Genomic DNA, 112281 nt, shown 5'->3' on the forward strand with positions numbered 1-112281 from the left:
AGTGGGCCTGGGCGTCCGGTGTGGCCTGCGGCCAAGCGGTCTAGGTCTTCTGCTCGGGCAAGACTCCTCATGCTATCAATGGTTTAGGCCGGCCTATACTGGGGGTATCGCTCGCCACCGGAGGGAAGGTCGTCATGAGCAAACCGCTGCATCGCAAGCGTCTGAATCGCGTGGTCGGGCGTCAGGGGCTGGTCCTGCTGGCCCAGGCCCGGTCGGCCTGGCCGCGCATCGAGGACCCCGAGGACAGCGAGGGGCTGCACGACTTTCGGGTGGCGCTGCGCCGCCTGCGTTCCTGGCTCAAGGCCTACCGCGGCTATCCGGGCGTGGCGATTCCCAAGACGCAGCGGCGTCGTCTGCGCGACCTGGCCCGGGCCACCAATGAGGCCCGCGACGGCGAGGTGATGCTGGCCTGGCTAGAGGCCGAGCGGCCGTCGCTGGGCAACGCCGAGCGCGGCGCCGTCGATTGGTGGAGCGAGCGGCTGAGGGCCCGGGTCGAGGCCGATTATGCCGAGGCCCGCTGCGTGCTGGAGGCGGGGTTTCCGGGGCTCGATCGCGAGCTCGGCGAGACCCTGGCGGCACTGGCGAAGAAGGGCGGTGGGCCCCGCTTCGGCGAGGCGACGGCCCGTGAGCTGGCCGCCCTGCGCGAGACCCTGACCGCGGAGATCGCCGCCATCGACTCCCCGGAGTCGCAGGAGGCGCTGCATCGTCCGCGCATCACCGGCAAGCGCATCCGCTACCTGCTGAAGCCCTGGAAGGGGGAGGCGCCGATCTTCGATGAGGCGGAGAAGGCCATGAAGGCGTTCCAGGATGCCTTCGGCGTGCTGCACGACGACCTGGTGCGGGAACCGGCCCTGACGGCGGCGGCCGCCGCCCATGCCGAGGAGGAGGCGCGGGAGAAGCTGGTGCTGGCGGCCGAGGGCGAGGAGGCTCGGGCCGCGGCGCCGCGTCATCTGCGCGGCTTCATGGGGCTGGCGAGGGCCCATCGCGAACGTCGCCTGGCCCACTACGACCGCGTCCTGGAGGTGGCGCGCTCGGCCGGGCCGGGCGACCAGGGAGGGCCGCTGACGCTGGCAGACTGGCTGGAAGCGGCCCTCGCCGCCATGCGCGTCGACTGAGCGCGCAGAACGGGGGCGGCGCCTCAGCGCAGGCGCTGCTCGATCTCCCGCCACAGGGCGGTGTAGGCCTTGGCCGCGGCGGTGCGCGGGGCGTAGTCGCGCACCGGGGCACGCTCCAGGCCCATGCGTTCCACCGCACTGGCCGAGGGAATATCGATCGACAGCCGCAGCGGCCAGCGTTCATGGAAGCCGTCCATGACCTGGCGGTGCAGGGTGCGTCGGCGATCGGTGAGGGTGATGAAGGGCCACACCGTGCAAGCGATGTCGTGGTCGTCGAGGAAGTCCTGAAGCTGGTCCAGGGTACGCAGCGACAATACCGTCGGCACCACGGGCACGAGCAGGGCGTCGACGCTGGAGAAGATGTTCTCCGAGAGATGCGAGAGGCTGGGCGGGCAATCGAGGATCACCAGGTCGTAGTCGTCGCGCACCGGCTTGAGAATCCGACGCAGGTGGCTGCCGTCACGCTTGGCGAGCAGGGCATCCATCTCGCGTGACGCCAGCGCCGCCGGCAGCAGGTCGAGCCCCTCGATCTGGGTGGCGCGAATGGCCTTGTCGAAGGATGCCTTGCCCTTGACCAGCTTGTCCACGCCGCCGCGAACCTTCGGTTTGACGCGCAGATAGAAGCTGGTGGCCGCCTGGGGGTCAAGATCCCAGAGCAGTACGCGATATCCCGCTCGAGCCGCTTCCGCGGCCAGGTTGACGGCGGAGGCCGTCTTGCCGACGCCGCCCTTGATGCTATAGAGCGCCAGCATGCGCATGGGGTCCATGTCCTGTCGTCGTTCCGTCACGTTGTCGAAACAAAATCATAACAGGCCTGCCATGTCAGTGTGTTACGGCAGGATGATAATCACGTCGAGGTGGCATCAGGGCAGTGGCAGGAAGCGCTGCAGCCGCTTCAGCCGCCGTGCGGTGACCGCGACGAACAGCGAGCGCCTGGCCAGTCGCTTGGCCGCCGCGGGATGACGCAGCGACCAAAAGAGCAGCAGGGCGCCGCCACCCACGGCGGGCAGCCGGTAGCGCTGAAGGGATTGCCAGCCGGCCTCGAGCGGGCGGGCGGCCTGGTGCCAGTGCTCGGACTCGACCAGCAGGTCGAGGCGCTGCTGTTCGATGGCGGCCTCCAGGGCTGCCTTGCGGGCTCGACGCTCGGCGTTGGTCATCGATCAGCGCTCCTCGCTCCGGGTCTCCATCAGCTCGCGGTCCATCGCCAGATGCTTGAGAGTGTCGACCAGCAGGGTGCGGCGCCGAGCCAGATGCATCACCCAGCCCGCCAGCCCCAGGCCGCCGATCAGCAGCACCGCGGCGCAGCCGCCGATGGCGGCCAGCCGGTAACTGTCCCAGAAGGCGACGATGATCAGGGTGGTGAGCGCGCCGAGCCCCAGCAGCAGCAGCAGCAAGCTGATGCCGGCCAGCAGCAGCAGGGTGACGAGTCGTGCGCGCTCTTCCTCGAGCTCCAGCACGGCGAGACGCAGACGCGTCTCGCCGGTGGCGACCAGGCTGCCCAGCAGCCGCTTGCCGGCGCCGAACAGTCGCTGAGCCGGTCCCTGGCCCTCCGACATCAGCGCCGCCCGATCAGCATGCCGACGACCACGCCGACGGCGGCGCCGATGCCGATGCTGGTCCAGGGGTTGTCGCGGACGTAGCGGTCGCAGGCGTCGGCCTGCTGGGTAACGGCCTCGCGGGTGTCGCGGTAGGCGCGCTCGCCGCGGGCCTCGAGCCGGGCGCGGGTCTCGCTGAGGCGCTTCTCGGCCCGCTCGCGCAGCTCCTTGATGTTGTGGCGGGAATCGTCGGCCGTGGCGTTGACCAGCTCCTCGACGGTCTGCGAGAGATGCTGCAGGTCTTCCTTGAGCTGTTCGGTGGTCTCACGGGTATGGGACGTATGGTCGCTCATCGGGTCTTCCTCTGACGGTGCGTGACAGGCCCAGCATAGCAGCCGTTGTCGGGGGTGCGTAATGACCGGGCACAGGTCAGCGCGAGAAGGTGCCGGTGGAAAACAGCGGGTTGAGGCTGAAGCCGAGACTCACGCGCTGCGTGCTGCGATCGTAGTCGATCAGGCTCTCGCCGTAGCCCTGGTAGAACTGGACATGGCCCCGGATCTTGCCGAACAGCGGCCAGGAGTAGTCGAGCTGGGCACCCATGTGGCCCTGGTCGGGATTGCCTCGCCACAGCAGGCTGGCCTCGTGGTCGTCGAACAGACGGCGCGCCACGGTGACATCGGCGTAGCCCAGGTAATCCTCGATGTCGGGATTGTCGTCCTCGCCCTCGGTCTCGGGCAGGCGCCAGTAGGGCGACAGCGAGACGGCCCAGTCGTCGTTGATGAAGGTGCTGGTCAGGATCAGCCGGTTCCAGCTGCGCGATAGGCTGCCGGAGCGGCCGTTGGACTGGTGGTTGAGCGAGACCCGGTTGTTGATGTTGGTCCAGCCGAGCAGCGACCAGTCGTTCTCGAAGTCGGCGAAGACTTCCGGCTCGTAGTTGGTCTCGCGGAACGGCGATGAGGCGTCGGCGTTGTAGGCCTGCCACCAGCTGCGCTGGGTATAGCCGAAGTAGAGGTCGGCGCGGTCGAACAGCACGTCGTCGGCGATCTTGAACTTGGCGCTGAACTGGAACTTCACCTCGAGCCGGTCGGGATCGGCTTCGCGGTCGATCTCGTTGAAGCTTTCCCGGTTGGGCGAGGTGGTGTAACTCAGCGGCAGCAGGTAGTTGCGATGGTGCGCGGTGATGGAGAAGGGGTTGTCGGACGATTCCTCCTCCAGCAGTCGCCGCTCGGCCACCGAGGCGCCGATCGGTGCCTCGGTCGGCGGTGTGGTGTCGGCGGTTTCGGCACTGGCCGCCGGAGCCGTCTGCGGCGGCTCTTCCGCCGGCCGGGCCAGGCGGGTGCGCAGTTCGCCGATCTCGGCCTGCAGCGACTGGATGCGATCGCGGATCGCCTGGCGCTCGGCGTCGCTCGGCGCGGCGTTCGTCTGGGCCTGTCCCTGGCCGGCCAGGCCGGCGCCGAGGGCGGCCGCGAGCAGCGTGGCGATGGAGCGTGAAGCCATGGGGAGTGACTACCCTGTCTAGGAGGAATCGTCGTTCTATCATGCCCGTCCGGGGAGTCAACGGCCAGGGTCGCCGCTGGTGTCGTTGCCATGTCGCCCCGGGACGCCGACAATCCGCTGCCAAGCCCATGGTATCGCCTTGTCGAGGTGCTCGTGATCGCTTTATCGCGCTGTCGGCGGCCCGTCCGCTTTCACATTCTTTGCTGCCTGCTCGTGCTCATCGCGCTGCTGGTGCCGGTGCCGCTTGCCGCCCAGACCGACGCGCTGCCCGAGCGTTCCACGCTCGAGGAGCGCCTCGCCTCGCTGCGGCCCGAGGAGGGGGCGACCGTGGATGCGGCCACCCAGGAAGGCATCGACGCGCTGGAGGCGACGATCGAGGCCCTGTCGAGCCTCGATGACGTCGAAGGTCGGCTGTCCGAGCTGGAGGCTCGAGCCGAGCGTGCCCCGCAGTCCCTCGACGAGACGCGTCAGGCGCTGTCCGAGGCTCAGGATCGGCCGCGCCAGGCGCCTGATCGCGAAGCGCTGGAAAAGCTGGAGCTCGAGGCCCTCACCGAGCGGCTGGACACGGTGACCGATGAGCTGGAGGCGGCCCAGGATCGTCTCGCCGAGGTCGAGACCCGGCTGCTGGGCACCCAGACCCTTCCCGAGCGCGCCCAGCAGTCCATCGTCGAGGCCTCTGCGGCGATGGAGGAACACCGGCGTGCCCTCGAAGCTCTGGACGCCCAGGGCGTGGCGTCGGAGGCGCCCCGGCGCCTGAAGCATCGCGTCGAACGCACCCTGGCCGAGCGGCGCCTGGCCCTGCACCGGCGCGAGCTGGCCACCAACTCGCGTTTCCGCGAGCTGGCCCAGCTGCAGCGCGACCTGTACCGGCTCAGGGTCGAGCGGCTCGAGACCCGGGTGCGGGCCTTGCAGGCGGCGCTGGAGGCCCGGCGTCGAGAGCAGTCGGAGCAGGCCGTCGCCGAGGCGGTGGGCGACGAGCCGGAGAACGTGGTCAGTCATCCGCAGATCCTCGAAGCGCGCCAGGCCAATCGCGACCTGAGCCTCGAGCTGCTGCGCGCCACCAGTCGCGCCAACGAACTGGGGCGACAGAGCCAGGAAGCGCGTCGCCAGCTCGAGCGGGTGCGCCAGCTGCAGCGGGGGCTCTCCCAGCATATCGAGGCGATCCGCGGCAGCCCATTGCTGTCGCGCATTCTGCGCGAGCAGCGTCGGGCGCTGCCCAGCGTCGAGTCCACCGGCGGCCTGAAGGAGGAAATCGCCGACCTGCGCCTCCAGCAGTTCGAGCTCGATCGTCAGCGCGAGCGCCTGCAGAATGCCGAGCTGCAGGCCAGGCAGCGTCTCGACGAGGCCGACGCCGATGCCCCCGAGGCCGTGGAAGAGGCGCTGGCCCAGCTGCTGCGCGCCCGCCGGGATCTGCTCTCGCGCCTCGAACCCACCTACGGCGAGCTGTTGACCGCCGCCATCGAGCTGCGACTCAACCAGCAGCAGCTGCTCGAAACCAGCCGTGACCTGCGTACCACCATCGACGAGCAGCTGTTCTGGATCGCCAATGCCCGTCCCATGGACCTGAGCTGGCTGAGCCGGCTGCCGAGTCATCTGCGCGCCGAGTGGGGCGAGGGCGAGTGGCGCCGTGCGCTGCCGATCCACTGGCGCTGGCCGGATCCGGCGGCGTTTCTGGCCTCGCCGCTGCTGCTGCTGGCCGGCGTGCTGCTGGGACTGCGCCGGCCGCTGTCGCGTCGCCTCGCTCGCCTGCACGACGAGATCGGTCATCTGCGCCAGGACAGCCAGGGGCATACGCCGCTGGCGGTGGGCGTTGAGGCCCTGCTGGCGCTGCCCGGGCCGCTGTGCCTGTTGGCGGTGTCGCTGGGAATGACGCTGGGCGGCGCCGGACTGGCGGTGAATATCGGCTGGGCGCTGCTGTATCTGGCCCTGGCCTGGGCGGGAATCGCCTGGATGCGACGGCTGCTGGTGCCCGAGGGCGTGGCGACGCGCCATTTCCACTGGCCGGCCGGCTACGTGTCGCAGCTGCGCCTTTGGCTGTGGTGGCTGGGTCTGGCGCTGGTGCCGGTGCTGTTCGTGGGCACCCAGGCCCGTGACGTCGATATCGACCTGACCCAGCGCCCCCTGGCGATATTGTTGCTGCTGGCGGGGTTGGTGGGCATGAGCGTGGCGCTGGCCAGGCTGATCCTGGCCCATACGCCGTTCTTCGGCGTCAAGCTGTTCCGCCTGTTGCTGGGCCTGGCCATGGCGCTGGTGCCCCTGGTGCTGGGCGGGCTGGTGATGCTGGGCTATGCCTATGCGGCGCTCAGCCTGGTGGGGCGTTTCGTGATCACCATTTACCTGCTGGGCGCCTGGATCCTGGTGGAGGCGACGGTGGTGCGCGGGTTGGCCGTGGCGGCGCGGCGCCTGGCCTACCGCCGCGCGCTGGCGCGTCGGCGGGCGATGATGGCCCAGGAGGGTGGCAACGGCGAGCACGGCCAGGAGGTGGTCGAGGAGCCGCCGCTGGACATGCAGCAGGTCAACCAGCAGTCGCTGCGCCTGTCCAAGCTGATCCTGATGCTGGGCTTCGTGGTGGTCTTCTACCTGGTCTGGGCCGACCTGTTGACAGTGTTCGGCTACCTCGAGCAGGTGATGATCCTCGGCGGCGACGGCCAGCAGGGCAGCGAGCTGGTGGGCACGTCGATCTCGGTGGCCGACCTGTGTGTCGCGCTGCTGGTGGTGGCGCTGACGCTGATCATGGCGCGTAACCTGCCGGGGCTGCTGGAGGTGATGGTGCTGTCTCGCCTCGAGCTCAAGCAGGGTAGTGCCTACGCGATCAGCTCGCTGCTGTCCTACGTGATCGTCGGCACCGGGGTGGTCTGGGCGCTGGGCTCCCTCGGGGTGTCATGGAGCAAGCTGCAGTGGCTGGTGGCGGCGCTGGGCGTGGGGCTCGGCTTCGGGCTGCAGGAGATCTTCGCCAACTTCATCTCGGGGCTGATCATCCTGTTCGAGCGCCCGGTGCGCATCGGCGACACCATCACGCTCGGCAACCTCACCGGCACGGTCAACCGCATCCGCATCCGCGCCACCACGGTGACCGACTTCGATCGCAAGGAAATCATCATTCCCAACAAGACGTTCGTCACCGACCAGCTGATCAACTGGTCGCTGTCGGACAACATCACCCGGGTGATCCTGACCTACGGCGTGGCTTACGGCTCGGATCATCGTCTGGTGCAGCGGCTGCTGACCCAGGCCGCCGACGAGAACGCCCGGGTGCTGGCCGACCCCGAGCCCCAGGTCCTGTTCATGCGCTACGGCGAAAGCAGCCTGGAGTTCGAGCTGCGCATCTTCGTCAACAGCCTGGGCGACCGGCTACTGGCCACCGATGAGCTCAACGGCCGGGTCGGCGAGCTGTTCGCCGAGCACGGCCTGGAGATCGCCTTCAATCAGATGGACGTGTGGCTGCGTGACGACAGGGGCCGCGAGGCGCGAATGCCGAGCCGCGGCTCGGGCGAGGCGCCCGCCAATCCGCCGCCCGGGGCGGGCGGCGATCCCGGCGAGTTGGATGCGGGCGATGGCGGGGGAGGGGGCGGCGACGCCGGGCGCTAAGGCGTTTCCTGGCGGCGGGCGTAGAGCAGGAACTCCCTGTTCCCGTCGCCGCCGCGGATTGGGCTCTCCTGCCAGTGCGCGATGGCGAAGCCGGCGTCGGCGCAGGCCTCGCGGATGCGCGCTTCCACCTCGGCGTAGCGCGCGGGGTCGGTGACCAGCCCGCGGGCGTTAACGCCCTCGGGGCCGACCTCGAACTGCGGCTTGACCAGCGACACCAGCTCGCCGCCGACGGGCAGCAGGGCGCCGAGCTCCGGCAGGATCAGCGTCTGCGAGATGAAGGACACATCCATCACCGCCACCTCGGCGGGATACTCGGCCAGCGCCGCGGTCAGGCGCGGGTCGTCTCGCATGGCGCGGGCATTGAGCCCCTCCAGGCAGGTCAGGCGCGGCTCGTTGCGCAGCTCGGCCGCGAGCTGGTCGTGGCCGACCTCGACGCCGATCACATGCGCCGCGCCGTGGCGCAGCGCGCAGTCGCTGAAGCCGCCGGTGGACTGGCCGACGTCGAGCACCGTGCGGCCCTCGAGCGGCAGTGCCAGCGCCTCCAGCAGCGCCTCCAGCTTGAGCCCGGCCCGGGACACGTAGCGCTCCTCCGGATCCTCCTCGACGTGCAACTCGGCGGTGTCCGGCAGCTTCTCGCCGGGCTTGGTCAGCACCCGGCCGCCGTCCTTGAGGCTCACTCGGCCGTGGCGGATCAGGCGCTGGGCGCGGGTGCGCGAGCGCGCCAGTCCCTGGAGGAGCAGCAGCTGGTCGAGGCGTGGCATGGGCGGTCCTGGCAGTCGTGGAGCGGAAAACGGGGCCGCATTATGCCATAGCGGGCGGCCCGGTCAGCCGCCCGGTTCGGCCTGCAGCCCGCCCGGTGGCAGGCGGTCGGCGCCCCAGCTGCGCTGCAGATAGCCGATTACCCGATCCAGCTCGGCCTGGTCGATGCGCGCCGGTTCGCCGCGCTCCAGCGGGTCGTGGTGGAAGATGTAGAGTCGCGAGGCGAACTGCTCGAAGGGCAGCGAGGCCTCGCCGAAGCGCTCGCCGTGGCCAGCGGTGCTGACCTGCACGCCGTCGCCCCAGTCCTGGCCGCTGTCGTTGTTGGGGTTGTAGAAGAACACGCGCATCTCGCCGCCGGGGTCGACGCCGACCCGCAGCAGGGTGATGGCGTGCCAGCCGATGAAGCGGGCGGCGCTGTCGGTGACCGCGATGCCGGCCGGTTGGGGATGAATGAGCGGCTGGTTGCCGTTGTAGTGCGGGTGGTAGCTGGCGTAGAAGTGGCGCAGGAAACCGTCGAGGTCGATCAGCTGACCGCTGGCGACGTCGACGTTGATGCGGAAGCCGCGCCCCGACCACCAGCCGTGGAACTCCGGGTTGACCCAGCGGTGCGGGTCGCCCTCGCGGCCGATGCAGCGCCGTCCCATCTCGGCGTAGATGCGGTCCAGATGCGGCACCACGATCAGCGATACCGGGTCCAGGTCCATGGGCAGTTCGGTGGCCACGCCGCCGACGCTTGCCATCGACGAGATCGGGTGGCCCTCGAAGTGCATGATGATCTCGTCGTCGCGGGCCGCCCAGGCCACCATCTGCAGCAGATAGTCCGGGTCGTTGTAGGCCCACATCGACAGCGCTCGGGCCGACTGGCAGGTGGGATTGTTGCCCTGGCCGACGCCCAGCGGCAGGCCGAGCATGCACAGCACGCCTTCCAGCAGCCGCGCCCGGGGCGAGACCGCCTCGCCGAATGCCAGGTTGAGCCGCGCCGTCGACCAGTCCGACAGCGTGAGCCCCAGCTGACGCCATATGGCCGGTGCCACCGGCGGCTGATACAGGATGCCGCGCTCGAGCATCAGCGCCAGGCCGTAGACCGCCTGGGCGGTATCGGGGTGGAGCCCGCCGCGGATCAGCGCATGCACCAGCTCGCGATAGCACAGCAGGCAGTCGCGGCCGGTGGAGGAGAGCCCCAGCGCCTCGCCGATCAGGGTATCGCCGTTGTCCAGCAGGTGGCGCAGCAGCACCGGGTGATAGGGCGACACCAGGCCGGTGTCGTGCATCGATCTGGCGAAGCCGGTGGCCTCGGCCTGCAGCGCGCTGGCGTCCATGCTGGCCAGGCGCTGGCGATAGACCTCGAGGCCCGGGTCCTCGCGGCAGGCGTGGGACGGGCCGAACAGCGCGCTGACCAGGCGGTCGGCGCCCTGGCCGCTGGTGCCCAGGTCGATGGCCGGGTCGGCCTGGCAGATGGCGATCTGGGTGATCATCTGCTTGACCGGCCCGACCTGGATCGGGCGCTGCTGGAGGATGCGCCAGATCTCGCCAATCAGCCGGTCGATGATGTGCTCGTAGCCGATGCGCTGGGCCAGATGGGCGAACAGGCGCCGCGGCAGCTCGGCCAGGCGCCCCTGGGTCTCTCGCTCGGCTTCGCTGGGGGCGCCGAACAGCAGCCACAGGTTCAGGGCGATCACCTGGGTCAGGTAGTGGTGGGCCTGCTCCGCTGAGAGCATGGCATGGCGGACGTCGCCCTTGGCCACCGCCAGCAGGCGCAGTTCGCTGAGTGCCTCGATCGTCACCACGTTGGGATCGGCGCTCTTCAGCGCCTGGGTGGTCAGCGAGGGCACCAGGAACTGGGGCGTGGCCCAGTCCGAGCCCTCGAAGACGCCCGCGGCCTCGAGGGCCGCGGTGCGGGGTTCGATCGCCGCGGCGCCGCCTTCCTGCAGCAGCACGCGGCGGGCGGTGTCGAGCACCCGCGGTAGCTTGCCCGGCTTGGCGAAGTCTCGGGCCTCGTTCAGCAGGGCCGTGGCTTCGTCCAGTCGAGCCAGCAGGCCCGTGAGCTTGTCGTCGCCGGTTGGCGTGGATGGACTGGTCACACCGACTCCTCGTCGTCCATGGGTAACGCCTCCATGACGCGCCTGTCAGACATAGAAATCAAGTTCTTCCATGTGCTTGAGCAGGTCGCGCATGCGGTGAGGCTCGTCGCCCTTGAAGTAGATCAGCCCCCAGTGGGTGCCGAAAGCGGTGCGCTTGGTGACGGTTTCCTGCAGCGGGGGCGTCAGCTCGTGGGATTCGAAGTAGGGATCGTCCTCGACCTCCTCGGGAATCTCCAGGCGGCTGACCACACGCAGTCGCGGATAGACCCCGAAGCAGCCCGCGTAGCCGTCGGCATCGACGACTTCCCTGGGGAAGAAGTCGGCGACCTCCTCGGCGGTGGACTTGGGATCGAACACCAGCATGCTGGCCTGGTAGGCGTTGAAGCCGTAGACCCGTTCGAGCAGCTCGAAGACCTTGAACCCCGGCGGCCGATAGGCGACCTCGCCGAAGTACATCTCGCCGTCGCTGGTGACGAAGTACTCCGGGTGGATCAGGCCGAAGGAGATGTCGAAGGCCTTGATCAGCTTCTCGATCTGGGCGGTGATCTGCGGGCGATAGCGCTCGAGCTCCGGCGAGGCGGGCACGAACACCGAATAGCCCAGGGTCACGTACTCGGAGATGTTCAGGAAGGCGATCTTGCCGTCGTGGATCCAGGCCTCAACGGCGAACTCCCAGCCATCCAGGTGCGACTCCATCAGCACCGGGAATTCCTCCTCGGGGATGGTATCGACCTCGTCCGGCGTGCGGATCACTCGGTGACCCAGGCAGCCGGCCTTGTCGAAGGCCTTGAGGTGGATGGGGTCGTTGGGGTCGCCATCCAGCTTGAGCAGGGTCTGGTTGACGCGCTTGAGGAAGCGGATCACGTCATCCTTGTCGTGGGCTTCCTCGAAGATACCCACGCGGATGCCGCCGAGCTGAGCGCGGCGCTTCATCAACGCCTTGTCGCGCAAGAGCAGCGACTGGCCGTAGAGCCGCGGGCTGTCGAGCAGCACCGAGTTGATGGCGCCGGCCCATTCCACGGTTTCCTCGAACAGCGGGATGGCGACATCGACGCCCATCTCCTTGAGCGTCTCGGCGATCTCCAGCGAGCGGTCGTTCAGGCGCTCGAAGTTCCAGGAAAGATAGGGGATGTCGTGCTTCTGGCAGTATTCCTCGGCCCAGTCCGGGGCCACCACCACGTAGCGGCGGTCGAAATTGGCGGCGGCCTCGATGGCATTCAGGCTCCAGCCGAGTAGTGCGATATGGCCCTTGTCCGGGTTCTTGTTCATGGACGCCTCCGTCGGCGGTTCACGATGAAGCCTCCCGCCGTGCGGCGAGAGACGAGTCACCCCTCACCATAGCCCCTTGTGGCGGATCAGAAAGTGAGACGCTTCCACGCACCGGTATCCGGATCGCAATCGCTCCTTGCTGCGCCGGCGGTCGCTTGGTATAGTGCGCGGCGTTCGGCAAGTGACTGATCCCGCTCAGAGAACTGCCTGACCCAAATGGCACGTCAAGTGCCCGCTGTGGTGGCCCCTTAGGTCCTCCCGCAACGCTAAGTCGCAAACCCCGCCAGGCCCGGAAGGGAGCAACGGTAGTGATGGACGCGTGTGCCGGGATGTGGCTTTCGGGGCCGCCTCCATTTGTGCCCTCCTGTTTCTATCTTCTTTATTCGATCACCTCGTTTCATGCCCATCGTGGGGCGTGCCCGTGCTTGCGCGTCCAGGCTTGCAGCGGCTATCGGCGCGCGTCATAGTCGTGGCCCGGGCGAGGCCGGCGTTGGCCGCCGCCCCGTGCAATTCCCGTCAGGAGGTGCCGATGAACGCGCAACGGATCCTTTCCCAGCTGATGCGCCAGGCCGGCGATGGCCGCCGCGGTGGCCTGGATGTCCAGGGGCTGCTCGGCGGGCTGACCTCCGGCGCCGGCGGCAAGGCCGGCGGGCAGGGTGGCGGCCGCCTTGGCAGCGCCCTTGGCGGCGGCGCCCTGGGGGTGCTGCTGGGCTCCAAGCGCGGCCGCAAGCTGGGCGGAAAGGCGCTCAAGTACGGCGCTATCGCCGGCGTCGGCGCGCTGGCCTGGAGGGCCTGGCAGAATGCCCGGGCGTCGTCCGGCGGCGAGGCCCACGAGGGCACGCCGCTGGACGATCTCCAGGGCGAGCCACTCGAGCGTCGCAGCCTGGTGCTGCTGCAGGCGATGATCATGGCCGCCCGAGCCGATGGCCACGTCGACGAGCGCGAGCGCGCGTTGCTCACCGAGCAGATCGATGCCATCGGCGCCGACGACGAGCTGCACGCCTGGGTGGAGCGTCAGCTGTCGGCGCCGCTGGATGCGCTGGCCCTGGCTCGCCAGGCCGACTCGTCCCAGGCGGCGCGGGAGATCTACCTGGCCAGCGTGGCGGTGATCGACGATGACAATCCTATGGAGCGTGCCTGGCTCGACCAGCTTGCCTCGGGCCTCTCGCTGGACGAGGACATGAAGCGCTCGCTCGAGCGCGAGGCCCTGGCCGCCGGAGAGGGGTCTGATCACGAGGAGCAATGGTGAAATGTTGACCTTCCACAGCGATGACACCGGCCTGCGCCGCGCCCGTACCGAGCTCGATGGTGGCGAGCTGGTGACGCCCTACGAGTGCCCCGAGCGTGTCGAGCTGGTACTGAGGCGCGTGCGCGAGGTGGGGCTCGGCGAGGTGCGCGCCCCCGAGGCGTTTGGCTTCGAGCCGGTGCTGGCGGTGCACGACCGCGGCTACGTCGACTTCCTTGCCAGCTGCTGGGACGACTGGCGCGCCGCTGGCCATGGCGGCGAGGCCATCCCCAGCATCTGGCCGACCCGGACCATGCGTGACGACATCATTCCCGAGCATGTCGAGGGCCGTCTCGGTCACTACGCGCTGGCCGCCGAGACCTCGATCTGCGAGGGCACCTTCGACGCCGCCATGGCCAGCAAGGACATCGCGCTGTCGGCCGTCTCCCACACCCTGGCCACCGGCGAGCCCGCCTTCGGGCTGTGCCGGCCGCCGGGTCATCATGCCGCCAGCGACCAGTTCGGCGGCTACTGCTTCTTCAACAACGCCGCCATCGCCGCCCAGCATGCGCTGGACAGCGGCAGAGGGCGCGTGGCGGTGCTGGACGTCGATTTCCACCACGGCAACGGCACCCAGCAGATCTTCTACGAGCGCGACGACGTGCTGTTCGCCTCGCTGCACGGCGACCCGCGCACCTGCTTCCCCTACTTCCTGGGCCACGCCGACGAGACCGGCCGCGGGCGAGGGGAGGGTTTCAACCACAACTATCCGATGGCACCGGGAACGGGCTTCGATGTCTGGTCCCGAGCGCTTGACGACGCCCTGACGCGCATTCGCGAGGCCGGCTGCGAGCTGCTGGTGGTCTCGCTGGGCGTCGACGCCTTCGAACACGATCCCATCAGCGCCTTCAAGCTGACCAGCAACGACTTCACCGAGCTCGGCCGGCGACTGGCCGGCGCGGGGCTGCCCACGACCTTCCTGCTCGAGGGCGGTTACGCGGTCGAGGAGATCGGCATCAACGCCGTGAACGTGCTGACCGGCTTCGAGGCCGCCCGTTAATTCGCCCATCACAAGGAACGATCCATGGCACGCATCTACGACGACAATTCCCGCTCGATCGGCAACACCCCGCTGGTCCGGCTCAACCGGGTCAGCGAAGGGGCCACGATCTGGGCCAAGATTGAGGGCCGCAACCCGGCCTACTCGGTGAAGTGCCGCATCGGCGCGGCGATGATCTGGGACGCCGAGGAGCGCGGCGTGCTCAAGCCCGGGATGAGCATCGTCGAGCCCACCAGCGGCAACACCGGCATCGCCCTGGCCTTCGTCGCCGCGGCCCGCGGCTATCCGCTGGTGCTGACCATGCCGGCCTCCATGAGCCTCGAGCGGCGCAAGGTGCTCAAGGCGCTGGGCGCCGAACTGGTGCTGACCGAGCCCGCCAAGGGCATGGCCGGCGCCATCGCCAAGGCCAAGGAGCTGGCCGAGGCCGAGCCGGAGACCTACTTCCTGCCGCAGCAGTTCGAGAACCCGGCCAACCCGCGCATCCACGAGACCACCACCGGCCCCGAGATCTGGCACGACACCGACGGCCAGGTCGATGTCTTCGTCGCCGGCGTGGGCACCGGCGGCACCCTCACCGGCGTCTCGCGCTACATCAAGCAGACCCAGGGCAAGGCCATCACCAGCGTGGCGGTGGAGCCGGTCGACTCACCGGTGATCGCCCAGACCCGGGACGGCCAGGCACCGACGCCGGCGCCGCACAAGATCCAGGGCATCGGTGCCGGCTTCGTGCCCGCCAACCTCGATCTGTCGCTGGTCGACCGCATCGAGGCCGTGGGCAACGACGAGGCCATGGAGATGGCACACCGGCTGATGCAGGAAGAAGGCATCCTGTGCGGTATCTCCTGCGGCGCCGCCGTGGCCGCCGCGGTGCGCCTCGGGCGTGATCCGGCCTTCGCCGGCAAGAACATCGTCGTGATCCTGCCGGACAGCGCCGAGCGCTATCTCTCCTCGCCGCTGTTCGCCGGCCGCTTCGGCGAGCAGGAAACCGAGCAGTAAGCCGCATCCCCCGTGCCAGCCCCGGCGGCCGCCGGGGCATCGCCGCCGCCTATCCCCTGGGCGGCGGCAGGCTCGGCACCAGGTCCACCACCCCGAACGTCTCCATCCCGATCCATGCCAGGAAGCCGGCGTAAAGGGCCAGCAGGGCCACGCATTCGGGGTTCGTCAACACCATGCCGGTACGCATCATCAGGAACAGCGCCACCGTGGCGGCGGTGAGCACCGCCATCATCGGCGCGGCGACGGAGAAGTTGATCATGGCGGTGCCGGCGATCAGCACGCCGGCCGGGATGCACACCAGCAGGTCGAAGGTGTTGCTGCCCAGCACGTTGGCGATGCTGGTGACGCCGCGGCCCTGACGGGCGGCGCGGATCGAGACGAAGGCATCGGGAATCGAGGTGCCGGCGGCGACCACGGTGATGCCCCACAGGAAGCTCGGGGTGTCGAAGATCTCGCCGAACGCGATCGCCGCCCGGACCAGACCCTCCACGCCGATCACGATCACCGCCAGCGACAGCGCCAGGCGGGCCCATTCGCGTCCCGGGCGCACGTCGCCGGCGTCGACCTCGCTCTCGTGGTCGAGGGTGTCCTGGTACTGCACGAACAGGTAGAGCCCGTAGAGCGCCACCGGCATCAGCGCCAGGCCACGGGTCAGCTCGCCGCGGATGGCGCCGCCCGTCGCCTCGGCGGGGTGATAGATGGCGGCGAAGGCGAAGGTCAGGGTCAGCACCGCCACCGCGATCATGTAGAACTGGGCTTCCTTGTAGACCAGGTCGCGGTTGGCGGTCAGCGGTTGGCGACTGGCCAGGCCGGAGACGGCGGGAATCACCAGGATGTTGAACAGCGCCGAACCGACGATCGCCGCCACGCCGAGCTCGAACTCGCCATGCACCAGGGTGGAGATCACCGTGGTGGAGAGCTCCGGGAAGCTCGAGCCCACGGCCACCACGATGGCGCCCTGGACGATGTCTGGCAGCCGGTAGTGGGCCGCGAGCCGCTCGCTGCTGGTTTCCAGCAGCCCGCTGCCGCGCCAGACGATGGCGGTGGCCGCCACGGCCACGAGGCTCCAGAGCAGGATGGCAGGCATCGGGGCGTCCTTTCCTTGAATGACGGGTTTCCAGCCTAACAGCCTGCTGCCGTCGGTAGCATATTGGCGACCGCTGATATTGATGTCGCCATCGCCGACCGGCAGGATAGCGCCTTTCCGACATGGAGGGGCGCATGCAACGTCTTGTCTTGGCAGGTTTTCTTACACTGGCTCTGGCCGGTTTCCCGGGGCTGGCCGGCGCCGCGGTGATCGGCAGCTGGAACCTCGAACATCTGGGCTGGAACAACGACAAACGGCTCGATCTGGTGGCCCGGGTGGCCGGACGCTTCGACCTGCTGGCGGTGCAGGAACTGATGAACGACGAGGCGCTGGCGGCGCTGGAGCAAGAGCTCGAGGCCGTGTCCGGCGAGGCATGGTCGTCGATGGCCAGCCACGCCGTGGGGCGCAGCCGCTACCAGGAGCACTACGGCTTCCTGTGGCGCGAGTCGCGCATCGCCTCGCTCGGTGGCGGGGCGGTGTATATCGATCGCGGCGACGTCTTCGCCCGCGAACCTTTCTCGGCGCGCTTCCGTGATCGTGAGAACGACGACGCCTTCGTCGCCGCCACGGTGCACGTGGTTTACGGCGACGGTCTCGCCGACCGTCGGCCCGAGGTCGAGGCCCTGGCCGACTACTGGCAATGGCTCGACGAGGCCTATCCCGACACCCCGCGAATGCTGATGGGCGACTTCAACATGGCGCCAGACGATCCCGCCTGGGCACCGCTGAGGGCGCTCGGCGTGGTGCCGGCGCTGAACGGTCAGGCCACCACGCTCGGCACCACGCCGGGCCGCTACGCCAGTCCCTACGACAACATCTGGTATCGGCCGGACCGCCTGAGCCCGCAGGCACTTGGCATGCTGCGCTATCCGGCGCTGACCGGCCTCGATCATGTTGCGGCCCGCGAGCACGTCTCCGACCACGCGCCGGTCTATCTGGCGCTGCATCAGGGCGAACTGCGTGCTCTGCCGCCCGGCGCCGGTGAGGTGGCCGGTGCCGGCGGCGCCTCCCATGCCCGTGCGGCCGGCTGCATCGATCTCAATGCCAGCTCCGTGGCCATGCTCGAGCGCCTGCCGCACATCGGCCCGGCCCGCGCCGAGTCCATCGTGGACGGCCGACCCTGGGCGGGCAGCGGTGAGCTCTCACGTATCGACGGCATCGCCGTCGGGCGTCTCGCCGACATCCGCGACAGCGGCCGGCTGTGCAGCGGCTGACCCGCTCCGGTCCACGCTTTGCGCCCGGGCCGCCACCCGGTAGAATGTGGACCATCTCTTCAAGCCCGTCGGTCGGCGATTCGCGCACCGGCGGGGCTTTCGTGTTCGGCTGCCAGCCAGCCCAGCCGCAAGGATTTCGAGCTGCATGAGCTATCAGGTTCTGGCCCGCAAGTGGCGGCCGCGTACCTTCCATGAACTGGTCGGCCAGGAGCATGTCCAGCGCGCGCTGGTCAACGCCCTGGACCAGGGCCGGCTGCACCACGCCTACCTGTTCACCGGTACCCGCGGGGTCGGCAAGACCACGCTGGCGCGCATCCTCGCCAAGTGCCTGAACTGCACCGCGGGCGGGCAGGGCGACGAGGGCGTGACCTCCACGCCCTGCGGCCAGTGCCCCAGCTGCGAGGCCATCGACGACGGGCGCTTCGTCGACCTGATCGAGGTCGACGCCGCCTCGCGTACCAAGGTCGAAGACACCCGCGAGCTGCTCGACAACGTGCAGTACGCGCCGACCCAGGGCCGCTACAAGGTGTACCTCATCGACGAGGTGCACATGCTCTCCACCAGCAGCTTCAACGCGCTGCTCAAGACCCTGGAAGAGCCGCCGCCCCACGTGAAGTTCCTGCTGGCCACCACCGACCCGCAGAAGCTGCCGCCCACGGTGCTGTCGCGCTGCCTGCAGTTCACCCTCAAGCACATGCCGCCGGAGCGCATCGTCGGCCACCTCTCCAAGGTGCTCGAAGCCGAATCGGTCTCCTTCGAGGAGAGCGCGCTGTGGCTGCTCGGCAAGGCGGCCGAGGGTTCCATGCGCGACGCCATGAGCCTGACCGACCAGGCGATCGCCTTCGGCCAGGGCGAGGTGCGCCACGCCGACGTGGCGGCGATGCTCGGCACCCTCGACCATCGCCACGTGCTGGCGCTGCTCGAGGCCATGGCCGAGGTCGACGCCGCGAGGGTGCTGGCCGAGGTCGCCGCCCTGGCCGAGCAGGGCCCGGACTTCGCCGGCGTGCTCGACGACGTCACCGGGGTGCTGCACCGCCTGGCCGTGGCGCAGATGGTGCCCGACGCCCTGGACAACGGCCACGGCGACCGCGAGACGCTGCTGGCGCTGGCCGCGCGTTTCACCGCCGAGGACATCCAGCTCTACTACCAGATCGGCATCCAGGGTCGCGGCGACATGGCCCACGCGCCGGACCTGCGCACCGCCCTGGAGATGACCCTGCTGCGCATGCTGGCCTTCCGCCCCCAGGGTGTGCCGAAGCCGGCCCAGACGCCGCTGCCCATGCGCGGCGATGGTGGCGCTCCTGCGGCCGGAGGCGGCACCGGGCCGGCGGGTGGCAGCGATCAAGCCGCCAGTGCCGCGCCAGCGCAGAGTTTGGCGCCTGGCGCCGCTGCGCCGCAGCCGGCGGCCGAATCCGCCCCGGCCCCCGAGCCGATGCCTGAACCGGCTCCGGCGCCAGCACCGGTCGAGTCCGCCGCCGTCCCGCCGCCGGCTCCTGAGGCCGCGCCGGAAACCGCGCCGTCCGAGCTCGCGGCAGCCGAATCGGCCCCCGAGCCGCCGCCCTGGATCCAGGACGTGCCTGTCCAGGACGCGCCTGTTCAGGAAGCGTCCGCTCAGGCGGCACCCGCGCCTGAACCCGCAGCGCCTCAGCCACAAGTGCCCGCGCCGCAGCCTGAGCCCGCGCCGGTCGCGGCGGCTCCCGAGCCCGAGGCTCAGGCCGTGCCGGCCGAGGCACCGGCCGCCCCCTCGGCTGCCGACGCCGCTCCGGGCGAGCTGAGCCATGCCGACTGGCTGGAGCGCTTCGACGCGCTGGGCCTGTCCGGCCTGACGCGCAACCTGGCGGCCCATTGCGTGGTCGAAGCCGACGACGGCGACGCCCTGACGCTGCGGCTGGATCCGTCCCAGGCGGCGATGAAGGCCGACGTCCACGTCGAGCGCATTCGCGAGGCGCTGGCCGGGGCCGGTTTCACGCGGCGCCTGACGATCGCCGACGGGCCGCTGCCCGAGGGCGTCGAGACGCCGCGCCAGCGCGCCGACCGCCTGGCCGCCGAGCGCCACGCCGAGGCGGTGGCCGCGCTGCAGGCCGACCCCCAGGTACAGAAGCTTCAGCAGGCCTTCGGGGCCCGGCTGATCGAGACCACGGTGAAGCCCGTCGAGGCGGCGCGTCACTGAACGGACGCCAACGCCACGCGTCGGAAGGGGTAACACCGACCGTACACGACACCGGCTGCCCGGGTGGCCGGACAGAACATCCAATCGAGAGGACGTCACCATGATGAAAGGTGGAATGGGCAACCTGATGAAGCAGGCTCAGGAAATGCAGGAGAAGATGCAGAAGGCCCAGGAAGAGGTCGCCAAGGCCGAGGTTCACGGCGAGGCCGGTGCCGGCATGATCAAGATCACCATGAACGGCCGCCACGACGTGCTCAAGGTCGACATCGACCCGAGCGTCATGGAAGAGGACAAGGAGCTGCTCGAGGACCTGCTGGCCGCCGCCGTGAATGACGCCGTGCGCAAGGTCGAGGCCAACTCCAAGGAGATGATGGAAGACGCCACCTCCGGCCTGAACCTGCCGCCGGGCTTCAAGATGCCGTTCTGAAGCCTCTGCCGGAACGCAACGACGAGAGATGAGCGCCCGCGTGGCGCTCGTCTCGTCCCATGACGAGACCTGAGCCCTGAACGACTCATGAGCTTTTCTCCCCTGGTCGAACGGCTGATGGAGGCCTTCCGGGTGCTCCCCGGCGTCGGCCCCAAGACCGCCCAGCGCATGGCCATGCATCTGCTCGAGCGCGACCGCGACGGCGGCCGGCGGCTGGTCGAGTCGCTCGGCACGGCCCTCGAGGCGGTCGGCTACTGCCGGCGCTGTCGCACCCTCACCGAGGAGGAACTGTGCGGCATCTGTGCCAGTCCGCGCCGCGACGACGGCGTGCTGTGCGTGGTCGAATCCCCGGCCGACCAGCTGGCCATCGAGGAGGCCGGCGGCTATCAGGGCCGCTACTTCGTGCTGCACGGTCACCTGTCGCCGCTGGACGGCGTCGGGCCCGAAGACATCGGCCTCGACCGGCTGGAGGCGCGGGTCGCCGAGGCCGGCGTCGAGGAGGTGATCCTGGCCACCAATCCCACGGTGGAAGGGGAGGCCACGGCCCACTACATCGCCTCCCAGCTCGCGCCGCTGGGGCTCAAGCTCTCGCGCCTGGCCTATGGCGTGCCCATGGGCGGCGAGCTCGAATACGTCGACGGCGGTACCCTGAGCCGGGCCTTCAACGGCCGGCTGCCTTTCCAGGGCGAATGATCGCCGTTCCATCCCTGCCATGCCGGATGACCGCATGTCCCTGACACCCGAGATCCGCTGGATCGACACTCCCGAGGCGCTGGACGCCGCCTGCGCCGAGGTGGCCGAGGCCGACGTCCTGGCCCTGGATACCGAATTCTTCCGCGAGCGCACCTTCCACCCGGTGCCGGCGCTGATCCAGTTCTGTGCCGGCGGGCCGGCCTACCTGGTCGACCCCCAGGAGGTCGCCTGCACCGAGCGCTTTCGCCGCCTGCTCGCCGAGGGGCCGCTGAAGCTGCTGCACGCCTCCAGCGAGGACCTGGAAGTCTTCGCCCACTGGGCCGGCGTGCCCATCGCGCCGCTGGTGGACACCCAGATCGCCCAGGCGCTGCTCGGCGAAGTGACCTCCATGGGCTACCAGAAGCTGGTCGAGTACTGGGTGGGCGAGACCCTGCCCAAGGACGAGACCCGCTCGAACTGGCTCGAGCGCCCGCTCTCCGAGGCCCAGAAGACCTACGCGGCGCTGGACGTGGTCTATTTGCTGGACGTCTGGGAGCACCAGCGCGAGTCCCTGGAGCGCCACGGCCGCCTGGCGTGGCTCGAGGAAGACTGTGCCGCCCTGACCGACCAGGCCTCGCGCAGCGACGAGGCCGACGGCCAGTGGTACTTGCGCCAGCGCAACCTGTGGCGGCTGGGCCCGCGCCAGATCGAGGCCTATCGCCTGATGACCACCTGGCGCGAGGGCGAGGTGCGTCGCCGCGACCTGCCGCGCAGCTGGCTGGTCAGCGACAAGCTGCTGTTCGCCATCGCCGAGCGGCTGCCCGAGAATCGCTACGAACTGGCCGCGGTGGAGGGCATCAAGCCGCCGCTGGTCAAGCGCGAGGGCGACGTCCTGCTGGCGCTGGTCAAGGAAGCGCGCTTCCTCGACGAGGCGGAGCTGCCGTCGGTGCCGCTGTCGCCCTTGTCGCCGGCCTTCAAGCGCTGCCTGAAGGCGATGAAAAAGGTGGTGAACCTCGAGGCCGAGTCCCTGGGCCTGGCTCCCGAGATGCTGATGCGTCGCCGCGACCTGGAGGCCCTGGCCAGCGCCCGGCTGCGTGGCCGCCCGCTGCCGCTGCCCGCTGGCTGGCGCGGCGAGCGTCTCGCCGCTTCCCTGGAACGTGCCCTGAGTGAGGTCCCCGCATGACCACCATGAACGGCAAGCTGCTGTGCGAGGTCTTCAAGAGCCCGCGCAAGGACGAGATGTACCTGTACGTGGACAAGCGCCGCGGCCTCGAGGACGTGCCCGAGGCGCTGCTCGAGCGCTTCGGCACGCCGGTCTCGGCGCTGACGCTGATCCTCACGCCCGAGAAGCCGCTGGCCCGCACCCGCGGCGCCGAGGTCATGGCCGCCATCGAGGAGAAGGGGTTCTACCTGCAGATGCCGCCGGCCAAGGAGGACTATCTGCTGGATCTTTATCGCACGCCTACCGAGGCCCGCTACTAGTCTGGCGAATCCGGGGCCGCGCGAAGGCCGCCTTCGCACATGGGGTCAGACCCTTCAGCAGACTTAGGAGCAAGCTCCTAAGTCTGCTGAAGGGTCTGACCCCGGGCATGATCCCTGAAGGGTCTGACCCCGGGCATGATCCGGCCTCGCGCAGGAGAGAACATGAGAGAGAAATTCTGGGAGCGCTTCCCGCTGGAAGAGCTGACCGATGAGGAGTGGGAGGCGCTGTGCGACGGCTGTGGCCAGTGCTGCCTGCTCAAGTTCCAGGACGACGAGGGCGACCTGGCGGTGCTCAACGTGGCCTGCGAGCTGCTCGACATCGAGGGCTGCCGCTGCAGCGACTACGCCAATCGCTTCGAGAAGGTGCCGGACTGCCAGCAGCTTACCGTCGAGCGCATCGAGGAGTTCCGCTGGCTGCCCAAGTCCTGCGCCTACCGGCGCCTGGCCGAGGGCCGCAAGCTCGCCGGCTGGCATCCGCTGATCTCGGGCGATCCCGAGCGGGTGCACCGCAAGGGCATCAGCGTGCGCAGCTTCGCGGTGTCCCAGTCCGAGGTGCCCGAGGAGGAGTTGGAGGACCATATCATCGCGATCCTGCCGATCGACGGTTAGGTCTCCCGACGAGGGGCATGACGAAACGAGGCGGCCAGGTGGCCGCCTCTTGCGTTTCTGCACCGCTCAAGCCTCCCGTGTCTCCAGCCCCAGCGCCCACAGGATGAAGGCATCCTGGCGGGCGTTGTCGTGCCAGCCCTTGAAGCGCCCCGAGGCGCCGCCGTGGCCGGCCTCCAGGTCGGTGCGCAGCAGCGTGGGATGGTCGCGTCCGTCCACGCCGTGTCCCACGGCCAGCTCGCTCAGGCGGGCGTAGAGCTTGGCCGGCTCCCAGTAGGGCACCCGGGTATCGTGCCAGCTGCCCTGCAGGAACACTGGTGGCCAGGGCCGCTCGGGCAGGTTGTCCAGCGGCGAGTAGTCGCGGATGCGGCGGTGGGCGGCCGGCTCGCGCGGATCGCCCCATTCGCTGTACTCGGCGGTGGTCAACGGCAGGTCGGGGTTCTCCATGGTGCGCAGCACGTCGACGAAGGGCACGTCGAGCACCGCGGCGCAAAAGCGCTCCGGCGACAGGTTGAGGCTGGCGCCGACCAGCAGCCCGCCGGCGCTGGCGCCGTAGGCGACGATGCGCTCGCCGTCGCTGACGCCCTGTTCGACCAGGGCGTCGCGGGCGGCCAGGAAGTCGTGGAAGCTGTTGGCCTTGTGCTCGAGCTTGCCGCTCAGGTACCAGGGTTCGCCGCGGTCGCCACCGCCGCGCACGTGGGCCACGGCGAAGGCCGCGCCGCGGGCCAGCAGCTCCAGGCGGGCCACCGAGAACCAGGGATCGAGCGTTTCGCCGTAGGCGCCGTAGCCGTAGAGCAGGGTGGGCAGCGGGTGACCGGCCAGATCGGCGCGCATCACCACCGAGACCGGGACGTGCTCGCCGTCGTGGGAAGTCGCCCACAGCCGCTCGCAGGTCAGCTGGTCGGGGCGCAGGTCGCCGTGCACCGGCTGCTGCTTGAGGCGGCGGCGCTCGCCGCTGTCCAGGTCGAGCTCGGTCCAGGTCACCGGCAGGGTGAAGGATTCCTCGCGCAGCCGCAGGCGGCGCTCGTCGAAGTGCGGAGCGTCGGCGAGCCCCAGGCTGCAGGGCGTTTCGGGCAGCGGCAGGTACTCGTCGCGCCGGAGGGCGTGGTCGGCGTCGAGCTCGATCACCCGCAGGCAGACCTGGGCCTGCTGATGGTCGCGCTCGCTGGCCACCAGCCCCCAGCTGAAGGCGTCGATGCCCTCGAGCGTGGTGTCCTGGCGGTGCTCGATCAGGCGCTCGGGCTCGCCCTGAGGGGCGGCCTCGTCGACCCGGTCGAGGCAGAAGTGCGGGGCCTCGCGGTTGTGCAGCACGTAGAAGTGCCCGGGACGGTGATCCACGCCGTATTCCACGCCGCGCTCGCGGGGGCGGAACAGCGTCGGCGCCGTGGCCGGGGCGTCCGCCGGAACCAGGTGGATCTCGCTGGTGTCCTTGGAGGCGGACTCCAGCATCAGCCACTCCCGCGAGCGGGTCTTGCCGAGCCCCAGCCAGAACTCCGGGTCGTCCTCGCGCAGCATCAGCGCCGGCTCGCCGGCGCTCGGCGTGGCACCGAGGGTCAGCGGCAGCCGCCAGATGCTCTCGGGGCGCTGGGTGGCGTCATAGCGCGTGAACAGCAGGGTGGCGCCGTCCTCGGCCCAGCACAGCTCGGGGCCGATCTCCTCGAGCAGCGCCAGCGGCTCGCCGTCCGGCAGGCGCTTGAGCCACAGGGTGAAGATTTCGTCGCCCTGGGTGTCTTCGCTCCAGGCCATCCAGCGCTCGTCCGGCGACAGCGACATGTCGCCGACCTCGAAGAAGGCGTGGTCGGCGGCGCGGCGCTGCAGGTCGAAGAACGGCTCGCGGCGCTCGGGCTCGCCGTTGGGATGGCGCCACCAGACCGGATGGTCGGCGTCCACCGCGGTCTCGCTCCACACCGTGAAGTGGTCGAGCGCCGTGGGCAGGCCGTGAACGGCCAGCTCGCGGCGGGCCAGATGGCCGTGGTAGAGGCGCTCGGTGAGGTCGTCCAGGGGCGCGAGCCAGGCCCGGGAGTGGGCGTTGGCGGCCTCGAGGAAGGCCGTCACCTGCGGGTCGTCGCGCTGTTCCAGCCAGTGCCAGTCGGGGTCGTCGGCGCGCCGGAACGCGGCGGTCGGGTGGGGGGCGTCGGTCATGTTCGTCGGGCCGGGGTCACGTGGCGGCTGTGCTTTCATGGTGCGGGATGTACCATACTCGGAGTGAATTCAACGGGGTGCGTCTTTCGACGCCGCAATGACGAGGTACCGATGCTACTTTCGGATTCGATGTCCCTACTATGGCTGACCTATGCCGTGCTGTCTCTGGTGGTGCTCGGCACCGGCTACCTGGGATTGGCCTTCCTGCCGCGCCTGCCGCGGCTGGTGATCACCTGGACCGTGGCCGGCATCATGTGGGTGCCGGCGAGTTTCCAGCTGCCGCTGACCACCGGGGAGGGGGTCTACCAGGGTTTCGCGCCCGCGGTGGTGGTGGCCGGGCTGGCGTTCCTCTCCCACGATGGCGGCGCCATGCTGCCGGCGCTGATGCTGGTGGCCGTGGCGGCCGGCCTGGGCGCGCTGGTGGGCCTGCTGCTGTGGCGGCGCGGACGCCGCGCGGCCGCTCGCCAGGCACCGGAGCAGGAGAGCGAAGACAAGGGCCGCCAGGACGGCGGTGAGGCGCGACGCGAGCCGGTGATCGGCTAAGGACGTTCGATGCAGAGGGGAAATCCCGGCGGCCGAGGCGCGCTGCGACTGTTGTGGTTGATAGCGCTGTGCCTGCTCGGGCTCGGCGCGAGCTCGTCTCACGCTCAGACTCAGACCGAGCCTCGGGCCGTGCAGGAGCATGACGACGTGCGTGCGGTGGTCGACGTGTCGGGCAGCATGAAGAACCACGACCCGGATCGCCTGGCCGAGAGCGCCATGGGGCTGCTGGTCTCGCTGCTGCCGGAGGGTGCCAGCGCCGGTGTCTGGACCTTCGGCGAGCGGGTCGGCAATCCGCTGCCGCTGGGGCGGGTCGGGGACGACTGGCGCGAACGTGCGCTGTCGCTGCCGCCGTCGCCGCGCGATCAGCAGTACACCGATATCGAGGCCGCGCTGCGTGAGGCGGCGAACGGCGAGGCCAGCGGTGGTCTGCACCTGATCCTGATGACCGACGGCGTCATCGATCTGCCGCCGGGCAGCGGCGACAAGCCGGCCATCGATCGTGCCTCGCGTCGGCGCATCGTCGAGGAGCTGGCCCCCGAGCTGGCGGCGCAGGGGGTGACGGTGCATGCCATCGCCTTTTCCGACGAGGCCGACCTGGCGCTGGTCGAGCGTCTGGCCCAGCGCACCGGCGGGCTGGCCTCACGAGTCGCTTCACCGGAAGGGCTGATGGGCGCCTTCCTCGATATCTTCGAGCGCATCTTCCCCGCCGACCGCCTGCCGCTGGACGACGACGGCGGCTTCGTGGTCGACGAGGGCGTGGATCGGCTCTCGGCGCTGATCTTCCACGATCCCGAGGCCGAGCCGCTGACGCTGATCGCACCCGACGGCACCCGCTATCGCGCCGATTCGGCTCCGGAGGGAGCGAACTGGCAGGTCGAGCCGCGCTTCGACCTGATCCGCATGCCCGAGCCCGAGGCGGGGCAATGGCGCCTCGAGGGACCGGTGGACGACGGCAGCCGCATCAGTATCAGCGGCCCCTGGCGGCTGCGCACCGCGACGCTGCCGGCGACCCTCTATCGCGGTTTCCCGGTGCCGGTGGAGGCCTGGCTGGAGGCGGAGCGCGAGGCGCTGCCCCTGCCGGGCAACCTGACGCTGGAAGTGTCGCTGGCGTCGCCGGACGGCGAGGCGCAGTCCTCGGTGACCCTGGCCGCCGACGACCAGGGCCGCTTCCGAGGCGAACTGCCGGCGCCGGCGCTGACCGGCAACGCCCAGCTGCTGGTGCGCGCCGTCGGCGACGGCTTCACCCGCCAGCGCCGCCAGGCGGTCAACGTGCTGCCGTCCATCGGCGTGGCTCACGACCCGGCCGAGGGCCGCGTGGTGCTGGCCGCCGAGCATCCGCGCCTGAACCGCGACAACACCGAGATCCGCGGCGAGCTGGCCGGCGCGGCGCTCGAGGCCGAGCCGGTCGGCGAGACGCGCTGGACGATGGCGCTGCCCGAGCTGGACCCGGACCTCCGCCAGCCGCTGACCCTGACCGCCCGCGTCACCCTGGACGGCGAGACCCGCGAGCTGAACCTGCCGCGTCTGATGCTCAACCCCGACGCGCGGGTCGGCATCGCCGGGGCCGACGCCGGCCCGACGCTGGCCGCCGAGCGCTTCGGCGATGCCGACGAGGCGGCCACCCCCAAGGCCGAGCCGAGCCTCGCCGACCGCTTCGTCGAGGGCGTCAACGACCTGCCGGCCACGCTGCGAATGGCCTGGCAGGAGGGCTGGCCGGGGCTGGTCGAGCGCGTCCGTGGCTGGTCACAGGGGCCGACGTTCTGGATTCTGCTGGTGCTGGCCATCGGCCTGGTGCTGCTGCGCCTGCTGTGGCGCCATACCAGCCGTTCCGCTTCCTCCCGCGAGCGCAGGGACCCGCATGTGTGAATTGCTGGGCATGAGCGCCAACGTGCCGACCGACATCTGCTTCAGCTTCACCGGCTTCCTGACCCGCGGCGGCGGCACCGGGCCGCACCGTGACGGCTGGGGCATCGCCTTCTACGAGGCCGGCGGCTATCGCGACTTCCGCGACCCGCACCCCTCGGTGCATTCGCCCATCGCGCGGCTGATCTGCGACTATCCGATCAAGTCGCATATCGTGATCAGCCACATTCGCCAGGCCAACGTCGGCCAGGTGCGTCTGGCCAACACCCATCCCTTCACCCGGGAGATGTGGGGCCAGCCCTGGTGCTATGCGCACAACGGCCAGCTCGCCGGCTGGGAGGATCTGGCGCTGTCGTTCTACCGGCCGGTGGGCGGCACCGACAGCGAGCACGCCTTCTGCTGGCTGATGGGCGAGCTGCGCCGGGTCTTTCCCGAGCCGCCGGACGACCGTCGCGCGCTGTGGGCGCACCTGCACGGGCTGTGCGAGCGTCTGCGCGGGCTCGGGGTGTTCAACCTGCTGCTGGCCGACGGCGAGTACCTCTACACCTACTGCACCACCAAGCTGGCGCATATCACCCGCCGGGCGCCGTTCGGACAGGCGAGCCTCTCGGACGCCGAGATGGCGGTGAACTTCGCCGAGCACACCACGCCCGACGACGTGGTGTCGGTGATCGCCACCGAGCCGCTCACCGACAACGAGGAATGGGTGCGCATGGTGCCCGGCGAGCTGCTGGTCTGGCGGGACGGCGAGATCCAGGGGCGCTTCACCGCCGAGGAGTGAACGAAAGTTTCAAACGTAAGTTTTAATCGTGTATTCCCAGATGAGGCGTGACTGGGATAGGGTGGAGGGATAGCCGCAACACCATGACAATGCAGCAATAACAACAAGGCGCGATCCCCGCAGGGTCGACCACAGCCTGGAGAATGCCATGAGCGAGCACGCCACGCCTGCCGTCCTGCGCGGCCCCGATCTCGAGGGGCGCGACGACTATGCCTCGGTGATGGAGGTCTTCCACGCCGCCATCGAGCGCTTCGCCGACAAGCCCGCCTTCACCTGCATGGGGCGGACCCTGGATTACCGTGAACTCGATCGCCTGTCCGCCGACTTCGCCGCCTGGCTGCAGCACGAGGCCGGTCTCGTGCCAGGGGATCGCATCGCCATTCAGCTGCCCAACCTGCTGCAGTTCCCGGTGGCGGTGTTCGGTGCCCTGCGTGCCGGATTGGTGGTGGTCAACACCAATCCGCTCTATACCGAGCGGGAGATGGCCCATCAGTTCAAGGATTCGGGCGCTCGGGCCATCGTCATCCTGGCCAACATGGCGGCCAAGCTGGAGAACGTCCTCGACCAGACCCGGATCGAGCGGGTGGTGGTCACCGAGATCGCCGACCTGCACCCCTTCCCCAAGCGGCCGCTGATCAACGCCGCGGTGAAGTATCTCAAGAAGATGGTGCCGGCCTATCGACTGCCTGGGGCGACGCGCCTTCGCGATGCGCTCGCGCGCGGCGCGCGCCTCGAGCATCGCGAGGTCGGTCGCGACCGCGACGACATGGCGGCTCTGCAGTATACCGGCGGCACCACCGGCCGGGCCAAGGGCACGATGCTGACCCACGGCAACCTGGTGGCCAACATGCTCCAGGCGCGCCAGGCGATCGGCCCGGGCCTCGCCGAGGGCGCCGAGACCATCGTCGCGCCGCTGCCGGTCTATCACATCTACACCTTCACGGTGAACTGCCTGTTCATGATGGAGACCGGCAACCACTCGGTGCTGATCCCCAACCCCCGCGACCTGGAGGGTTTCGTCAAGACGTTGAGGTCGGTTCGCTTCACCGGCTTCGTGGGGCTCAACACCCTGTTCAATGCCCTGTGCCAGCGCGAGGACTTTCGACGCCTCGACTTCTCCGCCCTGCATCTGACCATCTCCGGCGGCATGGCGCTGACCAGCGCCGTGGCCCAGCGCTGGGAGGAGGTGACCGGCTGCCCCGTCGCCGAGGGCTACGGCCTCACCGAGACCTCGCCGATCGTCAGCTTCAATCCCATCGACGACATCCGACTCGGCACCATCGGCAAGCCGATGGGCGACACCGAGGTCAAGGTCGTCGACCTGGATGGCAACGATCTGCCCTTGGGCGAGACCGGGGAACTGTGCGTCAGGGGGCCCCAGGTGATGAAGGGCTACTGGAACCGCGAGGAGGATACCGCCGCCTCTCTCGATGCCGAGGGCTGGTTCCGCACCGGCGACGTGGCGGTCTTCGACGAGGACGGCTACATCCGCATCGTCGATCGCAAGAAGGACATGATCCTGGTCTCCGGCTTCAACGTGTACCCCAACGAGATCGAGGACGTGGTGGCGAGCCATCCCGGGGTGGTGGAGTCGGCCGCCGTGGGCGTGCCCGACGAGGAGAGCGGCGAGGCCATCAAGCTGTTCGTGGTGGCCAGTGACCCCGACCTGGATGCCGAGACCCTGCGCGCCTGGTGCAAGAAGGAGCTGACCGGGTACAAGGTGCCGCGCCACGTGGAGTTCCGCGACGAGCTGCCCAAGACGAATGTGGGGAAAGTGTTGCGCCGTCAGCTTCGCGACGAGGCGCAAGGTGAAGCGAAGGAAGAGGGCGAGGCGTCCTAGGGCAGCTCGGCTGCCCAAGACGCGATCATGTTCAGCAAAGTCCTGCGCCGACAGCTTCGCGACGAGGCGCAAGGTGAAGCGAAGGAAGAGGGCGAGGCGTCCTAGGGCAGCACGGCTGCCCAAGACGCGATCATGTTCAGCAAAGTCCTGCGCCGACAGCTTCGCGACGAGGCACAAGGTGAAGCGAAGGAAGCGGGCGAGGCCTCCTGAGCCAGGGGCGCATGGAGGGTCGATTAGCCCCCGACTGGTTCGCGACGTTACAATGGCAGGCTCGTATCGCCCGACCGATGCGAGCCGTTCTGTCGTCCCGCCCGTTCGATCACCGGAGCCTTCGAGTCCATCGTGAGTACCCTGACCCCAGCCCCCGACGCGCCCGAATCCGATGTTGCCGCCCTGGAGGCCCTGAGGGGCGAACTCGACGGCGTGCAGCTGCGCGATGCGCCCCGCCTGGGCAAGCGCCTCGCCGGCCTGACTCGGCGCTGCCGGCAGGGCAAGCCGGTGGACCGCGGGCTCGCCGAGCTGCGCCGCGAGATCGAGCGCTCCCGCGCCCGGGTCGAGGCCCGTGCCTCGCGGCCGGTGACGCTGTCCTATCCCGAGGAGTTGCCGGTCGCCGAGCGCCGCGAGGACATCCTCGAGGCGCTGCGCGACCATCAGGTGGTGGTGGTGGCCGGCGAGACGGGCTCCGGCAAGACCACCCAGCTGCCCAAGCTGTGCCTGGAGCTCGGGCTCGGCCGGCGCGGGCTGATCGGCCACACCCAGCCGCGCCGGCTGGCGGCCCGCTCGGTGGCCACGCGCCTGGCCGAGGAGATGGAGGTGCCGCTGGGCGAGCAGGTCGGCTACCAGGTGCGCTTCACCGATCACACCGACGACGCCACCCAGGTCAAGCTGATGACCGACGGCATCCTGCTGGCCGAGACCCGGCACGATCCCGACCTGACGCGCTACGAAGCGATCATCATCGACGAGGCCCACGAACGCAGCCTCAACATCGACTTCCTGCTCGGCTATCTCAAGCGCCTGCTCGACCGTCGCTCGGACCTCAAGGTGATCATCACCTCGGCGACCATCGACGTGCAGCGCTTCGCCGAGCACTTCGCCCAGGCGGGCGAGGACGGCACCCGGCGTCCGGCGCCGGTGGTCGAGGTCTCCGGTCGCACCTATCCGGTGGAAGTGCGCTACCGGCCGCTGACCCGCGAGGCCGAGGACGAGGAGGACCGCACCCTGCAGGAGGGCATCCTGCACGCGGTGGAGGAGATCCAGGCCGCCGAGCGCGAGAAGGGCTGGCTGCACGGCCCCCGCGACATCCTGGTGTTCCTGCCCGGTGAGCGCGAGATCCGCGAGGCCGCCGATACCCTGCGCCGCGCCGAGCTGCGCGACACCGAGATCCTGCCACTCTACGCCCGGCTCTCCAACGCCGAGCAGAACCGCGTCTTCGCCCCGCACCGCGGGCGGCGTATCGTGCTCTCGACCAACGTCGCCGAAACCTCGCTCACCGTGCCGGGCATCCGCTACGTGATCGACCCGGGCCTGGTGCGCATCAGCCGCTACAGCTACCGGGCCAAGATCCAGCGCCTGCCGGTGGAGGCGGTCAGCCAGGCCAGCGCCGACCAGCGCAAGGGCCGCTGCGGCCGCGTGGCCGAGGGCCTGTGCATTCGCCTCTACGACGAGGAGGACTACCTCGGCCGCCCCGAATTCACCGATCCCGAGATCCGGCGCACCAACCTGGCCTCGGTGATCCTGTCGATGCTGTCGCTCAAGCTCGGCAGCATCGAGGCCTTTCCCTTCGTCGATCCGCCCGATTCGCGCTTCGTCACCGACGGCTTCCGGCTCCTGTTCGAGCTCGGCGCGGTGGACGAGGGCCAGCGCATCACGCCGCTCGGGCGCAAGCTCGCTCGGCTGCCCATCGACCCGCGCCTGGCCCGCATGCTGCTGGCCGGCGCCGATCAGGGCGGCCTGCGCGAGGTGCTGGTGGTGGTCTCGGCGCTGGCCATCCAGGACCCGCGGGACCGCCCGGCCGAGAAGCGCCAGGCCGCCGACCAGGCTCACCGCCGCTGGCAGGACCCGGACTCCGACTTCGTCGGCCTAGTGAACCTGTGGCACGGCTTCGAGGCCGCCCGCGAGGAGCTCTCCGGCAACCGCCTGCGTCGCTGGTGCAAGGACAACTACCTCAACTACCTGCGGCTGCGCGAGTGGCACGATACCTTCCGCCAGCTGCGCCAGCTGCTGCGCGACATGGACATCGACGTGCCGGCGCCGGCCCCGCTGCCGGCCGAGGACGACGACGGCGAGGCGGCGAAGAAGGCCCGCCGCGAGAGCGCCGTGCGGCTGCACAAGGCGCTGCTGCCGGGGCTGCTGTCGCACCTCGGCCAGCTGCTGGAGAACCGCGAGTACCAGGGCGCGCGCAACCGTAAATTCATGATTCACCCCGGCTCGGGGCTGGCCAAGAAGACGCCCAAGTGGGTGATGGCCTTCGAGCTGGTCGAGACCTCGAAGCTGTTCGCCCGTACCGTGGCCAGGATCGATCCGGCCTGGATCGAGCCGCTGGCCGGCCACCTGCTCAAGCGCAGCTACAGCGAGCCGCACTGGGAGATGAAGCGCGCCCAGGTGGTGGCCTTCGAGCAGGTCACGCTGTTTGGCCTGGCGATCGTCAGCCGCCGCCGGGTGCACTACGGCCCGATCGCGCCGGCGGAGTCCCGCGAGCTGTTCATCCGCCGCGCGCTGGTGGAGGGCGAGTTCAAGACCCGCGGCGAGTTTTTCGCCCACAATCGCGCGCTGGTCGAGGAGGTCGAGGATCTCGAGGATCGCGCCCGCAAGCGCGACATCCTGGTCGACGAGGAGGCGCTGTTCGACTTCTACGACGCGCGCATCCCCGAGGACATCGTCAACGGCAAGGGCTTCGAGGCCTGGCGCAAGCAGGCCGAGCGCGACGACCCGAACGTGCTCAAGTTCGACCGCGCCGCGCTGCTGGCCCGGGAGGCCGAGGAGGTCACCCAGGCCGACTACCCGGACGAGCTGGCGCTGAACGGCGTGCGCTATCCGCTGAGCTACCATTTCGCCCCCGGCGCCGCCGATGATGGCGTGACCCTGACGGTGCCGGCGGCGATGCTGCCGCAGCTGCCGGAGGCGCGCCTGGAGTGGCTGGTGCCGGGCCTTTTGCGCGAGAAGTGCATCGCGCTGCTCAAGTCGCTGCCCAAGGCGATCCGCCGCCAGGTGGTGCCGATTCCCGACTGGGTCGATGCCGCCCTGCAGGCCATGACGCCGGACGACGTGCCCCTCACCGAGGCGCTGGGTGAGTTCCTGCGGGTCAAGACCGGCGTGCGGCTCACGCCCGACGACTGGCGGGTCGACCAGCTCGAGCCGCATCTGATCATGAACCTGCGGGTGGTCGACCACGAGGGGCGTGAGCTCGGCCAGGGGCGCGACATCCGCGCCCTTGAGCAGCGCTTCGAGGCCGCCGCCGGGGAGGGCGCCCGGGCACTGGCCAGCGAAGCCAGCGAGGCGGACGCCCTGGAGACGCTGCCCGAGGCGCCGCTGCCGGAGTCCCGGGTCACCACCCAGGCCGGCATCCGCGTCGAGGCCTATCCGGCGGTGGTGCCGGAGGACGACAGTCTGCGGGTCGAGCTGTTCGACCACCCCGACAAGGCCCGCGAGGCCCATCGCCGCGGCGTGGTGCGCGCTGCCATGGCGCGGCTACCCGACCAGGTGCGTGCCATCGAGCGCCTGCCCGGCCTGCAGCCCTGTGCGCTGCTGTTCGCCAAGGTGGGCAGCAAGCGCCAGCTGGCCGAGGACCTGGTCAGCGCGGTCTTCCAGCAGGTGGTGGCGGTCGATCCGCTGCCGCGCTCCCGCGACGAGCTGGAGGCGCGCCTGGCCGAGACCCGCGACGCCCTGGTGCCCCGTGCCGAGGAACGGCTCGGCATCCTCAAGCAGGCGCTGGAGGGCCATCTGGCGGTAACCAAGGCGTTGAAGGGCAACCTGAACCTTTCGCTGGCGCTGGTATACAGTGACCTCAAGGCCCAGATGCAGCGCCTGGTGCATCCGGGCTTCGTCACCGAGGCCGGCGACTGGCTGGCGGAATATCCGCGCTACATGGAGGCCGCTCAGATCCGTCTGGAGAAGGCGCCCCGAGAGCGCATGCGCGACCAGATGCACATGCAGGCGGTGCAGGACTTCGAGGCGCGGCTGGCGGCGCGGCGCGAGAGCGAGCGTCGCGGCGGGATCGAGGACCCGGCGCTGGTCGAGTTCGGCTGGTGGATCGAGGAGCTGCGCGTGTCGCTGTTCGCCCAGCAGCTGGGTACGGCGCTGCCGGTCTCGGAGAAGCGCCTCGAGAAGCGCTGGAAGGAGCTGACCGGACGTGCCTGAACGGGCCGTCCGGGCTGGAGTGTTGCGTCGCCGCGGGCTACAGTGCCGGCAGCGTCGCGGCCACGCGATACCGATCGACAATGGACACCAGAATGACGCGTAGGGAGACCGTTCGAGCCATGATTCCGACCTTCCCGAGCCGTCGGGCCGGCCAAGGCCTGGCGGCGCTGTGCGCCCTGTCGCTGCTGACGGGCTGCGCGACCACCTCGGGCGTCGACGATGCCCATCCGGACGACCCCTGGGAGGGCTTCAACCGGGGGGTGTTCGCCTTCAACGAGACGCTCGATCGTTACGCCCTCAAGCCGGTGGCCCAGGGCTACCGCTTCGTGACGCCGGACCCGGTGCAGACCGGCGTCGGCAACTTCTTCTCGAACCTCGGGGAGATCGGCAACACGGTCAACAGCCTGCTGCAGGCCAAGCCGGCCAACGCCGGCATCTCCACCGGTCGCTTCCTGGTCAACTCCACGGTGGGCGTGCTCGGCTTCTTCGACGTGGCCTCCCGCATGGACCTGGTCGGACGCGAGGAAGACTTCGGCCAGACCCTGGCGGTGTGGGGCGTGGGCGAAGGGCCCTACCTGGTGCTGCCGCTGCTGGGGCCGAGCACGGTGCGTGACACCGCGGGGCTGCCGGTGGACATGTACACCGACCCGGTTACCTATGTCGAAGAGGACAAGGTGCGCTACGGGCTGCGGGGCCTGGACGTGATCGATACCCGGGCGGGGCTGCTCGACCAGGAAGAGCTGATTCGCGGCGATCGCTACAGCTTCATCCGCGACAGCTGGCTGCAGCGTCGGCGCTTCGAGGTCAACGACGGCGAGATGGGGGAGGACCCCTTCGCCAGCGACGACTTCGATTTCGACGATGCCGACTTCGATGATGCCTTCGCCGAGTGAGGCCACAGGATGCCTGACGCCAATGAGCTGGTCTGCCTGATCGATGCCCCCGGAGCCGAGCGTGATGCCCTGGCCGAGGTCATCGCCAAGGAGGGGCTGGCGGTCATCGCCGTGGAATGCCTGGAGCAGCTGCCGGACGAGACGGTGCTGGCGGTGGCGCATGCCCGGGCGGTGCCCAGCGAGGCCTGGCAGGCGCTGGCCGAGCGTCTGCCGACGCTGGTGGTCAGCGATGACCGCCAGGACAGCGATCTGATTCATGCCGTGGATGCGGGGCTGGTCGACTACGTGATCGAACCGCGCCGCCACGGCCACCTGCTGCGTCGCATGATCCGTCGGGTCATCGATCTCCACCGCCTGGCCCGGGAGCGCGAGCACGACCGTGAGCGGCTGTCCGAGCTCAACGAGCGCCTGGAGACCCACCTGGCGATGCTGCGCCTCGACCAGCAGGCCGGTGGCCAGATCCAGCGCAAGCTGCTGCCGCCGCGCCCGCAGAGCATCGGCGGGGTCCGCTGCGACTACTGGCTGGTGCCGTCGCTCTACCTGTCGGGCGACTTCCTCGACTTCCAGCGCTTCGACGATCGCTACACCCTGTTCTACTTCGCCGATGTCTCGGGGCACGGCGCCTCGTCGGCCTTCGTCACGGTGCTGCTCAAGTCGCTGTCGCACCGCTGGCAGCAGGAGTGGGACGGCCGGCACCCCGAGGAGCTGGCGCCACGCTGGCTGGCGGGGCTGAACCGCGAGCTGCTCGATACCGGCATCGGCAAGCACGCGACCCTGTTCGTCGGCGTCATTGACCGGGAGCGGGGCTATCTTCACTATTCGCTCGGCGCGCAGCTGCCGATGCCGATGCTGATGGCCGAGGGCCGGGCGCACTATCTGGAAGGCGAGGGCATGCCCGTCGGGCTGTTCCCCGACGTCGAGTATCCTCGGCTGGGTTGCGCGCTGCCGGCGGACTTCCGGCTCTGGCTATGTTCCGACGGCATCCTGGAATGCCTGCCCGGGGAGACCCTGGAGGCGCGACTGGAGGTGCTGAGGGCACGGGCCGAAGGCAGCGAGACGATCCTGGACCTTCGTCGGGGGCTTGCCCTGGGCGACGACATCGCCGAGGCTGACGGTGAAGACGATGCCTCCGGCCGGGACGAGCTTCCCGACGACCTGACGATCATGATGTTGAGCGGATTTGGCAATGATGATGCATGAAGGCCGCCTCAAGGCGGCGTTCGACTCCGGCGTGTTCGTGCTCAAGCTGTGCGGTGACGTCCGCCTGACGCTCTGCGCCACGCTCGACACCCAGGCGCAGCAGCTGGCCGAGACGCCGGGGCTGGAGGCGGTGATGGTGGACCTGCGTGAGGCCACCAACGTCGACTCCACGGCCCTGGGGTTCCTGGCCAAGGTGGCCATGGCGCTGCAGGGGCGCCTGAAGCAGCCGCCGACCATCGTCGTCGACAACCCGGACGTGCGGCGCATGCTCGACGTCATGGGATTCGCTCACTACTTCACCCTGGTGGAGTCGCCGATCACCGAGCCCCATGAGCTGCGCGACCTGCCCGAGGTGCCGGCCGACGAGGAGGGCATGCGTCAGCGCATCCTCGAGGCGCATCGTATCCTGATGCACATGAACGAGCACAACCGCGAGCAGTTCCAGCCGCTGGTGGAGATGCTCGAGGATCACAAGGACGAGACGCCGGGCGCCTGAGCCAAGCGGGCATGGTATGGGGCCAGAAACGCCGCGCCTGGCCGGAATGAAGGAAGGCCGGAATGAAGAAGGGGGAGGCGCCGAACGACGCCTCCCCCTTCGCGTTGCGAGGGCTGCCGGCACGACGCCGGCCGGCGATCAGCCCTGGCGCAGCTCGCCCAGCAGCGTCTCCAGCTTGCGCTGGTCGGCCATGAACTTGCGGATGCCCTCGGCCAGCTTCTCGGTGGCCATGGCGTCCTCGTTCAGTGCCCAGCGGAAGTCGGCCTCGTTCTGGGGCTCCGGGGTGCGGGTCTCGGCGTCCAGCGGGGTGAGGCAGCGCGTCAGCGTGCCCTGGCTCTGTTCCAGCTCTTCGAGCAGGGCCGGCGAGATGGTCAGGCGGTCGCAGCCGGCCAGCGCGGTGATCTCGCCGCTGTTGCGGAAGCTGGCGCCCATCACGATGGTCTCGTAGCCGTGGCCCTTGAAGTGTTCGTAGATGCGCTTGACCGACTGCACGCCCGGGTCGCGGTCGCCGCTGAAGTCGGCGTCCGGCTGCTGGGTCTTGTGCCAGTCGAGGATGCGGCCGACGAAAGGGGAGATCAGGGTCACGCCGGCATCGGCACAGGCGCGGGCCTGGTCGAAGTTGAACATCAGCGTCAGGTTGGTGTGGATGCCTTCTCGCTCCAGTATCTGGGCGGCATTGATGCCCTCCCAGGTGGCGGCGAGCTTGATCAGGATCCGCGACGGGTCGACACCGTGACGCTGGTAACGGTCGATCAGCGAGCGGGCCCGGTCCAGCGAGGCCTGGGTGTCGAAGGAGAGTCGCGCGCTGACTTCGGTGGACACGTAGCCGGGCACCAGGGCGCTGATCTCGCTGCCGATGTCGACTGCCACGGCGTCGAGGGCATCGTCGATATCGGTGGCCTGGCGGGCGATCTCGGCCAACCGGGCGCGGCGGCCCTCCTGCTGGGCGGCCTGAAGGATCAGTGAGGGGTTGGTGGTCGCATCGGTGGGCTGGAAGCGGCGGATCGCCTCGATGTCGCCGGTGTCGGCGACCACCGTGGTCATGCCTTTGAGTTGCGTCAGCAGGTCGTCTGCCATGGGTCCTGAGTCCTCCGTGTGTCGAACCTTCACTCTAACAAGCGCGGGAAAGGGAAAACAGGCGCGTCCAGCATCGGCCAGTGAGGTGCGTTATCATTAGCGTCCTTTTGGCATGCTTCTAGGAGGTCGCTTGACCCTCAGCGCTCGACGTGTGGCCCTGCTGGTGGCCACCAATACCGCCCTGGCGCCCTTCGCCATCGACGCCTATCTGCCGGCGATGCCGGCACTGGCCGAGGCAGTGGGGGCGAGCGTCCATCACACCGAACTGTCGATCAGCCTGTTCCTGTTCGGCTTTGCCTTCGGCCAGCTGTTCGGCGGGCCGCTGTCCGATCGCCTGGGGCGCCGCCCGGTGCTGCTGGTCGGCCTGGTGATCTTCCTGCTGGCCAGCCTGATGATCATGCGGGTCGAGAGCCTCGGCGAGCTGCTGACCTGGCGCTTCGTCCAGGCCCTGGGCGGCGGCGCCTGCGTGGTCAATTCCGCGGCCATCGTGCGCGACTGCTTCAGCGGGCGCGAGGCGGCCAAGGTGATGTCGACCATGGCCATGATCCTGATGCTGGCGCCGCTGGTGGCGCCGGCGGTGGGCAGTGGCCTGTTCTACCTGGCCGACTGGTGGCTGATCTTCGCCTTCCTGGCGGCCTATGCCGCCTTTCTGCTGTGGCTGATGGGCACCCGGCTGCCGGAGACCCGGCCGGTCGATGCGCCGATCGCCTCGGCCGGTCAGGTGCTGCGCAACTACGGGAGCGTGCTGCGCCACCGTGAGGCCATGGGCTACGTGCTGTCGGTGGCCTCGACCTTCTCGGGCATGTTCGCCTTCATCACCGCCTCGCCGTTCCTCTACATGACTCACTATGGGGTCTCGCCGGCGATCTATCCGGTGGTGTTCGGCGCCAACGTGGTGGTCATGGCCTTTTCCAACCGCATCAACATCCGCCTGCTGCGTCATCGCACGCCCCAGCAGAACATGCGCCTGGGGCTCGGCGTACAGTTGTGCGTGGCGCTGTCCCTGGTGATGCTGGTGGCCACCGGGCTGGATTCGCTGGCCACGGTGGTGCCGCTGATCATGCTGTTCATGGGCATGGTCGGGCTGATCACGCCCAATGCCATGGCCTCGATGCTCGAGCACTTCAGTCATATGAGCGCTACCGCCACGGCGCTGCTGGGCTGCATCCAGTTCACCTGCGGCGCCCTGGCCGGGGTGGTGGTCAGTGCCTTCGAGGTCGACAGCGCCTGGCCCATGGTGCTGACCATGCTCACGGTGTCGCTGATCGGCAACCTGGCCCTGCGCGCGCTGGCCGGTCGCGCCGCCCTCCACTGAGTCCCGTTCCTGCCCGCTCCGACGACCGGCCCCGCCTGCGGGGCCGGTGTCACCCTCCGCCGATGCCGATGTCGGCATCCGAGCTCGCTTGTCATGAAGCTGTCATTTTCGTGGGGCATCTTGTGTGTCGCGAAAGGATGATCACTTCCCCGAACAGGAGCTCTCTCCATGAACCGCATCCTCAAGACCACCGCCATCGCTGCCGCCGTCATGGGCGTCGTCGGTGTCGCCCAGGCCCGCGATCAGGTGCGCATCGTTGGTTCCAGCACCGTCTACCCGTTCGCCAGCTACGTGGCCGAGGAGTTCGGTGCCACCACCGACTACCCGACGCCGGTCATCGAGTCCACTGGTTCCGGCGGCGGTCTGCGCCTGTTCTGTAACGGTGTCGGCGAAGGCACCCCGGACATCACCAACGCCTCGCGTCGCATGAAGCCCTCCGAGTTCGAGCGCTGCGCCGAGAACGGTGTGACCGACATCACCGAGGCCTTCGTCGGCTATGACGGCATCGCCTTCGCCCAGTCCGCTCAGAACGACGAGATGAACGTCAGCCGCGAACAGCTGTTCCTGGCCCTGGCCGCTCAGGTGCCGGTCGATGGCGAGCTGGTCGACAATCCCTACACCCAGTGGAGCGACATCGACGCCTCGCTGCCGGAGCGCGACATCGCCGTCTACGGTCCGCCCACCACTTCCGGTACCCGCGATGCCTTCGAGGAGCTGGTGATGGAAGCCGTCTCCGAGGAGATGGAGGCCTACGGCGGTGAGGGTTACACCGACATCCGCGCCGACGGCGCCTACATCGATGCCGGCGAGAACGACAACCTGATCGTCCAGCGCCTGACCGAGAACACCGCCGCCTTCGGCATCTTCGGCTACTCCTTCCTCGAGGAAAACGCCGACAGCGTGATGGGCTCCCACATCGACGGCGTGGCGCCGACCCCGGACGCCATCGGCAGCGGCGAGTACCCGGTGTCCCGCTCGCTGTTCTTCTACGTGAAGAACCAGCACGCCGACGAGGTCCCGGCCATGAACGAGTACGCCAACATGTTCATGAGCGAGCAGATGATCGGTGATCTGGGCTATCTCAAGGGCATCGGCCTGATCCCGGCGCCGGAAGACATGCGCGCCGAGGCTCGCAGCGCCGTCGAGAACCATGAGGCGCTCGAGCTGGCCGACCTCAAGTAAGAGGCCGGATCTCAGCCCTGTACCGGCCGGCAGCCAGGGGCTGCCGGCCGGCGCACGTTCCGACGGGTCGCCGGCCTTGCCGGCTCCGCGGATCCATTCCGCCGAGAGACAACTATGCAGACCAATCAAATCCTCGCTCTGTTCTGCGGCACCCTGCTGGTGCTGGGTCTGATAGCCTTCTTCCTGGGACGAGCCAAGGCCGCCAGGGTGCGCGCCGCCGGCACGTCCATGCATGCCCAGCCCGACCAGTACGCCTGGTTCAGCGTGCTGTCCACCGCCGGCCCGGCCATCGCCGTGGGCGTGGTGGGAGCCTTCGCCATGCTGCTGCTGGGCGCCGAGATTCCCACGCTCTACCTGCTGGCTGCCAGCCTGGTCGTCGGCTGTGCCGGTCTGGCCATGGGCATCGCCATGGTGCGTCCGGACTTTCACGCGCGTAAGGCCATCGAGAGCGTCATCCGCTTCTTCCTGGCCGGCGCCGCCTTGATCTCGATCTTCACCACCTTCGGGATCCTGATTTCCATCGTGGGAGAGGCCATCCGCTTCTTCCAGATGCAGAGTTTCTGGGACTTCATCACCGGTACTACCTGGAACCCGGGTGCGAGCTTCCTCGAGGCCGCCGGCCGCGCCGAAGAGGGAGCCAGCGCCGCCCAGTTCGGTTCCATCCCGCTGTTTGCCGGCACCTTCATGATCACCGCCATCGCCATGCTGGTGGCGATCCCGGTGGGCCTGCTGTCGGCGATCTACATGGCCGAGTTCGCTCCCCAGCGCGTGCGTACCCTGGCCAAGCCGGTGCTCGAGGTCCTGGCCGGCATCCCCACCGTGGTCTACGGCTTCTTCGCCGCCATCACCGTGGCGCCGCTCATCGTCAGCGTGGCCGGCTTCTTCGGTATCGATGCCTCCTTCAACAACGCCCTGGCGCCCGGGGTGGTGATGGGCATCATGATCATCCCCTTCATCTCCTCGCTGTCCGACGACGTCATCAACTCGGTGCCGGACAGCATGCGCCAGGGCTCGCTGGCGCTGGGCATGACCAAGGGCGAGACCATTCGCGACGTGGTGGTGCCGGCGGCACTGCCGGGCATCATTTCCGCCTCGCTGCTGGCGGTATCCCGGGCGCTGGGCGAGACCATGATCGTGGTCATGGCCGCCGGCATGCGTCCCAACCTCACGGCCAATCCGTTCGAGGACATGACCACGGTGACGGTCCGCATCGTCGCCGCCCTGACCGGTGACCAGGAGTTCGCCAGCGCCGAGACGCTGTCGGCCTTCGCCCTGGGCCTGGTGCTGTTCGTGGTGACCCTGTCGCTGAATCTGGTCTCGGTGATCATGATTCGCCGGTTCCGCGAGAAGTACCGGATCAACAACCTCTAACGCCTTGGAGCCTATCCGATGAGCCAATCCTTCGACGAGATCAGCGCCCAGCTCCGGCGTCGTCACCGCAAGTCCGCGCGCCTGAAGTGGATCTCCATGGGTGCCCTGGGCCTGGCCGGGCTGTTCCTGGTGCTGTTCTTCACCGACATGATGATCAAGGGGCTGCCGGCCTTTCAGCAGGCGCAGGTCCAGGTCGAGGTCGACTACAGCGAGCGGGCCTCCCAGCTGCCGCTGGCCGCCGTCCAGGAGGATGTGCGCCCGCTGGTCAGCCGCGGTTACCTGCGTCTGATCCCCGGTCGCATGGACGACAATCCCGAGCTGCTCGGCACCACCCGCATGGAGTGGGTGCTGGCCGACGGCCAGGTGGACCAGTACCTCAAGGGCCATCACAGCCGGCTGAGCGCCAGCGAGCAGGAGGTGGTGGACCGGCTGCAGGCCGAGGGGCGTGCCGAGCTGCGCTTCAACACCACTTTCTTCTCCAACGGTGACTCCAAGATGCCGGAGCTTGCCGGCATCGCCTCGGCCGCCATGGGCACGGTGCTGACCCTGCTGGTGACGCTGGCGGTGTCCTTCCCGATCGGCGTGATGACCGCGGTGTATCTCGAGGAGTTCGCCCCGGACAACCGCGTCACCCAGCTGATCGAGATCAACATCAACAACCTGGCGGCGATCCCCTCGATCCTGTTCGGTCTGCTGGGTCTGGCGATCTTCATCAACTTCTTCGGCGTGCCGCGGTCCTCGCCGGTGGTCGGTGGCCTGACGCTGGCGCTGATGACCCTGCCGGTGATCATCATCGCCACCCGCACCGCGCTGCGCAGCGTGCCGGATTCCATCCGCCACGCCGCCTTCGGGGTGGGCTGCTCGCGCTGGCAGGTGGTACGCGACCACGTGCTGCCGCTGGCCCTGCCGGGCATCATGACGGGCTCGATCATCGGCCTGGCCCAGGCCATGGGCGAGACCGCGCCGCTGATCATCGTCGGGATGGTGGCCTTCATTCCCGACGTCACCTCGTCCTTTACCGAGGCGGCCACGGTGCTGCCGGCGCAGATCTTCACCTGGGCGGGTGAGCCGGATCGTGCCTTCATCGAGAAGACCTCCGGGGGCATCCTGGTGCTGCTGGCCGTACTGATCACGCTCAACGCCACCGCGGTGGTGCTGCGCAAGAAATTCGAACGTCGCTGGTAAATCCCGCGGCCAGACACAGGATATGCCAAGATGAACATTCAAATTTCCGAGCGGAAGATGGGCCCCATGAGCGGACACAGTGCCGGCGAGCCGGTGGTACGCAACGAGAACGCCAATCACGAGCTGAGCGTGCGGGTGCGCGACCTCAACCTCTGGTACGGCGAGACCCAGGCGCTCAAGAACATCAACGTCGACGTCTTCCAGAAGAACGTCACGGCGCTGATCGGTCCGTCGGGCTGCGGCAAGTCGACCTTCCTGCGCTGCCTCAATCGCATGAACGACCTGATCCCCAGCGTGCGGATCCAGGGCCTGATCTCGATGGACGGCCGCGACGTCAACGAGGCCAAGATGGACGAGGTGGCCCTGCGCCGCCGCGTCGGAATGGTGTTCCAGAAGCCTAACCCCTTCCCCAAGTCGATCTACGACAACATCGCCTATGCGCCGCGCATGCACGACCTGGTGAGCCGCAAGGCCGACGTCGACGAGCTGGTGGAGCGGGCGCTGCGCGACGCCGGCCTGTGGGAAGAGGTCAAGGACAAGCTGCAGGAGCCCGGTACCTCGCTGTCCGGTGGACAGCAGCAGCGCCTGTGCATCGCCCGGGCGATCGCCGTGCAGCCCGAGGTCATCCTGATGGACGAGCCGACCTCGGCCCTGGACCCGATCTCCACGGCGACCATCGAGGACCTGATGGACAAGCTGAAGCAGCAGTTCACCATCATCACCGTGACCCACAACATGCAGCAGGCCGCGCGCGTCGCCGACTACACGGCCTTCTTCCACCTGGGCGAGCTGATCGAGTACAACGATACCCAGACCATGTTCTCCAACCCGGCCACCAAGAAGGCCGAGGACTACATCACCGGGCGCTACGGCTAAGCGGTGCTCGCGTGATCATCCGACGGGGAGGCCTCTGGCCTCCCCGTCTGCGTTATCGTCCTTGTCACAAGGGTGTCATGTGGCTCGACTATATATGGAAATCCATATATATTCGGGAGCCCACGACATGACCAGACGGCGCATCCTCTTCCTGTGCAACGCCAACTCCGCTCGATCGCTGATGGGCGAAGCCCTGCTGCGCCACCTGGCGGGGGACCGGTTCGAGGCGTTCAGTGCCGGCAGCGAGCCGGATCGTCCCCATGAAATGGCCCTGGCGGCGCTGCACAAGCAGGGCATCGATACCCAGGGGCTGGCCAGCAAGTCGCTGGAGGCGTTCGCCGGCGAGCGTTTCGATACCGTCATCGTGCTCTGCGACAAGGCGCGTCAGGCCTGTCGCGACTGGACCGGCGAGGTCGATGAGCGCCTCGACTGGGACATCCGTGACCCGCGGCTGATCGAGCGCGAGCAGGCCTATGAACAGGCGCTCCAGGAGATTCGTCATCGGCTACAGCTGTGGCTCGATGCCCAGCACTGAGTCGCGGCCGTCGTTCACCGTCATCCCCGGGAGGTTTTCATGACCCTGTCCATCGGCATCAACGGCTTCGGCCGCATCGGCCGCCTCGCGCTGCGCAGCCTGTGGCCGCGCGTCGAGGCCGGCGAGGTCGCCATCGCACGCCTCAATGATCCGGGCGGCGACGCCGCCACCTTCGCCCACCTGCTGGAATTCGACTCGGTGCACGGCCACTGGTCGCCGGGGCAGGGCATCCAGGCCGAGGCCGAGGCCCTGGTGATCGACGGCCGGCGCATCGCCTTCAGCCGCCATGACACCATCGCCGCCGCCGACTGGTCCGGCTGCGACGTGGCCCTGGAGTGTTCCGGCCACATGAAGACCACCGACAGGCTCCAGGCCTACCTGGACCAGGGCGTCGGCCGGGTGGTGGTCAGTGCGCCGGTCAAGGAGGAGGGCGTACTCAACGTGGTGATGGGCGTCAACGACGACGCCTTCGACCCCGCCCGCCATCGCATCGTCACCGCCGCGAGCTGCACCACCAACTGCCTGGCCCCGGTGGTCAAGGTGATCCTCGAGACCTTCGGCATCCGCCACGGCTCGATGACCACGGTGCACGACATCACCAACACCCAGACGATTCTGGATGCGCCTAGCTCTCCACAAAAGCCGGACCTGCGCCGCTCGCGGGCCTGCGGCATGAGCCTGATTCCGACGACTACCGGCTCGGCCAGGGCCATCACCGCCATCTTCCCCGCGCTCGAGGGCAGGCTGAACGGCCACGCCGTGCGCGTGCCGCTGGCCAACGCCTCGCTGACCGACATGGTCTTCGAGCTCGAGCGCGAGACCACGGTGGAGGCGGTCAACGCGGCGCTCAAGGCCGCGGCGGAGGGCCCGCTGGCCGGCATCCTGGGCTATGAGGAGCGCCCGCTGGTCTCCATCGACTATCGCACCGACCCGCGCAGCGCCATCGTCGACGCGCCCTCCACCATGGTGGTCAACGGCACCCAGCTGAAGCTCTACGCCTGGTACGACAACGAGTGGGGCTATGCCAACCGCACCGTCGAGCTGGCCCTCAAGGTGGGACGTGCGTCGGGCGGCAGGGAGCCGCTGGCCGATGCCTGAGGTCGGAAGCGTCGCCGGCCGTCTGAAGGCGTTGCCCTTCGAGGTGCGCCAGTACCTGCTGATCACCGGCAACTACTGGGCCTTCACCCTGACCGATGGCGCCCTGCGCATGCTGGTGGTGCTGCACTTCCACCGGCTGGGCTACTCGCCGCTGGAAGTGGCGCTGCTGTTCCTGTTCTACGAGGCATTCGGTGTGGTCACCAATCTGGTGGGCGGCTGGCTGGGGGCGCGCCTGGGCCTGAACCGCACCATGAACGTCGGGCTCGGTCTTCAGATCGTGGCACTGACCATGCTGATGGTGCCCGCCGCGGCGCTGACCGTGCCCTGGGTGATGGCCGCCCAGGCGCTGTCGGGGATCGCCAAGGACCTCAACAAGATGAGCGCCAAGAGCGCGGTCAAGGTGCTGGTGCCGAAGGAAGACGCCGGTGCCCAGGGCGCCCTCTACCGCTGGGTGGCGATCCTGACCGGCTCCAAGAACGCCCTCAAGGGGGCCGGCTTCTTCCTCGGCGGGCTGCTGCTGACGCTGATCGGCTTCCGCGGCGCGGTCGGCCTGATGGCGGCCATGCTGGGGGGCGTGCTGGTGCTCTCGCTGTGGCGCCTGAAGGCCGACCTCGGGCGCGGCAAGCGCAAGCCGAAGTTCACCGAGGTGTTCTCGTCGTCGCGGGCGGTCAACGTGCTGTCGGCGGCCCGGCTGTGCCTGTTCGCCGCTCGGGACGTGTGGTTCGTGGTGGCGCTGCCGGTGTTCCTCTATGACCAGCACGGCTGGAGCCACTGGACGGTGGGTGGGCTGCTGGCGATCTGGGTGATCGGCTATGGCGGGGTGCAGACCCAGGCGCCGCGGCTGACCGCCCGGCTCGGGGCGAGCCCGCGGGGCGTGACCGTGATGCTGGCGCTGCTGCTGGCCGGACTGCCGGCGCTGCTGGCGATGCTGCCGCTGGCCCGGGTGGGCTGGCTGGTGGCGGGCCTGCTGGCCTTCGGCGTGCTGTTCGCGGTCAACTCCAGCTGGCACAGCTATCTGATCGTGCGCTTCGCCCGGGCCGACGGCGTCTCCATGGACGTGGGCGTCTACTACATGGCCAACGCCATGGGCCGGCTCGCCGGCACGCTGCTCTCGGGCTGGCTCTATCAGGTCCAGGGGCTGGCCGCCTGCCTGTGGGTCTCGGCGGCACTGGTGGCCGCCAGCGCGCTGCTGGCGCTGGCGCTGCCGCGCGAAGCCTGACGGCCGGCGAGGTATCATGCTGCCATGCCCCGAGGAGACGACACCGTGACCACCTTCGCCCCCGTGCAGGTCTTCAAGAGCCTGGCCGACGACACCCGTCTGATGCTGATGCTGCTGATCCGCCGCCAGGGCGAGCTCTGCGTCTGCGAACTGACCGGCGTGCTGCAACTCTCCCAGCCCAAGATCTCGCGGCACCTGGCACAACTGCGTCGCGTGGGGCTGCTGGTCGGCCGTCGCGAGGGTCAGTGGATCCACTACGCCATTGCCTCCGAGCTGCCCGAGTGGATCACCGCGACTCTGGCCGCGGCCGACGAGGGTGAGGCCCAGCGCCTCGATACCCTGGCGGCGCGGCTCGAGGCACTAGGCGAGGGACCCGAGCGGCGCCAGGCGTGCTGCTAGACGACGTTCGTCAGGGGAGCGTCGTTCAAGCGGGCTCGTCGCGCGGCGAGCTCCGGCGCAGGGCCCAGAGCCCCAATGCCGGGCCCGGCAGCAGCCACCACACCGCCCAGGGCCCCTGGGATTGCCACAGCGCGGTGGTCAGCCAGATGCCGGGCAGCGTCAGGCTGAAGCCGATGGCGTTCATCACCGCCAGGGTCGAGCCCACATGCGCCCTGGGCGCGTTGGCGGCGGCCAGGGCCGAGAACTGCGGCGAGTCGGCGATCACGGTCAGCCCCCAGACGCCCAGCAGCGTGAGCAGCAGCCACGGCGACGCCTCCGCCAGCAGGGGATAGCCGAGGCAGATCAGCCCCGAGGCGACGAGTGCGCCGCGGGCCACCGGCAGGCTGCCCAGGCGCCGGCTCAACCGGCCGCCCAGCACGCAGCCCACCGTACCCAGCGCGATCACGCCGAAGGCGAGCCACGGAATCAGCGCCGGCGACGCCGACAGCCGTGCGATCTCGCGGCCGACCAGGAAGGGCGTCAGGGTCCACACCGCGTAGAGCTCCCAACAGTGCCCGAAGTAGCCGCCGGCCACGGCCCGGAAGCGGGCGTCGCGCAGCGCCGCCAGCCCCTCGCGCAGCCGCGCCCGGCCGCCGGGCGGCGGCAGGTGTGGGCCGTCGCCCAGGGCCAGCACCAGGGCGCCGCCGGCCAGCGCCAGTCCCGAGGCGCCGAGCAGCGGCCACTGCCAGGGCAGGCCCAGGGTGGCGCCGCGCAGCAGGTGGGGCAGGGCGGTGCCCAGCGTCAGCATGCCCACCAGCCAGGCCAGCGCCGCGCCGGTGTGCCTGGGCGTCCAGCCGATCACCAGCTTCATGCCCAGCGGATAGATGCCGGCCAGGCAGAGGCCGGTGGCGAAGCGCAGCAGCAGGGCGAGCGCCGGCTCGGGCGCGGCCAGCACGAAGCCGGCGTTGACCAGCGCCCCGGCCAGGCTCGCCGCGGCGAACAGGTGGCTGGCGCGGAAGCGGTCGGTGAGCCCGCTGGCGGCGAGGCCCAGGGCGCCGAGGATGAAACCCGCCTGCACGGCCAGCGTCAGCCGGCCCAGATCGGCGTCGGTGAGCCCGAGATCGGCGGCCAGCGACAGCCCCACGCCGTTGACGCTGAACCACAGCGAGGTGCCGAACAGCTGGGCGAGGACGATGACGACCAGCGGATGGCGACTCATGCGGCGGGGAAGCGCTCGCGGGTGGCGTTGGCGATGCGCACTAGGGCCAGCATCACCGGCACCTCGACCAGCACGCCCACCACCGTGGCCAGCGCCGCGCCGGACTGCAGCCCGAACAGCGCGATGGCGGCGGCCACCGCCAGCTCGAAGAAGTTGCTGGCGCCGATCATGGCCCCGGGCGCGGCCACGCAGTGCGGCACCTTCCAGACCTTGGCCCAGCCGTAGGCCAGGAAGAAGATCAGGAAGGTCTGGACGATCAGCGGCACGGCGATCAGCGCGATATGCAGCGGTGCGGTGAGGATGACCTCGCCCTGGAAGGCGAACAGCAGCACCAGGGTGACGATGAGGCCGATCGGCGTCACCGGCGCGATGCGCTTGAGGAAGACGTCGTCGTACCAGGCGGCGCCGCGGCGCGCGATCAGGGTGCGCCGGGTCAGGACGCCGGCGGCCAGCGGGATCACGATATAGAGCACCACCGACAGCGCCACGGTGTCCCAGGGCACCGCGATGTCGGAGACGCCGAGCAGCAGCACCACGATCGGGGCGAAGGCGAACAGCATGATCAGGTCGTTCAGCGACACCTGCACCAGGGTGTAGGCGGCATCGCCCCGGGTCAGGGTGCTCCAGACGAAGACCATGGCGGTGCAGGGCGCGGCGCCGAGCAGGATGGCGCCGGCCAGGTACTGCTGGGCCAGCGCCTCGGGAATCCACGGCCGGAAGATCACCATCAAAAACAGCCAGGCGATGGCGAACATGGTGAAGGGCTTGATCAGCCAGTTCACCGTGGTGGTGATGACCAGCCCCCTGGGCTGACGGCGCACGCCGAGCACGGCGGAGAAGTCGATCTGCGCCATCATCGGGAAGATCATCGCCCAGATCAGCACCGCCACCGGGATCGACACCTGTGCTACCTCGAAGCGGGCCAGGGTCTCGGGCACCGCCGGGGCGAGCTGGCCGAGCAGCACACCGGCGACGATGGCCAGCGCCACCCACACCGAGAGGAAGCGTTCGAAGCGGCCCATGCCGGTAGCGGCATCCTTGGAGGACGTATCGGGCTGTGCGGTCATGGGGGCTCCTTGTCGCGAACCGGAAGGATGGGGTTGCTCGCCAATATATATGAAAATCCATATATGATGAATGCGCTGCTTCATACGCGGTGAAAGGGCGCGGCCCGCTGCTATGATCGGGCCCACTCGGATCATCCATCGAGGGAGAACGATATTGCCTGCCAGGGAAGCATTGCGCCTCGAGGGCCTCGCCGTCGGCGACCTCGAGGGCGTCACACTGAGCGTGGAGCCGGGCGAGGTCGTGTGTCTCTCCGGGCCCAGCGGCTGCGGCAAGAGCCGGTTGCTGAGAGCGGTGGCCGATCTCGACCCCCTTGAGGGCGGCGAGGTCCGGCTGGGCGATCTCGCCCGCACGGCCGTGCCGGGCCACGCGTGGCGGCGCCGGGTGCGGCTGGTGCCGGCGGAGAGCCAGTGGTGGGCCGAGCGCGTGGGCGAGCACTTTGCACAGGGCGGCGCAGAGGAGGGGCTCGCGGCGCTGGGCTTCGACGCCGCCGCGCTCGACTGGACGGTCAGTCGGCTGTCCTCCGGCGAGAAGCAGCGCCTGGCGCTGCTGCGGGCCCTGACGCCTTCGCCTTCGGCGCTGCTGCTGGACGAACCCACGGCCAACCTGGACGCCGAGACCGCGCAGCGGGTCGAGCGCTGGCTGCTGCCGCGCATCCGCGAGGCCGGCTGGCCGACGATCTGGGTGGCCCACGACGCCGCCCAGATCGCCCGGGTCGCCGACCGGCATCTCAGGCTCGAGGCGGGGCGGCTGACGACGGCGGGAGACGCGACATGGGCGTGATCGAGCTCGGCTGGTGGCAGCTGGCGCTGGCGGCGCTGCTGGTGGTGGCGCTGGCCGGCTGCACCATGGCCGCCCGGCTGGGCGTGGGGCGCAGCCTGCTGATCGCCGCGGCCCGCACCGCCATCCAGCTGACCCTGGTCGGCCTGGTGCTGGAGGCGCTGTTCGCCTCGGTGCGCTTCCACTGGGTGGCGCTGATGGCGCTCGGCATGCTGCTGATTGCCGGGCGCGAGGTGGTGGCGCGCCAGACGCGCCGGCTGACCGGCGGCTGGGGCTTCGGAATCGGCACCCTGGCGATGTTCCTGTCGTCGTTCAGCGTCGCCGTGCTCAGCCTGACGGTGATCATCGGCCCCGAGCCCTGGTATCGCCCCCAGTATGCCATCCCGCTGTTGGGCATGATGCTCGGCAACACCATGACCGGCGTGGCCCTGGCGCTGGACCGGCTGACCGACGGCGCCTGGCGGCAGCGCGCGGTGATCGAGAACCGGCTGATGCTCGGCCAGCCCTGGCACGAGGCGATCGGCGACCTGCGTCGCGAGGCCATGCGCAGCGGCCTGATGCCGGTGATCAACGCCATGGCCGCCGCTGGCGTGGTCAGCCTGCCGGGCATGATGACCGGCCAGATCCTGGCCGGCACCGCGCCGGCCCTGGCGGTCAAGTATCAGATCCTGATCATGTTCGCCATCACCCTGGGCTCCGGCTTCGGCACTCTGGCCGCGGTGGCGCTGGCCAGCCGCCGGCTGTTCGACGGCCGCGAGCGGCTGCGGCTGGAGCGGCTTTCGGCGCCACGCCAATGAAAACGCCCGCCATGGAGGCGGGCGCATATGGCTGCAGGCGGGAAGCGTCAGTCGATCAGTTCCACGGCGACGGCGGTGGCCTCGCCGCCGCCGATGCACAGGCTGGCGATGCCGCGCCGGCCGCCGGTGGTGCGCAGGGCGTGAATCAGGGTGGCGATGATCCGCGAGCCGGTGGAGCCGATGGGGTGGCCCTGGGCGCAGGCGCCGCCGAAGACGTTGACCTTCTCGTGGGGCAAGCCGAGGTCGTCCATGGCGATCAGGGTGACCACGGCGAAGGCCTCGTTGATCTCGAACAGGTCGACGTCGTCCACGCCCCAGCCGAGCCGCTTCATCAGCGTGTCGATGGCGCCCACCGGGGCCAGGGTGAACTCGCTGGGATGTTGCGAGTGAGTGCTGTGGCCGAGCATGCGGGCGATCGGGCGTGCGCCCAGGCGGCTCGCGGCCTCCTGGCTTGCCAGGATCAGCGCCGAGGCGCCGTCGGAGATCGAGCTCGAGTTGGCCGCGGTGATGGTGCCGTCCTTGGTAAAGGCCGGTCGCAGCGCGCGGATCTTGTCGAGTCTGGCCTGGAACGGCTGCTCGTCGTGCTCGACCACGCTCTCGCCGTGGCGGCTGGCGATCGTGACCGGCGCCATTTCCGCGGCCAGGTGGCCGGCGTTGGTGGCCTCCATGGCGCGCTCCAGAGAGGCGATGGCGAAATCGTCCAGGCGCTCGCGGGAATAGCCGCGGGCGTCGGCGATCTGCTGGGCGAAGCCGCCCATCAGCTGGCCGGTCTCGGCGTCCTCCAGGCCGTCGAGGAACATGTGATCCTTCAGCTCGCCGTGGCCCAGCCGGTAGCCCGAGCGCGCCTTGGGCAGCACATGGGGCGCGTTGGACATCGACTCCATGCCGCCGGCCAGCATCAGCTCGCCGGAGCCGGCGCGGATCAGGTCATGGGCCAGCATGGTGGCCTTCATGCCCGAGCCGCACAGCTTGTTGACGGTGGTGGCGCCGACCGCGTCCGGAATGCCGGCCTGGCGCATGGCCTGGCGGGCCGGGCCCTGCTTGACGCCGGCGGGCAGCACGCAGCCCATGAAGCCCTCGTCGATGGCGTCGGCGTCGATGCCGGCGCGCTCGACGGCCGCCTTGATGGCGGTGGCGGCGAGCTCCGGGGCGCTCAGTCGGGCGAGGCCGCCCAGCAGGCCGCCCATCGGCGTGCGGGCGGCGGAAAGGAAGACGATCTCGCGTGAATCACTCATGGCGTGGCTCCCGATAGGGATTGTTATGAGGGAGGGCGGCGGGCGCGTTGACCCGCCGAAGGGGCTATGGTTCTCTCGAGCTAACCAAGCAAGCGCTAGTGTGAATGTCGATGAATGTAATGAATGACTCTCCGCGCCGCAAGGAGCTCACCCGTCAGGCCGCCCAGCTGTTCGTGCAGGAGGGCTTCGACCGGACCACGGTGCGCATGCTGGCCGAGGAGATGGGCATCAAGTCGGGGAGCCTCTTCCACCACTTCCGCGACAAGCAGGAGATCCTGGCCGCGGTGATCGAGGAGGGCACCCGCAACGCCCTGGCGATCGCCCATGCGGCCCTCGAGTCATGCGACCGCGATTCGGAAGCGAGGTTGCAGGCCATGGCCCGCGCTCACCTGGAGACCCTGCTCACCGACCGCAATGCCCACGTCGTGGCGCTCTACGAATGGCGCCGCCTGGACGACGACGCCCGTGCCCATCTCGGCCACCTGCGCGATGCCTACGAGGCGCTGTGGGAGACGGTCATCGACGAGGCCCTGGCCGCCGGGCTGATTCATGGCGACCGCTTTCTGGTCTCGCGCTTCGTGATGGGCGCGCTGAACTGGACGGTGCGCTGGTACGACCCCGAGGGCGAGCGCTCCCCCGAGGAACTGGGCCGCGAGCTGGTGGCCATGCTGATGGCGCCCCGAGGCTAAGACTCGAGCCAGGACCCGCGGCGGTACGGGCTCGACCATGGTCTAGCGCTTGAGTCTCTCACGCTTCTTGCCCCGCCCGGCGGAAACCTCTAGCTTGAGTCGGGCACGGCGACATATTGACGTTTACGTTAACGGAATTAGAGCGGCGCGCCAGCCCGCGACCCGCCGACGCACAACAACAATCAGCGGGCGTTCCGGGTTCGATCCCCGGGCGCCCGGCACGGAGGCTTTCCATGAGCACGCCCGCGACGCTTTCCGATCTTGCCACCTCTCTCGCCGCCTATCTCGAGACCTTCTCCGTCGATGCCGTGAGCGCCCGGCTCGACGACCATGCCGACGGCCGCCTCAACGCCTTCGAGGCCTGCTGCGGCCGCCACCTGCGCCAGGGGCGCGGGGAGACGACGGCGCTGGTGCACGAGGATGGCGGCGGCCGCGTCACCACCCTGAGCTACGCCGAGCTGGCGGCGGCCAGCGAGAGCCTGGCCGGCTGGTTCGCCGACCAGGGCCTGGGCGAAGGCGATCGCATCGCCGGGATGCTGCCGCGTACGCCGGCGCTGCTGATCGCGGTGCTCGCCGCCTGGCGCATCGGTGCGGTCTACCAGCCGCTGTTCACCGCCTTCGGGCCGGACTCGGTCGGCTATCGCCTCGAGCGCGCCGAGACGCGGCTGGTCATCACCGATCCCGCCAACCGGGCCAAGTTCGATGGCCTGGCCGAATGCCCGCCGGTGCTCGCCGTGGGTGGCCCCGATGCCGCCTACGGCGACGACCATGACTGGGCGGCCGCCCTCGATCACGCGCCCATCGCCACGCCGCCCCTGCGTCAGGCGCCGGACGCACCCTTCCTGCAGATGTTCACCTCCGGCACGGTGGGCAAGCCAAAGGGCGTGGCCGTGCCGCTCTCGGCGCTGCCGGCCTTCGCGCTCTACATGGAGCTGGCCGTGGGCCTCGAGCGCGACGACCGCTTCTGGAACATGGCCGACCCGGGCTGGGCCTACGGGCTCTACTACGCCATTACCGGGCCGCTGCTGCTGGGCGCGACCACCCACTTCTGCGAGGCGGGCTTCGGCGCCGAGGTGGCGCGAGACTTCCTGCAGCGCCATGGCATCACCAACTTCGCCGCCGCGCCCACCGCCTACCGGCTGATGAAGGCCTCGGGGCTGTTCGACGGGGCCGGCGAGTGCCTCGCGCTGCGGCGCGCCAGCTCGGCGGGGGAGCCGCTCAACACCGAGGTGGTGGACTGGGTGGAGCGCACGCTGGGCTGCCCGGTGATGGATCACTACGGCCAGACCGAGACCGGCATGACCTGCTGCAATCACCATGTGCTCGGCCATCCCCGGCCCGTCGGCGGCATGGGCGCGCCGCTGCCCGGCTACCGGCTGGCGATCCTCGACGCCGAGGGCCGCGAGCTGCCGCCGGGCGAGCCCGGGGTGCTGGCGGTGGATATCGCCCGCTCGCCGGCGCACTTCTTCGCCGGCTACACCTGGCAGGAGAAGGATCCCTTCATCGACGGCTATTACCTGACGGGCGACGTGGTGGTCGGCCACGAGGACGGCACCTTCCAGTTCGCCGGGCGCAACGACGACATCATCACCACCTCGGGCTATCGCGTCGGCCCCACCGACGTGGAGAACTCCGTGCTGACGCACCCGGCGGTGGCCGAGTCCGCCGCCGTCGGCCAGCCCGACGAACTGCGCGGCGAGATCATCCGCGCCTACGTGGTGCTGCGCGACGATCACGAGCCCAGCGAGTCCCTGGCCGAGGAGATTCGCCAGCGGGTGCGCGAGCGGCTCTCGACCCACGCCTTCCCGCGGGCGATCGAGTTCGTCGACGCCCTGCCCAAGACCCCCAGCGGCAAGATCCAGCGCTTCAAGCTGCGCGCGGACGCCGCCGACAAGGCGGCGGTCGCCCCCTGACCGTGGAGACATGACCATGCAAGTGAAGGACAACGCCTTTCTGATCACCGGCGCCGCCTCCGGGCTGGGCGCGGCCACCGCCGAACGGCTGGTGGCGGCGGGCGGCCGCGTGACGCTGTGCGACCTGAGCGAGGGCGTCGAGGCCCTGGCCGAGCGGCTCGGTGCGGCGGCCGTCGCCGTGCGCGGCGACGTGACCTCGGCCGACGACATTCGGGCCGCGGTGGACGCCGCCGTGGCCCACGGCGGCGAGCGGGGCCTGGCCGGGGTGGTGCACTGCGCCGGCGTGGTCAGCGTGGCCAAGCTGCTCGACCGCGAAGGGAATCCGGCCGACCTCGACGACTATGCGCGCACCCAGCAGATCAACCTGGTCGGCACCTTCAACGTGATGCGCCTGGCGGCGGCGGCCATGGCGGCCAACGCTCCGGGCGAGGACGGCGAGCGCGGGGTGATCGTCAATACCGCCTCGGTGGCGGCCTTCGACGGCCAGGTGGGGCAGTGCGCCTACAGCGCCTCCAAGGCCGGGGTGGTGGGCATGAGCCTGCCGGCGGCCCGTGAGCTCTCGCGCCACGGCATCCGGGTCATGGCCATCGCCCCGGGGGTGTTCGAGACGCCGATGATGGAAGACCTGCCCGAGGCCGCCGTGGAGGCGCTCTCGGCGGCGGTGCCGTTCCCCAAGCGGCTGGGCCGGCCCGACGAGTACGCCCGCCTGGCCGAGCAGATCATCACCAATCCGATGCTCAACGGCGAGGTGATCCGCCTGGACGGCGGCATTCGCATGCAGTGAGTGGGGGTATCACCGTGAACAGCAAAACGCCCCCAGGCGCTGGCCTGGGGGCGTTTTTTGTCGACGTGGTGCGGTGGCCTCAGGCGATAGTGTCGACCACGCCACCGTCGACGCGCAGGGCCGCGCCGCTGGTGGCCGAGGCCTGCGGCGAGGCGGCATAGACGACCATGTTGGCGACCTCCTCGACGGTGGCCGCGCGCTGGATGATCGAGCTCGGGCGCTGGGCCATCACGAATTCCCTGGCGGTTTCCTCCATCGACTTGCCGCTTTGCTTCTGCTGCTCGGCGAGCATCTCCTGCACGCCCTCGGACAGCGTCGGCCCCGGCAGCACGGCGTTGACCGTGACGCCGGTGCCGGCCAGGCGCTTGGCCAGGCCGCGGGACAGCGACAGGTAGGCGGTCTTGGTGACGCCGTAGTGGATCATGTCGTCGGGGATGTTCAGCGCCGACTCCGAGGACAGGAACAGGATGCGGCCCCAGCCGCGCTCGACCATGTCGCCCGAGTAGGCCCGCGACAGGCGCACCCCGGACATCACGTTGACGTCGAAGAAACGCTGCCACTCGTCGTCCGGCGTCTCGAAGAAGTCCTGGGGGCCGAAGATGCCGACGTTGTTGACCAGGATGTCGGTGGTGGGCTCGGCGGCCAGCAGGGCGTCGCAGCCCTCGGCGGTGCCCAGGTCCGCCGCCACGCCGCGGGCGTCGGCGTTCGGCACCTGCTGGCGCAGGCGCGTCAGCGCCTCGTCGACGGCGGCCTGCTTGCGGCCGTTGAGCACCACGCTGGCGCCGCAGTCGGCGAGCCCCTCGGCGATGGCGAAGCCGATGCCCCCGGTGGAGCCGGTGACGATGGCGGTCTTGCCGGTCAGATCGATCTGCATGGAAGCCTCCTGGCGTTGGGTCGCGTGTGTTCCGTTACCTGATAGCACCCTAACAAACGTCGTCCGGCCTGGCGAGGCGTCACGCCGTGCCGGGCGCATCGGCGCGCGATCCGCGGGCCAGGTCGCGCGGAGGATAGCCGAGGGCCTGGCGCAGCATCTCGGCGTGGCTGGTCACCCAGTCGGGGGCGATGGGGCCCCAGTCGCGGATGACGTAGTGGCCGATGTTGTGGCGCTGGCCGGGTTCGGGCTCGAACTCGCAGTGGATGTCGAGCTCGGCCAGGGCGGCGATGGTGTCCTGGGCGGTGCGTCGGGGCATGCCTGTGGCCTCCATGATCGCCGGCACGCTGGCGGTGCCGGTGGCGATTAAGTGGGCCACGTAGAGGCGGCGATAGAAGCTGGTGCGGGTCTTGCTCAGGCTCATGGCGCTCATCATCCCTGAAGGTTTGCCCAAGGCTGACACGCCGCCGCGGCGAGTGCCAGCCCGAGGGCGAGCGGGACGCGTTAGCGTTCCCGGGACAGGAACCAGCCTTTCATGGCGCCGGTGATGCGGCGCATGTCGTCGTGGGGGGTGATGTAGGCGGGCATGGTGTACAGCCAGCGGCCGAAGGCGCGCAGCCACACGCTCTGGGTGCGGGCGAAGTCGGCCGCGCCCTTGAGCGAGTCGGCGTCGTGGACCTCGATCACCGCGGTGGCGCCGAGCGCACGTACGTCGGCCACGTCCGGGTGGGCGCGCAGCGCCTCGTCGTCCACCAGCTCCTCGCGCAGCACGCCGTTCAGCGCCTCGATGCGGCCCAGGTAGTCGTCCTCCTCGAACACCGCCAGGCTCTCCAGCGCGACGCGGCAGGCCAGCGGGTTGCCCATGAAGGTCGGGCCGTGCATGAAGGCATGCAGCTCGCTGTCGCCGATGAAGGCATCGTGGACGCGGTCGGTAGCCAGCGTCGCGGCGTGGCCCAGATAGCCGCCGGTCAGGCCCTTGGACAGCACCATGATGTCCGGCGTCACGTCGGCGTGATTGGCGGCGAACATCTTGCCTGTGCGGCCGAAGCCGGTGGCCACCTCGTCGAAGATCAGCAGCACGTCGAACTCGTCGCACAGCTCGCGGGCGCCGCGCAGATAGTGGGGCGAGGTCATGTTGAGCCCGCCGGCCGCCTGCAGCAGTGGCTCCATCAGCAGCGCGCCGATCTCCTCGTGATGGGCCTCCAGCACGCCGCGCAGGGCGTCGAGATCGGCCTGCACCTCGTCGCGGCTGGCGTCGAAGCCGGCGGTGGGCGCGGGGGCGAAGTGGTGCTGCGGCAGGAAGCCCGCGAACAGCGAGTGCATGCCTTCCTCGGGATCGCACACCGCCATGCAGCCGGCGGTGTCCCCGTGGTAGGCCTTCATCAGCGTCAGCATGCGGTGCTTGGCCGGCCTACCGCGCAGGTACTGGTACTGCACGGCCATCTTCATGGCCACTTCCATGCCCACCGAGCCGCTGTCCGAGAAGAACACGTGGTTCAGCCCTTCCGGCGTGACGCGCACCAGCTCGCGGGCCAGGCGGTCGGCCGGCTCATGGGTCAGCCCGCCCAGCATCACGTGGCACAGCTCGTCGGCCTGGCGCTGGATGGCCTCGACCAGCCGCGGATGGCGATAGCCGTGGATCATGCACCACCAGGAGCAGGTGGCATCGAGCAGCGACTCGCCGGTGTCCAGGGTGAAGCGCGGGCCGTCGCCGCCGACCACCTTGGGTGACGGGGTCTGGGTCTTGAGATGGGAATAGGGGTGCCAGACGGGGGATGTCATCGGGCCTCCAGGGCATGCGTGAACGGCGCCGCCGATGCACGAGAGGCACCGGCGGCCGGATGGCGCATACCTTACATGTAAACCTTGTGGTTATGAAGGCGTTGACTGTGGCGGCGTGCAAGCCCGGTGGACGGGCGCGTGGCGCCTGCGGTACGCGAGGCCTGGAGTGGAAAGCTGGCGGTCAAAAGCGAGGGAGAGAGGATGTGCGAGCCGGATCGGCCGACTGGGATCAGCGCGCCTCGCCGTAGCTGGCCCCGGCGACGCGGGGGCTGACGCTATGCTCGGTGGCGTGACCGCAGGCCAGGCAGGTGACGCGGTAGTGGTAGGCATCGATTCGCCGCAGCCTGAAGCTGGCCCAGCGCGGCCCCTGCGGGGCGCGAATCTCGGTGGCGCCGCAGGGGCAAATCATCGCCCAGCTGCCGCGGGGCATGGGCATCATGGTGATCTCCGACACGGGCCTGTCCTCTCCGTTTTCCTCCTTATGCATCCTTAGGCTAGGTGCTGGGCGATGCGTGCGGTATAGGAGATCGCTGACAGTTGGGGGAATATCCAGATACTCTGTTCGTGACGTCGGGCAGCGATCCTTCTCCTGTGTTCAAGCGTGCCTGCTCATGCGTTGAGTAGCGTGTGAGGCAGGATGACGTGACATGCGAGCGTTGGTACTCAACATTAGTTATCTCTTATTCTATGGCCTTGTTCCATTACCGATAAGGAATGCGGGATGTCGACGCCATGGAGCGATGAGGAGCTCAAAGCTTCCGTCGAGGTTTATGTCGAGATGTTGGATAAGCAGCGCCGGGGCGAGGGGGTGATCAAGGCCCGCTATTATAGGGCGCTGGAGAAACGCTTCGGCAGGACGGCCAAGGCTTTCGAATATCGGGCTCAAAATATCTCGTATGTCTACGCACTGCAGGGGCGTGCCTGGGTCAAAGGGCTGAAGCCGGCGGGCAACGTTGGCGTTAAGATCGTTGCCCGATTGGAAGCCTTAATCGCCGAGGTAGAAGGGCAACAGCCCTCGTCTTCTGCCACCTTCGCGACCGAGGTCAACGAGCGTCGAAGTCTGTATCGCGATAACGCTTTGACGCCGCCGGCGGGGCGACAGTCGCCGGGTAAGATATCAGTCAGTGCAACGGTCTATGAGCGCGACCCCGACGTGGTGGCATGTGTGCTGACTCAGGCCGATGGCGTCTGTGAATGCTGCGATTCACCTGCGCCTTTTACTCGGGAGGATGGCAGCCTCTTCTTGGAGGTGCATCATCTCAAACGCTTGGCGGATGGTGGTCCCGATATCGTGGAAAACGCCATAGGCTTGTGCCCGAATTGCCACCGCGAGTTGCACGCCGGTTTGGGCAAGCATGAGCTGGCCGCACGGCTTATCGACAAAATCGAGCGGCTTAACGCCTATTGATAGGAGGCCAGAAAGATCGAGAGGAAACGGCAATAGGATTGTCGAAGCTAAGTCACAATCTGGTCACAGGGGGTAATCGGGTGCCTCGAGGAGAGGTCGTCGCGATGTCGAGTCAGTGAGGCAAATCAGAATGGTGCGGATGGGGAGACTTGAACTCCCACGCCCGAAGGCACCAGAACCTAAATCTGGCGTGTCTACCAATTCCACCACATCCGCACGGGTCAGGCAGGCGTGCACATTTTACGGACGCCTTGCGGCAAGTCAATCGTCGTCGGGCAAGTCCAGGTGATCGGCGGCCGCTATGGCGCGGGCGTCCGGGGTGTCGGCGTCCAGGCGCGGCACGATGCCGAGGCAGGGAGCGTTCAGGGTGCGCTCGAGAGTGGCCAGGTTATCGCGATAGCAGGCGTCGTCGGCAGAGAAGTCGGGGTCGATCAGGTTGCCCACCCAGCCGGCCACACGCAGGCCGTCGGCGCGGATCGCCTCGGCGGTGAGGCGGGCATGGTTCAGGCAGCCGAGCTTGAGCCCCACGACCAGGATTACCGGCAGTTCGAGGCGCAGCGCCAGGCCGGCGAGGTCTTCCTCGTCGTTGAGCGGCACGCGCCAGCCGCCGGCGCCCTCGATCAGCGTCAGCCCGCGCGCCTCGGCCAGCGGCGCGGCAACGTGGTCGGCCAGGGCGTCGACGGTCGGCGTCTCGCCGACCTGTCGGGCGGCCAGGTGAGGCGCGATGGGCGGCGCATAGGTGTAGGGGTTGATGACGGCGTAGGGCGTGGCCGGCTCGCTCCGGGCCTGCAGGGTCAGGGCATCGATGTTGCGCAGCCCCTCGGCGGTCGACTCGCAGCCGGAGGCCACGGGCTTGAGTCCCAGGGTGGTCAGGCCGCGGCGGCGGGCCTGGGCCAGCAGGCCGCTGGCGACGAGGGTCTTGCCGGCGTCGGTGTCGGTGCCGGTCACGAAATAGGCGGTCATCTCAGCGTTCCAGGTCGAGCGTCAGAAGGTGGTAGGAGACGGGCAGGCCGTCCTCGTTGCGAAGCGCCTCGAAGCGGCGGGCGGCGCGGGCCACGTCGGCGCGCGAGAGCCGGGCGCCGTCGCGGGCCACCTGGGCGCCCACACCCTTGATCGAGGTCATCACCGCGGCGAGGTCGGGATAGTGGAAGCGCTCGATGCGTTCCGTGACCTCGACGCCGCGGAAGCCGGCCGCGTGGGCGGCGCGGCGGTGCCGGGCGGCGTCATGGAAGCCGAGCAGCGCGGCGGGGCGCTGCCAGGCCTGGCCGACCTCGGAAAGCGTGCCCGGCGCCAGGGTGTTGATCAGCGCTCGCCCGCCGGGGCGCAGCACCCGGCGAACCTCGGCCAGCACGGCGTCCAGATCGGAGCACCACTGGATCGCCAGATTGGAGACGACGAGATCGAGGCCGCCGTCGGGCAGCGGCAGGTCGGCGGCGTCGGCGCACAGCCAGCCGATGGTCTCGCCGTGGCGGCGGCGGGCCTCGGTGAGCATGCCCGGCGCCAGGTCGAGGCCGTGGATGGTGGCGTCGGCAGCGAAGCGCTTGGCCAGTTCGGCGGCGAGGTCGCCGGGGCCGCAGCCAAGATCCAGCACGGCGCCGGCGCGTTCGGGCAGCCGTTCGAGCAGCCGCTCGGCCATGGCCTGCTGGGCCCGGGCGCGCTCGCGATAGTGCGGCGCGGCCCGCGAGAAGGCGTGGGCGACCCGGGCGCGCCAGTCGCGGTCCCTTGGATCCGTGTGAATGTCGATGGCGTGACTCGGCTGGGCGGTCATGGCGTGGGTTCCAAGGGCGCCTCTGCCCTGGCCTCGGAAAGCGTCGTTCGCCCGGGCGCCTCGGCGATGGCGGCCAGCGCGCGGGCGAGCCGTGCCGGCTGGCTGATCAGCGGGCAGTGGCCGGCCTCGGGCAGTCGCAGGTCGGCCCGCTGGCGCTCTGCCGGAGCCAGCAGCGGGTCGGCCTCGCCCGCCAGCCGATGCACCAGGCAGGGTGGCGAGGCGAGGCGCTCGGCGTTGTCGAGTTCGGCTAGCTGGGCGAGCCCCGTAGCCAGGGTCGCGGTGTCGGCGCTGGCGTCATCGCCGAGCAGGGCGCGCAGCCGGCGATGGGCGGCCCGGGGCGACGGCTCGCCGCCGAGCTGCCAGCGCAGGAAGTGGGCGTGGGTGCCCGTCGGATCACGGCGGAAGGCCTTGCGAAACTGGGCCAGGGCGGCGCGGCTGACGCCCTCGGGGTGCGGGAAGCGCTCGCCCATGCCGAGCAGCACCAGGGCGCGGGGTGCCGGCAAGTGGTCGAGCAGGGCGCCGGCCAGCAGGCCGCCCAGCGACCAGCCGACCCAGACGGCGTCGCTCGGCAGCTCGTTGGCCATGGTCTCGGCCAGGGCGTCCAGCGAGGCGGGGTCGTCGAGGGCGTCGCGTTCGCCGTAGCCCGGCCAGTCCGGCGTGGTGATCGTAAGCCCGTTCGGCCAGTGGCCGTCGAGCGCCTGCCACAGGCGGGCGTCGCAGCCCCAGCCGGAGAGCAGCACCAGCTTGTTATCTGCCGATTCGCTCATGCGGCCTCCTCCCGCTGGCAGGCGGCCAGCCCGTCGAGCAGGGCGTCCAGGGCGTGGTCGTCGTGGGCGGCGGAGAGCGTGATGCGCAGTCGCGCCTCGCCTTTCGGCACCGTCGGGGCGCGGATGGCGCCGACCCGAAGGCCGGCGTCGCCGAGCCGGGCGGCCCAGCGCAGCGTGCGCGCGCTGTCGCCGAGGCGCAGCGGTTGGATCGGCGTGGTCGATTCGTCCAGTTCGAGGCCGAGGGTGGCGGCCTCGCGGCGGAAGCGCGCGATGCGTTCATGCAGCCGGGCGCGCCGCTCGGGTTCGGCCTCCAGCACGTCGAGGGCGGCCAGGGTCGCTGCCGCCACCCCGGGCGGCTGGGCGGTGGTGTAGACGTAGGGTCGAGCGAACTGCACGAGATGCTCGATCAGCGCCTCCTCGCCGGCCACGAAGGCGCCGGCGCTGCCGAGTGCCTTGCCCAGGGTGCCGACCAGCACCGGCACCTCGTCGACGTCGTGGGTCCGGCCGGCGCAGCCGTCGCCCACCTCACCGAGCACGCCGAGGCCGTGGGCGTCGTCGATCATCAGCCATGCGTCGTGACGGCGGGCGGTGGCGGCGAGCCCCGCCACGTCGGCCACGTCGCCGTCCATGCTGAACACGCCGTCGCTGACCACCAGCGCCGGGGCCTCGCTCGGGGCTCGGGCGAGCAGGCGTTCGAGGTCGTCGAGGTCGCGGTGGTGGAAGCGGCGCGAGGGTGCGCCGGCGAGTCGGGCGCCGTCGATCAGCGAGGCGTGGTTGAGACGATCCTGGAAGACCGGCGTATGGCGATCGCACAGCGCCTGCAGCACGCCCAGGTTGGCCATGTAGCCGGTGGAGAACAGCAGCGCCCTCGGGCGGCCGGTGAGCGCGGCGAGGCGCTGCTCCAGCGCCTCGTGAATCTGCTGGTGGCCGCACACCAGGTGCGAGGCCCGGCCGCCGGCGCCGAAGCGCCGCGTGCCCTCGGCCTGGGCCTCGGCGAGGCGCGGGTCGCGGGCCAGGCCGAGATAGTCGTTGCCGGCGAAGTCGAGCCGGCCGTCTTCCGGCCCCACGGTGGGCCGGGCGCGCCACAGCCCCTCGGCGCGGCGGGTCTCGGCCCGCTCGGCCAGGCGACGCGACCAGGTCTCGGCCATGGGGTCAGGCTCCGGTGGCGTCGTAGAACAGGGCGTCGTCCTGGCGCTCGCGCATGGCGGCTTCCAGGGCGGCCTCGGTCTTCTCGTCGTCGGCGCAGGTCTCGCGCTGCTCCGGGTGCAAGCCGAGCTTGTCGAACAGCGCCCGGTCGCGCTCCACCTGGGGGTTGCCGGTGGTCAGCAGGGTGTCGCCGTAGAAGATCGAGTTGGCACCGGCCAGGAAGGCCATGGCCTGGGTGGACTCGTCCATCTGCTCGCGGCCGGCGGACAGGCGCACGTGGCTCTTCGGCATCAGGATGCGGGCCACGGCGATGGCGCGGATGAACTCCAGCGGGTCCAGGTCCTCGGCGTGCTCCATCGGGGTGCCCGGCACCTTGACCAGCATGTTGATCGGCACCGACTCGGGATGCGGCTCCAGGCGCACCAGCTGCTGGAGCAGGGCGGCGCGGTCGCGCGGCGCCTCGCCCATGCCCAGGATGCCGCCGGAGCAGACCTTCATGCCCGCCTCGCGCACGTTGGCCAGGGTATCCAGGCGGTCGGCGTAGGTGCGGGTGGTGATGATCTCGCCGTAGTAGTCCGGCGAGGTATCGAGGTTGTGGTTGTAGTAGTCGAGCCCGGCCTCGGACAGGCGCTTGGCCTGATCGACGTCGACCATGCCCAGGGTCATGCAGGTCTCGAGCCCCAGCGCCTTGACCTGGCTGACCATCTCCATGACCACCTCGAGATCCTTCTCGCGCGGGCTGCGCCAGGCGGCGCCCATGCAGAAGCGGCTGGCGCCGGCCTCCTTGGCGGCCTTGGCCTGGTTCACCACCTTCTCGATCTCGAGCAGCTTCTCCTTGCCGAGCCCGGTGTTGTAGTGGCCGGACTGCGGGCAGTACTTGCAGTCCTCCGGGCAGGCGCCGGTCTTGATCGACAGCAGGGTGGAGACCTGCACGGCGTTGGCATCGAAGTGCGCGCGGTGGACCTGCTGGGCGCGGAACATCAGGTCGTTGAAGGGCAGCGCGAACAGCGCCTCGATCTCCTCGAGGGACCAGTCGTGGCGAAGGTCCGGACGACTGGCTAGGGTCAGATCAACCGGGGCGTTGTCGTGGGGCTGGGCAGGCATGAGGGGCTCGCTTATGGTCAACTGGGCACGGGTTCGTGAGTTGACCGATAGGGTACGTAGGCAGGTCGGTATGTCAACCTTGTGGCGTCATGAGGTTGACGACTGGCTGCGCCGCGCGTTGCCGGGCCGCTGCGCCTTCTGCCTGGCGGCCTGCGAGCCCGGCCGCCCCTGGTGCGCCGACTGCCACGCGGCGCTGCCCTGGAATCGCGCGGCCTGCCCGGTCTGCGCCGAGCCGCTCCCGGCCAGCGTCATCCCACGACCCTGTGGCCACTGCCTGCGTCGGCCGCCGGCCTACCTTCGCGCCCGAGTGCCGCTGCGCTACGAGGGCGAGGTGGCGGGGCTGATGCAGCGCTTCAAGTTCCATGCCTCGCCGCGGGCCGGCACGCTGCTGCTGACGTTACTGGAGGAGGGGCTGGAAGAGGGGATGAAAGAGGGGGTGAAAAAAGGCCAGGCCGGCATCGCGCCGCCCCAGGCGCTGATCGCCGTGCCGCTGCATCCGCGACGCGCCCGGGAGCGCGGTTTCGATCAGGGTCGCTGGCTGGCCGAACGGCTGGCGGCGAGGCTCGAGGTGCCGCTCATCCTGGCCCGGCGGACGAAGGATACGCCGAGCCAGCGGGGCCTCGGCCGGCGAGGGCGGCGGGGCAACCTGCGCGGGGCCTTTGAGATGCCGCAGGCGCTGCCGCCTCGGGTGGCGCTGCTCGATGACGTCATGACCACCGGCGCCACCCTCGACGCCCTGGCCCGGGCCTGTCGCCGGGCGGGCGCCGAGGAGGTCGAGGCCTGGGCGATTGCCAGGACGCCGCCGGGCCACGGCAGCGCCTAGCGGCCTTGCCGGGGGATCAGGCCGTGGAGGCGTCACGGTGGTCGACCAGCCGCTCGCCGGCGGCCAGGGTCTTGCGCTCGTGGGGTTGGTCGCGCCAGGGCTCGGCGAGGGCGGCCCGGTACCAGGCCTGCATGCCGGGCAGGGCCAGCAACCGCTCGACGTAGCCGCGGGCGGCCGCGCCGAGGGGCAGGTCGAAGCCTTGCACGCGAAAGGCGACCGGGGCGAAGAAGGCGTCCACTGCGGTGAATGTTTCTCCGGCCAGGAAGGAGCCGCTGAACGTCTCCAGTCCTTGCGTCCAGAGCTCTTCCAGACGCGCCAGGTCGTGCCTCAGCGGCTCGGAAGGCGTCGTGACCCGCACGCGCAGCCCGCAGTTCATGGGGCATTCGTCTCGCAGCGCCCGGAAGCCGGAGTGCATCTCGGCGCAGGCCGATCTCGCCCAGGCGCGGGCGTTGGCCGACGTCGGCCACACGCCCGGATGGCGTTCGGCCAGATACTCGACGATGGCGAGGGAGTCCCAGACGGCGAGCTCGCCGTCGATCAGGCAGGGCACCTGGCCGGTGGGCGAGAAGGCGCGAAACGAGGCCCAGTTCGCGTCGGCGACGAAGGGCGTCAGCCGTTCCTCGAAGGGAATGGCCATCTCGCTCATCAGCAGCCAGGGGCGCAGCGACCAGGACGAGTAGTTCTTGTTGGCGATATGCAGTCGATACACGGCGGCAGGCCTCTCGCGGGAGGAAGGAAGCGGGATCAATGCGACGTGGCGATCAGCGAGCCGCCCGCGGCCATGAACAGGCCGCCGGTGGCGCGATGAAAGCCCCTGGCCCGGCCGGGATGGCGGAACCACTGGCCGAGGCCCGAGCCCATGGCGGCGTAGAGCCACATCAGGCTGAGGTCGATCACCGCCCAGGTGGCGGCGAGGATGGCAAACTGCACCAGCTGGGGCTCACCCACGTCGATGAAGTTGGGGAACAGGGCGGCGAAGAACAGCAGATCCTTGGGATTGCTGATGCCGACCAGAAAGCCCTGGCGGAACAGGCGGAGGCTGGAGGTGTTCGCGGATGGGGGCGCCGCGGCGGCGTCCGGGACGTCCAGCGGCGAGTCGTCGCCGGCGCGGCGCCAGGCCTGAAGGCCGAGGATCACGAGATAGGCGCCGCCGAGGAGCTTCAGCACGTGGAAGGCGGTCTCCGAGGCGGCCAGGATGGCACCGAGGCCCAGCGACGACAGCACCATCAGCGCCAGCGAGGCCAGGGTGCCGCCGCACACGGTGGCCGTGGCGCGGCGGCGGCCGAAGCGCAGGCCGTGGCTGGTGCAGAGCAGCGCCACCGGGCCGGGGAAGATGATCAGGGCGACGATCACGCCGAGGTAGGTGATCCAGGTGAGCAGTTCCATGGCGTGTCTCCGGCCGGGATGTCCGTGAAGTGCATCGGGCACCGTGCCGATGAATGCACCAGCATAGGGCAGGCGCGGGGACGATTTCCAGGCCGCCGGCGCGGCAGGCCGGGCGGCTTTGTTACCATGGCGTTTTGCCTGCGACGAGAACGCCCATGACCGATGCGATTCATCCCTTTGCTCGCCTCGAGCCCGCCCGGGTCGTGGCGGCGGTGGAGTCCCTGGGCTTCTGGCTGCCGGGCGAGCCCTTCGCGCTCAACAGCTACGAGAACCGGGTCTACCTGGTGCATGACGACGAGCGTCGCCGCTGGGTGGTCAAGTTCTATCGCCCGGGCCGCTGGACCGACGCCCAGATCCAGGAGGAGCACGACTTCCTGGCCGAGCTCGAGGCGGCCGGTGTGACGGTGGCCGCCCCCTGGCGCGATGACGCGGGGGCGAGCCTGCACCGCCACGACGACTTCCGCTTCGCGCTGTTTCCCCATCTGCCCGGCCAGGCGCCGGAGCTGGACAATCCCGAGCACCTGTTCGCCCTCGGCGAGACCATCGGCGCCGTGCATGTGGTGGGCGAGCGCCGGGCCTTCGTGCATCGTCGCCAGCTGGCGCCGCGGGCGATGGCCGAGGAGGCCGCCGAGACGGTGCTGGCTAGCTGCTGGCTGACGGATCATCAGCGCCCGGCCTACGAGCGCATCAGCCGGGGCCTGATCGAGGCGCTCGGCACCCGGGACTGGCCGGCACGAGAGCTGCGGGTCCAGGGCGATTGCCACCTGGGCAACATGCTGGGCCGCGACGAGCACTTCGCGCTGGTGGACTTCGACGACTGCCTGATGGCGCCGGCGGTGCAGGACCTGTGGATGCTGCTCACCGCCGAGGACGAGGGCGAGCGCCAGATGCAGCTCTCCGAGGTGATCGAGGGCTATGAGCAGCATCGCGACTTCGATCGTGGCGAGCTGGCGCTGGTGGAGCCGCTGCGTGCGCTGCGGCTGATGCGCCACAGCGCCTGGCTGGTGGCGCGCTGGGAGGATCCGGCCTTTCCGCAGGCGTTTCCATGGCTGGCGGATGCCGGCTACTGGGACGCTCACCTGCGCGAGCTCGAGCAGCAGCGGGTGATGCTGGACGGCACGGCCCGCTGGCTGTCCTAGGCACTGCCCGAAAAGTGTCTGCGCTTGGTTATACGGTGTTAAAAATCAGCTCGGGCGCGAGTCCGATCAAAATGCTCATTTACCGATCGTAAACTCCGCCTTTTTGCTAATTTTTGCCTTGTCTAACCTTCGCTCGCCGGCTTTTCACACAGCGCCTTGTCGCCGCCTGATCGCCTGAGTGCCGGTTACGGCTGGTCGGCGGCCTCGTCGGCGTCGTGCTGGCGGCGACGGGCGTTGATCTCCGCGGAGGGGTTCGCCTGCTGTTCCAGGCTCAGCGGCCGGGTCAGCGTCAGCACGAAGACGTCATCCGGCGTCAGCCGGCAGCGGTCGCCCTGGCAAGCCGCGAGGCCGAAGTCGCCGTCCGCGTCGTAGGCGCCGGCAGTGAGTTCGCCGCTGTAGATGGCGCTGTCGGCGCCGGCGGTCTCGATGCAGGTCAGGGCGCTGGCGGTCAGCCGCACGCGCTCGCCGTTGCGCCGGGCATCGCCGGTGACGACGCAGTAGTCGGGGAGGCGGTGGCTGCCCCGCTCGCTGTGGACCGGGTGCATCACCACGTCGTCGAGGCGCGGGGTCTCGGCGTCGAGGGTCAGGTCGTCGACCAGGGCCATGGCGACCCGAGCGTCGGCGGGCAGGGAGAGGGTATCGCCCATCGCCAGGCTCGGCAGGGTCAGGGCAGTTGCCATCAGCAGGATCGTCGGCTTGAACATGTCGGTGCTCGGCAGGCAGCGGGTCGAAAGAAGAGGGTCGGCCCAACTCTACCATAGCCATCGGCGGCAAGAAGCCGCCCTGGCGCGACATGGCGTCGCTCCAATCGGATGCCGAGGCCGCCATGGCACTGCGTCGGGCGGCGCCTTGCGCTAGAATAATGCGTTCCCCGAGCCGCTGGTTGTACAAAAGCGGTTTTTTGAATAATTTATGTATAAGGTGTGTGGCCGGGCCATCGCCGACGCACCGACATCACGACTCTGCATGGGGCCTGACCATGACCGAACATCTCGCCAACCACTACCGCCAGATCATCGAGGGACTGGGAGAGGACCCCGAACGCGAGGGGCTCCGTGACACCCCCAAGCGGGCCGCCAAGGCCATGCAGTTCCTCAACCACGGCTATCAGCAGTCGCTGGAGGAGATCGTCAACGGCGCGGTCTTCGCCTCCGAGACCGACGAGATGGTGCTGGTGAAGGACATCGAGCTGTACTCGATGTGCGAGCATCACCTGCTGCCGTTCATCGGCAAGTGCCACATCGCCTATCTGCCGCGGGGCAAGGTGCTGGGGCTGTCCAAGTTCGCCCGGATCGTGGATATGTACGCCCGTCGCATGCAGATTCAGGAGAACCTGACGCGCCAGATCGCCGAAGCGGTGCAGCAGGTCACCGAAGCCCGCGGCGTGGCCGTGGTCGTCGAGGCGCGTCACCTGTGCATGATGATGCGCGGCGTCGAGAAACAGAATTCCAGCATGACCTCCTCGGTGATGCTCGGTGCCTTCCGCGAGCACCAGAGCACGCGCCAGGAGTTCCTGACCCTGGTTCAAGGCCGCTGAGGCCGCGAAGGAGAGCGATATGCCACTGCACGCGCTGGGCGACGAGCACCTCGATCACGATCTGGCCACGATCCGTATCAAGGATCTGCGCCTGAGGACCCATGTCGGCATCAAGGAAGAGGAGATCCAGAATCGCCAGGACGTGGTGATCAACATGGTGATCCGCTATCGCGCCGACAAGGCGGTGGCCTTCAATCACATCGAGCAGGCGCTGAACTATCGCTCCATCACCAAGGAAGTGATCGCCCACGTGGAGGGGCATCGCTTCCAGCTGCTGGAGCGCATGACCCGTGAGGTGCTCGACCTGGTGATGAGCTACGAGCAGGTGCTCGCCGCTCAGGTCGAGATCGACAAGCCCCATGCCCTGCGCTTCGCCGACTCGGTGTCGATCACGCTCTCCGACTCCCGCGAGGCGCGGCGCGAGGGTTGAGACGGCAGGGGTATCGCCGCGCGAAGGGTTGAAGATCGCTCATGGATGAGCGGTTGGCGTGTCGGGGGGCTTGCGCTTAGCATGAGGTGCATCCCCGCAAGGCCGCACGCCAGGAGTCAACCATGGAAGCCCTGAAGGAAACCCAGCTCTACTGCCCGTTCGCCTACATCGACGGCAGCTGGGTCGCCGCCGACAGCGGCGAGCAGATCAACGTGATCAATCCCGCCACCGGTGAGCCGATGGGCGACGTGCCCCGGCTCGGCCGCGCCGAGACAGAGCGCGCCATCGCCGCCGCCGACGCGGCCCTGCCGGCCTGGCGTGCCCTCACCGCCCAGGAACGGGCCGATATCCTGATGAAGTGGCACGACCTGATGCTCGAGCATCAGGACGACCTGGCCATGATCATGACCTTCGAACAGGGCAAGCCGCTCAAGGAAGCCGCCGGCGAGATCGCCTATGCGGCGAGCTTCCTGCGCTGGTTCGCCGAGGAGGCCCGCCGGGTCTACGGCGAGACCATTCCCGCCGCTCAGTCCCAGCAGCGCATCCTGGTCACCAAGCAGCCGATCGGCGTGGTCGGCGCCATCACGCCCTGGAACTTCCCGGCGGCGATGATCACGCGCAAGGCCGGCGCCGCGCTGGCCGCGGGCTGCACCTTCGTGGTCAAGCCGGCCAGCCAGACGCCGTTCTCCGCCACCGCGCTGGCGCTCCTGGCCGAGCGCGCCGGGGTGCCGCGCGGCGTGTTCAACGTGGTCCCCGGGCGCGCCTCGGAGATCGCCGCGGCGCTGACCGAGTCCCCGGTGGTGCGCAAGATCACCTTCACCGGCTCCACCGAGGTGGGCCGCGAGCTGATGAGCCAGGCCTCGCGCCACGTGCAGAAGATCTCGCTGGAGCTCGGCGGCAACGCGCCCTTCATCGTGTTCGAGGACGCCGATCTCGACGCCGCCGTGGAAGGCGCCATGGCCGCCAAGTTCCGCAACGCCGGCCAGACCTGCGTGTGCACCAACCGCTTCCTGGTGCAGTCCAGCGTGGTCAACGCCTTCTGCGAGAAGCTGGCGGTGGCCATGAACAGCGAGCTCAAGGTGGGGGACGGCACCCAGTCAGGCGTCAATATCGGCCCGCTGATCGACGACAAGGCGGTGGCCAAGGTCTCCGAGCACGTCCAGGACGCCGTGGACCACGGCGCCGAGCTGCTGCTCGGCGGCCATCCGCATCCGCTGGGCGGCAACTTCTTCACGCCGACCCTGATCAACGCCGCCAACGACAGCATGAAGGTCGCCACCGAGGAGACCTTCGGCCCGCTGGCCGCGGTCTTCCCCTTCGACGACGAAGAGGATGCCGTGGCCATGGCCAACGACACCGAGTTCGGCCTGGCCTCCTACTTCTATTCCCGCGACCTGGGACGCGTATGGCGCGTCTCCGAGGCGCTGGAGTACGGCATGGTCGGCATCAACACCGGGCTGATCTCCAACGCCGCGGCGCCCTTCGGCGGGGTCAAGGCCTCCGGCCTCGGTCGTGAGGGCGGTCACCAGGGCATCGAGGAGTTTCTCGAGACCAAGTATCTGTGCATCGACCTCGGTGGCTAGACCGGGAGCCTGAGGATCGGCCCTACGCGCCTGGAAGTCGGAAGACAAACACCCCGCCGAGCATGCTCGGCGGGGTGTTTCTTTCCAGATACCAGAGAAAACGGCTGGGCGAAGGTCAGGCTAGGCGAAAAGCGGCGAAAGAGCGGAGTTTGCTTTAGCAAATGAGCATCTTGATGCCGCTTTTCAACGACGCATGGCCGAGCTCCAGCGTTTTCCTCTCCGCTCAGTGGCGGAAGTGGCGCATGCCGGTGAACACCATGGCGATGCCGGCCTCGTTGGCGGCGTCGATCACTTCCTGGTCGCGCATGGAGCCGCCGGGCTGGATCACCGCGGTGATGCCGGCCTTGGCGGCGGCGTCGATGCCGTCGCGGAACGGGAAGAAGGCATCGCTGGCCATCACCGAGCCGGGCACGGACAGGCCTTCGTCGGCGGCCTTGATGCCGGCGATCTTGGCCGAGTAGACGCGGCTCATCTGGCCGGCGCCCACGCCGATGGTCTGGCCGTCCTTGACGTAGACGATGGCGTTGGACTTGACGTACTTGCCGACCTTCCAGGCGAAGGCCAGGTCACGCATTTCCTGCTCGCTGGGGACGCGCTCGGTGACCACGGTCAGCTCGTCGCGGCCGACCATGCCCAGGTCGCGGTCCTGGACCAGCAGGCCGCCGGTGACGCGCTTGAGGTCGTGGGCGTGCTCGCGCTCGCCGGGCCAGTGCGCGGAGATGTCGAGCAGGCGCACGTTCTTCTTCTCGGCGACGATCTCGCGGGCCGCGTCCTCGACCCCGGGGGCGATGATCACCTCGACGAACTGGCGGTCGATGATGGCGCGGGCGGTCTCGGTGTCCAGCGGGGTGTTGAAGGCGATGATGCCGCCGAAGGCACTGGTCGGGTCGGTGGCGAAGGCCTTGTCGTAGGCCTCGAGCTGGCTGGCGCCGACGGCCACGCCGCACGGGTTGGCGTGCTTGACGATCACGCAGGCGGTCTCGGCGAAGCTCTTCACGCACTCCAGCGCGGAGTCGGTGTCGGCCACGTTGTTGAACGACAGCGGCTTGCCCTGCAGGGTCTCGGCGGTGGAGACGCTGGGCTCCTGGCAGCCGGCCTCGACGTAGAAGGCCGCGGACTGGTGCGGGTTCTCGCCGTAGCGCATGGACTGCTTCTTGTGGAACTGCAGGTTGTAGGTGCGCGGGAAGCCGTCCTCGCCGCCCTCGACGCGCTGGCCGAGGTAATCGGCGATGGCGGCGTCGTAGCCGGCGGTGTGTTCGAAGGCCTTGACCGCCAGGTCGAAGCGGGTGGCCTGCTGCATGCCGCCCTGGGCGACTTCCTCGAGCACGCGGCCGTAGTCGCCGGCGTCGACCACGATAGTGGTGTAGGCGTGGTTCTTGGCGCAGGAGCGGACCATGGTCGGGCCGCCGATGTCGATGTTCTCGATGGCGTCCTCGAGGCTGCAGTCCGGACGCGCCACGGTGGCCGAGAACGGATACAGGTTGACCACCACCATGTCGATCGGTGCGATGTCGTGCTCGGCCATCACCGCGTCGTCCTGGCCGCGACGGCCGAGGATGCCGCCGTGGATCTTCGGATGCAGGGTCTTGACGCGGCCGTCCATGATCTCGGGGAAACCGGTGTGCTCGGAGACCTCGGTGACCGGAATGCCGTTCTCCTGCAGCAGGCGGAAGGTGCCACCGGTGGAGAGCAGCTCGACGCCCTGGTCGCTGAGGCCGCGGGCGAAGTCGACGATGCCGGTCTTGTCGGACACGCTGATCAGGGCGCGACGGACCGGAGTGGAAGAGGCTTGGGACATGAAGGTCACTCTGTTGGGCGTTGAGGGAACATCGAAACGCAAGCGAGGGCGCTCGATGGCGCCCTCGCGGGAATTCAGATCAGCCCGTAGTGCTTGAGCTTCTTGCGCAGGGTGCCGCGGTTGAGGCCGAGCATCTCGGCGGCGCGGGTCTGGTTGCCCTGGGCGTTCTCGAGCACCGAGGCCAGCAGCGGCGCCTCGACCTCGGCCATCACCATGGCGTGAAGGTCGGTGACGTCGCCGCCGTCGAGGTGGTCGAAGTAGCGTCGCATGGCGGCGTCGACGGCCTCGCGCAGGGGCATGTCGCCGTGGGGGCTCAGCGCGCTGCCGTCGGCCTCGTCGAGGCGCCGGGAGGCTCGGGCGTCCAGCTCGGTCAGCGCGGAATTCTGGTCAAGGGCTTGGCTGCTGGTCATGCGGCACAGGTTCCATCCGGCGTCATGGCCCGGGCGACACGGTGCGGCGCCGTGGCGGGGTCATGACGAAAGAGTTCGTCGATGAAGCGGCACTGGTCAGCGGGGCTGTCCAGGCCATTGAAGGTGGCGCGCAGGGCACGTCGTCCGTCGTCGTCGAGGCGTGCATCGCCGGCCAGGTACCAGCCGAGATGCTTGCGGGCGATGCGCACCCCCATGTGCTCGCCATAGAAGTCGTGCAGGGCCACCAGGTGGCCGTGGAGCACCGCCGAGCGTTCGGCGTCGTCGGGCGCCGCGAGGCGCTGGCCGTGTCGCAGGTAGTGATCGATCTCGCGGAAGATCCAAGGGTTGCCCTGGGCGCCGCGGCCGATCATCACCGCATCCGCCCCAGTATAGTCGAGGACGTGGCGGGCCTTCTCGGGCGAGTCGACATCGCCGTTGGCGAAGATCGGCAGCTTCACCGCGGCCTTGATGGCGGCGATGGTGTCGTACTCGGCCTCGCCGCCGTAGCGCTGCTGGCGGTGACGGCCGTGCACGGCCAGCGCCTGGATGCCGGCGTTCTCGGCCAGCTTCGCCACCCGCACGCCGTTGTTGCTGTCGGCGCACCAGCCGGTGCGGATCTTCAGCGTCACCGGCACGTCCACCGCGGCGACCACCGATTCGAGGATCTCGGCCACCAGCGCCTCGTCCCGCAGCAGCGCCGAGCCGGCGGCCTTGTTGCAGACCTTCTTGGCCGGACAGCCCATGTTGATGTCGATGATCTCGGCGCCCATCTCGGCGTTGAGCCGTGCCGCCTCGGCGAGCATCTCGGCGTCGCCGCCGGCGATCTGCACGGCGCGAGGGCCGGGCTCGCCGCGATGGTCCATGCGCAGTCGCGACTTGCGGGTGTGCCACAGATTCGGGTCCGAGGTCACCATCTCGCCCACCACCAGGCCCGCGCCCAGCCGCCGGCAGAGCGCGCGGAAGGGGCGGTCGGTGACGCCGGCCATGGGGGCCAGGATCACCCGGTTCGGCAACGCATGAGAGCCGATGCGCGGCAGGGGACGTGAGTCGGGCATGGTCGAGATCGATGGTTCGAAGGGGGGACATATCATACGCCCCCCGATGGCCTGGGTGAAGGATCGGTGTGCGGCAGAGCGTCGCCCGCCGCCGGGCCCATCCGGTCAGCCGTCGGCGGCGCGGCGTCCGGTGAGGCGCACCCAGCCCTCGCGCACTTCGGGCTCGTCCATGATCAGGCCGCGCGCCTCGTAGGCCTCGCGCACCTCGTCGGCCTGGGCCTCGAGGATGCCGGACAGCGCCAGGCGGCCGCCCGGCGCCACGCGCCCGGCGATCTCGCCGGACAGCTCGACCAGCGGGCCGGCCAGGATGTTGGCGATCACCACCGGGAAGCGCGCCGCGGCGTCGAGCTGCTCCGGGTAGTGGAGCGCGAAGTCGTCTTCCTCGACGCCGTTGCGCTCGGCGTTGTCGCGGCTGGCGGCGAGCGCCTGGGGATCGATGTCGGTGCCCCGGGCCGAGTTCGCGCCGAGCTTGAGCGCGGCGATGGCGAGAATGCCGGAACCGCAGCCCACGTCCAGCACCTCTCGGCCGTCGAGCTCGCCGGCCACGGCCAGGCCGTCGAGCCACGAAAGGCACAGCGCCGTGGTGGGGTGGGTGCCGGTGCCGAAGGCCAGGCCGGGATCGAGATGCAGGTTGACCGCCTGGGGGTCCGGCGCCTCGTGCCAGCTCGGCACGATCCACAGCTTCTGGCCCATCTGTAGGGGCTCGAAGTCGTCCATCCAGGCGCGCTCCCAGTCGCGATCGTCGAGCAGCTCGTGCTCGATCTCGGGGCAGGGCTCGTCGGGCATGGCCTCGGACCAGGCGCCGGCCAGGCGTTCGAGCATCGCGGGCAGGCCCTCGAGATCGTCGTAGAGGCCGGTCAGCACCGTCTCGTCCCACAGCGGTGTGGTGCCGCGCTCGGGTTCGAACAGCGGGTCGTCCTGGGCGTCCTGGAGGGTGATGGCGGTGGCGCCTTCGTCCAGCAGCAGTTCCTCGAGCAGGTCGGCCTGCTCGGGGGCGATGCGGGCCTTGAGTTGCAGCCAGGGCATGGGAACTCCCGGGAATCGCGTGAGGAAACGACGGCGGGGCGGCCAAGCCGCCCCGCTGCCGGAGGAGTGTCGACCGGGCTCAGAGGCCCAGCTTCTTCTCCAGGTAGTGGATGTTGACGCCGCCCTGCTGGAAATAGCCGTCGCGGACCAGATCCTTGTGCAGGTCGGTGTTGGTCTTGATGCCTTCGACCAGCAGCTCGTCCAGGGCGTTGCGCATGCGGGTCAGCGCCGTCTCGCGGTCGACGCCCCAGGTGATCAGTTTGCCGATCAGGGAGTCGTAGTGCGGCGGCACCGAGTAGCCGGTGTAGACGTGGGAGTCCATGCGCACCCCGATGCCACCCGGCGGGTGGTAGAGGGTGACCTTGCCCGGGGAGGGCATGAAGGTCCGGGCGTCTTCGGCGTTGATGCGGCACTCGAAGGCGTGACCGCTGAGCTCGATCTCGTCCTGGCTCACGGACAGCGGCAGGCCGGAGGCGATGCGTAGCTGTTCGCGGACGATGTCGACGCCGGTGACCATCTCGGTGACCGGGTGCTCGACCTGCACGCGGGTGTTCATCTCGATGAAGAAGAACTGGCCGTTCTCGTACAGGAACTCGAAGGTGCCGGCGCCGCGGTAGCCGATCTCGATGCAGGCGTCGGTACAGGCCTTGAGCACCTGGGCACGGGCGTCCGGGTCGAGGCCCGGGGCCGGGGCTTCCTCGAGCACCTTCTGGTGACGGCGCTGCAGCGAGCAGTCGCGGTCATAGAGGTGGATGGCGTTGCCCTGGCCGTCGGCCAGCACCTGGACCTCGACGTGGCGCGGGTTCTCGAGGAACTTCTCCATGTAGACGGTGCCGTCGCCGAAGGCCGAGTGGGCCTCGGTGCGGGTCACGGTCACCGCGGAGAGCAGGTGGCCCTCGGTGTGCACCACGCGCATGCCGCGTCCACCGCCGCCGGCGGCCGCCTTGATGATCACCGGGTAGCCGATGCGCCGCGCGGTGGCGAGGATCTCGCCCTCGTCGTCGCCCAGCGGGCCGTTGGAACCCGGCACGGTCGGCACGCCGGCCTTCTTCATGGCCTCGATGGCGCTGACCTTGTCGCCCATCAGGCGAATGGTCTCGGCGCGGGGGCCGATGAAGGTGAAGCCGGAGCGTTCCACCTGCTCGGCGAAGTCGGCGTTCTCGGAGAGGAAGCCGTAGCCGGGGTGGATGGCGCTCGAGTCGGTGACCTCGGCGGCGCTGATCAGCGCCGGGATGTTGAGGTAGGACTGCGCGGAGGAGGCCGGGCCGATGCACACGGCCTCGTCGGCCAGGCGCACGTGCATCAGGTCGCGGTCGGCCTTGGAGTGCACCGCGACCGTGCGGATGCCGAGCTCCTTGCAGGCGCGCAGGATTCGCAGAGCGATCTCGCCGCGATTGGCGATGAGAACCTTGTCCAGCATGATGGGGTCCGCCAATGTGGGTGAAGGGATCAGGAGATGACGACCATCGGCTGCTCGAATTCGACCGGCTCGCCGTCGTCGACCAGGAAGGCCTCGATGACGCCGTCACGATCGGCCTCGATCTGGTTCATCATCTTCATCGCCTCGACGATGCAGATGGTTTCACCCTTCTTCACGCTCTGGCCGACTTCGGCGAAGGGCTTGGCGCCCGGGGCCGGGGCGCGGTAGAAGGTGCCGACCATCGGTGACAGCACTTCCTGGCCCTGGTAGGCCGGCGCCTGCTCGGCGGCGGGCTCGGCGGCAGCGGCCGGTGCCTGCGGGGCCGGAGCGGCGGGCTGGGCCGGTGCGGCCGGCCAGGCGGGAGCGGCCGGCTGCGGGTAGGCGGTGCCGTTGGGGTGACGGCTGATGCGCACAGACTCTTCGCCTTCCTGGATCTCGATCTCGCTGATGTTCGACTCTTCCAGCAGCTCGATCAGCTTCTTGACCTTGCGAATATCCATATGACGTCGTCTCGATGGTGAGTTCGGGGGTAGCGGCCGGCGCAGTCAACCACGGCTAACTTGCTATAGATCGCGGCAAGATGGCGTCTCTTGTCGCCTCTATCGGCCTCGAAAAGCGGTGTGGGCGGAGTTTGCCGAAATTCATGGGCGATGTCCAGCGACCCGAACGGCGTTCGCCAATGAACCCTAGCCCGGGCGGCTGCCGGCGTCGAGTGAGGCGCTGACGCCCTCCAGGTGGCGGGCCAGCCGATCGGCGTCGACCTCGCCCTGGATGCGCGCCTGGCGCAGTTCGCGACCGTCGTCGAAGAATAGCAGGCTCGGTGGGCCGAACAGTTCGAAGCGTTCCAGCAGCGCCCGGCTGTCGGCGTCGGTATCGGTCACGTCGACCTCGATGCGGTGGAAGCTCGCGAGCGCCTCGGCCACCGGCGGGGCGGGGTAGACCTCGCGCTTCATGACCTTGCACGAGATGCACCAGTCCGCGGTGACGTCGACGAACACCGGCCGGTCCGCCGTGGCGAGAGCGGCGTCCAGTTCGTCGAGGCGGGTGACCACGGTCGCCGGCTCGGGGGCGCCGACACCGTCAGTAGCGGCAGCCTCGCGCTGGGCCAGCGGGCGCAGCGGGTCCTCGGCGCCGCTGGAGGCGCCGATCACCAGGGTCACGCCCCATGTCAGCAGCAGGAGGCCCAGCGCCTGGCGGGCCCGGGCCCAGCCCGGCGGCGTGTTCAGGCTCAAGGCGCCGAGGGCCAGCGCCGCGCCGATGGCCAGGGCGGCCCATAGCAACAGCGCCACGGGGCCCGGCACCAGGTGCTCGATCAGCCATACGGCGACGCCCAGCAGCAGGATGCCGAAGGCGGCCTTGATGCCGGTCATCCAGGCGCCGGTGCGCGGCAGCAGGGCCGGGCCGAAGGTGCCGACCAGCAGCAGCGGCACACCCATGCCGAGCGCCAGGGCCAGCAGGGCGGCGCCGCCCATCGCGGCATCGCCGGTCGAGGAGATGAACACCAGGGCGCCGGCCAGCGGCGCCGAGACGCAGGGTGAGACCACCAGTACCGAGAGTGCGCCGGCCAGCGCCAGGCCGGCCGGGCCGCTCCGCTGGGCACGGGTCTGCCAGGCCTCGATGCGCCCGGACAGCCGCGGCGACAGGCGCAGGTCGAAGGCGCCGAACATGGCCAGGGCGAACAGCGTGAACAGCGCCGCGAAACCGATCAGTACCGGGGGCGACTGGAGCCTGGCCTGAAGATTCAGCCCGGCGCCGAAGCTGCCCATCAGCACGCCCGCGACGGCGTAGGTCAGCGCCATGCCGGCCACGTAGGACAGCGACAGCGCGAAGGCGCGGTAACGGCTGGGCTGCTGGCCGACGATGATCGAGGACAGGATCGGGATCATCGGCAGCACGCAGGGGGTGAAGGTCAGGCCCAGGCCGGCGAGGAAGAACAGGCCCAACACCAGCGGCAGGCTGGCTTCCGCGAGCAGGGCGCTGAAGCGGCCATCCTCGCTGATCGGGGCCGTGGGCGCGCCGCCGGTCGTGCCGGCAGCGTCCCGGCTGTTGCCGCCCGGTGGCGTCGGATCGACGTCGGCGAAGGCGGCGGGGGCTTGCCCCTCGGGCGCCTGCAGCGAAACGCTCTCGGGCGGATAGCAGAGGCCGGCATCGGCACAGCCCTGGAAGCCGAACGTCAGGTCGAGCGGGCCCTCGGCGTTGCCGCCGGCGCGCTCGATGGGCACCGTGAAGGTGACCCGATCGTAAAAGACGCGCACGTCGCCGAGGAATTCATCGGTCTTGGCCGTGCCGGCCGGCAGGCGAGGCTCGCCGAGGCTGACGCCCGGGGTTGCGCTGTCGACACTGAATCGATGGCGATAGAGATAGTAGCCGTCGGCGTTCTCGACGCCGATCGTCAGCGTCTCGCCGTCGTGCCAGGCGCTGGGCTGGAAGGCCTCCTCGACGGGCAGGAAGTCGCCGTCGCTGCCGCCGTCGTCGTCGAACCACTGTGCCTGGGCGATGAGCGGGATCCATAACAGCAGAAGCAGGCTTATCAAGCGGCGGGCGTGCGGCACGGGGTGGTCCTTGAGCGTGAGTGAGCGTCATCGATGGCGCCGCCGCGAAGACGGCGGCGGGTTTGTGACCCGTGGTGGGGCATGGGGTTCCACGGCGTCGGCCGCTATGCTCTGATGCGGGAAGCAGCGGTGCCGGTTCGGCATCGGCGTTAGCATATCGTAGCGGCTGGGTAGCTGTGGATGCGCCTTGCCGTCGCAGCTCGGCGGATTCCGAGCCCACATCGTCAGGGAAATCCTATCATGGCATCGAAGCGACGGGCGGCCGAACGGCGTCGCCGCAGTAAAGAGACGCTGGAGCGTCCGCAATACGGTTGGATCTGGAAGCCGCTGCTGGTGGTGCTGGTGATCGCGCTGGTCGTGACGCTGGGGTTGGGCGTCTGGTGGAGCCGCACGCCGGCGTTGGAGCCGGTGTCGGATGACGCCGTCGCCGCCTCCGACACGGCGCCGGGCATGGCCGTCGTGGGTGGCCTGTCGGGCCTGGTGGGGACGCTGCTCGACAAGCCGGGCGGCTATCTGCGCAACGACCTGGCCCCGCCTGGGGTATGGCTCGACAACATGCCCGCCTGGGAGCTCGGTGTGCTCGGCCAGGCGCGCTGGATGAGCCAGTCGCTGCCGACCATCGCCGGCAGCGACGCCGCGGCGCTGGATGCCGCGCGCACGGCGCTGGAGGGCGATGCCGACGACTGGTTCTATCCCTCCACCGAGCGTCGACTCGAGCAGGCCCGCGCCGCCCTCGACGGCTATCGCCAGACGCTTGGCGGCGGTCAGGCCGCCTTCGCTGCCGATGGCCAGGGGATTGCGGCCTGGTTGAACGGCGTGTCCCGGGGGCTCGACGACATGGGACGTCGCCTCTCGGCCAGCGTCGGCAGTCCCGAAGCCCTGGCCGGGCTGGACCTCGACACCGAGGGGCTGCCCACGGAGACGCCGTGGTACCGGCTCGACAACGTCTTCTTCGAGGCCCGCGGCCAGGCCTGGGCCCTTCATCGTCTGCTCGTGGCGATGCACCGCGACCAGGCCGAGCGAATCGAGGCCGCCGGGCTGACGATGCGCTGGGAGGCCCTGCTGGCCGAACTCGAGCTGAGCCAGCGACGGCTGTGGAGCCCGGTGATCCTCAACGGCTCGGGTTTCGGGCTGTTCGCCAATCATTCGCTGGTGATGGCGCATCATGTGCTGCGTGCCCGGGACCTGAGCCGCGAGCTCGCCGAGGGGGTGGCGACGCAGTTTGATGCCCTCGAGGTGCCGGCGGCCGATGACGACGCTCGGCAGGAGAGCGGCGCGGAGACCGTCGCCGAAGAGAACGAGACGGCGCGGGAGGTGGCTGCCGAGCCGGAGGCGAGCGAAGGCGGGGTCAAGGCGCCTCGGGACGCGGCGAACGGTGATGGTGACGTGACGGCGGAAGAGGTCGGTGGGGAAGAGGCCGTCGCGGAATAGGGCGTCGATAAAGAGAGCGTCGAGGAAGTGGGTGTCGAGACGGAGGAAAATGACGCCGTCGGTAAGGCCCTGTCCATGCCGGAGGCTGACGAGGCGCGTTGAGTCCGTCGCCATGCCGGAATGACGAAGGGGCCGCCCATCGGGCGGCCCCTTCCTGTCCGGGCATGATCGCGGGCGATCAGGCCTTGTCGTGAGCCGCGGCGGCCTTCTCGATAGCCTTGCGGGCGGCCTCGACGCCTTCCCATGATTCCACCTTGACCCACTTGCCCTTCTCGAGATCCTTGTAGTTCTCGAAGAAGTGGGCGATCTGCTGGCGCAGCAGTTCCGGCAGGTCGGTCACTTCCTGGACGTCGTCGTACAGGCTGGACAGCTTTTCGTGCGGCACGCAGACCAGCTTGGCGTCTTCGCCGGCTTCGTCGGTCATGTTCAGGATGCCGACCGGGCGCGCGCGGATGACGCTGCCGGGCTGGACCGGATACGGCGTCACGACCAGGGCGTCCAGCGGGTCGCCGTCGTCGGCCAGGGTGTGCGGGATGAAGCCGTAGTTGGCCGGGTAGAACATCGGGGTGGCCATGAAGCGGTCGACCAGCAGGGCGCCCATGTCCTTGTCGATCTCGTACTTGACCGGGGCATGGTTGGCCGGGATCTCGATGGCGACGTAGAGGTCGTTGGGCAGGTCCTTGCCGGCGGGGATGTTGTCGAAGTTCATGAGGGCGTCCTTCTATGGCTTATGGCCCTGGGCTTGTGGCCCTGGCGGGTGGCCGTCGGGTGAAATCCGGCGAATTATACGAGGCCGCTCCGGCGATTACCAACCCGACCTAGGTCGTCCGAGCGGGGATGTGGTCGTCGTGGCCCCGGTAGGCGGGTCGACGACGGGGGGGAGAGCCAGGCCCCCGGGCAGGCGTGTATCATGAGCGCCCATGGAGGGGGGCCTTGCGGTCTCGAAGTCGCTGACACACAAGGAGATCGTCGTGGCATCCGCGCAACTGTCATTGAGTTTCGGCCAGGCCTTCGTGGTGCCGGATCGCGGCCGGCATCGCAGTTCGATGTCGGTCTGCGTGCCCGACGAGACGGCGCTGCTGACGAGCAAGGGCGCCAGTGCGCTGATCACCGATTCCACCTCGCGCAACCCGCTGGCCAAGCAGGCGGGCGACCTCAGCGTGCAGGGGTTTCTGGCCGACTTCTACTCGACGCCCGAGCACTGGGGGGCCAAGGTGTCGGCGCACCGGGTGCTGCACGCCCTCAACGGCTGGTGCTACGGGCAGAGTCGTCAGGTCCGCGATGGTGGCTACGTGAGCTCGGTGTCGGCGATGGTCTATCAGGGCCAGACGGCGCATCTCTTTCATATGGGCGATACGCTGGTGTTCCGCCTGCGCGGAGCCGAGTTCGAGCAGCTCAGTCGCGATCACGTCACCGACCTTGGCGGCTACCGCTATCCCTCCCGGGCGCTGGGCATGGATGTCAGCCTCGATATCGACTACGTGGAGATGCCGCTCAAGCAGGGGGACATCTTCCTGTTCACCACCCAGGCGGTGCAGGGCACCCTGATGCCGTCGGACTACGTGCGACTGATCCGCGAGGACGCCAGCGACCTGCACGCGGCCTGCGAGCGCTTGGCCGAGACCGCCAGCGAACGGGCCCGGGAGCGCGGTTACGGCGGCGATCCGTTCTGCTTCCAGCTGGTGCGCATCGATGCGCTGCCCGAGGCTCAGGAGGATCGGTCGGACCGTTCCTACGGCGAGCTGCCGATCCCGCCGGAGCTGGCGGTGGGCGAACGGCTGGACGGGCTCGAGGTGCTGGAGGTGCTGTCGCGCACCGCCCAGTCGCGGGTCTACCGGGTGTGTGACACGCACACCGAGCGCGAGATGGTGATGAAGGCGCCGAGCCCGGAGCTCTCCAGTCGCAACGCCTACCTGGAGCACTTCCTGCTTCAGCAGTGGATCGTCGAGCGGGTGCGCTCGCCCTTCGTGGTGCGGGTGATGACGCCCTCGCGGCCGCGCCGTTACCTCTACTACCTGATGGCCTACGTGGAAGGCATGACGCTGGAAGAGTGGGCGCGGCGTCATCCCCGCGCCAGCCTCGGGCAGCGGCTCGATATCGCGACTCAGCTCGGCAAGGCGGTCCAGGCGCTGCACCGGCGCGACCTGCTGCATCAGCAGATCCATCCCGAGAACGTGCTGATCGATCGCCATGGCCAGGTGGTGCTGGCCGACTTCAGCGCCTGTCACCTGCGCGATGTGGACGGTCATCGGCGCTCGAGGGGGCTGCTGCGCCAGGTGGGGCTGACCGAGCACAGCGCGCCGGAGTACGCCATGGATGACGAGGTCGGCCGACGCAGCGACCAGTATTCGCTGGCCTCCACCGTCTACTGGCTGCTGACCGGCGCCTTGCCCTACGAGCTGCCGGTGAAGGACCTGCTGCGCCATACCGATCTGGAACGGATGCACTATCGCAGTGCCCAGGCGCTCAATCCCGAAGTGCCGGCGGCGCTCGACGCGGCCCTCAAGCGTGCCCTGATGCCTCAGCGGGCCCTGCGGTTCCGTCGCCTGTCGGAGTTCCTGCATGCCCTCAAGACGCCGAAGCCGGCGTCGGACGGGGGGCCGCCGAAGCGGGGTGGGGCGACGTGGTTCTGGCAGGTCGTGGCGGCCGCGCTGCTGGTGTTGCTGGTGCTGAGCTGGCTGTTGAGATAGGCATCCATTGGGGTCAGACCCTTAAGCGCCCCTGGTGCTGAGCTGGTTCCTGAGATAGGAATCGACGTGGGGTAGCCCCTTTGGCGCCGAGCTACAAGAAAACCCCGAAGGTTTTGCCTTCGGGGTTTCTGTTTCTCCAGGCGATTTCAGGCTGTTGACCTGCAGCCTGCCGCTCAGATGCTGAATGCCGGCAGCTTGCGTTCGACGCGATGCTTGGCCAGATGCGCGATCTTGGGCAGGCCGTTCTCGAACGGGGGGAAGTCCTCGCCCTGGATCAGCGGCGACAGGTAGCGGCGGCATTCCTCGGTGATGCCGAAGCCGTCCTCGCGGATGAAGTCGCGGGGCATGAACTTCTCGCGGTTGGCCACCTCGGCCAACGGCGCGGCCTCCACGGTCCAGGTGTAGGGGGCATCGCCGGTGCGCTTGATGGCCGGCATCTTGGCGTTGTCGCCGGCCAGCGCCAGCTCGACGGCTTTCTCGCCCACGGCGTAGGCCTGGTCCACGTCGGTCTTGGAGGCCAGGTGGCGGGCGGCGCGCTGAAGGTAGTCGGCCACGGCCCAGTGGTACTTGTAGCCCAGGTCCTGCTTTACCATGCCGGCGAGCGTCGGGGCCACGCCGCCCAGCTGGCGGTGGCCGAAGGCGTCGGTATTGCCGGAGTCGGCCAGGAAGGTGCCATCCTCGTAGCGGGCGCCCTCGGAGACCACGATCACGCAGTAGCCGTAGTCCTTGACGGACTGCTCGACCCGGGCCATCACCGCGGCACGGTCGAAGGCCACCTCGGGGAAGATCACCAGGTGCGGTGCGTCGCCTTCCTTGTCGCCGGCCAGGGCGCCGGCGGCGGCGATCCAGCCGGCATGGCGGCCCATCACCTCGAGCACGAACACCTTGGTGGAGGTGGCGCACATGGAGGCGATGTCGAGCGATGCCTCGAGGGTGGAGGTGGCGATGTACTTGGCCACGCTGCCGAAGCCCGGCGAGTTGTCGGTGATCGGCAGGTCGTTGTCCACGGTCTTCGGCACGTGGATGGCGGTCAACGGGTAGCCCATCTTCTCGGACAGCTGGGAGACCTTGAGGCAGGTGTCGGCGCTGTCGCCGCCGCCGTTGTAGAAGAAGTAGCGGATGTCGTGGGCCTTGAAGACCTCGATCAGGCGCTCGTACTGGGCGCGGTGGGTCTCGATGTCCTTGAGCTTGTAGCGACAGGAGCCGAATGCGCCGGCCGGGGTGTGGCGCAGGGCGGCGATCGCTTCGTCACTCTCCTCGCTGACGTCGATCAGGTCCTCGGTGAGGGCGCCGATGATGCCGTTGTGGCCGGCGTAGACCTTGCCGATCTGGTCGGAGTGGCGGCGGCAGGCCTCGATCACGCCGCAGGCACTGGCGTTGATCACGGCGGTGACGCCGCCGGACTGGGCGTAGAAGGCGTTGTGCTGGGCCATGGAGCTATCCTGTTGCTGGTCGCGTCAAGGGAAGGGCAGCCGTGGCGCGGCGAGCGCTTCCCGGCTTCGTCCCGAAAAGCCGCGATTCTAGCCCATCGCCCCCATGGCTGCATCCTGTCGGCGACACGCGACGTGCGACGCCTGACACGCGGCGCCGTGCGCTGGAGAGGTCGCAGGCGCCATGCTAGGCTGCCGCTTTTCGCCGGCCCGCCGGCACACCGACGTTCGGTAGCGGAGTTTGCATGCACCTTCATATTCTCGGCATCTGCGGCACCTTCATGGGCAGCCTGGCCCTGCTGGCTCGTGAGGCCGGCCATCGGGTCAGTGGGTCGGACGCCGGCGTCTATCCGCCCATGAGCACTCAGCTCGAGCAGGCGGGCATCGTGCTGACCGAGGGTTTCGCCGCCGAGAACCTCGAGCCGGCGCCGGACCTGGTAGTGATCGGCAACGCCCTCTCGCGGGGCAATCCCGAGGTGGAAGCGGTGCTCGACCGCGGCCTGCCCTATGTCTCCGGCCCCCAGTGGCTGGCCGAGCACGTGCTGCCCGGGCGGCGGGTGATCGCCGTGGCCGGCACCCACGGCAAGACCACCACCGCCAGTCTGACCGCCTGGCTGCTGGAGGCCGCGGGCCTGGCGCCGGGGTTCTTGATCGGCGGCGTGCCGCGCAACTTCGGCGTTTCGGCGCGGCTGGGTGGCGCCGATGCGCCCTTCGTGGTCGAGGCCGACGAATACGACACGGCCTTCTTCGACAAGCGCTCCAAGTTCGTGCACTACCGCCCCGAGATCGCGGTGCTGGGCAACCTGGAGTTCGACCACGCCGACATCTTTCCCGATCTGGCCGCCATCGAGCGCCAGTTCCACCACCTGGTGCGCACCGTGCCGGGCAAGGGGCGGCTGCTGGTGGCCGACGGCGAGCCGGCGCTTGAGCGCGTGCTCGAACAGGGTCGCTGGACGCCGGTGGAGCGCTTCGGCACCGCACCGGACAGCGCCTGGCATCTGGCCCTCGAGCGCGACGATGCCAGCCGTTTCCGGGTCGTGCATCGTCGCGACGACGGCGGCGAGGAAGTCGCGCTGGTCGACTGGTCGCTGAGCGGCGCCTACAACGCCCGCAACGCCGTGGCGGCGCTGGCCGCCGCCCACGCCTGCGGCGTCTCGCTGGCCGATGGTGCCGAGGCGCTGGCCCGCTTCGCCACCCCGCGGCGGCGGCAGGAGCTGCGCGGGGAGGTGGCCGGCATCCAGGTCATCGACGACTTCGCCCACCATCCCACCGCCATCGCCGCCACCCTCGGCGGGCTGCGGGCCTCCGCCCGGCAAGGGCGACTGCTGGCGGTGATCGAGCCGCGCTCCAACACCATGCGTCTCGGCACCCTGCGCGAGCGCCTGGCCGGCAGCGTGGCCGATGCCGACGCCGCCTACTGGTACCAGCCGGCGGGACTCGACTGGACCCTGGCGCCGGTGGTCGAGGCCAGCGGCCGGCCCGGCGGCGTGTTCGATGATCTGGACGGCCTGGTGGCGGCGCTGGTGGCCGAGGCGCGCCCGGGCGACCGACTGGTGGTGATGTCCAACGGCGGCTTCGGCGGTATCCATGAGAAGCTGCTGGCGGCGCTGGAGGTGGCCCATGGCGGCTGAGCACGGCAGCGAGCGCTTCGGCGCCCCGGTCACCGTGGCGCTGACCGGCGCCTCCGGCGCCCAATACGGGCTGCGCCTGATCGAGGCGCTGGTGGCGGCCGAGCGCGAGGTCTGGGTGATGATCTCCAAGGCCGCGCACCTGGTCATCGCCACCGAGACCGACAGCGACCTGCCGGCGCGCCCCGAGCGGCTGGCCGAGGCGCTCACCGAGCGCACGGGCGCCGCACCGGGGCAGATCCGCTGTTTCGGCCGCGAGGACTGGATGGCGCCGGTGGCCAGCGGCTCCGGCGCCAGCTCGGCGATGGTGATCTGTCCCTGTTCCACGGGCACGCTCTCGGCGGTGGCCTGCGGGGCCAGCAACAACCTGATCGAGCGCGCCGCCGACGTGGCGCTGAAGGAACGCCGTCAGCTGATCCTGGTGCCGCGTGAGACGCCGCTGTCGGCGATCCACCTCGAGCACATGCTGAACCTGACGCGCCTGGGGGCGGTGGTGATGCCGGCGGCGCCGGGCTTCTACCATCGGCCGGCCTCGGCCGAGGACCTGGTCGACTTCATCGTCGCGCGCATTCTCAATCAGCTCGGCATCGCGCATCGTCTGATGCCTCGCTGGGGCGAGTAGACCGGCCCGGGCCAGGGAGCGCCCGGACATGCCGCCGTCATGTCGGCCCGCCATGCTGAGCGGGTCGCAAGTTCAAGGAGGATCTTGTCATGATCTCGCTGTCTGTGCTGTCGGTGTTCGTGCCGACCTTCCTGCTGGTGTCGCTGACGCCGGGCATGTGCATGACCCTGGCCATGGTGCTGGGCATGACCCAGGGTGTGCGACGCACCCTGTGGATGATGATCGGCGAACTCGTCGGCGTGGGACTGGTCGCCGTGGCGGCCGGCGCCGGCGTGGCCACGCTGATGCTGAGCCAGCCGGCGCTGTTTGCGGTGTTCAAGTGGCTGGGCGGGGCCTATCTGGCCTATCTCGGCGTGATGATGTGGCGCTCCCGCGGTCGCATGGCGATTCCCGACAACCTCGAAAGCCAGGGCTGCGCCGGACGCCGGGAACTGGCCATGCAGGGCTTCGTCACCGCGGTGGCCAATCCCAAGGGCTGGGCCTTCTTCGTGGCCCTGCTGCCGCCGTTTCTCGACGCCTCGCGGCCGCTCGCCGCACAGCTGGGCGCGCTGGTGTCCATCATCCTGACCATCGAGTTCGTTGCCCTGCTGGCCTACGCCACCGGCGGCCAGACCCTGCGCCATCTGCTGGGCCAGGCCGACAAGGTGCGGCTGCTCAACCGCCTGGCCGGTACGCTGATGATCGGCGTCGGGGTCTGGTTGATCCTGGGCTAGCGTCGAGTGACAAGCGCCGAGCTAACAGAAAACCCCGAAGGTGCCAGCCTTCGGGGTTTTCTCATGCGTCGGACGGTTCACGCTATTGAGTTGCCGCTTGCGCCCTAAGCGGGCCCCAGCCAGGCGATGCGCGCGGCGACCAGCGCCAGCGACGCCGTGCCGAGCATCAGCCACGGGCAGGGCCGCAGGGTGCGGTGCGGCCGGCATTGCCAGGCGAGCTGTACCAGCGCGCAGACCACCAGCCCCATCAGGGCGCCGCCGATCAGGTCGCTCAGCCAGTGGACGCCCAGCACCAGCCGCGACAGCGCCATGGGCACGATGAGGGCGATGGCGCCCCAGTAGGCCCAGAAGCGGCGGGGCAGCGGCAGCTCCCGGGCGATGAAGGCCGCGGCCAGGCCGAACAGCACCACGGCAGTGGAAGTGTGGGCGCTGGGGTAGGAGAAGGAATCCGTCAGGTGCAGCGGCGTGTGCGGGCGGGCGCGGCCGATCAACGCCTTGCCGAGACCGTTGAGCGCGGCGATGCCGACCAGTCCGCCGACCAAGTGGCTCAGGATGTCGAGTCGCCCCCGGGCCAGCCACCACAGCGTCCAGGGCAGCATCAGGGCGATCACGCCATACAGGTCGCCGAGGCGCGCAAGGAGCTCGGCGAAGCCCGTCAGCCCGGGAATCGCCAGCTCGTTCAGCAGCGCATCGAGCCGCCGGTCCATGGGCAGCGGGCCGCCGTGCTGCAGCACCACCAGGGTCCAGGCCGACAGCGCGGTGAGTGAGGTCAGCAACAGCAGCCAGGTGCCGAGGGGCGCCTCGCGGCCTCGGCGGCGGGCCAGGGATCGCCACAGTCGGCGGCCATGGGGGTGGCGGCGCAGCAGGGCGGCCATGGCCCGATAGATCAGGCCGTCGTGGTGGGTCTGATGGCGCAGCCAGGAGAAGATCAGTGCCAGCACGACGACCAGGCCGCCGAGCCCCGCCAGCCAGGGGTGCAGGGCCTCGGGCACGCCCGGCAGGCGCTGCCAGGTGCGGCCGAGCAGATAGCCGGGCAGCACGTAGGCCGGCGCCCACAGGGCGGCCGAGCCGAGGTTGGCCAGGGTGAAGCGGCGCGGTGGCATGTGCAGCATGCCGGCGATCAGCGGAACCACCGGCCGCACCGGGCCGACGAAGCGGCCCAGGAAGACCGACAGCGCGCCATGGCGGTGAAAGAAGCGAGCGCCCTGGGCGAGCCATTCGGGGTAGCGGGACAGCGGCCACAGAGTAGTGACGCGCTCGCGTTGGGTGTAGCCCAGCCAGAAACTCAGGCCGTCGCCGATCACGGCGCCGACGAAGGCGGCAGACATCATCGCCGCGACCGATAGCTCCTGGTGGCCGGCCATGGAGGCGACGGCGGTGATCAGCACCACCCCGGGCACCAGCAGGCCCACGAGGGCCAGCGACTCCACCAGGGCGATGAGCGCGGTGAGCAGCAGCAGCATCGCTGGCGATGGCGTCAGCCGCTGAAGCAGGTCGACGAGGTCCAAGGTTCCCTCCTTGATCGATGGGGCGCTAGCCGGTGGCCAGGGCCTGGGTCATGGCCTGCAGGCGAGTCAGGAAGGAGGCTCGAGGTTCGCCTGGGCGTGGGGTTTCCATGCGCAGCCGCACTTCCAGCGGGCCGGTATCCATCAGCATCACCTGCTCCAGCGTCTGCTGCAGGCGCTGTTGGACCAGCAGCGCGCCGCTTTCCGTGGTGTCGGGCAGCACCAGCCAGAAGGCGGCTTCGTCCTCACGGCCCAGCGCGTCGAGTTCGCGACAGTCCTGGTGCACGCTGTAGCAGAACGTGGTCAGCATGGTGCGGCGCGTGGCGTCGCCGAACTGCTCGCGGGTCATGTCGAGCTGGGGCAGGTGGATCACCAGCACCGCCAGGGGGCGCTCGAGCAGGCGGGCACGTTCGAACTCGCCGATCAGGCGCTCGTGCAGCCGTGTGCGGGTCAGCGCCGTGCATTCCCGTTCCAGCGGGTCGGTGGCCTGCAGCAGCATGCGCTGGCGCAGGCGGTCCCACAGCGTCAGGGTGGCCACGGCGACCAGCGCCAGGTAGGTGGCGGCGAGGTCGGCGTCGGCCTTGCCGTTGCCGAGCAGCGCCAGCCAGATCGGCGTCAGGGCCAGGTTGAGGAAAATGGCGGGGCCCAGCGGCAGCAGCACCAGGGTGAGAATCGGCGGCAGGCCGATCCAGAGCGTCGGGTGCCCGCTCTGGTCAGGAAGCTCGACGGCGATCAGCAGGAAACCGCAGATCAGGGCCAGATAGGCGGAGGCGCGCGTCGGCGTTCTGCCGGTGGCGGCCAGCAGTGCGGCCAGGGCCATGACCGGGGCCAGCAGGGCGGGCAGCAGGATGCGTGCGTAGTGGCCCATCAGGTAGAACCACAGCGCCTGGCCGAGCAGCAGCAGGGTGGTGATGCCGAGCACCAGAAGGAACAGGCGCGGACGGGGTGTGCTCGTTTCAGTCATGATAGACGATCTCCCGGGCCTCGATGTGCCGGGCCTGGCGCTTCAGGGCGCGGCGTTCGCCCGACAGCGAGCCCAGCCGTGGCAGGGCGATGACCCGGACGCGAGCCGAGTCGTCGAGATCCGCCAGCAGGACCCGGCGCCGTTCGGCGGCCTGCTCGGCGTCGCGATGAATCAGCAGCAGCGCCAGGGTGCGTCGGTCCAGGCGGTAGCCGTTCTCGAACGGTCGGAGTCGCTGGCACAGTCGTTCGGCCAGCGGCCACAGCTGCCTTCGGCGGACGTGGAGCAGCACCAGTTCCACATGGCTGTCTTCCCGTCTGGCACGCTCTCGTTCGCGCTGCACGTCGTGGCGCAGGCACTGGCTCGGCCACAGGGGCAGTCCGGGAAGCAGTCGGGCGCGATGGCGGATCCTGCGCTGCAGGGCCTGAAGCTCCAGCGCGCGTGCCAGCCCCAGCAGCATCAGGCCGGCCAGCAGCAGGCCGGCCAGTGCCCATTGTTCCGTATCCAGCGAGGGGCGCAGGTGCCACCAGCTGGTGACGGCCAGCGCAGCGTTGAGCAGCAGCACCCAGCGAGGCTGAGGCACCATCAGCAGGATGGCCCAGGCCCACAGCCAGGTCAGGTGGCGGTCCGGCGTGACCCACAGCAGGGCGGCCAGCAGCAGCCCCGGCAGCAGTTGCCAGGGTACGGTGGCCGGATGGCGGCGGCGGCGGGCTGCCTGGCTGGCGGTCACCGTCAGCCACAGCGCGGCGAGGCCCAGCAGCAGGGCGTCCGGCAGCGTCTCGGCGGTGATGGCCAGGAAGCTGGCGAGGCCGGCAGCGATCAGCAGGTTGACGCGCATCAGCCCGACTTTGTACTTGCTCTGCATGGTGACTTAGTATGGGCTCCTTCCCGTTCCGACACGAGCCTGGGGCGCGGTCTGATGCCCCGCAGCGATTTCCTGGAGACACTCTACGGCATGACAGCTCACGCCTCCCACTCCGATGATGCCATCACCGACGTCGACGCCTACATGCAGCGCCTGGGCCAGCAGGCTCGCACCGCCGCCGCTCGCCTGCGCCGCGCCGACACCGCATCCAAGAACGCCGCCCTGAAGGCCATGGCCGAGCGCCTGGATGCCGCCCGCGACGCGGTGCTGGCGGCCAACGCCCGGGACCTGGAGCGCGGCCGCGAGAACGGTCTGGATGCTGCGCTGCTCGACCGCCTGGCGCTGAACGAGGCGCGCGTCGACGCCATGATCGAGGGCCTCCATCAGGTCGCGGCACTGCCTGATCCGGTGGGCGAGATCGACGGTCTGAGCGCCCGGCCGAGCGGCATCCAGGTCGGCCACATGCGGGTGCCGCTGGGCGTGATCGGTATCATCTACGAATCGCGGCCCAACGTCACCATGGAAGCGGCCAGCCTGTGCCTGAAGTCGGGCAACGCGGCCATCCTGCGCGGCGGCTCTGAGGCCCGTGAATCCAACGCCGCCATCGCGGCCTGCCTTCGCGAGGGGCTCGAACACGCCGGCCTGCCGGAGGCGGCGGTCCAGGTGGTGGCGACCACCGACCGCGCCGCGGTCGGGCGGTTGATCGGCATGCCCGAGTATGTCGACGTGATCATCCCGCGGGGTGGCAAGTCGCTGATCGAGCGTATCTCCCGCGAGGCGCGCGTGCCGGTGATCAAGCACCTGGACGGGGTCTGCCACGTCTATCTCGACGCCAGCGCGGACCGTGACAAGGCGCTGGCCATCGCCGTCAATGCCAAGACCCAGCGCTACGGCACCTGCAACACCATGGAGACCCTGCTGGTCGACGCCCCGGTGGCCGAGGACCTGCTCCCGGCCCTGGCCGCGGCCTACGCCGAGTACGGCGTGGAGCTGCGTGGCTGCGAGCGCACTCGGGCGATCCTCGCCGACGTCGCCCCGGCCAGCGAAGCCGACTGGGCGGCCGAGTACCTGGCGCCGGTGCTGGCGATTCGCGTGGTCGATGGCATCGACGACGCCATGGCGCATATCGAACGCTACAGCTCGCGGCACACGGATGCCATCGTCACCGAGAACTACACCCTGGCGCGGCGCTTCCTGGCCGAGGTCGACTCGAGCTCGGTGATGGTCAATGCCTCGACCCGCTTTGCCGATGGCTTCGAATACGGCCTGGGGGCCGAGATCGGCATTTCGACCGATCGCCTGCACGTGCGCGGCCCGGTGGGACTCGAGGGGCTGACCACGCGCAAGTACGTGGTGCTCGGTGACGGTCAGATCCGTCAGTGAACGAGGTATCGGTGAAGGCGGCGTCAGAGCGCGCGGCGGTCGAGGGCGCCCCGCGCATCGCCATGCTGGGCGGGACCTTCGACCCCGTCCATCTCGGTCACCTGCGCAGCGCCGTGGAGCTTCATGAGGCGCTGGGGCTCGATTGTGTGCACATGATGCCCGCGGCCCGGCCGCCTCTGCGGGGCGAGCCGCGCATCACCCCCGAGGAGCGCCTGTCGCTGCTGCGCCTGGGGATCGGCGATACCCCCGGGCTGATCGCCGACCCGCGTGAGCTCGAGCGCGAGGGGCCGTCCTACAGCGCCGATACCCTGGCGGAGCTGCGCCGGGAGTTCGGCCCCGAGGCGCGGCTGGTCATGGCGCTGGGCCACGATGCCTTCCTGCGCCTGGCCGACTGGCATGCCCCCGAACGGCTGTTCTCCCTGGCCCACCTGGTGGTGGTGGATCGCCCTGACCACGAGGCCGACCTGCCCGGGCCGCTCGCCGAGCTGATCGGCGGTCGTGAGGTCGAGACTCCGGCGGCGCTGATGGCCTCGCCGGCCGGCGGGCTCCTGCGCCTGCGGCTGTCGTCGCGCATGGCGATTTCCGCCACCGAGGTGCGTCGGCGCCTGGCGGAGGGGCGCAGCGTGCGCTATCTGCTGCCCGAGGCGGTCGAGGAACGAATCCTCTCCGCGGGACTCTACCGTCGCTAGCCGCCGGCGGCTCGGCGCAAAAAAACGTCGTCGAGCCGTCATCGGGCGCTGCCAGGCTTCGCCCGAGCCGGTACAATGGCGGCAACATCATTTTCCGCCTAGAGGGGCTGATACGAAGGGTATGCACATCGACGCACTCAAGACGCTGGTGCTGAATGCACTGGAGGAACTCAAGGCTCAAGACATCGCCGTCATCGACGTTTCCCACCTGACCAGCGTGACCGACCTGATGGTGGTCGCCAGCGGCACCTCCAGCCGCCACCTGGCGGCGCTGTCCAGCAAGCTGATCCAGACGGTGAAGGAAGAGGGCGTGGCGCCGCTGGGGGTCGAGGGTGAAAGCGGTGCCGACTGGGTGCTGGTCGACCTCGGCGACATGGTGGTGCATCTGATGATGCCAGAGACCCGGGCGCTCTATGACCTGGAGCGTCTGTGGGCCGACCTGCCGAGCGACGGCCAGGCGCTGGAGGAAGAAGAGCGGGCCCACGGCGCTTCATGAAGGTGAGACTGCTGGCCGTCGGCACCAAGATGCCCGACTGGGTGACCAAGGGCGTCGAGGAGTACCGCAAGCGCCTGCCGCGAGACTTCGCCCTCGAGATCGAGGAGATCGCCCCCGGGGCCCGGGGCAAGAACGCCGATACCCGCCGCGCCATCGCCCAGGAGTCCGAACGCCTGCGTGCCCGGCTCAAGGGCGACGAGCATCTGGTGGCGCTGGAGGTGGGCGGCAAGACCTGGAGCACAGAACAGCTGGCCGCCCAGGCCGAGGACTGGCGCCTCGGCGGGCGCGACGTGGTGCTGCTGGTCGGTGGGCCCGACGGGCTCGACCCGGCGCTGTCCGCCAGTGCCGACCAGCGCTGGTCGCTCTCGCCGCTGACGCTGCCGCATCCGCTGGTGCGCATCCTGCTGGCCGAGCAGCTCTATCGGGCCTGGACCCTGATGGTCGGCCATCCCTACCATCGCTGATCGCTCGAGGTCGCCGCCAAGCATGCGTCAGCCACGCGACACCCTGAAGAACCCCCAGCAGGAACTGCGGATCTTTCGCCTGCGCTCGCTGCTGGCGGTGGTCATCGTGCTGCTCCTCAGCGGCCTGCTGGCGGGCCGCCTGTTCTACCTGCAGGTGGTTCAGCACGAGAAATACAGCACCCGTTCCGAGAAGAACCGCGTGCGGGTCGAGCCGCTGCCGCCGACCCGCGGGCTGATCTACGACCGCAACGGCGAGCTGCTGGCCGAGAACCGGCCGACCTACAATCTGACGCTGGTGCGCGAGCGGGTCGACGACCTGGACGCGACCCTGGCGCTGCTGGTCGACCTGCTCGATCTGCCCGCGGATCAGGTCGAGGCCTTCCGCGAGCGCTCGCGTCAGCGTCAGCGCCCCTATCAGCCGGCGCTGCTGATGAGCGATCTCGACGAGGAGCAGATCGCCCGGCTGGCGGTCAACCGCCATCGGTTGCCCGGCGTCGAGGTCGAGGCGCAGCTGCTGCGCTACTACCCGGACGCCGAGGCCATGTCCCACGTGCTCGGCTATGTCGGCCGGATCAACACCGAGGAGCTGCAGCGGGTCGATGCCGGCAACTATGCCGGGACTCACTTCATCGGCAAGACCGGCGTCGAGCGCTTCTATGAGGACACGCTGCACGGTCAGGCGGGGCTGCGCAAGGTGGAGACCAATGCCCGCGGCCGGGTGCTGCGCGAGCTGGGGCACACCGACCCGGTGCCCGGGGAAAACCTGACGCTGACCCTGGACAAGGGGCTGCAACACCTCGCCGTGGACCTGCTCGACGGGCGGCGGGGCTCCATCGTGGCGATCGCCCCGCAGACCGGCGAGATCCTGGCCATGGCCTCGGTCCCGGGGTTCGATACCAACCAGTTCGTGACCGGCATCGACGTGGCCTCCTACCGGGCGCTGCAGCAGGACATCGACCTGCCGCTGTTCAATCGCGCCATCCGTGGCAGCTATCCCGCCGGCTCGACCATCAAGCCGTTCATGGCCATCACCGGCCTGCGCGACGGGGAGATCACCCCCGACGAGGTGATCTACGACCCCGGCTACTACCAGCTGCCCAACGATTCGCGCCGTTATCGCAACTGGCTGCGCTGGGGGCACGGGCGGGTGGATCTCGAGCGGGCGCTGGAAGTGTCCAACAACACCTACTTCTATTCCCTGGCCCACGAGCTCGGCATCGACCGCATCCACGACAGCCTGGCGCAGTTCGGTTTCGGCACCCGGGTGGCCGCCGACGTCTACGGCCAGGGCACCGGCCTGCTGCCGTCCCGGGACTGGAAACGGGCCCGCTTCGATCAGCCCTGGTATCCCGGCGAGACGCTCTCGGTGGGCATCGGCCAGGGCTATCTGCAGATCACGCCGCTTCAGCTGGCCTCGGCCACCGCGGTGCTGGCCAATCGCGGCGACTGGGTCAAGCCGCGCCTGGTGCGCGAGACCGGCGACGTGCCGATGCCGCTCGACCTGGACGATACGCCGCCGGACGTCGAGCTCGAGCATGCCGAATGGTGGGAGCGGGTCGTCTCGGGCATGGAGCAGGTGCTCTCCGGCAACGAGGGCACCGCGCGCCGTGCCGGGGCGGGGCTCGAGTATCGCATGGCCGGCAAGTCCGGTACCGCTCAGGTGTTCTCGCTGGGGCAGGATCAGCGCTACAACGCCGACGAGCTCAAGGAGCGGCTGCGCGACCATGCCCTGTTCATGGCCTTCGCACCGGTGGAAGACCCGCAGATCGCGGTGTCGGTGATCATCGAGAATGCCGGCGGGGGCAGCAGCCATGCGGCCGCTCCGGCCCGGGCCATGACCGACTACTGGCTGCTCGAGCGCGATCACGGCGAGATCCCGCCGGAAGAGGAAGCCGACATCGAGGGAGAGGGATGATGGCCATGGTCGACGTGCTGCTGCGTCGCCCGCACCCGGTGAAACCCACCGCCAGCGGGATGTCTCGCAAGCGCAGCCTCTGGGAGCGCATTCACCTCGACCCCTGGCTGCTCGGCCTGCTGCTGGCGCTGATGTCGGCCGGCCTGGTGGTGCTCTACAGCGCCGGCGGGCAGAGCATGCATATCGTCATCGCCCAGGCGATTCGCTTCGGGGTCGCCCTGGCGGGCATGGTGATCATCGCCCAGTTCTCGCCGGCCACCCTGCTGCGCTGGGCGCTGCCGGCCTATCTGGTGGGCATGCTGATGCTGCTGGCGGTGGAGATCATGGGCGACATGGGCATGGGCGCCCAGCGCTGGCTGGAGATCCCCGGGGTGGTGCGCTTCCAGCCTTCCGAGATGATGAAGCTGGCGGTGCCGATGATGGTGGCGGCCTGGCTGAGTCGTCGCGAGCTGCCGCCGCGCTGGCAGGACCTGCTGGTCTGTGCGCTGCTGATCGGCGCGCCGGTGCTGCTGATCGCCCGTCAGCCCGACCTCGGTACCTCGCTGCTGGTGGCCATGGCGGCGGTTTTCGTGATCCTGCTGGCCGGGCTGTCGTGGCGCATCATCGGGGTGCTCGCCGCGCTGGCCGCCGCCGCGCTGCCGCTGCTGTGGATGAACATGCACGACTATCAGCGCCAGCGGGTGCTGACCTTCCTGTCCCCCGAGAGCGACCCGCTCGGCGCCGGCTGGAACATCATTCAGTCGACCACCGCCATCGGCAGTGGCGGGGTCTGGGGCAAGGGCTGGCTGCAGGGGACTCAGTCGCAGCTGGAGTTCCTGCCCGAGAGCCACACCGACTTCATCGTCGCGGTGCTCGGCGAGGAGTTCGGCATGATCGGCATGCTGGCCTTCCTGGTGCTGTATCTGCTGATCGTGTGCCGTGGGCTGTGGCTCGCGGGGGCGGCACAGGAGTCCTTCGGGCGTCTGCTGGCCGGCAGCATCATCCTGACCTTCTTCATCTATGTCTTCGTCAATATCGGCATGGTCAGCGGCATCCTGCCGGTGGTCGGCGTGCCGCTGCCGCTGGTCAGCTACGGGGGGACCTCCAGCGTGACCTTGCTGGCCGGTTTCGGTATTCTCATGGCCATTCACTCGCACCGCCGCCTGCTGCCGCGCTAGCGCGGCCGGCGGGCCGACAGACTCAGGGAGAGACGCATGACGGTGACGATGTCGCGACACGGACGCCGCTGGTTGGGCCTGGCCCTCGGCGGCCTGCTGGCGGGCTTGTCCGCCGGCGTTTCGGCGGCGGATTTCGATCCGCAGCAGGGCAAGGTCCGGGCACTGGTGGATGAAGTGGCCGAGCGCGGCATCGACCGCGACTGGGTCGAGCGGGCCATGGGCCGCGCCGAGTTCCGCCAGGAAGTGCTCGACGCCATGTCCGGCGCCGCCGAGCATCGCATGGTGTGGCACGACTATCGCGATATCTTCCTCGGCGAGGAGCGCATCCAGCAGGGCGTGGCCTTCATCGACGCCCATCGCGAAGCCTTCGAACGCGCCGAGGCCGAGTACGGCGTGCCGCCGGAGATGATCGCCGCAATCCTTGGCGTCGAGACCCGATACGGCCGGATCACCGGCGATCATCGGGTGCTCGACTCGCTGTCGACCCTGGCCTTCAACCACCCGCGGCGAGGCGACTTCTTCCGCGGCGAGCTCGCTGCCTTCCTCGAGATCACCTATCGCCAGGAGGTCGATCCGGCCAGTATCGAGGGCTCCTATGCCGGCGCCATGGGCTACCCGCAGTTCATCCCCACCAGCTATCGCGCCTATGCGGTGGACTTCGACGGCGACGGCCATCGCAACCTCTGGACCAATCCCGTGGATGCCATCGGCAGCATCGCCAACTACTTCGCCGAGCACCGCTGGCAGCCGGGGGCGCCGATCTACCACGAGGCCGAGGGACCGAGCGCGCGCCCCGATGGCATCACCTTCAACGCCGCACGGCCGCCGAGCGTGAGCGTTGGCGAGCTGGCCGCGGCGGGCATCGAGAGCGAGGCGGCGCTGGCCGCCGACACCCAGGTGGTGCCGCTGGCGCTGGAGATGGAAGACGGCAGCCTGCGCTACCGTTTCGGTCGCGACAATTTCTACGTCATCACTCGCTATAACCACAGCTATCTCTATGCCATGGCGGCCACCGAGCTGGCCGAGGCCATCGCCGAGGCGGAAGGGCGCCAGGCCGACTGGTTCACCGCGACCGCCGCCGACCCGGAGGAACGCCCATGAAGGCCTGGTGGATGCCGCTGCTGGCCACGCTGGTGTTGACCGGCTGTGCCGGTGGCGGCGGTACCGCGCCGGCGCCGTCCGGGCAGGCGAGCGTCGACGACGGCGCCGCCGACGACGGTGGGCGCTACGCCATGAGCAGCGACGCCTATCCCGAGGAGCCGCCCGACGTCAGCCAGGTGCCGGATGCGGTGCCGCGCGTCGAGCCACGCTCCCGGGCCGGCAATCGTTCGACCTACGAGGTGTGGGGCAAGACCTATCACGTGCTGGACGACGCCACCGGCTATGAGCGCCGAGGCACCGCGTCCTGGTACGGCGAGAAGTTCCAGGGCTATGCCACGTCCAACGGCGAGATCTACGACATGTACAAGATGAGCGCCGCTCATCGCTCGCTGCCGCTGCCGAGCTTCGCGAGGGTCACCAACCTCGACAACGGCCGCTCGGTGATCGTGCGCGTCAACGATCGTGGTCCCTTCCACAGCGAGCGCGAGATCGATCTCTCCTATGCCGCGGCGGCGCGCCTCGACATCCTCGATCACGGTACCGGCCGCGTGCGGGTCGAGGCGATCGACCCCGTGGCCTGGCAGGCCGAGCACGGGGGCGGTGCCGATGATGCTCGGGCCGTGGCGTCCGTCGAGGCCTCGGTGCCGACCGAGCCCGTCGACGCGGCCCCGGCCCGCGCCCCGGCGTCTGAGGACGCCGTCTATCTGCAGGTCGCGGCGCTGGGCTCTGCCGAGGGCGCTCGCGAGCTCAAGGTCCGGCTGCAGGATGCGCTGTCAAAGCCGGTGCGGGTGGCCTCCGAGGCCGGCCTGCATCGCGTTCAGGTCGGCCCGCTGGCCGGCCGAACCCAGATCGACCCGGTGCGCGGCGAGTTGCGCCGGGCCGGTTTCGACGAGGCCTTTGTCGTCGATACCAGGGCCGACTGAGTCGGCCCCGAATCTTACCGATGTTCCCGAAGAGACTGTCCTTCATGAAACCCCTGAGCTACATCATGCTACGTCGGCTGCTGCCGATTCTGTTGATCTGCCTGTCGCTGGTGTCCTCGCCGCTGCTGGCGCAGATGCCTCAGCCCGATACCGCCGCGATCCCGCGGTCGGTGATTCCGTCGCCGCCGCGGCTGGCGGCCAGCTCCTGGATCCTCATGGACGCCGACAGCGGTCGCGTGCTGGCGCAGCACAATCCCGACGAGCGCCTGCCGCCGGCCAGCCTGACCAAGCTGATGACCGCCTACCTGGTCGAGCGCGAACTCGAGAGCGACAACATCTCGCCGGACGACATGGTGCCGATCAGCGAGAAGGCCTGGCGCACCGGGGGCTCGAAGATGTTCGTCGAGGTCGGCGATCGGGTGCCTGTCAGCGAGCTTCTGCACGGCATCGTCATCGTCTCCGGCAACGACGCCAGCGTGGCCATGGCCGAGTACCTGGCCGGCGGTACCGAGCCCTTCGCCGATCTCATGAACCAGCACGCCGTGCAGCTGGGGATGACCAACACTCACTACGAGAATCCCACCGGGCTGCCCCACGACAACCACTATTCCTCGGCCCGTGACCTGTCGATCCTGGCTCAGCACATCATCAACGACTATCCGGACCACTACCGGATGTACGAGCAGAAGCACTTTACCTACGGCGGGATCGAGCAGCCGAACCGCAACCTGCTGCTGTGGCGGGATGCCAGCGTCGACGGCCTGAAAACCGGCTGGACCGAGGCCGCGGGCTACTGCCTGGTAGCGTCCGCCGAGCGCGACGACATGCGCCTGATCTCGGTGGTGATGGGCACCGACTCCAAAGAGGCGCGGGCCCAGGAGTCCCAGAAGCTGCTCAGCTACGGTTTCCGCTACTACGAGACGCTCAAGCTCTATGATCAGGGAGCCGTGCTCAACACCCCGCGGGTGTGGGGTGGCGATCGCAACGAGCTCAAGGTCGGCGTGGACGAGGACGTGCACATGACCGTGCCCCGCAATCGCGACCAGGAGCTGACTGCCAAGCTGGATATTCGCTCCGACATCACCGCGCCGATCGCCGCCGGCGAGCAGGTGGGCACCATGGAAGTGCGCCTCGGCGACGAGGTGGTGGGGCAGCGCCCGCTGCTGGCCCTGGAGCCGGTCGAGGAGGGTGGCTTCTTCAAGCGCCTGTTCGACAAGGTGCAGCGCTTCTTCATCAACCTGGTGGGCGGCTTATTCGACTGAGCGGGGTCGCCTTGGTGGCCGGGCGTGGGTCGCGTAGAATGAAGGGTCGACATGCTTTCGGACGGTTGACGGATGAGCAACAAGACCCTGCGCGACCTGCGCCAGCCCAGCACCACCGCTTCCGGCGGTGGTGAACCCCCCAGGATCGAATTCCCCTGCGACTACCCGGTCAAGGTCGTGGGCGACGCCGCCGAGGACTTCACCGCGGTGGTGTGCCAGGTGGTGACCCGCCACGATCCCGAATTCGATGCCAACGCCATCCAGGTCGTGCCGAGCCGCAACGGGCGTTTCGTCTCGGTGCGCATCACCCTGCGCGCCACCGGCGAGGCTCAGCTCCAGGCCCTGTTCGCCGAGCTCAAGGCCTGTGAGCGCGTGCACATGGTGCTCTGAGATGGTGTCTCTGACGCTGCATCGCCTCGGCCGGCAACCCTACGAGCCGGTATGGCGGGCGATGAGCGAGCTGACCGATACCCGCGACGCCGAGACACCGGACCAGATGTGGCTGGTCGAGCACGACCCGGTGTTCACCCAGGGGCGTGCCGGCAAGCCCGAGCATCTGCTGATGCCCGGCGATATCCCGGTGGTGCAGACCGATCGCGGCGGCCAGGTCACCTATCATGGCCCCGGCCAGGTGGTGCTCTATCCGCTGCTGGACGTGCGACGCGCCGGCATCGGCGTGCGCGAGCTGGTCAGCGCGCTGGAGAATGCCGCCGTCGCGCTGCTGGCCGGGTACGGCATCGAGGCCCATGCCCGTCCGGACGCCCCCGGTGTCTACGTGGGCGAGGCCAAGATCGCCTCGCTGGGCCTGCGAATCCGGCGTGGGGCGAGCTTCCACGGCATCGCCCTGAACGTCGACGGCGATCTGTCGCCCTTCGGTCGCATCAATCCCTGCGGCTACGCCGGCCTGGCGATGACCCGGGTGGCCGATCTGGTGGATGACGCGCCGTCGGTGGCGGATGTCGGCGAAGCGCTCGCCGCCTGTCTGGCCCGTGAGCTGGATCGAGAGCTGGTGCCGGTGGAAGAGTAGGGCATTGCCCGGCCGGATGCTCGGATGAGGTCCAGGCCAGCCGATGCGCAACGAAAAAGCCCGAGGCGTCTGCCTCGGGCTTTTTCATGTCGGCGCCTGCGCGTTGCGTCAGCTGACGTTACGGGCGGGGATGATGTTCGGATCGGCCTGCTGGCCCGGCACCTCGGCGGGGGAGGCGAGCTCCAGGCCCAGGTTGTTGTTCTCGAACACCCGGTCGGCGCGGTAGCTGGAGCGCACCAGCGGGCCGGACGGCACTTCCATGAAGCCCTTCTCGAGGCCCTTCTGGCGATAGTGCTCGAACTCCTCGGGGGTGACCCAGCGCTCCACCGGCAGGTGGTTGCGGGTCGGACGCAGGTACTGGCCGAGGGTGACGATGTCGACGCCGATCTCGCGCAGGTCGTCGAAGGTCTGCATGATCTCTTCCTCGGTCTCGCCGAGGCCGACCATCAGGCTGGTCTTGGTGATCACGTCCGGGCGATGGCGCTTGGCGTGGGCCAGCACCTCGAGGGTCTTGCGGTAGCCGGCGCGGGGGTCGCGCACGCGGTGGGTCAGGCGTTCCACGGTCTCGACGTTCTGGGCGAACACCTCGAGGCCGGCGTCCACCACCTTCTCGATGGCGCTGGGCGCGCCGTCGAAGTCCGGCGTCAGGGCCTCCACTGCGACCTCGGGGGTGCGGGCCTTGATGGCGCGGATGCAGTCGGCATAGTGGCCGGCGCCGCCATCGGGCAGGTCGTCGCGGTCCACCGAGGTGAGCACGATGTAGCGCAGGCCCATCAGCTCCACCGACTTGGCGGTGTTCTCGGGTTCCTCGGTGTCCAGCCAGCCCTTGGGGTTGCCGGTGTCGACGGCACAGAAGCGGCAGGCCCGGGTGCACACCGAGCCCATCAGCATGATGGTGGCGGTGCCGTTGCTCCAGCACTCGCCCATGTTGGGGCAGTGGGACTCGGCGCAGACCGTGCTCAGCCGATGCTCGGCCACGTTCTTCTTCACGGCGTCGAAGCGCTCGCCGCCGGGGATCTGGGCCCGCAGCCACTTGGGCTTGCGGCCCAGTTCGGGGCTCTCTTCGGCCTGCTGGCGCGCCTTCATGCCATCCTTGATGGCCGTGGCGCCGTGTTCGTTGCGGTATTTCTCGCCGCTGGACACTGACTTGCTGGTGTTGTCGCTCATGAGCTGGCGTTTCTCCACTCGGCGGCCGGTCGCCGCGCGTCTCGCCCTCGGGCGGCCGGTGGTGCTGTCTAGGATCTGTCTATCCGGAATCTTTGGGTGCTTAAACTACCATATTTGCTGTCCGGCTGGACAGGCGCCTCAGGAGAGGGCACTGGGCAGGCAGGCCACGCCGTGGCTGGGCAGGGGCGCGGGACCGGCGTCGAAATGGTGCTGCCATTCGTCCAGATGACGCCGCACGAAGCGCAGGAACAGCTCGGTGACCGGCGTGGGGAAGCGCTCCCGGTGGTAGACGGTGCACCAGGAATGTCGCAGCGGGAAGCCGGGCAGGTCGAGGGTCGCCAGCAGCCCGGCCTCGAGTTCCAGGCGCACCGCCAGGCGTGGCAGCACGGCCACCCCGAGCTGGGACATCACGCCCTGCTTGACCGCCTCGTTGGTGCCCATCTCGATGGCGTGGTTGAGGCGCACGTCCTGGTCGGCGGCGAGCTCCTCCAGGGCGCCGCGCACGCCGGAGCCGGGTTCGCGCATCAAGAGGTAGTGGCGTGCGAGGTCCTCGAGCGTCGGTTGCCGTGCGTCGAGCAGCGGATGGCCCGGCCACACCACCGGGATCATCTCGTTGTCGAGGATCGGCATGAACTCCAGGGCGTCGTCGTCCGGCACCCGGGCCATGATCACCAGGTCGTCGCGGCGCTCGGCCAGTCGCTCCAGGGCCTGGCTGCGGTTGCACACCCGCAGGCGGATCTGGACGTTGGGATAGTGGGCGCGAAAGCGCGCCAGCAGGTGGGGCACCACGTACTGGGCGGTGGAGACCGCCGCCAGGTTGAGTTCGCCGGTGATGGTGCCCTCCAGATCGGAGAGGCTCATCTGCAGCCGCGAGATCTGGCCGAAGATGGCCTGGGTCGAGGCGGCCAGGGCATCGGCGGCGGGCAGGGCGTGCAGGGTGCGGCCGGCATACTTGAACAGTGGATGGCCGAGGGCCTGCTCGAGCTGGCGCACCTGGGCGCTGACCGCCGGCTGGGTCAGGCCCAGGGTCTCGGCCGCCCGGGAGTAGGACTGGCGTTCGTAGACGGCGCGGAATACCTGGAGCTGGCGGAAGGTCAGGCGGTTGAGCAGCTTGGGCGTGGTCATGGATCATCCGTTGCGGCGGCGCGGGAGCGTCCGGCGGGGTGCCCGTTCATGCTAGCATCTCGAGCCTGCCCGCCGGTAATGTCCGACATTCGGCGCCTCCCGTTCGCCGCTCGCTCGGCCCCGTCGACTTCCGCCAGTGGAAACCGCTCATGATCTCTTCGCACCCCCTTCCTCGCCGGCCGCTGATCGTGGGCGATGGCGTCGCGGCCCTGCGGCTGCGTCAGGCCGCCCGGGAGCTGGGCATCACGACCTACAGCGCCGAGGGTGAGCCCGAGGGGCTGGTGGCCAGGGCGCGAGAGCTCGGCTGTGATGCCCTGCATCCCGGCGAAACGCCGCCCTCGTATCAATGGCGGATGGCCACCGCCTGCCGCGAGGCCGGACTGCGCTTTCTCGGGCAGAGCAAGACGCTGCTCGCCGCCATGACCGACGAGGGGACCATGCGACGCCTGATGCAGGAGGCCGGATTGCCGCTGGCCCCGGTCGAGGCCACGGGGCCCCAGGTGCGCGTCTCGCTGCTGGCCGACGGCGCGGGCCGGGTGGTGCATCTGGCGCCGCGTCAGACGCTGCCGGACGGTTCGTCGCTGGCGCCGCTGGCCTGGCTGACGCCCGAGCGAAGCGCCTACCTCGGCCGGCTGGCCGGGCAGGGCGTGGCGGCGCTCGGGGCGACGGGGCTGGTCGAGGCGAGGTTTCGCGTGGTCGACAATGCGGTGGGCTTCGATGCCCTGGCGCCCGGGCCGAACGGTGAGGAAGCCCTCGACGAGTCGCTGTTCGGCCTCGACCCGCTGCTGACCCAGTGGCGCCTTTGGAGTGGCGAGCGGCTGGGCGAGCGCCAGAGTGGCCTGCGCGCCCGGGGGCATGCCCGGCTGTGGCGTCTGACCCTGCCCGAGGGCGCGCGTCTCGACGGCGGCCCCGGCGTTCGTCTGGACAGCGCCGGTCCCGGTCATGCCTCGCGGCTGGTGGTCTGGGGGCGGCGCCCCGGGGATCTTCACGGGCGGACGCGGCGGGCGCTGTCGGCCCTGCTGGGAGAGGACGAGGCGCGGAAGCGCCTGGCCGATGACTGAGTCTGGTCTCGCGTCGTGGCGATGTCTGGGTTATATTGCATTGCAGCAAAGGCGGTTCGGCGCTGGAGGCGTGTCCGCCTTTCCCCCCATGGCGACCCATGGAGTGCCGATACGATGATGCCCCTCATGACGACCCTGCCTCCCGCCCTGGCGTCCTGGATGGACCCCTTCGGCTTCGGCCGTGCGGCCTTCGACTACTGGCGCGACGGCCTGGAGCGCAGCACGCTCTACCTGGATGTCATGCGCGAGCGTGGCAACCAGTACCTGGAACACATCGAGAAGACCAAGCCCAACGTGCTCGGCTTCGACGCCGACGTGCTGGTGGACGGGCGCGATCTGCCGCGCCCGGTCAACTACGAGCTGATGCGGGTCCTGCCCCCCGAGGGGGTGGAGACCGATCCCCTGATGCGGCCTTTCGTGGTCGTCGACCCGAGGGCCGGCCACGGGCCGGGGATCGGCGGTTTCAAGCCGGACAGCGAGCTCGGCGTCGCGCTGCGTGCCGGCCATCCCTGCTATTTCATCGGCTTTTTGCCTTACCCCGAACCCGGCCAGACGGTCGAGGACGTGGTCGACGCCGAGGTGGCCTTCCTGCGTCACGTGATCTCGCTGCATACGGATACCGCCGAGAAGCCGATGGTGGTCGGTAACTGCCAGGCCGGCTGGCAGATCATGATGGCCGCGGCGCTGGAGCCCGAGGTGTTCGGGCCGATCCTGATCGCCGGGGCGCCACTGTCCTACTGGGCCGGCCACCGCGGTCAGGCGCCGATGCGCTACACCGGCGGGATGACCGGCGGCAGCTGGGTGACCTCCCTGCTCAGTGACCTGGGCGACGGTCTGTTCGACGGCGCCTGGCTGGTGCAGAACTTCGAACGACTGAACCCGGCCAATACCTGGTGGAGCAAGCAGTACCACCTGTATTCCCGCGTCGATACCGAGGCCGAGCGCTACCTGGACTTCGAGCGCTGGTGGGGCGGCCATGTGGTGCTGGGCGGCCAGGAGATCCAGTACATCGTCGACAACCTGTTCGTCGGCAATCGCCTCTCCACCGCTCAGATGGTGACCGCCGACGGCCGGCGCATCGACCTGCGCAACCTGCGCTCGCCGGTGGTGGTGTTCTGCTCGCGGGGAGACGACATCACGCCGCCGCCCCAGGCGCTCGGCTGGGTACAGGATCTCTACGAAGACACCGACGACCTGGTCGCCAACGACCAGACCATCGTCTACTGCGTGCACGACACCACCGGGCATCTGGGCATCTTCGTGTCGGGCAGCGTGTCGCGCAAGGAGCACGCCGAGTTCACCGCCAACATGGATTACATCGACGTGCTGCCGCCGGGGCTCTACGAGACCGCGATCTCGCGGGCCGAGGATCGTCCCGATGCGGAGCTCATCGAGCGCGACTACCTGCTCGAGTTCCAGCCGCGCAGCGTGGCGGAACTGGATCGGGAGATTCAGCACCGGGACGACGACGAGCGACGCTTCGCCACCGTGGCTCGGGTCTCCGAGATCCATCAGGGCCTTTACCGGACCTTCCTCCAGCCCTGGGTGAAGGCGCTGGCCACGCCCGAGTCCGCCCACTGGATGCGTCGCATGCATCCCAACCGGATGGGCTACCGACTGCTCTCCGATCGCAACCCGCTGATGGTGCCGGTGCCGGTGCTGGCCGACCGGGTCCGCCGCGATCGTCACGAAGTTGGCGAGGACAACGTCTTTCGCGCCCTCGAGGGCGTGGTGTCGAGCCAGATCACCCATGCCCTGGAGGCCTGGCGCGAGCTGCGTGACCGCAGCCTCGAGCGCTGGTTCCAGGATGTCTACGGCCAGCCGCTGTTGCAGGTGCTGGTCGGCCTCGGCGGCGACGCGCCGGTCAGACGTCATCCGGGCGCCGAGCCGGAGCAGCGTCGCTTCGTGCAGCAGCGCCGGCAGGCGATGCACGAGAAGGTGGCGGAAGGCGGCAGCCACGAGGCGGTGATGCGCTCGGTGATCTACGTGCTGGGCGGGGCGCCCGCCACCGACGGGCGCAACTTCCAGCGCCTGCGGGCCTCGCGTGCCGAGCTGGAGCCGGATGCCCGGCTGGCCGACTTCAAGCACCTGGTGCGCGAGCAGTTCTTCATCCTCGAGCAGGACCGCGAGCTGGCGCTGGAGGCGATTCCGACGCTGCTGGAAGGGCTCGCGGCCGACGAGATCGACGCGCATCTGGAGCACATCGATCACGTGCTGGCGGCCAGCGGTGAGCTGAGCGAGCGTGCCGCCAGGCGCTTCGCACGCATTCGTACGCTGTTCGAGAGCGCCCGGCCCGAGGCTCCGGCGCCATCGTCCTCGCCCGACGACACGCCCGGGGAAGGCGGAACGTCCGGGTCGGCCAAGCCGGCCGCCGCTCAGTCGGAAGCGTCTTCGGCCTCTGATGCTCCTGCGCCATCGGCGTCGACCCAGGTCGCCGAAACGCCTGAAGCGCCGAAGACGGGCCCGGCCGCCAGGAAGGCCGCTCCGGCCAGGGATGCCACGGCCAAGAGCGCTCCGAGCAAGGCGGCTACGGCGTCCAAGACCGCTTCGTCAGAGGCGTCCGCCAAGGCCGAGGAATCGCCGGCCAAGAGCGGGACGCGCCGCAGCGGCACGCGTCAGGCCGCCGCGCGGCGACGCAAGTCGCCTCCGTCCGACGACTGAGGCTCATCCGTCCTGGCTTTGCGCCCCTGCCGGTTTGCCGGCGGGGGCGCCTGCGTTTGGGGTGGCGCTTGCCGAGCCGGAGGCGGACGTCTAGGGTCAAAGGCCCGGCGATCCCGTGACTGGCGTGTCGGCTGGCGCTGGGGTAGGGTAAGCGCATTTTTCACCCGCCAACGGGTGACCCGATTCCGTTCGACGCGGGGATTCCCGCGCCTACTGACGTTTGGAGCACTATGGGCAAGTCTCTGGTCATCGTCGAGTCGCCGGCCAAGGCGAAGACGATCAACAAGTATCTCGGCAACGAGTTCATCGTGAAGTCGAGCGTGGGGCACATTCGTGACCTCCCGACCAGCGGCTCGGGCAAGGCGGCCTCGGACCCCAAGGAGCGTGCCCGGCAGGCCGCGGCGACGCGCAAGATGTCCGCCGAGGAGAAAGCCGAATATCGCCAGCGCAAGTCCCACGAGCAGCTGATTCGGCGCATGGGGATCGACCCCGAGCACGACTGGGAAGCCAACTACGAGATCCTGCCCGGCAAGGAGAAGGTGGTTGCCGAGCTGCAGAAGCTCGCCGAGAAGGCCGATACCGTCTATCTCGCCACCGATCTCGATCGCGAGGGGGAAGCCATCGCCTGGCACCTTCGCGAGACCATCGGCGGCGACGAGTCGCGCTATCGTCGCGTGGTGTTCAACGAGATCACCAAGAACGCCATCCACGAGGCCTTCGAGGACCCCGGTCAGCTCAACATGCCGCGAGTCGAGGCCCAGCAGGCACGGCGCTTCCTGGATCGCGTGGTGGGCTTCATGCTCTCGCCGCTGCTGTGGGCCAAGATCGCCCGCGGGCTGTCCGCCGGCCGCGTGCAGTCGGTGGCCATGCGCCTTATCGTCGAGCGCGAGCGCGAGATCCGCGCCTTCGTGCCCGAGGAGTTCTGGGACGTCCACGCCGACCTCAAGCCGGCCGACGACGCCTCGGCCGAGCCGGTGCGCTTCGAACTGGCGCGCCAGGACGGCAAGGCCTTCCGTCCGACCTCCGAGGCCGAGACCCTGGAACGCATCGAGGGGCTCAGGAAGGCGTCGCTGGCCATCACCTCTCGCGAGGACAAGCCGACCCGCTCCAAGCCCAATGCGCCCTTCATCACCTCGACCCTGCAGCAGGCCGCCAGCGGTCGCCTGGGCTTCTCGGTGAAGAAGACCATGACGCTGGCCCAGCGCCTCTACGAGGCCGGCTACATCACCTACATGCGGACCGACTCCACCAACCTCTCCCGTGAGGCGGTGGACGGCGTGCGCGACTTCATTGGCGAGGAGTACGGCGAGCGCTATCTGCCCGAGGCGCCCAACCGCTACACCAGCAAGGAGGGCGCCCAGGAGGCCCACGAGGCGATCCGCCCCTCCGAGGTGACCCGCCGCGCCACCGACCTGGCCGGCATGGAGCGCGACGCCGAGCGCCTCTACGAGCTGATCTGGCGTCAGTTCGTGGCCTGCCAGATGACGCCGGCCGAGTATCTCTCGACCACCCTGACCGTGGCCGCAGACGGCTACGAGCTCAAGGCCAAGGGCCGGGTGCTGAAGTTCGACGGCTACACCCGCGTGATGAAGCCCATGGGGCGCAAGGACGAGGACCAGTCGCTGCCCGATCTCGCCGAGGGCGCGGCGCTGACCCTCGAGTCGCTGGATCCGCAGCAGCACTTCACCAAGCCGCCGGCTCGCTACACCGAAGCCAGCCTGGTCAAGGAGCTGGAGAAGAAGGGCATCGGCCGACCGTCCACCTACGCGGCGATCATCTCGACCATACAGGACCGTGGCTACGTGACCCTGGAGAATCGGCGCTTCTATGCCGAAAAGCTCGGCGACATCGTCACCGAGCGGCTCAAGGAGTCGTTCCCGGATCTGATGGACTACTCCTTCACCGCGCGCATGGAGGACAGTCTCGACGAGGTGGCCGAGGGCGAGCGCCGCTGGCGCGAGCTGCTCGATGCCTTCTACGCCGAGTTCCGCGAGGAGCTCGACGAGGCTCAGAGCGAGGAAGGCATGCGCCCCAACCAGCCGGTGCCCACCGACATCGACTGCCCGAGCTGCGGGCGCAAGATGCAGATCCGCACCGCCTCGACGGGCGTGTTCCTGGGCTGCTCCGGCTACAACCTGCCGCCCAAGGAACGCTGCAAGACCACCATCGACCTGCTGCCCGGCGACGAGGCGGTGGCCGCCGACGCCGGCGAGGACGCCGAGACCGATGCGCTGCGTGCCAAGCACCGCTGCCCCAAGTGCGGCACGGCGATGGACAGCTACCTGATCGACGAGGATCGCAAGCTGCACGTCTGCGGCAACAGCCCGGACTGCGACGGCTACGAGGTCGAGCAGGGCAAGTTCCGCATCAAGGGCTACGAGGGCCCGACCATCGAGTGCGACAAGTGCGGCAGCGAGATGCAGCTCAAGTCCGGGCGCTTCGGCAAGTACTTCGGCTGCACCAGCGAGAGCTGCAAGAACACCCGCAAGCTGCTCAAGAACGGTGAGGTCGCGCCGCCCAAGATGGACCCCATCCCGATGCCGGAGCTGGCCTGCCAGAAGGTCGAGGACCACTATGTGCTGCGCGACGGCGCCAGCGGCCTGTTCCTGGCGGCCAGCAAGTTCCCCAAGAACCGCGAGACCCGTCCGCCGCTGGTGATCGAGCTCAAGGCCCACGCCGACGAGCTGCCGGACAAGTATCGCTACCTGCTCGATGCGCCCGATGCGGACCCGGACGGTCGCCCGGCCCAGATCCGCTTCTCGCGCAAGGCCAAGGCGCAGTTCCTGATGACCGAGGACAACGGCAAGGCCACCGGCTGGAAGGCCACCTTCGATGATGGCAAGTGGCAGGTGGAGGACAAGCGCAAGTGACCCCGAGAGCCCGTACCAATCAGCTGCTCTATCAGGCCGAGCTGCTGCTGGCGACGCCCGCCGGCGATGACGAGCACGCCGAGGCGCGCCGCATGGCCGGCGAGGAAGGGGCGCTGGCGATGCTCGAGCTGGCGCTGGAGTCGCTGCTGCGTGAAGTGACCGAGCATGCCCGCCTCGAGCGTCACGACTGGCGCGAGCTGCTGGCGCCGGAGGGCGAACCGCTCGCCGAGTTAGGGCGGCTGCGCAGCCTGGCCCAGCGGCCGGACAGCTGGCTCGCGCGGCTGATCGCCCGTCTCGAGGCCCTGCATACCAGTGATGGCGTCGCACGTCGCGCCACGGGGGCGGCCCAGGGCATCATCGCCGTGGGCAGTGCCGCCGCCCTGGGGGACGAGCTGCGCGACTGCCTGGCGGCCGCCAAGCGCGAGATCGGCGAACTGCGCCAGACCAGTGAAGAGTGGTAACGGCGGCCGCGGCGAGACGTGGGACTCTGCTAGCGTCTAGCCGCGGTCGTTCCAGTGCCGCTGCATTTCCAGGAAGGTCAGTGAGGCCGACCAGGTGATCAGCATGAAACCGGTCAGGGATTCGGTGCCCATCAGGAAGCGCAGCGGCCCCTCGGGGAAGACGTCGCCGTAGCCGAGCGTGGTGAAGGTGATCGCCGAGAGATAGACGTAGTCCAGCCCATTCTCCATGGGCGTCGTGCCGGCCACGGTTCCCGCCGTGGCAGCCGTCAGCCACCAGGCCGCCAGGCCGAACAGCCATATCTCCAGCACATGAGCGGCAAGCAGGCCGTACATCAGTCCCAGGAAGCGCCGCCTTCGGGATGGCGAGGTGCGGCGCATCATCCGGCTGAGCACGCTCGAGGCCTCGAAGTGCAGCAGTACGCAGGCCGCGACCACCACCAAGGTCGTGCTCGCCACCAGCAGGTGGTCCGAGTCCAGCATCGGCTCGATCAAATGGCGCCTCCTCCATTCCGTTGCATCGGATCCGCGTGCTCGAATGACGTGCGTCAAGCCGCCATCCGGGCCGTGTCGACTAGGATATCAGCAGCGGGATAGACAAAGTGGCGCCCGCGACGGTCGTGTCTCCGGGAGGACGGATCATGCGCTTTCATCAGGTTAGAGAGTTGGTGCGTTGGGCGGCGGACTATCACGCTCGCCTCGATGAGGCCTATGCCCAATGGGCTGCCCAGGAAGGTGTCGGCGAACGGCGACGGATGGCGCTGGACTATCTTGCCGAACACGAGCGTCGCATGCAGCACGAGCTCGAGTCCTACTTCGCCGAGGACAGCGAGCATCGCGGGGTGCTCGACACCTGGTTCGACGACCCCGAGGCGTTTCCTCATGCGCCGGTGCTCGAGCGGCTTCCCGGCGGAGACGATGGCGATGATGTCGAGGCGCTGCTGTCCACGGCGCTGACCCTGCACCGTACCCTGCAGGATCTCTACGGGCATCGCCTGGAGCGAGCCGGCAGTGAGCTCGAGAGGGCGTTCTTCGAGGCGCTGGTGAAGGGCGA

Annotated in this window: 103 protein-coding genes, 1 tRNA gene and 1 other RNA gene (2 of these 105 running past the window's edge); 63 read left to right on the forward strand and 42 right to left on the reverse strand. The window is 69.3% G+C overall.

Annotated features, from left to right (window positions below):
• Positions 1-44: the final stretch of a BaiN/RdsA family NAD(P)/FAD-dependent oxidoreductase gene (locus QWG60_RS06460; RefSeq protein WP_146909570.1), read on the forward strand. The gene continues 1132 nt to the left of window position 1, outside the view; only the last 44 of its 1176 coding nucleotides appear in the window; its start codon lies off the left edge, out of view; it ends in the stop codon at positions 42-44.
• A 90-nt stretch (positions 45-134) separates the two neighbouring features.
• Complete coding sequence (locus QWG60_RS06465; protein WP_146909572.1) at positions 135-1115, forward strand: CHAD domain-containing protein; 981 nt, start codon at positions 135-137, stop codon at positions 1113-1115.
• Between the two features lie 23 nt (positions 1116-1138).
• On the opposite strand, the gene QWG60_RS06470 is transcribed toward QWG60_RS06465, so the two are convergent.
• The 5 genes from QWG60_RS06470 to QWG60_RS06490 form a co-directional block, all read right to left on the reverse strand.
• Positions 1139-1873 (reverse strand): ParA family protein, encoded by a 735-nt coding sequence (locus tag QWG60_RS06470; RefSeq protein ID WP_107180903.1) that lies wholly within the window; start codon positions 1871-1873, stop codon positions 1139-1141.
• A 105-nt stretch (positions 1874-1978) separates the two neighbouring features.
• Complete coding sequence (locus QWG60_RS06475) at positions 1979-2272, reverse strand: YqjK family protein (protein ID WP_046080117.1); 294 nt, start codon at positions 2270-2272, stop codon at positions 1979-1981.
• A gap of 3 nt (positions 2273-2275) precedes the next feature.
• Entirely contained in the window at positions 2276-2671 is a 396-nt protein-coding gene (locus QWG60_RS06480) for a phage holin family protein (protein ID WP_046080118.1), read from the reverse strand.
• A complete protein-coding gene (locus QWG60_RS06485) occupies positions 2671-3003 on the reverse strand; it encodes a DUF883 family protein (RefSeq protein WP_035595112.1) in 333 nt (110 codons plus the stop codon). The genes QWG60_RS06480 and QWG60_RS06485 overlap by 1 nt, the downstream gene beginning before the upstream one ends.
• A 76-nt stretch (positions 3004-3079) precedes the next feature.
• Positions 3080-4147 (reverse strand): phospholipase A, encoded by a 1068-nt coding sequence (locus QWG60_RS06490; RefSeq protein ID WP_046080119.1) that lies wholly within the window; start codon positions 4145-4147, stop codon positions 3080-3082.
• Positions 4148-4360: 213 nt separating this feature from the next.
• On the opposite strand from QWG60_RS06490, the gene mscK reads away from it, so the two are divergent.
• Positions 4361-7735 (forward strand): mechanosensitive channel MscK, encoded by a 3375-nt coding sequence (mscK, locus tag QWG60_RS06495; RefSeq protein ID WP_246124708.1) that lies wholly within the window; start codon positions 4361-4363, stop codon positions 7733-7735.
• Here mscK and QWG60_RS06500 read toward each other — a convergent pair.
• The 3 genes from QWG60_RS06500 to QWG60_RS06510 all read right to left on the reverse strand — a co-directional run bounded on the left by QWG60_RS06500 (position 7732) and on the right by QWG60_RS06510 (position 11844).
• Complete coding sequence (locus QWG60_RS06500) at positions 7732-8496, reverse strand: TlyA family RNA methyltransferase (protein ID WP_146909577.1); 765 nt, start codon at positions 8494-8496, stop codon at positions 7732-7734. The two genes, mscK and QWG60_RS06500, sit on opposite strands and share 4 nt — an antisense overlap.
• A 63-nt stretch (positions 8497-8559) precedes the next feature.
• Positions 8560-10575, reverse strand: a complete 2016-nt coding sequence (locus tag QWG60_RS06505; protein ID WP_146909580.1) for a hypothetical protein — start codon at positions 10573-10575, stop codon at positions 8560-8562.
• Positions 10576-10620: 45 nt separating this feature from the next.
• Positions 10621-11844, reverse strand: coding sequence for an ATP-grasp domain-containing protein (locus QWG60_RS06510; protein ID WP_046080122.1), 1224 nt, complete (start codon positions 11842-11844; stop codon positions 10621-10623).
• Between the two features lie 247 nt (positions 11845-12091).
• Between QWG60_RS06510 and ffs the strand changes: the two genes are divergently transcribed.
• The 4 genes from ffs (at position 12092) to cysK (ending at position 15125) form a co-directional block, all read left to right on the forward strand.
• Positions 12092-12188: signal recognition particle sRNA small type (ffs, locus tag QWG60_RS06515), an RNA gene on the forward strand.
• 185 nt (positions 12189-12373) lie between these two features.
• Positions 12374-13093 (forward strand): tellurite resistance TerB family protein, encoded by a 720-nt coding sequence (locus QWG60_RS06520; protein ID WP_107180788.1) that lies wholly within the window; start codon positions 12374-12376, stop codon positions 13091-13093.
• A gap of 1 nt (position 13094) precedes the next feature.
• Positions 13095-14129 carry a histone deacetylase family protein gene (locus tag QWG60_RS06525; protein WP_146909582.1) on the forward strand — a complete coding sequence of 345 codons (1035 nt, stop codon included), beginning with the start codon at positions 13095-13097 and terminating at the stop codon, positions 14127-14129.
• Positions 14130-14153: 24 nt separating this feature from the next.
• Positions 14154-15125, forward strand: a complete 972-nt coding sequence (cysK, locus tag QWG60_RS06530; protein ID WP_046080135.1) for a cysteine synthase A — start codon at positions 14154-14156, stop codon at positions 15123-15125.
• Between the two features lie 49 nt (positions 15126-15174).
• Here cysK and QWG60_RS06535 read toward each other — a convergent pair whose 3' ends face one another.
• The gene (locus QWG60_RS06535) at positions 15175-16212 is read right to left on the reverse strand and encodes a sodium:calcium antiporter (RefSeq protein ID WP_107180785.1); all 1038 of its coding nucleotides are present in this window, start codon (positions 16210-16212) and stop codon (positions 15175-15177) included.
• 134 nt (positions 16213-16346) lie between these two features.
• On the opposite strand from QWG60_RS06535, the gene QWG60_RS06540 reads away from it, so the two are divergent.
• From QWG60_RS06540 to QWG60_RS06570, 7 genes are all read left to right on the forward strand, one after another.
• Entirely contained in the window at positions 16347-17426 is a 1080-nt protein-coding gene (locus tag QWG60_RS06540) for an endonuclease/exonuclease/phosphatase family protein (protein WP_046080137.1), read from the forward strand.
• Between the two features lie 145 nt (positions 17427-17571).
• Complete coding sequence (gene dnaX, locus QWG60_RS06545; protein WP_146909585.1) at positions 17572-19596, forward strand: DNA polymerase III subunit gamma/tau; 2025 nt, start codon at positions 17572-17574, stop codon at positions 19594-19596.
• Between the two features lie 100 nt (positions 19597-19696).
• Positions 19697-20023: a YbaB/EbfC family nucleoid-associated protein gene (locus QWG60_RS06550; RefSeq protein WP_035599551.1), complete on the forward strand. Its 327-nt coding sequence runs from the start codon at positions 19697-19699 to the stop codon at positions 20021-20023.
• 87 nt (positions 20024-20110) lie between these two features.
• Entirely contained in the window at positions 20111-20716 is a 606-nt protein-coding gene (gene recR, locus QWG60_RS06555; protein ID WP_046080140.1) for a recombination mediator RecR, read from the forward strand.
• 34 nt (positions 20717-20750) lie between these two features.
• Positions 20751-21878: a ribonuclease D gene (rnd, locus tag QWG60_RS06560; RefSeq protein WP_046080498.1), complete on the forward strand. Its 1128-nt coding sequence runs from the start codon at positions 20751-20753 to the stop codon at positions 21876-21878.
• Positions 21875-22177, forward strand: a complete 303-nt coding sequence (locus QWG60_RS06565) for a YcgL domain-containing protein (protein WP_146909587.1) — start codon at positions 21875-21877, stop codon at positions 22175-22177. The genes rnd and QWG60_RS06565 overlap by 4 nt, the downstream gene beginning before the upstream one ends.
• A 162-nt stretch (positions 22178-22339) precedes the next feature.
• Positions 22340-22786, forward strand: a complete 447-nt coding sequence (locus QWG60_RS06570) for a YcgN family cysteine cluster protein (protein ID WP_107182147.1) — start codon at positions 22340-22342, stop codon at positions 22784-22786.
• Between the two features lie 66 nt (positions 22787-22852).
• On the opposite strand, the gene QWG60_RS06575 is transcribed toward QWG60_RS06570, so the two are convergent.
• Positions 22853-24964, reverse strand: a complete 2112-nt coding sequence (locus tag QWG60_RS06575; RefSeq protein WP_107182146.1) for a S9 family peptidase — start codon at positions 24962-24964, stop codon at positions 22853-22855.
• Between the two features lie 90 nt (positions 24965-25054).
• Here QWG60_RS06575 and QWG60_RS06580 point away from each other — a divergent pair, with 90 nt between their 5' ends.
• The 8 genes from QWG60_RS06580 to QWG60_RS06615 all read left to right on the forward strand — a co-directional run bounded on the left by QWG60_RS06580 (position 25055) and on the right by QWG60_RS06615 (position 36900).
• A complete protein-coding gene (locus tag QWG60_RS06580; RefSeq protein WP_237022312.1) occupies positions 25055-25468 on the forward strand; it encodes a hypothetical protein in 414 nt (137 codons plus the stop codon).
• A 9-nt stretch (positions 25469-25477) separates the two neighbouring features.
• Positions 25478-27334 carry a vWA domain-containing protein gene (locus QWG60_RS06585; RefSeq protein ID WP_146909589.1) on the forward strand — a complete coding sequence of 619 codons (1857 nt, stop codon included), beginning with the start codon at positions 25478-25480 and terminating at the stop codon, positions 27332-27334.
• Positions 27327-28112 (forward strand): class II glutamine amidotransferase, encoded by a 786-nt coding sequence (locus QWG60_RS06590; RefSeq protein ID WP_146909591.1) that lies wholly within the window; start codon positions 27327-27329, stop codon positions 28110-28112. Before QWG60_RS06585 ends, QWG60_RS06590 begins: the two co-directional genes overlap by 8 nt.
• Before the next feature lie 148 nt (positions 28113-28260).
• Positions 28261-29952 (forward strand): AMP-binding protein, encoded by a 1692-nt coding sequence (locus QWG60_RS06595; protein WP_146909593.1) that lies wholly within the window; start codon positions 28261-28263, stop codon positions 29950-29952.
• 342 nt (positions 29953-30294) lie between these two features.
• The gene (hrpA, locus tag QWG60_RS06600) at positions 30295-34311 is read left to right on the forward strand and encodes an ATP-dependent RNA helicase HrpA (RefSeq protein WP_146907904.1); all 4017 of its coding nucleotides are present in this window, start codon (positions 30295-30297) and stop codon (positions 34309-34311) included.
• Between the two features lie 119 nt (positions 34312-34430).
• Positions 34431-35204: an MlaA family lipoprotein gene (locus tag QWG60_RS06605; RefSeq protein WP_035599581.1), complete on the forward strand. Its 774-nt coding sequence runs from the start codon at positions 34431-34433 to the stop codon at positions 35202-35204.
• A 9-nt stretch (positions 35205-35213) separates the two neighbouring features.
• The gene (locus tag QWG60_RS06610) at positions 35214-36404 is read left to right on the forward strand and encodes a PP2C family protein-serine/threonine phosphatase (RefSeq protein ID WP_046080147.1); all 1191 of its coding nucleotides are present in this window, start codon (positions 35214-35216) and stop codon (positions 36402-36404) included.
• Positions 36391-36900 carry an STAS domain-containing protein gene (locus tag QWG60_RS06615; RefSeq protein WP_035599584.1) on the forward strand — a complete coding sequence of 170 codons (510 nt, stop codon included), beginning with the start codon at positions 36391-36393 and terminating at the stop codon, positions 36898-36900. The genes QWG60_RS06610 and QWG60_RS06615 overlap by 14 nt, the downstream gene beginning before the upstream one ends.
• Positions 36901-37038: 138 nt before the next feature.
• On the opposite strand, the gene tal is transcribed toward QWG60_RS06615, so the two are convergent.
• Positions 37039-37977 (reverse strand): transaldolase, encoded by a 939-nt coding sequence (gene tal, locus QWG60_RS06620; RefSeq protein ID WP_046080148.1) that lies wholly within the window; start codon positions 37975-37977, stop codon positions 37039-37041.
• 130 nt (positions 37978-38107) lie between these two features.
• Here tal and QWG60_RS06625 point away from each other — a divergent pair, with 130 nt between their 5' ends.
• From QWG60_RS06625 to QWG60_RS06665, 9 genes are all read left to right on the forward strand, one after another.
• On the forward strand, positions 38108-39292 hold the full coding sequence (locus QWG60_RS06625) for a Bcr/CflA family multidrug efflux MFS transporter (protein ID WP_035599588.1): 1185 nt from the start codon (positions 38108-38110) through the stop codon (positions 39290-39292).
• Between the two features lie 168 nt (positions 39293-39460).
• On the forward strand, positions 39461-40474 hold the full coding sequence (locus QWG60_RS06630) for a PstS family phosphate ABC transporter substrate-binding protein (protein ID WP_046080149.1): 1014 nt from the start codon (positions 39461-39463) through the stop codon (positions 40472-40474).
• 114 nt (positions 40475-40588) lie between these two features.
• Positions 40589-41845 carry a phosphate ABC transporter permease subunit PstC gene (gene pstC, locus QWG60_RS06635; RefSeq protein ID WP_035599593.1) on the forward strand — a complete coding sequence of 419 codons (1257 nt, stop codon included), beginning with the start codon at positions 40589-40591 and terminating at the stop codon, positions 41843-41845.
• An 18-nt stretch (positions 41846-41863) separates the two neighbouring features.
• Positions 41864-43030 (forward strand): phosphate ABC transporter permease PstA, encoded by a 1167-nt coding sequence (gene pstA, locus QWG60_RS06640; RefSeq protein ID WP_107182141.1) that lies wholly within the window; start codon positions 41864-41866, stop codon positions 43028-43030.
• A gap of 93 nt (positions 43031-43123) precedes the next feature.
• Entirely contained in the window at positions 43124-43906 is a 783-nt protein-coding gene (gene pstB / locus QWG60_RS06645; RefSeq protein WP_046080500.1) for a phosphate ABC transporter ATP-binding protein PstB, read from the forward strand.
• A 127-nt stretch (positions 43907-44033) separates the two neighbouring features.
• On the forward strand, positions 44034-44441 hold the full coding sequence (locus tag QWG60_RS06650; RefSeq protein WP_035599597.1) for an arsenate reductase ArsC: 408 nt from the start codon (positions 44034-44036) through the stop codon (positions 44439-44441).
• Positions 44442-44480: 39 nt separating this feature from the next.
• Positions 44481-45539, forward strand: coding sequence for an ArsJ-associated glyceraldehyde-3-phosphate dehydrogenase (locus tag QWG60_RS06655; protein ID WP_146907906.1), 1059 nt, complete (start codon positions 44481-44483; stop codon positions 45537-45539).
• Entirely contained in the window at positions 45532-46758 is a 1227-nt protein-coding gene (arsJ, locus tag QWG60_RS06660; RefSeq protein WP_146907908.1) for an organoarsenical effux MFS transporter ArsJ, read from the forward strand. The genes QWG60_RS06655 and arsJ overlap by 8 nt, the downstream gene beginning before the upstream one ends.
• 45 nt (positions 46759-46803) lie before the next feature.
• Complete coding sequence (locus tag QWG60_RS06665; RefSeq protein ID WP_237022311.1) at positions 46804-47157, forward strand: metalloregulator ArsR/SmtB family transcription factor; 354 nt, start codon at positions 46804-46806, stop codon at positions 47155-47157.
• Between the two features lie 25 nt (positions 47158-47182).
• On the opposite strand, the gene QWG60_RS06670 is transcribed toward QWG60_RS06665, so the two are convergent.
• Both QWG60_RS06670 and arsB read right to left on the reverse strand, forming a co-directional pair.
• Positions 47183-48355 carry an MFS transporter gene (locus tag QWG60_RS06670; RefSeq protein WP_146907910.1) on the reverse strand — a complete coding sequence of 391 codons (1173 nt, stop codon included), beginning with the start codon at positions 48353-48355 and terminating at the stop codon, positions 47183-47185.
• Positions 48352-49422: an ACR3 family arsenite efflux transporter gene (arsB, locus tag QWG60_RS06675; RefSeq protein ID WP_046080155.1), complete on the reverse strand. Its 1071-nt coding sequence runs from the start codon at positions 49420-49422 to the stop codon at positions 48352-48354. The genes QWG60_RS06670 and arsB overlap by 4 nt, the downstream gene beginning before the upstream one ends.
• Positions 49423-49576: 154 nt before the next feature.
• Between arsB and QWG60_RS06680 the strand changes: the two genes are divergently transcribed.
• Positions 49577-50203, forward strand: a complete 627-nt coding sequence (locus tag QWG60_RS06680) for an ABC transporter ATP-binding protein (RefSeq protein WP_246124630.1) — start codon at positions 49577-49579, stop codon at positions 50201-50203.
• Positions 50194-50997 (forward strand): ABC transporter permease, encoded by an 804-nt coding sequence (locus tag QWG60_RS06685; RefSeq protein ID WP_146907914.1) that lies wholly within the window; start codon positions 50194-50196, stop codon positions 50995-50997. Before QWG60_RS06680 ends, QWG60_RS06685 begins: the two co-directional genes overlap by 10 nt.
• Before the next feature lie 47 nt (positions 50998-51044).
• On the opposite strand, the gene QWG60_RS06690 is transcribed toward QWG60_RS06685, so the two are convergent.
• Complete coding sequence (locus QWG60_RS06690; protein ID WP_146907916.1) at positions 51045-52232, reverse strand: acetyl-CoA C-acyltransferase; 1188 nt, start codon at positions 52230-52232, stop codon at positions 51045-51047.
• Between the two features lie 119 nt (positions 52233-52351).
• Here QWG60_RS06690 and QWG60_RS06695 point away from each other — a divergent pair, with 119 nt between their 5' ends.
• The 3 genes from QWG60_RS06695 (at position 52352) to QWG60_RS06705 (ending at position 55618) form a co-directional block, all read left to right on the forward strand.
• Complete coding sequence (locus QWG60_RS06695) at positions 52352-52921, forward strand: TetR/AcrR family transcriptional regulator (RefSeq protein ID WP_046080159.1); 570 nt, start codon at positions 52352-52354, stop codon at positions 52919-52921.
• A 233-nt stretch (positions 52922-53154) separates the two neighbouring features.
• A complete protein-coding gene (locus tag QWG60_RS06700; protein ID WP_146907918.1) occupies positions 53155-54834 on the forward strand; it encodes an AMP-binding protein in 1680 nt (559 codons plus the stop codon).
• A 16-nt stretch (positions 54835-54850) separates the two neighbouring features.
• Positions 54851-55618, forward strand: a complete 768-nt coding sequence (locus QWG60_RS06705) for an SDR family NAD(P)-dependent oxidoreductase (RefSeq protein WP_107182132.1) — start codon at positions 54851-54853, stop codon at positions 55616-55618.
• Between the two features lie 79 nt (positions 55619-55697).
• Here the strand turns inward: QWG60_RS06705 and QWG60_RS06710 are convergent, their stop codons facing one another.
• The 4 genes from QWG60_RS06710 to QWG60_RS06725 all read right to left on the reverse strand — a co-directional run bounded on the left by QWG60_RS06710 (position 55698) and on the right by QWG60_RS06725 (position 58710).
• A complete protein-coding gene (locus QWG60_RS06710) occupies positions 55698-56492 on the reverse strand; it encodes an SDR family NAD(P)-dependent oxidoreductase (RefSeq protein WP_146907920.1) in 795 nt (264 codons plus the stop codon).
• Positions 56493-56571: 79 nt separating this feature from the next.
• Positions 56572-56913, reverse strand: a complete 342-nt coding sequence (locus QWG60_RS06715; RefSeq protein ID WP_046080162.1) for a winged helix-turn-helix domain-containing protein — start codon at positions 56911-56913, stop codon at positions 56572-56574.
• A gap of 80 nt (positions 56914-56993) precedes the next feature.
• The gene (gene bioA / locus QWG60_RS06720; protein ID WP_146907922.1) at positions 56994-58271 is read right to left on the reverse strand and encodes an adenosylmethionine--8-amino-7-oxononanoate transaminase; all 1278 of its coding nucleotides are present in this window, start codon (positions 58269-58271) and stop codon (positions 56994-56996) included.
• 229 nt (positions 58272-58500) lie between these two features.
• Positions 58501-58710: a hypothetical protein gene (locus QWG60_RS06725; protein ID WP_146142937.1), complete on the reverse strand. Its 210-nt coding sequence runs from the start codon at positions 58708-58710 to the stop codon at positions 58501-58503.
• Positions 58711-58992: 282 nt separating this feature from the next.
• Here QWG60_RS06725 and QWG60_RS06730 point away from each other — a divergent pair, with 282 nt between their 5' ends.
• Complete coding sequence (locus tag QWG60_RS06730) at positions 58993-59679, forward strand: HNH endonuclease (RefSeq protein ID WP_146907924.1); 687 nt, start codon at positions 58993-58995, stop codon at positions 59677-59679.
• A gap of 131 nt (positions 59680-59810) precedes the next feature.
• On the opposite strand, the gene QWG60_RS06735 is transcribed toward QWG60_RS06730, so the two are convergent.
• The 6 genes from QWG60_RS06735 to bioB all read right to left on the reverse strand — a co-directional run bounded on the left by QWG60_RS06735 (position 59811) and on the right by bioB (position 64464).
• Positions 59811-59895, reverse strand: a tRNA-Leu gene (locus tag QWG60_RS06735).
• 45 nt (positions 59896-59940) lie between these two features.
• Complete coding sequence (gene bioD / locus QWG60_RS06740; RefSeq protein ID WP_146907926.1) at positions 59941-60642, reverse strand: dethiobiotin synthase; 702 nt, start codon at positions 60640-60642, stop codon at positions 59941-59943.
• 1 nt (position 60643) lies between these two features.
• Positions 60644-61447 (reverse strand): methyltransferase domain-containing protein, encoded by an 804-nt coding sequence (locus QWG60_RS06745; RefSeq protein WP_046080166.1) that lies wholly within the window; start codon positions 61445-61447, stop codon positions 60644-60646.
• Positions 61444-62214, reverse strand: a complete 771-nt coding sequence (locus tag QWG60_RS06750) for an alpha/beta fold hydrolase (RefSeq protein WP_146907928.1) — start codon at positions 62212-62214, stop codon at positions 61444-61446. The genes QWG60_RS06745 and QWG60_RS06750 overlap by 4 nt, the downstream gene beginning before the upstream one ends.
• Positions 62211-63362, reverse strand: coding sequence for an 8-amino-7-oxononanoate synthase (gene bioF / locus QWG60_RS06755; RefSeq protein ID WP_146907930.1), 1152 nt, complete (start codon positions 63360-63362; stop codon positions 62211-62213). Before bioF ends, QWG60_RS06750 begins: the two co-directional genes overlap by 4 nt.
• A 4-nt stretch (positions 63363-63366) precedes the next feature.
• On the reverse strand, positions 63367-64464 hold the full coding sequence (gene bioB / locus QWG60_RS06760) for a biotin synthase BioB (protein ID WP_181244341.1): 1098 nt from the start codon (positions 64462-64464) through the stop codon (positions 63367-63369).
• 70 nt (positions 64465-64534) lie between these two features.
• On the opposite strand from bioB, the gene QWG60_RS06765 reads away from it, so the two are divergent.
• Complete coding sequence (locus QWG60_RS06765; protein ID WP_237022309.1) at positions 64535-65287, forward strand: ComF family protein; 753 nt, start codon at positions 64535-64537, stop codon at positions 65285-65287.
• A 16-nt stretch (positions 65288-65303) separates the two neighbouring features.
• On the opposite strand, the gene QWG60_RS06770 is transcribed toward QWG60_RS06765, so the two are convergent.
• Positions 65304-65996 carry a glutathione S-transferase family protein gene (locus QWG60_RS06770; protein WP_146907932.1) on the reverse strand — a complete coding sequence of 231 codons (693 nt, stop codon included), beginning with the start codon at positions 65994-65996 and terminating at the stop codon, positions 65304-65306.
• 35 nt (positions 65997-66031) lie between these two features.
• A complete protein-coding gene (locus tag QWG60_RS06775; RefSeq protein WP_146907935.1) occupies positions 66032-66673 on the reverse strand; it encodes a LysE family translocator in 642 nt (213 codons plus the stop codon).
• A 155-nt stretch (positions 66674-66828) separates the two neighbouring features.
• Here QWG60_RS06775 and QWG60_RS06780 point away from each other — a divergent pair, with 155 nt between their 5' ends.
• A complete protein-coding gene (locus QWG60_RS06780) occupies positions 66829-67812 on the forward strand; it encodes a serine/threonine protein kinase (protein ID WP_146907937.1) in 984 nt (327 codons plus the stop codon).
• A 185-nt stretch (positions 67813-67997) separates the two neighbouring features.
• Here the strand turns inward: QWG60_RS06780 and QWG60_RS06785 are convergent, their stop codons facing one another.
• Positions 67998-68516 carry a hypothetical protein gene (locus tag QWG60_RS06785; RefSeq protein ID WP_035599686.1) on the reverse strand — a complete coding sequence of 173 codons (519 nt, stop codon included), beginning with the start codon at positions 68514-68516 and terminating at the stop codon, positions 67998-68000.
• A gap of 275 nt (positions 68517-68791) precedes the next feature.
• On the opposite strand from QWG60_RS06785, the gene folE reads away from it, so the two are divergent.
• The 3 genes from folE (at position 68792) to QWG60_RS06800 (ending at position 71362) form a co-directional block, all read left to right on the forward strand.
• On the forward strand, positions 68792-69349 hold the full coding sequence (gene folE, locus QWG60_RS06790) for a GTP cyclohydrolase I FolE (protein ID WP_035599683.1): 558 nt from the start codon (positions 68792-68794) through the stop codon (positions 69347-69349).
• 19 nt (positions 69350-69368) lie between these two features.
• The gene (folX, locus tag QWG60_RS06795; RefSeq protein ID WP_046080172.1) at positions 69369-69779 is read left to right on the forward strand and encodes a dihydroneopterin triphosphate 2'-epimerase; all 411 of its coding nucleotides are present in this window, start codon (positions 69369-69371) and stop codon (positions 69777-69779) included.
• A 122-nt stretch (positions 69780-69901) separates the two neighbouring features.
• Entirely contained in the window at positions 69902-71362 is a 1461-nt protein-coding gene (locus QWG60_RS06800; protein ID WP_035599680.1) for an NAD-dependent succinate-semialdehyde dehydrogenase, read from the forward strand.
• Between the two features lie 223 nt (positions 71363-71585).
• Here the strand turns inward: QWG60_RS06800 and purH are convergent, their stop codons facing one another.
• The 7 genes from purH to dsbD all read right to left on the reverse strand — a co-directional run bounded on the left by purH (position 71586) and on the right by dsbD (position 79623).
• Entirely contained in the window at positions 71586-73160 is a 1575-nt protein-coding gene (gene purH, locus QWG60_RS06805; RefSeq protein ID WP_107182075.1) for a bifunctional phosphoribosylaminoimidazolecarboxamide formyltransferase/IMP cyclohydrolase, read from the reverse strand.
• Between the two features lie 74 nt (positions 73161-73234).
• Entirely contained in the window at positions 73235-73570 is a 336-nt protein-coding gene (gene fis, locus QWG60_RS06810) for a DNA-binding transcriptional regulator Fis (RefSeq protein ID WP_016854539.1), read from the reverse strand.
• On the reverse strand, positions 73567-74625 hold the full coding sequence (gene dusB, locus QWG60_RS06815) for a tRNA dihydrouridine synthase DusB (RefSeq protein WP_107182073.1): 1059 nt from the start codon (positions 74623-74625) through the stop codon (positions 73567-73569). The genes fis and dusB overlap by 4 nt, the downstream gene beginning before the upstream one ends.
• 105 nt (positions 74626-74730) lie before the next feature.
• Entirely contained in the window at positions 74731-75651 is a 921-nt protein-coding gene (gene prmA, locus QWG60_RS06820; RefSeq protein ID WP_146907939.1) for a 50S ribosomal protein L11 methyltransferase, read from the reverse strand.
• Between the two features lie 79 nt (positions 75652-75730).
• The gene (gene accC / locus QWG60_RS06825) at positions 75731-77071 is read right to left on the reverse strand and encodes an acetyl-CoA carboxylase biotin carboxylase subunit (protein ID WP_035599672.1); all 1341 of its coding nucleotides are present in this window, start codon (positions 77069-77071) and stop codon (positions 75731-75733) included.
• A gap of 29 nt (positions 77072-77100) precedes the next feature.
• Complete coding sequence (accB, locus tag QWG60_RS06830) at positions 77101-77571, reverse strand: acetyl-CoA carboxylase biotin carboxyl carrier protein (RefSeq protein ID WP_035599669.1); 471 nt, start codon at positions 77569-77571, stop codon at positions 77101-77103.
• Between the two features lie 186 nt (positions 77572-77757).
• Positions 77758-79623, reverse strand: a complete 1866-nt coding sequence (gene dsbD, locus QWG60_RS06835) for a protein-disulfide reductase DsbD (protein ID WP_146907942.1) — start codon at positions 79621-79623, stop codon at positions 77758-77760.
• A 240-nt stretch (positions 79624-79863) separates the two neighbouring features.
• On the opposite strand from dsbD, the gene QWG60_RS06840 reads away from it, so the two are divergent.
• Entirely contained in the window at positions 79864-81054 is a 1191-nt protein-coding gene (locus QWG60_RS06840) for a DUF2333 family protein (protein ID WP_246124632.1), read from the forward strand.
• A gap of 178 nt (positions 81055-81232) precedes the next feature.
• Here QWG60_RS06840 and ppa read toward each other — a convergent pair whose 3' ends face one another.
• Positions 81233-81763 (reverse strand): inorganic diphosphatase, encoded by a 531-nt coding sequence (ppa, locus tag QWG60_RS06845; protein WP_035599659.1) that lies wholly within the window; start codon positions 81761-81763, stop codon positions 81233-81235.
• Positions 81764-82025: 262 nt separating this feature from the next.
• On the opposite strand from ppa, the gene QWG60_RS06850 reads away from it, so the two are divergent.
• Positions 82026-83744, forward strand: coding sequence for a bifunctional protein-serine/threonine kinase/phosphatase (locus tag QWG60_RS06850; RefSeq protein ID WP_146907944.1), 1719 nt, complete (start codon positions 82026-82028; stop codon positions 83742-83744).
• A gap of 173 nt (positions 83745-83917) precedes the next feature.
• On the opposite strand, the gene QWG60_RS06855 is transcribed toward QWG60_RS06850, so the two are convergent.
• Positions 83918-85177: a 6-phosphofructokinase gene (locus QWG60_RS06855; protein ID WP_046080178.1), complete on the reverse strand. Its 1260-nt coding sequence runs from the start codon at positions 85175-85177 to the stop codon at positions 83918-83920.
• 242 nt (positions 85178-85419) lie between these two features.
• On the opposite strand from QWG60_RS06855, the gene mpl reads away from it, so the two are divergent.
• The 3 genes from mpl to QWG60_RS06870 all read left to right on the forward strand — a co-directional run bounded on the left by mpl (position 85420) and on the right by QWG60_RS06870 (position 88137).
• Complete coding sequence (gene mpl, locus QWG60_RS06860) at positions 85420-86805, forward strand: UDP-N-acetylmuramate:L-alanyl-gamma-D-glutamyl-meso-diaminopimelate ligase (RefSeq protein ID WP_107182071.1); 1386 nt, start codon at positions 85420-85422, stop codon at positions 86803-86805.
• The gene (locus QWG60_RS06865; RefSeq protein WP_146907946.1) at positions 86795-87424 is read left to right on the forward strand and encodes a flavin prenyltransferase UbiX; all 630 of its coding nucleotides are present in this window, start codon (positions 86795-86797) and stop codon (positions 87422-87424) included. The genes mpl and QWG60_RS06865 overlap by 11 nt, the downstream gene beginning before the upstream one ends.
• 89 nt (positions 87425-87513) lie before the next feature.
• The gene (locus QWG60_RS06870; protein ID WP_173834997.1) at positions 87514-88137 is read left to right on the forward strand and encodes a LysE family translocator; all 624 of its coding nucleotides are present in this window, start codon (positions 87514-87516) and stop codon (positions 88135-88137) included.
• Positions 88138-88241: 104 nt separating this feature from the next.
• Here QWG60_RS06870 and QWG60_RS06875 read toward each other — a convergent pair whose 3' ends face one another.
• Genes QWG60_RS06875 through QWG60_RS06885 form a run of 3 tightly spaced genes read right to left on the reverse strand, consistent with a single transcriptional unit; the run spans position 88242 to position 91468 of the window.
• Positions 88242-89645: a bifunctional DedA family/phosphatase PAP2 family protein gene (locus QWG60_RS06875; protein WP_146907948.1), complete on the reverse strand. Its 1404-nt coding sequence runs from the start codon at positions 89643-89645 to the stop codon at positions 88242-88244.
• Positions 89646-89670: 25 nt separating this feature from the next.
• Complete coding sequence (locus QWG60_RS06880; protein WP_146907950.1) at positions 89671-90606, reverse strand: GGDEF domain-containing protein; 936 nt, start codon at positions 90604-90606, stop codon at positions 89671-89673.
• Positions 90599-91468, reverse strand: a complete 870-nt coding sequence (locus tag QWG60_RS06885; RefSeq protein WP_146907952.1) for a hypothetical protein — start codon at positions 91466-91468, stop codon at positions 90599-90601. Before QWG60_RS06885 ends, QWG60_RS06880 begins: the two co-directional genes overlap by 8 nt.
• Positions 91469-91558: 90 nt before the next feature.
• Here QWG60_RS06885 and QWG60_RS06890 point away from each other — a divergent pair, with 90 nt between their 5' ends.
• The 11 genes from QWG60_RS06890 to lipB all read left to right on the forward strand — a co-directional run bounded on the left by QWG60_RS06890 (position 91559) and on the right by lipB (position 101885).
• Positions 91559-92851, forward strand: coding sequence for a glutamate-5-semialdehyde dehydrogenase (locus tag QWG60_RS06890; protein WP_107182161.1), 1293 nt, complete (start codon positions 91559-91561; stop codon positions 92849-92851).
• A 62-nt stretch (positions 92852-92913) separates the two neighbouring features.
• On the forward strand, positions 92914-93540 hold the full coding sequence (gene nadD, locus QWG60_RS06895) for a nicotinate-nucleotide adenylyltransferase (protein ID WP_107182160.1): 627 nt from the start codon (positions 92914-92916) through the stop codon (positions 93538-93540).
• Between the two features lie 121 nt (positions 93541-93661).
• On the forward strand, positions 93662-94036 hold the full coding sequence (gene rsfS / locus QWG60_RS06900) for a ribosome silencing factor (protein WP_107182067.1): 375 nt from the start codon (positions 93662-93664) through the stop codon (positions 94034-94036).
• A complete protein-coding gene (gene rlmH / locus QWG60_RS06905) occupies positions 94033-94500 on the forward strand; it encodes a 23S rRNA (pseudouridine(1915)-N(3))-methyltransferase RlmH (protein ID WP_035596195.1) in 468 nt (155 codons plus the stop codon). Before rsfS ends, rlmH begins: the two co-directional genes overlap by 4 nt.
• 22 nt (positions 94501-94522) lie before the next feature.
• A complete protein-coding gene (mrdA, locus tag QWG60_RS06910) occupies positions 94523-96415 on the forward strand; it encodes a penicillin-binding protein 2 (RefSeq protein ID WP_107182066.1) in 1893 nt (630 codons plus the stop codon).
• Positions 96415-97572 (forward strand): rod shape-determining protein RodA, encoded by a 1158-nt coding sequence (rodA, locus tag QWG60_RS06915; protein WP_035596189.1) that lies wholly within the window; start codon positions 96415-96417, stop codon positions 97570-97572. Before mrdA ends, rodA begins: the two co-directional genes overlap by 1 nt.
• 36 nt (positions 97573-97608) lie before the next feature.
• The gene (gene mltB / locus QWG60_RS06920; protein WP_046080186.1) at positions 97609-98673 is read left to right on the forward strand and encodes a lytic murein transglycosylase B; all 1065 of its coding nucleotides are present in this window, start codon (positions 97609-97611) and stop codon (positions 98671-98673) included.
• Positions 98670-99596, forward strand: coding sequence for a septal ring lytic transglycosylase RlpA family protein (locus tag QWG60_RS06925; RefSeq protein ID WP_046080187.1), 927 nt, complete (start codon positions 98670-98672; stop codon positions 99594-99596). Before mltB ends, QWG60_RS06925 begins: the two co-directional genes overlap by 4 nt.
• 65 nt (positions 99597-99661) lie before the next feature.
• The gene (locus QWG60_RS06930) at positions 99662-100858 is read left to right on the forward strand and encodes a D-alanyl-D-alanine carboxypeptidase family protein (RefSeq protein ID WP_379826024.1); all 1197 of its coding nucleotides are present in this window, start codon (positions 99662-99664) and stop codon (positions 100856-100858) included.
• Between the two features lie 72 nt (positions 100859-100930).
• On the forward strand, positions 100931-101248 hold the full coding sequence (locus QWG60_RS06935) for an HP0495 family protein (RefSeq protein WP_035596183.1): 318 nt from the start codon (positions 100931-100933) through the stop codon (positions 101246-101248).
• 1 nt (position 101249) lies between these two features.
• Complete coding sequence (lipB, locus tag QWG60_RS06940; RefSeq protein ID WP_146907954.1) at positions 101250-101885, forward strand: lipoyl(octanoyl) transferase LipB; 636 nt, start codon at positions 101250-101252, stop codon at positions 101883-101885.
• Between the two features lie 108 nt (positions 101886-101993).
• On the opposite strand, the gene lipA is transcribed toward lipB, so the two are convergent.
• Together lipA and QWG60_RS06950 are read right to left on the reverse strand one after the other, a co-directional pair.
• Positions 101994-103052 carry a lipoyl synthase gene (gene lipA, locus QWG60_RS06945; protein ID WP_146907956.1) on the reverse strand — a complete coding sequence of 353 codons (1059 nt, stop codon included), beginning with the start codon at positions 103050-103052 and terminating at the stop codon, positions 101994-101996.
• Positions 103053-103190: 138 nt separating this feature from the next.
• Positions 103191-104177: a LysR family transcriptional regulator gene (locus QWG60_RS06950; protein ID WP_146907958.1), complete on the reverse strand. Its 987-nt coding sequence runs from the start codon at positions 104175-104177 to the stop codon at positions 103191-103193.
• A gap of 149 nt (positions 104178-104326) precedes the next feature.
• Here QWG60_RS06950 and QWG60_RS06955 point away from each other — a divergent pair, with 149 nt between their 5' ends.
• The 4 genes from QWG60_RS06955 to QWG60_RS06970 all read left to right on the forward strand — a co-directional run bounded on the left by QWG60_RS06955 (position 104327) and on the right by QWG60_RS06970 (position 111230).
• Positions 104327-105238, forward strand: coding sequence for an acetyl-CoA carboxylase biotin carboxylase subunit family protein (locus QWG60_RS06955; protein WP_046080190.1), 912 nt, complete (start codon positions 104327-104329; stop codon positions 105236-105238).
• A gap of 114 nt (positions 105239-105352) precedes the next feature.
• Positions 105353-107899, forward strand: coding sequence for a DUF3141 domain-containing protein (locus QWG60_RS06960; protein WP_107182063.1), 2547 nt, complete (start codon positions 105353-105355; stop codon positions 107897-107899).
• Positions 107900-108129: 230 nt separating this feature from the next.
• Positions 108130-110769 (forward strand): type I DNA topoisomerase, encoded by a 2640-nt coding sequence (gene topA / locus QWG60_RS06965; RefSeq protein WP_035596172.1) that lies wholly within the window; start codon positions 108130-108132, stop codon positions 110767-110769.
• Positions 110766-111230 (forward strand): DUF6586 family protein, encoded by a 465-nt coding sequence (locus QWG60_RS06970; RefSeq protein ID WP_046080192.1) that lies wholly within the window; start codon positions 110766-110768, stop codon positions 111228-111230. Before topA ends, QWG60_RS06970 begins: the two co-directional genes overlap by 4 nt.
• 36 nt (positions 111231-111266) lie before the next feature.
• On the opposite strand, the gene QWG60_RS06975 is transcribed toward QWG60_RS06970, so the two are convergent.
• Complete coding sequence (locus QWG60_RS06975) at positions 111267-111722, reverse strand: ion channel (protein ID WP_107182061.1); 456 nt, start codon at positions 111720-111722, stop codon at positions 111267-111269.
• 146 nt (positions 111723-111868) lie between these two features.
• Between QWG60_RS06975 and QWG60_RS06980 the strand changes: the two genes are divergently transcribed.
• Positions 111869-112281, forward strand: the 5' portion of a protein-coding gene (locus QWG60_RS06980; protein ID WP_246124635.1) for a 2-hydroxyacyl-CoA dehydratase. The gene runs 55 nt beyond the window's last position; 413 of the gene's 468 nt are visible here — the first part of the coding sequence; the start codon lies at positions 111869-111871; its stop codon lies beyond the right edge, outside the window.

Source organism: Halomonas halophila (genome assembly GCF_030406665.1).
Classification (GTDB): domain Bacteria; phylum Pseudomonadota; class Gammaproteobacteria; order Pseudomonadales; family Halomonadaceae; genus Halomonas; species Halomonas halophila.

Bases quoted from the DNA above. Each gene is read 5' to 3' on its own strand.
- QWG60_RS06500 (WP_146909577.1), bottom strand. From the start codon at position 8,496: ATGCCACGCCTCGACCAGCTGCTGCTCCTCCAGGGACTGGCGCGCTCG.
- QWG60_RS06695 (WP_046080159.1), top strand. From the start codon at position 52,352: ATGAATGACTCTCCGCGCCGCAAGGAGCTCACCCGTCAGGCCGCCCAG.
- pstA (WP_107182141.1), top strand. From the start codon at position 41,864: ATGAGCCAATCCTTCGACGAGATCAGCGCCCAGCTCCGGCGTCGTCAC.
- QWG60_RS06585 (WP_146909589.1), top strand. From the start codon at position 25,478: ATGCAGAGGGGAAATCCCGGCGGCCGAGGCGCGCTGCGACTGTTGTGG.
- QWG60_RS06955 (WP_046080190.1), top strand. From the start codon at position 104,327: ATGATCTCTTCGCACCCCCTTCCTCGCCGGCCGCTGATCGTGGGCGAT.
- QWG60_RS06930 (WP_379826024.1), top strand. From the start codon at position 99,662: ATGCTACGTCGGCTGCTGCCGATTCTGTTGATCTGCCTGTCGCTGGTG.
- arsJ (WP_146907908.1), top strand. From the start codon at position 45,532: ATGCCTGAGGTCGGAAGCGTCGCCGGCCGTCTGAAGGCGTTGCCCTTC.
- QWG60_RS06565 (WP_146909587.1), top strand. From the start codon at position 21,875: ATGACCACCATGAACGGCAAGCTGCTGTGCGAGGTCTTCAAGAGCCCG.
- QWG60_RS06465 (WP_146909572.1), top strand. From the start codon at position 135: ATGAGCAAACCGCTGCATCGCAAGCGTCTGAATCGCGTGGTCGGGCGT.
- QWG60_RS06470 (WP_107180903.1), bottom strand. From the start codon at position 1,873: ATGCGCATGCTGGCGCTCTATAGCATCAAGGGCGGCGTCGGCAAGACG.
- QWG60_RS06880 (WP_146907950.1), bottom strand. From the start codon at position 90,606: ATGACTGAAACGAGCACACCCCGTCCGCGCCTGTTCCTTCTGGTGCTC.
- QWG60_RS06610 (WP_046080147.1), top strand. From the start codon at position 35,214: ATGCCTGACGCCAATGAGCTGGTCTGCCTGATCGATGCCCCCGGAGCC.
- mrdA (WP_107182066.1), top strand. From the start codon at position 94,523: ATGCGTCAGCCACGCGACACCCTGAAGAACCCCCAGCAGGAACTGCGG.
- QWG60_RS06865 (WP_146907946.1), top strand. From the start codon at position 86,795: ATGGCGGCTGAGCACGGCAGCGAGCGCTTCGGCGCCCCGGTCACCGTG.
- bioB (WP_181244341.1), bottom strand. From the start codon at position 64,464: ATGCCTGCCCAGCCCCACGACAACGCCCCGGTTGATCTGACCCTAGCC.
- QWG60_RS06705 (WP_107182132.1), top strand. From the start codon at position 54,851: ATGCAAGTGAAGGACAACGCCTTTCTGATCACCGGCGCCGCCTCCGGG.
- QWG60_RS06715 (WP_046080162.1), bottom strand. From the start codon at position 56,913: ATGAGCCTGAGCAAGACCCGCACCAGCTTCTATCGCCGCCTCTACGTG.
- QWG60_RS06855 (WP_046080178.1), bottom strand. From the start codon at position 85,177: ATGGCCCAGCACAACGCCTTCTACGCCCAGTCCGGCGGCGTCACCGCC.
- nadD (WP_107182160.1), top strand. From the start codon at position 92,914: ATGCTGGGCGGGACCTTCGACCCCGTCCATCTCGGTCACCTGCGCAGC.
- dnaX (WP_146909585.1), top strand. From the start codon at position 17,572: ATGAGCTATCAGGTTCTGGCCCGCAAGTGGCGGCCGCGTACCTTCCAT.
- folX (WP_046080172.1), top strand. From the start codon at position 69,369: ATGCCACTGCACGCGCTGGGCGACGAGCACCTCGATCACGATCTGGCC.
- QWG60_RS06655 (WP_146907906.1), top strand. From the start codon at position 44,481: ATGACCCTGTCCATCGGCATCAACGGCTTCGGCCGCATCGGCCGCCTC.
- mltB (WP_046080186.1), top strand. From the start codon at position 97,609: ATGACGGTGACGATGTCGCGACACGGACGCCGCTGGTTGGGCCTGGCC.
- QWG60_RS06525 (WP_146909582.1), top strand. From the start codon at position 13,095: ATGTTGACCTTCCACAGCGATGACACCGGCCTGCGCCGCGCCCGTACC.
- prmA (WP_146907939.1), bottom strand. From the start codon at position 75,651: ATGCCCTGGCTGCAACTCAAGGCCCGCATCGCCCCCGAGCAGGCCGAC.
- QWG60_RS06700 (WP_146907918.1), top strand. From the start codon at position 53,155: ATGAGCACGCCCGCGACGCTTTCCGATCTTGCCACCTCTCTCGCCGCC.
- QWG60_RS06480 (WP_046080118.1), bottom strand. From the start codon at position 2,671: ATGTCGGAGGGCCAGGGACCGGCTCAGCGACTGTTCGGCGCCGGCAAG.
- QWG60_RS06870 (WP_173834997.1), top strand. From the start codon at position 87,514: ATGATCTCGCTGTCTGTGCTGTCGGTGTTCGTGCCGACCTTCCTGCTG.
- QWG60_RS06510 (WP_046080122.1), bottom strand. From the start codon at position 11,844: ATGAACAAGAACCCGGACAAGGGCCATATCGCACTACTCGGCTGGAGC.
- QWG60_RS06960 (WP_107182063.1), top strand. From the start codon at position 105,353: ATGATGCCCCTCATGACGACCCTGCCTCCCGCCCTGGCGTCCTGGATG.
- lipB (WP_146907954.1), top strand. From the start codon at position 101,250: ATGGTGTCTCTGACGCTGCATCGCCTCGGCCGGCAACCCTACGAGCCG.
- QWG60_RS06615 (WP_035599584.1), top strand. From the start codon at position 36,391: ATGATGATGCATGAAGGCCGCCTCAAGGCGGCGTTCGACTCCGGCGTG.
- QWG60_RS06590 (WP_146909591.1), top strand. From the start codon at position 27,327: ATGTGTGAATTGCTGGGCATGAGCGCCAACGTGCCGACCGACATCTGC.
- topA (WP_035596172.1), top strand. From the start codon at position 108,130: ATGGGCAAGTCTCTGGTCATCGTCGAGTCGCCGGCCAAGGCGAAGACG.
- fis (WP_016854539.1), bottom strand. From the start codon at position 73,570: ATGACCAGCAGCCAAGCCCTTGACCAGAATTCCGCGCTGACCGAGCTG.
- QWG60_RS06520 (WP_107180788.1), top strand. From the start codon at position 12,374: ATGAACGCGCAACGGATCCTTTCCCAGCTGATGCGCCAGGCCGGCGAT.
- QWG60_RS06690 (WP_146907916.1), bottom strand. From the start codon at position 52,232: ATGAGTGATTCACGCGAGATCGTCTTCCTTTCCGCCGCCCGCACGCCG.
- QWG60_RS06745 (WP_046080166.1), bottom strand. From the start codon at position 61,447: ATGACCGCCCAGCCGAGTCACGCCATCGACATTCACACGGATCCAAGG.
- mpl (WP_107182071.1), top strand. From the start codon at position 85,420: ATGCACCTTCATATTCTCGGCATCTGCGGCACCTTCATGGGCAGCCTG.
- QWG60_RS06595 (WP_146909593.1), top strand. From the start codon at position 28,261: ATGAGCGAGCACGCCACGCCTGCCGTCCTGCGCGGCCCCGATCTCGAG.
- QWG60_RS06950 (WP_146907958.1), bottom strand. From the start codon at position 104,177: ATGACCACGCCCAAGCTGCTCAACCGCCTGACCTTCCGCCAGCTCCAG.
- QWG60_RS06475 (WP_046080117.1), bottom strand. From the start codon at position 2,272: ATGACCAACGCCGAGCGTCGAGCCCGCAAGGCAGCCCTGGAGGCCGCC.
- purH (WP_107182075.1), bottom strand. From the start codon at position 73,160: ATGTCCCAAGCCTCTTCCACTCCGGTCCGTCGCGCCCTGATCAGCGTG.
- QWG60_RS06550 (WP_035599551.1), top strand. From the start codon at position 19,697: ATGATGAAAGGTGGAATGGGCAACCTGATGAAGCAGGCTCAGGAAATG.
- bioD (WP_146907926.1), bottom strand. From the start codon at position 60,642: ATGACCGCCTATTTCGTGACCGGCACCGACACCGACGCCGGCAAGACC.
- bioA (WP_146907922.1), bottom strand. From the start codon at position 58,271: ATGACATCCCCCGTCTGGCACCCCTATTCCCATCTCAAGACCCAGACC.
- QWG60_RS06725 (WP_146142937.1), bottom strand. From the start codon at position 58,710: ATGATGCCCATGCCCCGCGGCAGCTGGGCGATGATTTGCCCCTGCGGC.
- QWG60_RS06650 (WP_035599597.1), top strand. From the start codon at position 44,034: ATGACCAGACGGCGCATCCTCTTCCTGTGCAACGCCAACTCCGCTCGA.
- QWG60_RS06485 (WP_035595112.1), bottom strand. From the start codon at position 3,003: ATGAGCGACCATACGTCCCATACCCGTGAGACCACCGAACAGCTCAAG.
- QWG60_RS06750 (WP_146907928.1), bottom strand. From the start codon at position 62,214: ATGAGCGAATCGGCAGATAACAAGCTGGTGCTGCTCTCCGGCTGGGGC.
- QWG60_RS06540 (WP_046080137.1), top strand. From the start codon at position 16,347: ATGCAACGTCTTGTCTTGGCAGGTTTTCTTACACTGGCTCTGGCCGGT.
- QWG60_RS06575 (WP_107182146.1), bottom strand. From the start codon at position 24,964: ATGAAAGCACAGCCGCCACGTGACCCCGGCCCGACGAACATGACCGAC.
- tal (WP_046080148.1), bottom strand. From the start codon at position 37,977: ATGGCAGACGACCTGCTGACGCAACTCAAAGGCATGACCACGGTGGTC.
- rsfS (WP_107182067.1), top strand. From the start codon at position 93,662: ATGCACATCGACGCACTCAAGACGCTGGTGCTGAATGCACTGGAGGAA.
- ppa (WP_035599659.1), bottom strand. From the start codon at position 81,763: ATGAACTTCGACAACATCCCCGCCGGCAAGGACCTGCCCAACGACCTC.
- lipA (WP_146907956.1), bottom strand. From the start codon at position 103,052: ATGAGCGACAACACCAGCAAGTCAGTGTCCAGCGGCGAGAAATACCGC.
- QWG60_RS06580 (WP_237022312.1), top strand. From the start codon at position 25,055: ATGTCCCTACTATGGCTGACCTATGCCGTGCTGTCTCTGGTGGTGCTC.
- QWG60_RS06775 (WP_146907935.1), bottom strand. From the start codon at position 66,673: ATGGAACTGCTCACCTGGATCACCTACCTCGGCGTGATCGTCGCCCTG.
- QWG60_RS06800 (WP_035599680.1), top strand. From the start codon at position 69,902: ATGGAAGCCCTGAAGGAAACCCAGCTCTACTGCCCGTTCGCCTACATC.
- QWG60_RS06570 (WP_107182147.1), top strand. From the start codon at position 22,340: ATGAGAGAGAAATTCTGGGAGCGCTTCCCGCTGGAAGAGCTGACCGAT.
- QWG60_RS06765 (WP_237022309.1), top strand. From the start codon at position 64,535: ATGTCAACCTTGTGGCGTCATGAGGTTGACGACTGGCTGCGCCGCGCG.
- QWG60_RS06925 (WP_046080187.1), top strand. From the start codon at position 98,670: ATGAAGGCCTGGTGGATGCCGCTGCTGGCCACGCTGGTGTTGACCGGC.
- QWG60_RS06685 (WP_146907914.1), top strand. From the start codon at position 50,194: ATGGGCGTGATCGAGCTCGGCTGGTGGCAGCTGGCGCTGGCGGCGCTG.
- QWG60_RS06535 (WP_107180785.1), bottom strand. From the start codon at position 16,212: ATGCCTGCCATCCTGCTCTGGAGCCTCGTGGCCGTGGCGGCCACCGCC.
- QWG60_RS06605 (WP_035599581.1), top strand. From the start codon at position 34,431: ATGATTCCGACCTTCCCGAGCCGTCGGGCCGGCCAAGGCCTGGCGGCG.
- rlmH (WP_035596195.1), top strand. From the start codon at position 94,033: ATGAAGGTGAGACTGCTGGCCGTCGGCACCAAGATGCCCGACTGGGTG.
- dusB (WP_107182073.1), bottom strand. From the start codon at position 74,625: ATGCCCGACTCACGTCCCCTGCCGCGCATCGGCTCTCATGCGTTGCCG.
- bioF (WP_146907930.1), bottom strand. From the start codon at position 63,362: ATGGCCGAGACCTGGTCGCGTCGCCTGGCCGAGCGGGCCGAGACCCGC.
- cysK (WP_046080135.1), top strand. From the start codon at position 14,154: ATGGCACGCATCTACGACGACAATTCCCGCTCGATCGGCAACACCCCG.
- QWG60_RS06885 (WP_146907952.1), bottom strand. From the start codon at position 91,468: ATGCAGAGCAAGTACAAAGTCGGGCTGATGCGCGTCAACCTGCTGATC.
- folE (WP_035599683.1), top strand. From the start codon at position 68,792: ATGACCGAACATCTCGCCAACCACTACCGCCAGATCATCGAGGGACTG.
- QWG60_RS06490 (WP_046080119.1), bottom strand. From the start codon at position 4,147: ATGGCTTCACGCTCCATCGCCACGCTGCTCGCGGCCGCCCTCGGCGCC.
- pstC (WP_035599593.1), top strand. From the start codon at position 40,589: ATGCAGACCAATCAAATCCTCGCTCTGTTCTGCGGCACCCTGCTGGTG.
- QWG60_RS06670 (WP_146907910.1), bottom strand. From the start codon at position 48,355: ATGAGTCGCCATCCGCTGGTCGTCATCGTCCTCGCCCAGCTGTTCGGC.
- rodA (WP_035596189.1), top strand. From the start codon at position 96,415: ATGGCCATGGTCGACGTGCTGCTGCGTCGCCCGCACCCGGTGAAACCC.
- QWG60_RS06730 (WP_146907924.1), top strand. From the start codon at position 58,993: ATGTCGACGCCATGGAGCGATGAGGAGCTCAAAGCTTCCGTCGAGGTT.
- accC (WP_035599672.1), bottom strand. From the start codon at position 77,071: ATGCTGGACAAGGTTCTCATCGCCAATCGCGGCGAGATCGCTCTGCGA.
- accB (WP_035599669.1), bottom strand. From the start codon at position 77,571: ATGGATATTCGCAAGGTCAAGAAGCTGATCGAGCTGCTGGAAGAGTCG.
- QWG60_RS06630 (WP_046080149.1), top strand. From the start codon at position 39,461: ATGAACCGCATCCTCAAGACCACCGCCATCGCTGCCGCCGTCATGGGC.
- QWG60_RS06780 (WP_146907937.1), top strand. From the start codon at position 66,829: ATGACCGATGCGATTCATCCCTTTGCTCGCCTCGAGCCCGCCCGGGTC.
- QWG60_RS06840 (WP_246124632.1), top strand. From the start codon at position 79,864: ATGGCATCGAAGCGACGGGCGGCCGAACGGCGTCGCCGCAGTAAAGAG.
- QWG60_RS06935 (WP_035596183.1), top strand. From the start codon at position 100,931: ATGAGCAACAAGACCCTGCGCGACCTGCGCCAGCCCAGCACCACCGCT.
- arsB (WP_046080155.1), bottom strand. From the start codon at position 49,422: ATGACCGCACAGCCCGATACGTCCTCCAAGGATGCCGCTACCGGCATG.
- QWG60_RS06890 (WP_107182161.1), top strand. From the start codon at position 91,559: ATGACAGCTCACGCCTCCCACTCCGATGATGCCATCACCGACGTCGAC.
- QWG60_RS06710 (WP_146907920.1), bottom strand. From the start codon at position 56,492: ATGCAGATCGATCTGACCGGCAAGACCGCCATCGTCACCGGCTCCACC.
- rnd (WP_046080498.1), top strand. From the start codon at position 20,751: ATGTCCCTGACACCCGAGATCCGCTGGATCGACACTCCCGAGGCGCTG.
- recR (WP_046080140.1), top strand. From the start codon at position 20,111: ATGAGCTTTTCTCCCCTGGTCGAACGGCTGATGGAGGCCTTCCGGGTG.
- QWG60_RS06785 (WP_035599686.1), bottom strand. From the start codon at position 68,516: ATGTTCAAGCCGACGATCCTGCTGATGGCAACTGCCCTGACCCTGCCG.